General features: G+C 54.1%; 85 protein-coding genes and 2 pseudogenes (1 of these 87 running past the window's edge). 10 read left to right on the top strand and 77 right to left on the bottom strand.

Translation table 11 applies throughout. From position 1 onward, the window contains the following. Positions 1–171: 171 nt before the first annotated feature. The 8 genes from ACI5FR_RS12075 to ACI5FR_RS12110 form a co-directional block, all read right to left on the bottom strand. Positions 172–465: a hypothetical protein gene (locus ACI5FR_RS12075; RefSeq protein ID WP_405454739.1), complete on the bottom strand. Its 294-nt coding sequence runs from the start codon at positions 463–465 to the stop codon at positions 172–174. Positions 466–560: 95 nt separating this feature from the next. Further along, positions 561–956 carry an NUDIX domain-containing protein gene (locus ACI5FR_RS12080; RefSeq protein WP_405454924.1) on the bottom strand — a complete coding sequence of 132 codons (396 nt, stop codon included), beginning with the start codon at positions 954–956 and terminating at the stop codon, positions 561–563. 60 nt (positions 957–1,016) lie between these two features. After that, complete coding sequence (locus tag ACI5FR_RS12085) at positions 1,017–2,501, bottom strand: amidase family protein (protein WP_405454741.1); 1,485 nt, start codon at positions 2,499–2,501, stop codon at positions 1,017–1,019. Positions 2,502–2,723: 222 nt separating this feature from the next. Next, positions 2,724–3,566, bottom strand: a complete 843-nt coding sequence (locus ACI5FR_RS12090) for a tyrosine-type recombinase/integrase (protein ID WP_405454743.1) — start codon at positions 3,564–3,566, stop codon at positions 2,724–2,726. 225 nt (positions 3,567–3,791) lie between these two features. Then, on the bottom strand, positions 3,792–4,664 hold the full coding sequence (locus tag ACI5FR_RS12095) for a GNAT family N-acetyltransferase (protein WP_405454744.1): 873 nt from the start codon (positions 4,662–4,664) through the stop codon (positions 3,792–3,794). A gap of 566 nt (positions 4,665–5,230) precedes the next feature. Then, a complete protein-coding gene (locus ACI5FR_RS12100; protein ID WP_405454746.1) occupies positions 5,231–7,435 on the bottom strand; it encodes an MMPL family transporter in 2,205 nt (734 codons plus the stop codon). Positions 7,436–7,543: 108 nt separating this feature from the next. Next, complete coding sequence (locus tag ACI5FR_RS12105) at positions 7,544–8,185, bottom strand: response regulator (protein WP_405454748.1); 642 nt, start codon at positions 8,183–8,185, stop codon at positions 7,544–7,546. Then, on the bottom strand, positions 8,175–9,407 hold the full coding sequence (locus ACI5FR_RS12110) for a sensor histidine kinase (protein WP_405454750.1): 1,233 nt from the start codon (positions 9,405–9,407) through the stop codon (positions 8,175–8,177). Before ACI5FR_RS12110 ends, ACI5FR_RS12105 begins: the two co-directional genes overlap by 11 nt. A gap of 830 nt (positions 9,408–10,237) precedes the next feature. On the opposite strand from ACI5FR_RS12110, the gene ACI5FR_RS12115 reads away from it, so the two are divergent. Then, positions 10,238–11,461, top strand: coding sequence for an IS110 family RNA-guided transposase (locus ACI5FR_RS12115; protein ID WP_405454752.1), 1,224 nt, complete (start codon positions 10,238–10,240; stop codon positions 11,459–11,461). A 123-nt stretch (positions 11,462–11,584) separates the two neighbouring features. On the opposite strand, the gene ACI5FR_RS12120 is transcribed toward ACI5FR_RS12115, so the two are convergent. From ACI5FR_RS12120 to ACI5FR_RS12130, 3 genes are all read right to left on the bottom strand, one after another. Then, complete coding sequence (locus ACI5FR_RS12120; RefSeq protein WP_405454754.1) at positions 11,585–13,258, bottom strand: S9 family peptidase; 1,674 nt, start codon at positions 13,256–13,258, stop codon at positions 11,585–11,587. A gap of 204 nt (positions 13,259–13,462) precedes the next feature. After that, a complete protein-coding gene (locus ACI5FR_RS12125; RefSeq protein ID WP_405454756.1) occupies positions 13,463–14,563 on the bottom strand; it encodes a helix-turn-helix domain-containing protein in 1,101 nt (366 codons plus the stop codon). 330 nt (positions 14,564–14,893) lie between these two features. Continuing rightward, positions 14,894–19,084, bottom strand: coding sequence for a cadherin-like beta sandwich domain-containing protein (locus ACI5FR_RS12130; protein WP_405454758.1), 4,191 nt, complete (start codon positions 19,082–19,084; stop codon positions 14,894–14,896). A 460-nt stretch (positions 19,085–19,544) separates the two neighbouring features. Between ACI5FR_RS12130 and ACI5FR_RS12135 the strand changes: the two genes are divergently transcribed. Beyond that, entirely contained in the window at positions 19,545–20,024 is a 480-nt protein-coding gene (locus ACI5FR_RS12135) for a CcdC protein domain-containing protein (RefSeq protein WP_405454759.1), read from the top strand. Between the two features lie 11 nt (positions 20,025–20,035). On the opposite strand, the gene ACI5FR_RS12140 is transcribed toward ACI5FR_RS12135, so the two are convergent. After that, positions 20,036–20,566 carry a GrpB family protein gene (locus ACI5FR_RS12140; RefSeq protein WP_405454761.1) on the bottom strand — a complete coding sequence of 177 codons (531 nt, stop codon included), beginning with the start codon at positions 20,564–20,566 and terminating at the stop codon, positions 20,036–20,038. A gap of 16 nt (positions 20,567–20,582) precedes the next feature. Next, positions 20,583–21,947: an FAD-dependent oxidoreductase gene (locus ACI5FR_RS12145; protein ID WP_405454763.1), complete on the bottom strand. Its 1,365-nt coding sequence runs from the start codon at positions 21,945–21,947 to the stop codon at positions 20,583–20,585. Positions 21,948–22,362: 415 nt separating this feature from the next. Between ACI5FR_RS12145 and ACI5FR_RS12150 the strand changes: the two genes are divergently transcribed. The 3 genes from ACI5FR_RS12150 to ACI5FR_RS12160 are packed head-to-tail and all read left to right on the top strand — an operon-like array spanning position 22,363 to position 24,932. Beyond that, complete coding sequence (locus tag ACI5FR_RS12150) at positions 22,363–23,136, top strand: ABC transporter permease (protein ID WP_405454765.1); 774 nt, start codon at positions 22,363–22,365, stop codon at positions 23,134–23,136. Next, positions 23,133–23,927, top strand: coding sequence for an ABC transporter permease (locus ACI5FR_RS12155; RefSeq protein ID WP_405454767.1), 795 nt, complete (start codon positions 23,133–23,135; stop codon positions 23,925–23,927). The genes ACI5FR_RS12150 and ACI5FR_RS12155 overlap by 4 nt, the downstream gene beginning before the upstream one ends. Before the next feature lie 30 nt (positions 23,928–23,957). Beyond that, the gene (locus ACI5FR_RS12160) at positions 23,958–24,932 is read left to right on the top strand and encodes an ABC transporter ATP-binding protein (RefSeq protein WP_405454769.1); all 975 of its coding nucleotides are present in this window, start codon (positions 23,958–23,960) and stop codon (positions 24,930–24,932) included. A 296-nt stretch (positions 24,933–25,228) separates the two neighbouring features. On the opposite strand, the gene ACI5FR_RS12165 is transcribed toward ACI5FR_RS12160, so the two are convergent. From ACI5FR_RS12165 to ACI5FR_RS12195, 7 genes are all read right to left on the bottom strand, one after another. After that, positions 25,229–25,903, bottom strand: a complete 675-nt coding sequence (locus tag ACI5FR_RS12165) for an SGNH/GDSL hydrolase family protein (RefSeq protein ID WP_405454771.1) — start codon at positions 25,901–25,903, stop codon at positions 25,229–25,231. 1 nt (position 25,904) lies between these two features. Further along, on the bottom strand, positions 25,905–26,960 hold the full coding sequence (locus ACI5FR_RS12170) for a Gfo/Idh/MocA family protein (protein ID WP_405454773.1): 1,056 nt from the start codon (positions 26,958–26,960) through the stop codon (positions 25,905–25,907). A gap of 29 nt (positions 26,961–26,989) precedes the next feature. Beyond that, a complete protein-coding gene (locus tag ACI5FR_RS12175) occupies positions 26,990–28,300 on the bottom strand; it encodes a Gfo/Idh/MocA family protein (protein WP_405454925.1) in 1,311 nt (436 codons plus the stop codon). 46 nt (positions 28,301–28,346) lie between these two features. Next, positions 28,347–29,231: a carbohydrate ABC transporter permease gene (locus tag ACI5FR_RS12180; RefSeq protein ID WP_405454775.1), complete on the bottom strand. Its 885-nt coding sequence runs from the start codon at positions 29,229–29,231 to the stop codon at positions 28,347–28,349. A gap of 50 nt (positions 29,232–29,281) precedes the next feature. Further along, on the bottom strand, positions 29,282–30,139 hold the full coding sequence (locus ACI5FR_RS12185; RefSeq protein ID WP_405454926.1) for an ABC transporter permease: 858 nt from the start codon (positions 30,137–30,139) through the stop codon (positions 29,282–29,284). Between the two features lie 143 nt (positions 30,140–30,282). Further along, positions 30,283–31,941, bottom strand: coding sequence for an extracellular solute-binding protein (locus tag ACI5FR_RS12190; protein ID WP_405454777.1), 1,659 nt, complete (start codon positions 31,939–31,941; stop codon positions 30,283–30,285). Between the two features lie 36 nt (positions 31,942–31,977). Continuing rightward, positions 31,978–33,801 carry a right-handed parallel beta-helix repeat-containing protein gene (locus ACI5FR_RS12195; RefSeq protein WP_405454779.1) on the bottom strand — a complete coding sequence of 608 codons (1,824 nt, stop codon included), beginning with the start codon at positions 33,799–33,801 and terminating at the stop codon, positions 31,978–31,980. A 308-nt stretch (positions 33,802–34,109) separates the two neighbouring features. Between ACI5FR_RS12195 and ACI5FR_RS12200 the strand changes: the two genes are divergently transcribed. Next, a complete protein-coding gene (locus ACI5FR_RS12200) occupies positions 34,110–36,362 on the top strand; it encodes a helix-turn-helix domain-containing protein (RefSeq protein ID WP_405454781.1) in 2,253 nt (750 codons plus the stop codon). 178 nt (positions 36,363–36,540) lie between these two features. Here ACI5FR_RS12200 and ACI5FR_RS12205 read toward each other — a convergent pair whose 3' ends face one another. From ACI5FR_RS12205 to ACI5FR_RS12290, 18 genes are all read right to left on the bottom strand, one after another. Continuing rightward, a complete protein-coding gene (locus ACI5FR_RS12205) occupies positions 36,541–37,803 on the bottom strand; it encodes a glycoside hydrolase family 18 protein (RefSeq protein ID WP_405454783.1) in 1,263 nt (420 codons plus the stop codon). Between the two features lie 206 nt (positions 37,804–38,009). Further along, positions 38,010–39,752, bottom strand: coding sequence for a sensor histidine kinase (locus tag ACI5FR_RS12210; RefSeq protein ID WP_405454785.1), 1,743 nt, complete (start codon positions 39,750–39,752; stop codon positions 38,010–38,012). A gap of 53 nt (positions 39,753–39,805) precedes the next feature. Next, positions 39,806–41,374 (bottom strand): response regulator, encoded by a 1,569-nt coding sequence (locus ACI5FR_RS12215; protein WP_405454787.1) that lies wholly within the window; start codon positions 41,372–41,374, stop codon positions 39,806–39,808. Between the two features lie 158 nt (positions 41,375–41,532). Then, on the bottom strand, positions 41,533–43,164 hold the full coding sequence (locus ACI5FR_RS12220) for an extracellular solute-binding protein (RefSeq protein ID WP_405454788.1): 1,632 nt from the start codon (positions 43,162–43,164) through the stop codon (positions 41,533–41,535). Between the two features lie 35 nt (positions 43,165–43,199). Further along, positions 43,200–44,093, bottom strand: coding sequence for a carbohydrate ABC transporter permease (locus ACI5FR_RS12225; RefSeq protein WP_405454789.1), 894 nt, complete (start codon positions 44,091–44,093; stop codon positions 43,200–43,202). 25 nt (positions 44,094–44,118) lie between these two features. Then, the gene (locus ACI5FR_RS12230) at positions 44,119–45,003 is read right to left on the bottom strand and encodes an ABC transporter permease (protein WP_405454927.1); all 885 of its coding nucleotides are present in this window, start codon (positions 45,001–45,003) and stop codon (positions 44,119–44,121) included. 623 nt (positions 45,004–45,626) lie between these two features. Continuing rightward, a complete protein-coding gene (locus ACI5FR_RS12235) occupies positions 45,627–46,844 on the bottom strand; it encodes a metallophosphoesterase (RefSeq protein ID WP_405454791.1) in 1,218 nt (405 codons plus the stop codon). 321 nt (positions 46,845–47,165) lie between these two features. Next, positions 47,166–47,771, bottom strand: coding sequence for a pentapeptide repeat-containing protein (locus ACI5FR_RS12240; RefSeq protein WP_405454793.1), 606 nt, complete (start codon positions 47,769–47,771; stop codon positions 47,166–47,168). A 124-nt stretch (positions 47,772–47,895) separates the two neighbouring features. Further along, the gene (locus ACI5FR_RS12245) at positions 47,896–48,984 is read right to left on the bottom strand and encodes a leucine-rich repeat domain-containing protein (protein ID WP_405454795.1); all 1,089 of its coding nucleotides are present in this window, start codon (positions 48,982–48,984) and stop codon (positions 47,896–47,898) included. A gap of 123 nt (positions 48,985–49,107) precedes the next feature. Further along, complete coding sequence (locus ACI5FR_RS12250) at positions 49,108–49,554, bottom strand: hypothetical protein (RefSeq protein ID WP_405454797.1); 447 nt, start codon at positions 49,552–49,554, stop codon at positions 49,108–49,110. Positions 49,555–49,891: 337 nt separating this feature from the next. Further along, the gene (locus ACI5FR_RS12255; RefSeq protein WP_405454798.1) at positions 49,892–50,620 is read right to left on the bottom strand and encodes an HAD family hydrolase; all 729 of its coding nucleotides are present in this window, start codon (positions 50,618–50,620) and stop codon (positions 49,892–49,894) included. 125 nt (positions 50,621–50,745) lie between these two features. Next, positions 50,746–51,960, bottom strand: coding sequence for a MerR family transcriptional regulator (locus ACI5FR_RS12260; RefSeq protein ID WP_405454799.1), 1,215 nt, complete (start codon positions 51,958–51,960; stop codon positions 50,746–50,748). A 145-nt stretch (positions 51,961–52,105) separates the two neighbouring features. After that, the gene (locus ACI5FR_RS12265) at positions 52,106–52,630 is read right to left on the bottom strand and encodes a hypothetical protein (RefSeq protein WP_405454800.1); all 525 of its coding nucleotides are present in this window, start codon (positions 52,628–52,630) and stop codon (positions 52,106–52,108) included. Positions 52,631–53,232: 602 nt separating this feature from the next. Further along, positions 53,233–53,772, bottom strand: coding sequence for a maltose acetyltransferase domain-containing protein (locus tag ACI5FR_RS12270; RefSeq protein ID WP_405454928.1), 540 nt, complete (start codon positions 53,770–53,772; stop codon positions 53,233–53,235). Between the two features lie 447 nt (positions 53,773–54,219). After that, entirely contained in the window at positions 54,220–56,868 is a 2,649-nt protein-coding gene (locus tag ACI5FR_RS12275) for an OmpL47-type beta-barrel domain-containing protein (RefSeq protein ID WP_405454801.1), read from the bottom strand. Positions 56,869–57,132: 264 nt separating this feature from the next. Continuing rightward, positions 57,133–58,386 (bottom strand): S-layer homology domain-containing protein, encoded by a 1,254-nt coding sequence (locus tag ACI5FR_RS12280; protein WP_405454802.1) that lies wholly within the window; start codon positions 58,384–58,386, stop codon positions 57,133–57,135. Positions 58,387–58,810: 424 nt separating this feature from the next. Continuing rightward, positions 58,811–60,616 carry a polysaccharide deacetylase family protein gene (locus ACI5FR_RS12285; RefSeq protein ID WP_405454803.1) on the bottom strand — a complete coding sequence of 602 codons (1,806 nt, stop codon included), beginning with the start codon at positions 60,614–60,616 and terminating at the stop codon, positions 58,811–58,813. Between the two features lie 49 nt (positions 60,617–60,665). Next, positions 60,666–62,003, bottom strand: coding sequence for a DegT/DnrJ/EryC1/StrS family aminotransferase (locus tag ACI5FR_RS12290; RefSeq protein WP_405454804.1), 1,338 nt, complete (start codon positions 62,001–62,003; stop codon positions 60,666–60,668). Positions 62,004–62,193: 190 nt separating this feature from the next. Between ACI5FR_RS12290 and ACI5FR_RS12295 the strand changes: the two genes are divergently transcribed. Further along, positions 62,194–62,991, top strand: coding sequence for an HAD family hydrolase (locus ACI5FR_RS12295; RefSeq protein ID WP_405454805.1), 798 nt, complete (start codon positions 62,194–62,196; stop codon positions 62,989–62,991). A 73-nt stretch (positions 62,992–63,064) separates the two neighbouring features. Here the strand turns inward: ACI5FR_RS12295 and ACI5FR_RS12300 are convergent, their stop codons facing one another. The 30 genes and pseudogenes from ACI5FR_RS12300 to ACI5FR_RS12445 form a co-directional block, all read right to left on the bottom strand. Then, entirely contained in the window at positions 63,065–64,669 is a 1,605-nt protein-coding gene (locus ACI5FR_RS12300; protein ID WP_405454806.1) for a type 2 periplasmic-binding domain-containing protein, read from the bottom strand. A 217-nt stretch (positions 64,670–64,886) separates the two neighbouring features. After that, positions 64,887–66,311, bottom strand: coding sequence for a type I glutamate--ammonia ligase (gene glnA, locus ACI5FR_RS12305; protein WP_405454807.1), 1,425 nt, complete (start codon positions 66,309–66,311; stop codon positions 64,887–64,889). A gap of 264 nt (positions 66,312–66,575) precedes the next feature. Further along, a complete protein-coding gene (gene aroF / locus ACI5FR_RS12310) occupies positions 66,576–67,619 on the bottom strand; it encodes a 3-deoxy-7-phosphoheptulonate synthase (RefSeq protein ID WP_405454808.1) in 1,044 nt (347 codons plus the stop codon). A 217-nt stretch (positions 67,620–67,836) separates the two neighbouring features. Then, complete coding sequence (locus ACI5FR_RS12315) at positions 67,837–68,358, bottom strand: DUF2062 domain-containing protein (RefSeq protein WP_405454929.1); 522 nt, start codon at positions 68,356–68,358, stop codon at positions 67,837–67,839. A gap of 183 nt (positions 68,359–68,541) precedes the next feature. Then, complete coding sequence (locus ACI5FR_RS12320; protein WP_405454809.1) at positions 68,542–69,834, bottom strand: mannosyltransferase family protein; 1,293 nt, start codon at positions 69,832–69,834, stop codon at positions 68,542–68,544. A gap of 124 nt (positions 69,835–69,958) precedes the next feature. After that, positions 69,959–70,924 carry a 4-hydroxy-3-methylbut-2-enyl diphosphate reductase gene (locus ACI5FR_RS12325; protein ID WP_405454810.1) on the bottom strand — a complete coding sequence of 322 codons (966 nt, stop codon included), beginning with the start codon at positions 70,922–70,924 and terminating at the stop codon, positions 69,959–69,961. A 58-nt stretch (positions 70,925–70,982) separates the two neighbouring features. Beyond that, positions 70,983–72,434, bottom strand: coding sequence for a sensor histidine kinase (locus tag ACI5FR_RS12330; protein WP_405454811.1), 1,452 nt, complete (start codon positions 72,432–72,434; stop codon positions 70,983–70,985). 4 nt (positions 72,435–72,438) lie between these two features. Further along, the gene (locus tag ACI5FR_RS12335; protein ID WP_405454812.1) at positions 72,439–73,125 is read right to left on the bottom strand and encodes a response regulator transcription factor; all 687 of its coding nucleotides are present in this window, start codon (positions 73,123–73,125) and stop codon (positions 72,439–72,441) included. 155 nt (positions 73,126–73,280) lie between these two features. After that, on the bottom strand, positions 73,281–74,888 hold the full coding sequence (locus ACI5FR_RS12340; RefSeq protein WP_405454813.1) for a S1C family serine protease: 1,608 nt from the start codon (positions 74,886–74,888) through the stop codon (positions 73,281–73,283). Positions 74,889–75,021: 133 nt separating this feature from the next. Next, on the bottom strand, positions 75,022–75,435 hold the full coding sequence (locus ACI5FR_RS12345) for a YugN family protein (protein ID WP_405454814.1): 414 nt from the start codon (positions 75,433–75,435) through the stop codon (positions 75,022–75,024). A gap of 77 nt (positions 75,436–75,512) precedes the next feature. Beyond that, positions 75,513–76,187, bottom strand: a complete 675-nt coding sequence (locus tag ACI5FR_RS12350) for a response regulator (RefSeq protein WP_405454815.1) — start codon at positions 76,185–76,187, stop codon at positions 75,513–75,515. Beyond that, entirely contained in the window at positions 76,184–77,233 is a 1,050-nt protein-coding gene (locus ACI5FR_RS12355; protein WP_405454816.1) for a HAMP domain-containing sensor histidine kinase, read from the bottom strand. Before ACI5FR_RS12355 ends, ACI5FR_RS12350 begins: the two co-directional genes overlap by 4 nt. Continuing rightward, a complete protein-coding gene (gene liaF / locus ACI5FR_RS12360; protein WP_405454817.1) occupies positions 77,230–78,363 on the bottom strand; it encodes a cell wall-active antibiotics response protein LiaF in 1,134 nt (377 codons plus the stop codon). Before liaF ends, ACI5FR_RS12355 begins: the two co-directional genes overlap by 4 nt. A gap of 163 nt (positions 78,364–78,526) precedes the next feature. Then, on the bottom strand, positions 78,527–81,586 hold the full coding sequence (locus ACI5FR_RS12365; RefSeq protein ID WP_405454818.1) for a hybrid sensor histidine kinase/response regulator: 3,060 nt from the start codon (positions 81,584–81,586) through the stop codon (positions 78,527–78,529). Between the two features lie 85 nt (positions 81,587–81,671). Further along, the gene (locus ACI5FR_RS12370; RefSeq protein ID WP_405454819.1) at positions 81,672–82,211 is read right to left on the bottom strand and encodes an RNA polymerase sigma factor; all 540 of its coding nucleotides are present in this window, start codon (positions 82,209–82,211) and stop codon (positions 81,672–81,674) included. 184 nt (positions 82,212–82,395) lie between these two features. Next, positions 82,396–83,100 (bottom strand): 3D domain-containing protein, encoded by a 705-nt coding sequence (locus ACI5FR_RS12375; RefSeq protein WP_405454820.1) that lies wholly within the window; start codon positions 83,098–83,100, stop codon positions 82,396–82,398. Between the two features lie 164 nt (positions 83,101–83,264). Continuing rightward, positions 83,265–85,217, bottom strand: a complete 1,953-nt coding sequence (gene thrS / locus ACI5FR_RS12380) for a threonine--tRNA ligase (RefSeq protein ID WP_405454821.1) — start codon at positions 85,215–85,217, stop codon at positions 83,265–83,267. Between the two features lie 410 nt (positions 85,218–85,627). After that, on the bottom strand, positions 85,628–86,551 hold the full coding sequence (locus ACI5FR_RS12385; protein ID WP_405454822.1) for a putative sporulation protein YtxC: 924 nt from the start codon (positions 86,549–86,551) through the stop codon (positions 85,628–85,630). A 218-nt stretch (positions 86,552–86,769) separates the two neighbouring features. Continuing rightward, positions 86,770–87,957 (bottom strand): acetyl-CoA C-acyltransferase, encoded by a 1,188-nt coding sequence (locus ACI5FR_RS12390; protein WP_405454823.1) that lies wholly within the window; start codon positions 87,955–87,957, stop codon positions 86,770–86,772. Continuing rightward, complete coding sequence (locus tag ACI5FR_RS12395; RefSeq protein WP_405454824.1) at positions 87,944–88,924, bottom strand: 3-hydroxyacyl-CoA dehydrogenase family protein; 981 nt, start codon at positions 88,922–88,924, stop codon at positions 87,944–87,946. The genes ACI5FR_RS12390 and ACI5FR_RS12395 overlap by 14 nt, the downstream gene beginning before the upstream one ends. 39 nt (positions 88,925–88,963) lie before the next feature. Then, the gene (locus ACI5FR_RS12400) at positions 88,964–89,740 is read right to left on the bottom strand and encodes a 3-hydroxybutyrate dehydrogenase (RefSeq protein ID WP_405454825.1); all 777 of its coding nucleotides are present in this window, start codon (positions 89,738–89,740) and stop codon (positions 88,964–88,966) included. A gap of 36 nt (positions 89,741–89,776) precedes the next feature. Next, entirely contained in the window at positions 89,777–90,442 is a 666-nt protein-coding gene (locus ACI5FR_RS12405; RefSeq protein ID WP_405454930.1) for a 3-oxoacid CoA-transferase subunit B, read from the bottom strand. 42 nt (positions 90,443–90,484) lie between these two features. Next, positions 90,485–91,162, bottom strand: a pseudogene (locus tag ACI5FR_RS12410) (CoA transferase subunit A); the annotation flags it as partial. Positions 91,163–91,423: 261 nt separating this feature from the next. Next, a complete protein-coding gene (locus tag ACI5FR_RS12415; RefSeq protein WP_405454826.1) occupies positions 91,424–92,866 on the bottom strand; it encodes a sigma-54 interaction domain-containing protein in 1,443 nt (480 codons plus the stop codon). Positions 92,867–93,339: 473 nt separating this feature from the next. Then, on the bottom strand, positions 93,340–94,743 hold the full coding sequence (locus ACI5FR_RS12420) for an NAD-dependent malic enzyme (protein WP_405454827.1): 1,404 nt from the start codon (positions 94,741–94,743) through the stop codon (positions 93,340–93,342). 40 nt (positions 94,744–94,783) lie between these two features. Continuing rightward, the gene (locus ACI5FR_RS12425; protein ID WP_405454828.1) at positions 94,784–95,929 is read right to left on the bottom strand and encodes a M20 family metallopeptidase; all 1,146 of its coding nucleotides are present in this window, start codon (positions 95,927–95,929) and stop codon (positions 94,784–94,786) included. 17 nt (positions 95,930–95,946) lie between these two features. Continuing rightward, positions 95,947–96,750: an ABC transporter permease gene (locus tag ACI5FR_RS12430; RefSeq protein ID WP_405454829.1), complete on the bottom strand. Its 804-nt coding sequence runs from the start codon at positions 96,748–96,750 to the stop codon at positions 95,947–95,949. Next, positions 96,747–97,604, bottom strand: a complete 858-nt coding sequence (locus tag ACI5FR_RS12435) for an ABC transporter permease (RefSeq protein WP_405454830.1) — start codon at positions 97,602–97,604, stop codon at positions 96,747–96,749. Before ACI5FR_RS12435 ends, ACI5FR_RS12430 begins: the two co-directional genes overlap by 4 nt. Beyond that, positions 97,601–98,701 carry an ABC transporter ATP-binding protein gene (locus tag ACI5FR_RS12440; RefSeq protein WP_405454831.1) on the bottom strand — a complete coding sequence of 367 codons (1,101 nt, stop codon included), beginning with the start codon at positions 98,699–98,701 and terminating at the stop codon, positions 97,601–97,603. The genes ACI5FR_RS12435 and ACI5FR_RS12440 overlap by 4 nt, the downstream gene beginning before the upstream one ends. 11 nt (positions 98,702–98,712) lie before the next feature. Beyond that, the gene (locus ACI5FR_RS12445; RefSeq protein ID WP_405454832.1) at positions 98,713–99,822 is read right to left on the bottom strand and encodes an ABC transporter substrate-binding protein; all 1,110 of its coding nucleotides are present in this window, start codon (positions 99,820–99,822) and stop codon (positions 98,713–98,715) included. A gap of 207 nt (positions 99,823–100,029) precedes the next feature. Here ACI5FR_RS12445 and ACI5FR_RS12450 point away from each other — a divergent pair, with 207 nt between their 5' ends. Beyond that, entirely contained in the window at positions 100,030–100,794 is a 765-nt protein-coding gene (locus ACI5FR_RS12450; RefSeq protein ID WP_405454833.1) for an IclR family transcriptional regulator, read from the top strand. A 521-nt stretch (positions 100,795–101,315) separates the two neighbouring features. Here ACI5FR_RS12450 and ACI5FR_RS12455 read toward each other — a convergent pair. The 7 genes and pseudogenes from ACI5FR_RS12455 to ACI5FR_RS12485 all read right to left on the bottom strand — a co-directional run bounded on the left by ACI5FR_RS12455 (position 101,316) and on the right by ACI5FR_RS12485 (position 111,525). Next, the gene (locus tag ACI5FR_RS12455; RefSeq protein WP_405454834.1) at positions 101,316–101,840 is read right to left on the bottom strand and encodes a GNAT family N-acetyltransferase; all 525 of its coding nucleotides are present in this window, start codon (positions 101,838–101,840) and stop codon (positions 101,316–101,318) included. 11 nt (positions 101,841–101,851) lie between these two features. Further along, a complete protein-coding gene (locus ACI5FR_RS12460) occupies positions 101,852–103,429 on the bottom strand; it encodes a M81 family metallopeptidase (protein WP_405454835.1) in 1,578 nt (525 codons plus the stop codon). Between the two features lie 26 nt (positions 103,430–103,455). After that, a complete protein-coding gene (locus ACI5FR_RS12465) occupies positions 103,456–104,784 on the bottom strand; it encodes a GH39 family glycosyl hydrolase (protein ID WP_405454836.1) in 1,329 nt (442 codons plus the stop codon). A 36-nt stretch (positions 104,785–104,820) separates the two neighbouring features. After that, complete coding sequence (locus tag ACI5FR_RS12470) at positions 104,821–106,446, bottom strand: response regulator (RefSeq protein WP_405454837.1); 1,626 nt, start codon at positions 106,444–106,446, stop codon at positions 104,821–104,823. Beyond that, complete coding sequence (locus tag ACI5FR_RS12475) at positions 106,447–108,195, bottom strand: cache domain-containing sensor histidine kinase (protein ID WP_405454838.1); 1,749 nt, start codon at positions 108,193–108,195, stop codon at positions 106,447–106,449. 143 nt (positions 108,196–108,338) lie between these two features. After that, complete coding sequence (locus ACI5FR_RS12480) at positions 108,339–110,030, bottom strand: extracellular solute-binding protein (protein WP_405454839.1); 1,692 nt, start codon at positions 110,028–110,030, stop codon at positions 108,339–108,341. A gap of 468 nt (positions 110,031–110,498) precedes the next feature. Further along, positions 110,499–111,525: pseudogene (locus tag ACI5FR_RS12485) on the bottom strand (RNA-guided endonuclease TnpB family protein). A 264-nt stretch (positions 111,526–111,789) separates the two neighbouring features. Between ACI5FR_RS12485 and ACI5FR_RS12490 the strand changes: the two are divergent. Beyond that, positions 111,790–112,650: an ABC transporter permease gene (locus ACI5FR_RS12490; RefSeq protein ID WP_405454840.1), complete on the top strand. Its 861-nt coding sequence runs from the start codon at positions 111,790–111,792 to the stop codon at positions 112,648–112,650. Between the two features lie 12 nt (positions 112,651–112,662). After that, positions 112,663–113,541 carry a carbohydrate ABC transporter permease gene (locus ACI5FR_RS12495; protein WP_405454841.1) on the top strand — a complete coding sequence of 293 codons (879 nt, stop codon included), beginning with the start codon at positions 112,663–112,665 and terminating at the stop codon, positions 113,539–113,541. Positions 113,542–113,854: 313 nt separating this feature from the next. On the opposite strand, the gene ACI5FR_RS12500 is transcribed toward ACI5FR_RS12495, so the two are convergent. Beyond that, a complete protein-coding gene (locus ACI5FR_RS12500) occupies positions 113,855–114,781 on the bottom strand; it encodes an MORN repeat-containing protein (RefSeq protein ID WP_405454842.1) in 927 nt (308 codons plus the stop codon). Between the two features lie 14 nt (positions 114,782–114,795). After that, a protein-coding gene (locus ACI5FR_RS12505; RefSeq protein WP_405454843.1) for a phosphotransferase family protein crosses the window boundary here: on the bottom strand, positions 114,796–115,343 show its 3' portion. Its footprint extends 256 nt past the window's final position; only the last 548 of its 804 coding nucleotides appear in the window; its start codon lies beyond the right edge, outside the window; its stop codon occupies positions 114,796–114,798.

Consider the following 115,343-nt stretch of genomic DNA (forward strand, 5'->3'; position numbering starts at 1 on the left):
CCCGTGGACAAACCCATCATACCGAGGCGCTCCTTTTTTGGCAAAGGCTATTTCTTAGCCCTAACAGGAAGGTTCAACGAACAATGGCAACCGATCGTGTGCCGGCTGCCGTCACGTCGTGGCTGAACTATCGTTCTTCGTTAGCGGAACAACTAACTTTTCGAATATTAATTAATCATTTCTTTTAAATATGGAATAAGAAAAATAAATCACTCCACCAACACCTAAAATCATTGATATACCAAACAATATCCATACTATTTCCACAACAGTATCACTAGGACCGTTACCCACTGGACCAACTTTTGGTTCAAAAAATTTATTTAATTTCCATATACCATAGAAAATGAGAAATATTGATGCGAGCAGTCCAACAAAATTTTTCTGTTTAATATTACGCCCTCCATTCGTACTGATATTGAAGTAACTTCGGTCATTACACTTAACAAACAGATAATACCACATATTGGAACTATCCTGCCCGTTAGTCGAACGAGGTAGCCGATCGATTCGCCGGCTGCCTCGACATGTCATAATATTGAGCTAATATACCCGAGAACTCAATATTCCAATAAGTTCCGGTTTCGAAGCTCTTCGGCTAAACGATATAGTTCAGCTAAATCATGTCTTCCTTTTTGTTTGAATTTTTCAGATGCTTCTTCAACGGAAATTTTTTCCACAGCGATAACTCTTTCGCCATCGTTAGGAATTTGAGGACTTGAGAATAGCTCCACGTTGCCATATCCCACAAGGCGAAAAAATTGTGGATGTGGTAAGTGAGGTTTGTATGCTTGATTATGTTTTGAAAAACATTTCCATGCCCCGAATGGCTCAAATGTATGTAAAATAGCTCCAGCCTCTTCCATTAACTCCCGTCTTAAAGTATCACGGAAATTCTCATCTTTCTCCAATGTCCCGCCTGGTATTTCCCAATAACGCTGAACTATCCTGCCCAGCTACTTCAACGGAGAACGGCAGCCGATCTTTGGGCCGGCTGCCGTCGTGTCATGATTGAACTATCGTGTCCCGTCCATTTCTGGTGGACGACGGATTAGTGTTGCCTGCTCAAAACTATAGGCGATGCTGATTAGCGTGGGCTCACTTAAAGCCCTCCCGGAAAAGACAACACCAAATGGCCCCTGCGTCGAATCGCCATCACCATCAATTGTTCCTTTTGCTGAATAACCGGCGGGCACCGTAATAAGGGGATACCCTAACCGGGCAGCAATGTACATGCCATCAACGTCACCGGGTAACATTAAAGCATCTAAGCCGTGTTGATCGAGTACATAGTCAATCCCTTGCGTTACAGCCGGATAGTTATATTCTTGTCGTTTAAGTTGATATGTTGTCTCGTTTAGCGCATTTTGTTCCGAACGAATCAGATTATCTTGGCCAAACTTCAATGCGGATGCAGCGTGTTTCTGATTGTAAGCTATCAGATCTTGAAGAGAATGTACGGGCATATCCGAGTTCAACTTTGATAAATAGCGATTCAGGCCTGTTTTGAATTCGTAGCAGATAACATCATTGTTCCATGGATGCTGTTCCAAATGGAGGTCCACAGGATCGATAACTGTAGCACCTTGCTCACGCAGAACATTAATGGCGGATTCCATGATGGAAAGTCTTTCTTCATCCAACGACCGATAGTAATGTCTAGGAATCCCAATTCGAGTTTTACACAGAAAGTCTCGGTCTAGATATGTTGTGTAGTCATGAAAAGTACGATGTGTGCTAGTCCAAGTTGCCTTATCGTTTTCGTCAATCCCGACGATTGCCCCAAGTAGAATCGCTGCATCAGTGACTGTCTTTGAAATCGGTCCTGGCGTATCCTGACTTATAGAGATTGGGATAATTCCGCTGCGGCTCGCAAGCCCTACAGTAGGTTTTATTCCGACGAGAAAGTGTTGGCTGGCCGGCCCAATAATCGAACCTGCGGTTTCTGTTCCGATCGCTGCTGCTGTCAGATTCGCCGCTACGGCTGCAGCCGATCCTGAACTTGATCCGCTGACGAAGAGCTTGCCAGGTCCATATGGATTCAACACATATCCTCCTCTGGAACTGTATCCAGCTGGCATACGATTGGACATAAAGTTCGACCACTCGGTCATATTGGCCTTACCTAGAAGAACAGCGCCAGCAGCCCGGAGCTTTGCGGCTACGAACGCATCTTCAGGAGCAAACGACTCAGCCAATGCGATTGAACCAGCGCTCGTATGCATCCGGTCGTACGTATCGATGTTATCCTTTAGCAGGATTGGAATTCCGTGCAGCGGCCCCCTACTACCTGTTGTATTTCGCTCAAGGTCAAGATTCCTTGCTATTTCAAGAGCATCTGGATTGATCTCTAATACGGCATTGATCAGAGGATTATACCTATGAATGCGTTCGATATATGCAAGCACGAGGGCTTCGGATGTACATTCACCCGAAGACATTGCCTTTTGCATGCTCACCAAATCGGCTTCTTGAATCCAATCTTGTAAGTTGATGCTCATATATTAAAATACCCCCGGTACTTGTAAATTTTCGGACAACAGTAATATGGTAACATGCTGCCTTGCCAAGGGTATAGGTAAAGTTTTGAGTAGATAAGAATGTATCGGTTGGGCATCGCAGTAGAGCTTGTATTTTCCCGAAGGTTAATGTTGTAACTAAAGTAATCTGCCCAATAGTTAAATGGCGGCTGGCACAAAAGAAGGATCCCCCGCTAACATACCCTAGAAAAATCGGCGATATAGTTCTCTCCGACGTTCTCCGCGGAGCTGCGCATAGATCTGAGTGGTCGATGCTTTTTCGTGTCCTAGCATGCCTTGAATAAAATCTAAAGGCACTCCGTTATCAAGTAGCTGGCATGCATAGGTATGACGGAATCGATGGGGATACACATTCGCCTCAATAGCTCCACGATCTGCCAGTCGCTTTACGGCCCACCTGAGCGTTGGAATGGCCATTCGCTTAACAGGATTTGTATCCGTTGCAAATAAGGCTTTACACGCGTCCTCACGACTAGCTAAATACTTCTTCAACCATACTTTACATTCCGTGGTGAAGTATACTTCTCTTTGCTTTGAACCCTTCCCATTTACAATGGCAGAGCAGTTGTCCCAGTTTAAATCCTCAATGTTTAATTTCTCAACCTCTCCAATACGACAGCCCGTGCTGTATAGAAACTCAAGCAACGCTCTTTCCCTTAGCGTCTGACATGAGATTTTTAAATGAATTACATCCTCTTCCACCAAAAACTTCGGAATTCGCTTATCCATTTTGGGCTCTCGTAGTTTGAGGGAAGGATTGTTAGGTAAATAAGTTTCTTCAAATGCAAAACGAAATAGGGATCGCACAAAACGAATGCGGTGCCCTAAGCTGCTTGGCTTTAAACGCTCGGACTGCTTAGCTAAGTACTCCTTGAGTAGATTCAGTGTAATATCAGTAATTTCGACATCACCAAGATCTGTAACTAACATCTTGAGCTGCAGAGAATAAGCTTTCAATGTGTTTGGACTGAACCCTTGAATTCGCTTGTCCGCCTCGTATTGACGCCAAAGCTCGCTTAAAATCATAATAAAACCTCCTATATAGAGCAACTAGTTCTAGTTTGCTTCAAATAGAAGGTTTTAGACTTATTGGTTCAACTAGCGTACCCTTTAGCAGAACATTCTAGAGGTGGGCCTTATGGTAAAGCTTATAATATTCATCCTTCGTCAACCCATACAAAATAGAATCATGATATTTCCCATTCGGGTAGAATACTTGACGGCGAACCCCTTCTTGAACGCATTCAACCATCATAACGTCTTACACCACACAAACATATTACCGAGTTCTTGGAAGCCAACTCGCGTATAGACGCGCATCGCGTCATCGGGTTCAAGGTCAAGCGTCCACATTCCTCCGTGATTGATGTATAGTTTGCTGACTCCTGCTTCCTTCAGGCGTCGCATACACTCGTACAACAAGTTAGTGGCCAACCCACGTTCCCGGTGCGAAGGAGTCGTTCCGAACGGTTCGATAATGGCAATATTATTATCATTGTCTAGCCAGACATTCGCGAATCCGACGACTTGATTCGTTTCATCTACTACGACCAAATCCCATTCTTGCCGGTATGTTGGAGAGGACATCAAGCCATGATAAATATTCATATCCGGCGCTGTCAGCCCCGCAGATCCGCTCATAATGATGACTTTTTGTTCTAAATCGCCGGACTCGATCCGACGTACCTTGTATCCTTCGGGAAATTGCGGAACTTGGTTCGCGACCTCCAAATCCATAATGCCGGAGTACATGTACCACGTATGCTGCTCGTACCCTCTCGCCTTCAGCGTCTTTACTCTAGGCTGGTCTTCAACGTAAGCCCAAATATAGACCTCACGTCCGCTTCGGTCTTCGAGCGAAAGGCCGCAATAATGTCTCTCCGCCCATGCGAAAATTTCGTCTTCCAAGTGAACGTATTCAGGTCCCGTGAAGCAGTAAAGGATGCGGTTATGTCCGGGCCAGATTGCCCCGACAATCGTTTCGTCGTCGACCTCACACACCGTCAGATTTTGAAAGAACTTCTCTCCACCAAAGGCGCGGTTGTAATCGAAATCCCCCAAACTCGGATAAAACCGACGGTTCGGGTCGGCAAACTTTTTAGATAGCACCTTGCGTAGCGCCATGTACGTTCCCAAGGAAGAGTTGATAATAAGACTTATCTGACTCGATGGGCTTGTTTTCAAGGTATGAGTAAACAATTTGTCCCTTTTTACCTGGCAGGATATCAAATAAATAATCCTCGGGGAACTGAAGTAGGAAGCACATCTTTTTCCCTTCGTATTCCGAGGGGCTTTCGTCTCGAAGTGTCCCTTCATTAGTTTTGAAAATGATGACTTTAAAATTTCTTTGGTATTTTTCTAGAAATCCATCATTTCCCAATAAATAAACCAAAATAAAGTAAACAGGGATAATTACCAATCCGGCATGGTAATAAAAATGGCGATTGCAGCACGGTAATCATTAGAGCCACCGAAAGCAACTGTTATTCAAGAGGAAATATGCAAAAACTGAAGTGAGGCTAGGGAAATAATCCCCAAGCCTCCTATTGTCAACAGTCCCGAATAAGCGAGCTTCATTAGAATCGTTATGCAAGCCTCCCAGCTTGTAATCTACCTTGTAATTATCATATCGAATGCTTAAAAAACGAACTAACACTTAGACGACCATCTCGATAGCATTATTCCAACTCCTATGAACGCATCATACGATCCTGCAAAGTCCCATCAGCCTCTTGCTTGTTCACGATTGACTCGCCTTCCACGTCGACATTCGGCAAGATGCGGTTCAGCCATTTCGGCAAATACCAGGCGGAGCGGCCAATAAGCGTCATGACGGCCGGCACGATCGTCATCCGGACGATGAAGGCGTCGAACAGAATGCCGAAGGCAAGGGCAAGGCCCATCGATTTAATCATCGTGTCTTCCGCAAATATAAAGCTTGCAAATACCGAAATCATGATCAAGCCTGCGGAGGTAACGACGCTTCCGCTGCTTTTCAAACCGAAGAGCACGGCTTTTTTCGCATCGCGCGAATGGATAAATTTCTCGCGCATCCGGCTCACAAGGAATACCTCATAGTCCATCGCTAATCCGAACAAGATCGCTGCCACCAACAGCGGCAGGAAATTCAGTACCGGACCCGGCACGGGGATTCCAAACAAACCGGCCATATGGCCGTCCTGAACGACGAAAACGACGAATCCGAGCGTTGCCGCAAGCGTAAGCAGATAGCCTAACAGGGCTTTGAGCGGTACAAGTATGGAACGAAAAACCATCATGAGAAGAATCAAGGCAAGGCCGACTACAAGAGAAGCGAATACAGGAAGCGCGTGGTTCAGCTTGTCCGTAATATCGATATTGACCGCCGTGCTTCCGGTCACCATCAGTTCGACATGATTTTGCCGCATGGTCTCGTCCGAAAGTTTACGAATGTCGTACACCAAATTGGCTGTTTTGAGGTCATGCGGGCCGGTTCCCGGCAGTACCGTTATTATTGCGGTATCGCCGTCCGGACTCATAACGGGCTCCGTTGCCATTACAACATTGTCTAGTTTGCCCAGAGCTTCTCTTGCTGACGCAATGTCCGCTTTGGCATGATCGGCAGTCTTCGCTTGCATGACAACCACAAGCTGCGCTTGGTATCCGGGTCCAAAGCCTTCCGCGATCAAGTCGTAGCCGCGCCGCCCGGTCGTCTCTTCAGATTTCAAGCTATTGTCAGGAAGACCGGTGTGCAGGTGCAAGGCAGGAAGACTGATGAACGCCAGCACCAAGATGCCCGCAAGCGCCGTCGGCAACGGAAATTTGTTCACAAACCGGCCCCATGCATTCGACTCGGCATTCGCTGTCGGCTTCGGCTTTTTGATCGGCATATCCGGCGCCAACTTGGGACGAATCCGCTCGCCAAGCATGCCTAGAACTGCAGGAACGATGAAGATCGCAACCAGAACCGCTGTGAAGACGGTTAAAGCTGCCGCGAGACCCATCATGGTAATAAAGGGAATATTGGTTACGGCCAAGCCCACAAGAGCGATAATAACGGTACAGCCGGCAAATACGACCGCGCTGCCAGCGGTTCCTGTGGCAATGGCAATCGATTCATGAACGGATCTGCCCTCGGACATATTTTGCTGGTGGCGCGAAATAATGAACAGGCCATAGTCGATCCCGACCGCAAGGCCGAGCATAACGGCAAGCGTCAGGGAGACCGAAGACATATCGACGTAATTCGAAGCAACGATAATCCCCATGATTCCGATGCCTAGTCCGATCATCGCGGTAACAATCGTGAACCCTGCCGCCAGGATGGAACGGAACATGAAAATCAGAATAAGGAACGCGATTGCTATGCCAACGATTTCGGAAACTCCGCCAATTTCAAGCGATTCGAAGCTGACCGAGCCGCCGATTTCCGTTTGCACGCCATGGGCCCGCGCTTGCTCGACGCTTGATAAGACCATCTCTTTGGACGCTTCCGTCACATCCTCCGCCTGAGAACGATAGGTAACATTAGCATACCCAATTTCTTTCGTTTGACTGATCGTTCCGGCATTGTAGGGACTTGCCACCGAGGCGACCGATTCGTCCTTGGAGATCGCATCCAACGTTTGCTTGACAATCTGACGCATCGACTCCGTTTCAAGCGTTTGTCCGTCGGGCGCTTTAAATATGATTTGTACGGTACCGTACTCGGCCGCCCCGCTTGTATGGAATTTTTCGCCAATGACGGTAGCCGCCTGTTCGGATTTGGTGCCGGGGATCGACATGTCGCCGGTGAAAACCGCTCCCATCCTTAACCCGATTAGTGCTGTAATCAGCAAGACGGCCAGGCCGCCGAAAAAAACGGACTTCGGTTTCCTGGCTGCCCACCGACCGATGCGATACAATAATTTCGCCATACTCCAATCTCCTCCCAATATTTCTTTCTGGTATGGAGATCATTATATCGGGCGGCGGCAGTTTCGAAATCGTCCGATCGGGCATGCCCGTTATGTACCTTTGGGCAGTTAGATATATCCCTGCTCGACCGCGATCGCAACCGCCTGCGACCGCGAATCCACGCCTAATTTATTATAAATGCTGGTCAAATGCGCTTTGACGGTACGTTCCGATATGCCCATGTCCGAGGCGATTTCCTTGCTCCGAAGCCCTTGGACAACAGCTTGCAGCACTATTCTTTCCTTATCCGACAAAATCGCGGTTCCCGCCGACCGGACTGGCGTTTCTTTCGTCTGCTTGATGGCAAACACTCTCGCCGTGATCTCGGGCTGAAGCAGCGTCTCCCCCCGCATAGCGGAGTCGATCGTTCTGAACAAATGGTCTCTACCCGTATCCTTCAGCAAATATCCTTTGGCGCCTAACGCCAAACCGTTGATCATCAACTTGTCTTCATTGTAGGTGGTCAAGATCACGACGGGAATGTCGATCCCCCGCGCGTTCAATTGCTCCATCATCTCGAGTCCGCCCATCACCGGCATATTGAGATCCATCAAAATGACGTCCGGCGACAGTTCTTCCAGCAAGCGGAGAGCGGCCGCTCCGTCCGCGGCTTCTCCAATCACCTCATAGTCGTCGCACGTTTCCAATATCAGCTTCAATCCCTCTCTGACCACATAATGGTCGTCGACAATCATGATTTTACAACTCATGCTTAGCCTCCTCTCTGTTCTCGGGCAGGTCTAATCGAACGATCGTTCCTTGCTGGCTTGCGCTTGAGATATCGAGTACGCCGCCGAGAATGCGAACCCGCTCTTTCATGCCGATCAAACCGTAATGCCCGAGTTGGCGGCCAATCGCAGCCGGATCGAATCCTTTTCCGTTATCGCGAATTTCGATGACGATTCGGTCTTCTGCACGACTGATGGAAATTCCGACACGGGAAGCTTCCGCATGACGGGCTATGTTCATCAGGCATTCCTTGACGATTTGCAGCACATGTTCGGTCATCAGTTTCGAAATATGCGGCAATAGCTCGACATGAAGCTCAACCGGTATCCCCGTAGCCGACGAGAACCCGTCCGCTTCTTCCCGAACCGAATCGGAAAATTCGGTTGCGGTCGAGGAGCGAAGTCTTAGACCGTCGATGGCGCTTCGCGCTTCCGCAAGCGTTTTTCTCGCCGTTTCCCTGCATTGGCGCAAAATTTGTTGAGCCCGTTCGACATTGCTTTTTGACAAGTGAGCATCTATCGCTTCAATCTGCATAAGCACGCCGGCAAGTCCCTGTGCCAGCGTATCATGAAGGTCGCGCGCTATTCTTTGCCTTTCGTTGGCGAGCGTAAGCTCTTCCACTTTCTGATGGGCGGACTCTAGGTCCCGTAGGAAGTTTTGGGTATGGACGCGTCCATATACCTCCCTTTGAAACATACGGGTATACGAAGTGACGATCACATTCAAAAGAAGCAGCAGAGGGCCAAAAACGGCAAGTGCAGGAAGCTCGTTGACTTTCACGATGATAAAGAAAGCAAGAGTGTGGTAATAAATACATGCGAAAGCGACCTTGGTGTTCTGATGATAAATAACGGCGCTTTGCCCCATAAGAACCGGAAAAAGACCGAGGATCAGAATCGTCCAAGCGATGGGCATAAACCAGACGAACCACAAAACAAGCAGTCCTTGCAGAACGAGATAAACCCAAGGACGCTTCTTGGTGAAGGAATCGGAGTGCCAATATAGGGAGCAGTGAAATAGATACAAACCCGTAAAAAATAAACTAGGTATCCATTGAAAGCGGGTTGTCCATTGAATAAGCACAATGGAAAAGTAAACCAAAGCCAGCCAGACAACGGTTCGATTCCGGACATCGACCCAAGCGTTGGGCATTTCGACGGCCATGGACTTGGAACCATTATGTGAGGGATGTTTATGTTTCATTCTTTCACCCTTTCCGGTTACGCCCCGAATTATACCAGGAATTCGCCTGCATGTCCTATCGGTGCGTGCATCTGCTTCATGGTATGCCTCCATGATGAGGGCCGTGTTGAGTAGGCATACAACGAGTTACTAAAGACAGCACTTTTCCAAATCCCTCTCCCAGAACGGAACATGCCAGTTTCCAACGCACTCCGCCGATCAGTTCCATCGCACCGCTATAGAGTATAAAGCCTCTATACGCAGTATCCTGCCCGTTTAACGCAACGAAGCTGCCGGTTTATGCAGGCAGCTTCGTCTTCGATGAGTGTTCAACTATCGTACCGTTCTTATTGCGCTATAGTGCCCGTTAGCTCAAAGGCTGGCTGCTACCAATATGCTAATACTCCACATTGTTAAAGCAAAAAACATACAAGACCAAAACAGTTCTTTTTTATACGGCTTCTTATTAACGATTTTCTCAATAGCTTTCAGTAAAATAAAGACAAACAAAAAACTGAATACAGGTACAAGATATACAGCGCTAAAACCGAAAAGGACCATAAAGTTCCCCTCCTTAGTTGTGTTCCTGAATTATTCCCGTTAGCCATCCATGCCCCTCTCGGGGCACCACAGAGTAATGAAAATTAGGCTTGTCCGTTTTATAATATTGTTACGGCTGGCGAAGGGAGGTCGATGAACTATGGTGTCGCGAACCCAACCGTTAGTCTGACTCCAACGACCTTGGTGCACCACGGACTGTTGCTCCTTTTCGGAAGCACGCAGGGTAGATTAACCCTTATTGGTTGTTGCACCAGCCCTCAATTCGGTTTGCCGTAGAAAGGTGAGTTTTCATGGATGTTCTCATTGAACGAGCTTGTGGTTTGGATGTGCACAAGAAAAACATCACCGCTTGCATCGTTACACCCGAAGGAAAGGAGATTAAGACGTTCCGCACCCATACCATCTATCTTCTCGAGTTGATCGACTGGATCAAGGAACACCGCTGCACCCACGTGGCCATGGAGAGCACCGGCGTGTTCTGGAAGCCGATCGTTAACCTGCTCGAAGCGGAAGACATTCAATTCCTCGTCGTTAACGCACAACACATGAAGGCTGTCCCTGGTCGGAAGACGGACGTGAAAGATTCCGAATGGATTTGTGATCTACTTCGTCATGGCTTGCTCAAAGCCAGCTACATCCCTGATCGTAACCAACGTGAACTGAGAGAACTGGTCCGTTACCGCCGAAGCCTCATTCAAGAACGAACTCGCGAACATAACCGAGTTCAAAAGGTTCTCGAAGGCGCCAACATCAAGCTCGCTTCTGTCGTTTCTGATATTATGGGGCTTTCCAGCAGGGACATGCTCGAAGCTATGGTGAACGGTGAAACGGATCCGGAGAAACTCGCCGGCTTCGCGCGCAGAACGATGAAGAAAAAGAAAGAAGAACTTGAACTAGCGCTCCGTGGTAGTATGAGCTCGCACCAACGTTTGATGCTCAAGTCTATGCTCATTCACGTCGATTTCCTCAACGAACAAATCGCCGAACTAGACGTGGAGGTAGCCAAACGGCTCGCCCCTTTTCAGCAGGACCTGGATCGACTGGACACCATTCCGGGAGTCGCTCGGAGAACCGCTGAGCAAATCCTGGCCGAGGTAGGTACCGATATTGCCTCGCGCTTTCCGAGCGCAGCACATTTGTGCTCGTGGGTCGGTCTTGTCCCAGGTCATAACGAGAGTGCCGGTAAACGCAAATCCTCTAAATCCCGCAAAGGCAACAAGTATCTCCGTTCCGCCCTCATTGAGGCCTCACATTCCATACGGGGATCCAACAATTATCTCGGAGCTCAGTACCGACGAATCGCTGCGTGCAAAGGAAAGCACCGAGCAGCCGTTGCCGTTGCACATTCCATCATGACGATCGTCTACTATTTGCTTACCCGGCAGGAAGACTACAAAGACTTAGGCTCGGATTACTTTGAAAAACGACACCAAGACGCCATCGTCAGACAGACGGTCCGAAAGCTAGAGAACCTTGGTTTTACTGTAACACTGGCCACATCCGAAGCTTCCTGATCCTTCTCTGCTAAACAAAGAAGACGCAGCTTTTTTAAAAACTGTACAAGCTGCGCCTAGTTTCGTATTGTCCTTTTTCCGGATACGCGCTATGAGTTATTTTCAGGGTAGTGCAACGCAACTTTATTTTAGAAAGTTGAATATCTGCTTAAACATCTGTTTACGGTTTTTAGGGAGTGCGTGTGTATCATCGTCAAAAACGATAAGCTTACATTTGGTTCCGTTCATTGTCACGTTACGATAAATCTCATTGACGTCAGAATTCGTGGCGGTTGTGTCCCGGCCGCCATGAAGAATCAAAAGCGGTGTTTTAATATGATGCGCCTGCAAGATTGGGTTTCTCTCTAAAACCGCTTGTTCTTTTTCTGCTGGATCGTTTGGGTAGGCGATCGGCAGCCATGCACCAAGATACTCGATCCTTGTTAATGCCCATAAGCTTATCCCGCGTTCCCAAGGTACATTATTTCGCGCCATCGCCAGCATAGTCAAAAATCCGCCATAGCTAAAGCCCGCTAAAAATAATCGCTGATTCTCTCCAAAACGGCCTTTCCAGTCCTGGCCGCATGCCACGATATCCCAGACATCAGCCCTTCCAAGCTCTCCCACATTGGCTTTTGCGTGTTCTTCTCCGTAGCCTTGTTTCCCTCTATAACTTGGCATAATCACTTCGAAACCTTCTTGTAAAAAACGGTCTACTAAAAAAAAGTCTGGATCAACTTTACCGTTGGGCCCGCCGAAAACAAGCAAAATTGCTTTGTTCTTAGGTTGATGTGGAATGACGCGAAGGACTGGGACTTTTTTACCGTCTAAGGAAGAAATCCAATACTCCTCTCGACGGGCATATGGGATCGTTTTCTTTTTGCTTTCCAATAGAACAGTTGAGGAACTATTTGCCGGATCATATGTATAGATAGAACAATCAGAACCAAGAAACAAAAAAACGCCATTGTCTCTATTTGGTGTAACAATGGGACCGGTTAAACCTAATTGGATGGGTGCAGGCAAGGTGGCTGGTTCAGTTTTTACCCCAGTGATAATAGAATAGAGAAGCACTTGTCGTTTCTGAACGATTACCAAGTTATGTTGACCATCAAAGAATCCGCCATCAATCTCCTGTTCCACAAGATCTGTAAAAAGAAGATCCTTTAAATTGATTATACGTAAAAAGGAGCTGCCCTTACATGCGGCCGTAACAACGATATGGGTGGAATCTTTTGAGAAGCAATAGGAGCTGAGTCGAAATGACATGTCTGGCTGTTTGGGTAAAGGATATTCTGAACCAATTAACGTATCCATTATATAAACCCAACCGGGCATGCCAGGTTCATCGATTTTTTGCCGATGAAATGCAATGTAACGTCCACAAGGTGACCATTGCGGGAATCGATCTGCATAATCACCGAACGTTAGCCTATTCGATATACCGGTTGATATGTCTACAACATAAAGATTTGGCGGGTGTCTATTACCCTCAATATGACCATACGCAGAGAATACTAATCTTTTACCGTCGGGTGACCACTCGCAAAAACCGGCGTGATCCCCTGGTTGGTTAAACAATATTTTTGTAGACTTAGTTTCGATGTCGTAGGTGAAGATCCGCGCATCCCCGAAAAAAGCGAACTGCTTTCCATTTGGTGATATCCGTGGTCCCTGTGGCACAAATTGCGAATCGATTACTGTAGAAATCTCGTTGCTCCCTGGAAAACGAATGGCTAAAGTAGGCGATCGATCCTCGTCTTCTTGATGTAAAACTAGAATATTCTTTGAAGTATTAAAATGAAAATCCTTAATCAAATTTGTAATAGCCCCCTCTCAATATTCAGTGCACATATAAATACTTTCCCTAAACGAGCCGGAAAGCCTTCAACTATCCGGCACAATACTTCAAAGAAAATAGGGATCCTCTACTTCTGCAGTTGGAGAATCCCCATCTAAGTAACGTGCCCGTTAGCATTCATTTCATGCACTTTTCTATTAATTTTCAGGGTATTTGAAAATTCACAATTTTGCCTGTCTCAACAAATTGGTAATCAATCTATTTAACGTCTCTTTATCAATGAAAGGAGCCAAGCCGGTAATTTGATCAGCATCCAGTTGGCCATCCGCAACCTGATCCACCAGGCGATTCAAGGACTCCTTGCCAATAAACGGTGAAAGCGATTGAATGGTTCTCCAATCCAAGCTGCCTTCCTCAGCCAATTCCACCAACAGCTCCACATGCTCTCTGTCAAGAAACGGAGCAAGGCTTACGATTCGGCTGCCTTCCAATTTCCCGTCTGCAATCCGTTCCACCAAGCGATTTAAGGTTTCTCTGCCGATAAAAGGTGCGAGCGATTGAACAATACTCCAGTCCAAGCTGCCTTCCTCAGCCAATTCCACCAATCGTTCCACATGCTCTCTGTTGAGGAACGGAGCGAGGCTTACAATTCGGCTTCCTTCCAATCCCGCTTCTTCCAATTGGACGGTTAATCGACCAAGAGTTTCTCTGCTAATGAAGGGCCCGAGTGATTGAACGATCTCCCAGTCCAGGTTATCTAATACGGCCCGTTGCACAAGCCATTCCACACTTTCTCGGTTCAGAAACGGTGCAAGCCCGGAAATCGACTCCCATTGTATTTCACCTTCTTCCATGTTGCGGACTAGTTCATCCAACGCCTCCGAACCGAGGAATGGCGCCAACTGCATAATTTGATCCCATTTGAAGCGATTATTGTCCAGGCACTCGGTTACTTTATTCAAAGTGCTCGCCTTCAAGATCGGCGCCACCTCAACCAGCTCTTCTAGCTCAACCGTCCCTTCATTGACCAACTGCGCGATCGACTCTGGTCGGCCCTGCGCGATTTCCGTTACGATGGCTCCAAGATGTTTATATACCCGCTGCTCCGCCTTTTCTTCTGCGTTCATTAATTCATCTAACGTGATTTCGAATAACTGTGCTAGCCGAGGGATCGTCCCGATATCTGGAAGAGATTCGCCCCGTTCCCATTTCGATACCGCCTGATGGCTTACATTTAATTGATCGGCAAGTTCCAATTGAGTCATATCCCTGTTTTTACGAAGCTTCGAAATATACGCTCCTATCTTTCGCGAGTCGAGCAAACTAAACCACTCCCTATAAACTAAATTTACATTGCGCCCTGTCGATCTCAGCATAGCATAGACGCGATCCCCGTCCTATCAAGAGGTAGTTGAATTCCTCTTTTAACATCACTCAACCGTTGGTAGAAAAATGGTGAGCTTAAACTGCTGCGGCTGGGCTTACGCGGGCAGCACTATGATTCGTAACGGAGCACTCGGCAACGGATAGATGTTTTTGTCATCCGACATCGATAGCTATTCTTACTCACAGCTATAATAAAAGCTGCCGATCATATCGGCAGCCTTGTCCCTAGTTCACAGAATGACAGTTTGCTTTGGTCGTTATTCATCCTAAGTCAATTTCGACCAACTTTCGATCAATGCGGATACATAAGCCTGTATAGCAGCTTTCGCTGCCGAAGAAACGTTACCTTGCATGGAATTGTTATTCAAATACTTAAGCAAATTCTCAAGATGCCGGATTCCTTGCTTACTATTCCCTATATCATAATGATGCTTGGCTTGGTCAGCCGCTTCGCGAAGTTGATAGACGAGCGGGCCCCGCACCTCGTTCTCAGCTGCATAGCGAGAAAGCAATTGAATCAACGAATCGATCGTTTCGCTTGACTCATCCTCCTGCCTGGTCACGTTAACGACGTAAACCTGCTCCAATAGATCAGGAGCTTGGACTTTAATCTCAAGACGGTTCAAGCCTACTTGAAGAGCGATTGGAACAACCTCTCCCCCTAATGCCCGCTTACCGTTGATGTACAGCTCCGTACGCGGATCGACCGTCACAGCTCTCACTTCAGCATCACTAATGCTATGAACCACACTCGATGTGTAGCTGACAATATTCGGCTGGAAGTCGGGAGTGAACGTAATCCCCGTGATTTGCAATTCCTTCAAGTCTGTAGAATAAACAGGGGGCTTCCTTGTTACAGTTATCGAATACGTCTTACTGTTTCCGCTTGGGGCTTCAACACGTACCGTAATTTCGTTGTCCCCTTCCGTCAGAGGCAGCTCGGCTGAAAGTCCTTCCGATGAAATCGGAGTCCCATTCACCCATACTCGAGCATCTGGGTCTGCCGGCATCGCCTCCACCCTAATCGCATCGATGCTGCTTGCTACCTCGGCTGTATATACGGTCAGATCCGGAGCAAACGGCTGATCCAGCTTCCCACCTATTAAGGCGAGACTATTCAAGTCTGCGTTACTCGACTTTTCTTTCACGAAGGTGACCGTATATACGGCCGTCGTACCGTCTTGGGCGGTCACCTCAACCGTAATCGGAGGGTTCACCCCGAGTACGAGCGGAATTTCCTGAGAGGTCGTGCCGCTTCCCACCGGCTGGCCGTTGACCTTGACCCGCGCATGGGATTCGGCAACCGTTGGCGTTAAGGTGATCCCATAGACGCTATCCGATACTGTAGCCGTATAGCTGAAGCGTTCGGGATTGAAATCCGGAGTCAATACTCCATCGCTGGTTGTCAGCTTGGCTAACGACGCATCGGAAGACTCATTAACGAGCAGAAAAGGCTGATTCGTGCTACTTTCCTTGGAATGGAATTGGACTAGAGTGCCTGACGAGTTCGGAATATCATTAATGATAAATCTTAAGGTCATTTTTCGATCCTGATCCAGTCCCATCCGGGTTTGGACAAAGGATGTAACGTCGATGCTATACCATCCGCTATCTCTGACAACGAAAGAACCGATAGGTACAGGATTGGCAAGGGGACGATTATTGAATGTTAACGTACTCTCCTTCCATTCAGTCGACGGATAGCCGATCACATCGATCTTCACGTTCTTGTCAACCGGATAAGCGGAGTACACATTCAAGGTCACGCTATTCACAGGTATCGTATAGAGCCCCAGATCGAACTTGAAATACGTGATGAAATCCCCGCCACCATTGGCCGCGGTAATATCCTGGACATTCAGGTAGGGGGAGAACCCGTCATTTTTGTTACGGTCCGCTACCTTTTCGAACACGTACGCATCATCTGTCGGGAGGAACACGTTGTCTACCGGAACAGTCCGGATGACCTTCACTGTATAGCTGTCCGTAGTCGCGTCCTCCGCAATGGTTTGAATGACGATCATGTTCTCTCCGGGCGCAAGCGGGATTGCCTGCGAGGCGGCGCCGCTTTGGACGGGAACGCCGTTTACCTTAACGGAAGTCGTAGGGCTCTCGGCCGTTGGCGTTACTTTGATCGATGTGATATCTTCGGCAACGACCGTAACATAGTGAGCTTTATCCGGCGCGAAGGGCGTGGTCAGACTTCCTTGACTTATGCCGAGATCACTCAAACGAACCCGCGGATTCACGTTAGCCATATGCGGAATATCATAAGCCTGAGCCCAATAATACCCCTCCGCGAGAATACGGCGCGGCTCGAAACCGATTTGATACCCGGCCGGAATCACCTCCGAGGTCAGGGAAACTTGGCCTCCGACCGCCTTCCCGTACACATATTTGCCACCGGCGAAAGTGAACCTGCCCTCAACATTAGCAGAAATGGGCTGTCTGGTCAGCATATCCGCCACTTGCAAGGTTACTGTGGCATTCGCGCCGCTTCGTTCCACTTTCATAGAAGTGATGATCATCGGCTTGAGAGTGCTTGCTCCCGTAGTGATTTTCGCCTGCTCGGAAGCCGGTCCGACGTTACCTCTTACGTCTACTGCAGCGACTTTATAATAATAAGTTGTAGAGGGCAGCAGTCCGTTATCCTTGAAGTTCAGGCTTCTAGCTGTACCGACGGCATTGCCGGAGTGTGCCGTAAAGTCCGGCTGCGTGCTGCGGTATATGACATAATGGTTCACTTCCGTATTGTCGTATGCTCTTCCGAACGTAAGGGTAACCGATTGATGATCGACCGCTTTGGCTGCCGGATACCTGCTGGGAGCTGTTGGGGGCACATTATCTTCCATCGGCAGCCAAAGAATACCATCCGGTCCCCAATGAGACGGCAGAGCTCGGATCGAATCATAGTGATGCATGGCGATTCCACCAAAAGAGGACTTGTCGCCGAAAGCGGCATAAACTTTGTCCAGCTCCGCTTCCATGACATTCCTGCCTTCCTCGCGAAAGGTGATCGTCTCCGGATCCCCGCTGTTTGCAATATCAAGCGTTTCCACCCCGATGACTACCGAATTAGGTTTGCCGATCAAGTTGGCGTAATCTATTTCTCCCTGGGCGCCGGCAATAATGCCTGCGGTACCGTCTGCGGTATCCCGGTAATCCATAATTGCGATATAGTCGGTCATATCCTGAATATGTTCGGAAAGCCACTTGGTTTGACCGTTGAACGTAATGTCCCTAGCTTGTTCGGACGAATCGTACCATTTGGGAATGGCAGGACCGAAGGGGAGATTCAGACCGGTCGCGTTCCGACGCTCGATCATTTTCTCAATCAACTCGAGATACTGGACTTGCAGAGAAGGATATGTATCCTTGAAATCAGGCGATATGTAGGGCTCGACATCCACATTCACACCGTCGAAGCGCTCCTCGGGAGCAGACGAAATGTTGAAGTTCAGCACCTGCTCGAAGTGGCGAATCGCCGTATCATGAAATTCCCGGTATGCTCCCATGTAGGGCGGAGAGGTGCCTCCTGCGATACATGCCTGAACTTGGTAGCCTCGCTCATGTGCCCAGGCGATGAAGTCCCTTAGAATTTCGGGATGATCCTCCATGACATCCATTCCATCGAAGGGCCCTACCGCAAAATATAAAACCTTCACCGGATCGGAGCCGAAGGTAGCCGTATCTTTGGCCATAGCGTCTAAAACTTCCCTGGAACCGGGATTGAGCAAAATATTGTAGGTAGCCGCTTCCCAGAGCCACATAGCCCGATTCTGGGCTGGAACGACCAGCGTTTCGTTGGTTCCGGCGCCTACCTTGGCATATGTGGTCAAGCTGGTTCCCTTAATCCCATACTCATTATAGGCCCGTGCTTCGATGCTGCTTGTCTTATCTCCAATGCCAGCCGTATTCCATACCAATCCGTAGTCATCGCCAACCTTCGCCGTGGCTTGCCATGCCCCGCCGTTGATACGCACTTCCACTTGATCGATGACCGCATCGGATTGGACCGATACCCGGATCGGCACCTCCCCATGGAGAGAAACTCCCTGCATGGGGCTAACGATTTGGACGATGGGGGCTGCGGCAGCCTTATTGTCCACGGTCAACCGAACCGTTGGGCTCCATATCCCATAACGTGTTGTAGTATCCAATCCTCGCACCCTTAACTGTATAGGGCCATTGTACGGCGATGTGTCCAAGTCATAGTGCCAGGTACCTGAATCATCCGCGTCCGGATCGTTCGTTATTGCGTCGACCTGACGGGTACCGTTAATATACAACTTGATGTCGTACAGACCGGAGTAGGAGCCCGAGATTCTAAGCTTGCCGCTGCCGACCGACGCGCCATCCGTAGGAGAATCAATCGTAATGGCCGACGCCGCATGCGCGCGAGGGGGTTCTATCAAAATCGCAAATGCTGCAAAAGCTAATGAAAAGAAGAGAAGCATAGTAGTTGGTATCCGGCAAAACCTTAACACATCTGATCACCGCCTGATTATAATTTTTCCTTGCCCTCCTTACACCCTCACCCCATCACCCCGATTCGCGCTTCTAAAATTTAGCATAATTTTAATCTGCAACTGCATTTCTCACAACAATCTAGATTTAAGCTCTTCTACCCGATCTTAAGATTGTGTAGATCTGCAGCCTCCCCTTATAGGAAGAGACACACGGTTCATGGCGACAACGGCGATGTTCGTGAATGATAGAACAAATAGGAGCCGCCGCGGCAGCTCCTAATATACGCGGAAGACCGCAGGGATGAGAAAAGGGCTATGAGAAATTGCACAGGGCGGCTTACGATCGTGAATTTTATCATTCGCTTTTCGTGAAGGAATCCACTAGTGGGGAGGCCGGAATTCGAGGATACTTGAGATATCAAATTACGGAAAAGGAAGTGCTGTTATTATGAACGCAACGATGTCCGCAGGTATGTCCGCTCTGATCTTTGTTGTAATCGTCCTGGCCGTGTTCAAAGGGATGAAAAAGCCGGTTAAAGGCTCGGGCGCAAGGCTTCTGCTGCCGATCGTCTTTGTCTCTTCCTCGCTGCTTCAGTTGCTCAATCCGGAGCTGCACGTACAGGGCTGGCCGCTTCTTCTCGCGGCTGCAGCCGGCGCGGTCGTCGCGCTTCCGCTCATTGCCGCAACGAACTTCGAAGCCCGCTCCGGCGCGGTTTATTTTAGGCAAAGCAATGTTATCTTCGCCCTTCTAGGCGCCATCTTCGCGCTTCGCATCGTCCTTATGTTCACGATGACGAGCATGAATCCCGATGCGCTCGGCCTCATCTTCAACGTCGCGACGGTCAGCTACATCGCAGTATGGCGCATCGCCAGCTTCAGCAAGTTCCGCAAGGTTCAGAGCGGCCGCGGTTTTGCCGTTGAGCAATAACCTTAGAACCATTATTTTATCTGCCCGTATCCAATACTTTTCTTAGCTTGTTCGAGTAAATTGGATACATAATCGGCTTTTTCGTCCGAATAAGAGAGCAGTGTAGTATATCCTTTTCTGATGGCGTCGAGTTTTCTTTCACAGTATTGCTTGGCTGCATGTGGGTTTTCTCGTAAGTAATTTCTTATGAGAAGATTATTTACCCATTGCTCGCCATTCCATATGACGACAGCAAGATTATAGGCATGTTCTTGGCGTTTTCGAAAATACAATCTTCCCTTTACACCAGTTTCTCCGAACCCTTCATAACCAAGTTGTGTTAGTTTATTAGTTACGGAATCGCTCAACTCAAGTGTTTTCACGCCTATCAAAACATCAATAATTGGTTTTGCAAACATCCCGTGTACCGAGGTACTGCCGAAATGCTGAATGTCGATAGCATCGTCTCCGAAAGCTTTAAGAAGATTTATTTTTTCGTTTTGAAATAAGGCAATCCACTTTTCATCATAAGGAATTACACTAATAGTCTCATCAATTCCCATCCCAATTTCACTCCCTCTATTTGGTGTGCGATCTATTTTTGCGCAGTAGTTTATAAAGAATAGATGGTGAAAACAACGTGCTAACCGGGCGTAATAAGTTCATGACATTGAGAAAGGCATTATAGATCTCGGTATTTTGAGAAGAACGATGAAAAATCCTTCTGGTATACCATTGTAGAAGAGCGAGTCCGAGAGGCTTCTTTCCCACCACATGATGATAACGAAAATCCTCAATCATAATCATATTCCATACGGGGTCAATGACCTTAGAAATATTTCTATAGAATCGCTTGGTCAATCGGGTTGAAATCTCCTTCGTTTCTTTCCAATCTCGTTGGAGACAATCATCTAACACCAAAGCTTCCATAGCAGCTACTGACATGCCTTGTCCAAAAACCGGATCAAATCGACAGAAAGCATCTCCAATAAATAAAAATCGTTGCGGAAGATTTTTGACCTTCTCATAGTGGTGACGTACGATATAAGGAACCTTATGTACTTTGACTTCCGAGAGAGGTTTTGCATCCTGAAGCTCATTGTAAATCATCGTATGTGGCAACTTCTTCGTAAACTCGATAATGTTTTGGGCTTCATCAAGATCGGAATGAGCCAGCTCATTATCGTATCCAAATAACGTGAAAATATGGCGATCTCCCTCAATACGACAAACTGCTCCTCCGATTTTTTCTTTCGGCGCAGAAGGATACACCAGGAGAGTTGACCAATCCCTTTGCGTAGCATTTAAATGATAGATTTGACTAACATAACAAAGGTCAATTTTAACTTTTACTTCGGGCTCATGATAATTATTCATTTGAAACCATTGATGAAATCTAGATCCATACCCACTTGCATCGATGACCAAATCAGCGTAGAGATCCGTTGTCTGCGACGAAACTGCTTCTTTTGTCTGTACACCAAGAATGATGTTCTGATTCTCATCAAATATGGGTTGTAAAGCCATCTTGTTATAATGGATACGCAGGTTTGGATTTTTTTCCACTAGAAGTCGAATATGTTTTTCCAAAAAAGGGCGACTTTGGAGATGAACAAATATTTCACCTTCAAACCTCTTCTTCCATACTCCGTGATGAAACCATTTGAGATCCTTTGAACCATTGATACGGGTTGAACCATCCTCCATCATAGCTTGGATGATACCGGGGAATAGCTGTTCCAATGCTTGTTCCCCTCCCTTGAGTAAAGCATGGAGATGATATCCTTGAGGAACTTCCTTTCTGGGTTGTTTATCGTGAGGCTCTGCACCTCTTTCAAGTAAGGTTACGTCTTCAAAGTAACGACATAACACTTGAGCAGTACAAAGTCCGGCTATGCCGGAACCAATAACAATTGCGTGTGCTGCCAATTTTCGTTTAATCATCTCTTTCTCCCTTTCGTTTGATTCAACCAATAATGGCCAGTTGGTTCCATGCCGACGTTGACGTCTTACTCAAACCTTCTAATTCTTCATAATAGGAATGCTGCCCCTACTTCAAGGACAACGGCAGCCGATTCGTGCGCCGGCTGCCGTCATGTCGTATTTGAATTATCGTGCCCGTTAGTGCACAACCGGCAAAAAAACAAAAACGACTTCGCAAATGCAAAGCCGTTGACTGTTTTTTGACAAATTTCAAGCTAGAGACGAGGTTCCTCGCCTTTCATAATATTAGTATTAATCATGGAAAAGAAACAGTCTAGTCTTTTTTCAATTTTTTCCTTATTGTTGAGGGTGTTGCTTCGTTAAATTCGAACTGCTACTCTTCTCCATGGTCCAAACAATATTAATGGAGGTGCCCATGCTTTCCCTAACCATCGCGCGTAAAGCTTACGCGCAGCATCTGCAGTACCGCAGCGCCCACATCATGAGATCCGTTGCCAGCATCGTGATCGGATACGTCTATGCATGCATTTGGATAGGAGTCGGCGATAGCGGTTCCCTTGGCGAGTATGGCCTGCATGGGATGATCAGCTACATTGCTTTTAATCAAGCCTGCTTGTGGACCATCTACACAACGAATAGTCTTGGCATCGACGCCTTGGTGCGGACCGGTCAGATCTCGGTTGAGCTGTTGCGGCCGCTCTCCTTTTTCTCATACATGACGAGTAAAGAGTGGGGGAAAATCGTCTATCAATGCCTGTACGCCTCGGTCCCAATCTACCTCGTATATGTGCTCTTCCTGGACATTCGGACGCCAGAGCATCCTATCACTTGGTTATGGACCCTTGTGGCCATAACCTTATGTGCCTATATCTCGCTATGCATGAGCTATTTGATCGGCATAATAGCCATATGGACGACGGAGTCGCGTTGGTTATGGTCCTTGAACTGGTCGGTCAGCTCCTTGTTATCCGGCTTTTTCATCCCGATTGAATGGCTGCCGGGCTGGCTTAAACCCATCAGCACCTTCTCCCCTTATCCAAGCTTACAATACATCCCTACCCGTTTATACATGGAAATGGAAAGCCCCGCCTCCTTACTCCTCTCTGCGTGCTGGGCGTTTACGTTAACGATGGTCTCAATCTTTATGACTCGCGTCCTGCGTTATCGTCTGGAGGTGCATGGAGGATGAGCTGGATTCAACTGTACATTCGGTTGGTAAAGGCAAGCCTCCGTAGTCAGATGCAATACAAATTCAACTTCGCCTTCTCTACTGTAATGGTTTTGGGCATGTTCGGGTTGGAGTTTATAATGGTGGGTACCGTGATTCAAAAATTCGGGGGTGTCGGCGGCTGGAGCACATATGAGGTGGGCTTTTTGTTCGCACTTATGATGTATAACCGGGCGTTCTACCGCATGTTTGCCTCCGAAATCAATAGCTTTGAAAAATACTTGGTAGACGGCATGCTGGATCAACATCTCCTTCGACCGATTCCCATCCTGCTCGTATTAATGACCCGACAATTCCGCCCAATGCTAGGCGAACTCATTCTAGGCAGTACCCTGCTCATCACATGCCTGCTACATTTGGATGCCTCGGGACAGCTGGATTGGCGGCTTGCGCTGCTAAAAACCTTGATCGCCATCCCGAGCGGCTTTGCCATCACCTTCGCCTTCGGCCTTAGCACGGCAACCGTCGGCTTCTGGACTCATCGCATCGACGACCTTCGCCGCATCACGGACGACGCCACTACGAATGCCAGCTTTTATCCGCTAACGATTTACCCGAAATGGATGCGCGTTATTTTGCTCACCGTGCTGCCGATGGGTTTTGCCAGCTATGTGCCCGCCATGCACATTATTCGCGGGGAGCTGAGTTTCTGGACCCTGCCTGCCACATTGCTCCTAGCGCTTCTATTGCTCGCCGGTGCGCTTCGGTTCTGGCGGTTTGGAGTTACCCATTATCAGAGTACAGGCACCTGAGATTTCCCCCTTAAGGAAGGAGCATATCCCATGATCATTGCACAAAATATCAGCAAAACTTTCCGACTCCCCATTGCCAAGGAAGGCCGATTCAAAGGCATCCGCACCTTATTCTCTCGAGCCTATCGGGAAGTTCCTGCGGTACAGGACGTGAGCTTCTCAATTGATTCCGGCGAGTTTGTTGGCTATATCGGCCCCAATGGTGCTGGGAAGTCAACCACGATAAAGATGCTGAGTGGTATCCTGCACCCCAGCTCCGGCGAGGTTCTTATCGACGGGGCTAGCCCGCAGCGGCAACGGCAGCAGGTCGTTCGGCAGCTTGGCGTCGTGTTTGGGCAGCGTTCTCAGCTATGGTGGGATTTGCCGGTTCGCGATTCCTACGATATTCTCGCTTCCATGTATAAGCTGGACGCCCGTTCCTACAGCGAACAACTGGCCACGCTTCAAAAGGTGCTGCAATTGGACGAGATTCTTGACGTTCCTGTGCGTAAACTTTCCCTGGGGCAGCGTATGCGTGGGGACTTGGCGGGGGCAATGCTGCATAACCCGCCCATTTTATTCCTCGATGAACCCACCATTGGTCTCGATGTGGTTTCCAAAAAGCAGATCCGTGCTTACCTGAAGCATTTGAATACCGAGTGGGGTAAAACGATTCTCCTCACCACCCACGACATGGACGATATCGAGCAGTTATGTTCGCGTGTTATCGTCATTAACCGCGGCGAGACCATCTATGATGGCAACTTGGAAAGCTTGCGGGAGCGAATTGGCTTGCCTTCCAAGATCAAGCTAACATTCCGCAATTCGGTATCCCCGCCAGCTGAAAAGTTGACTCAGCTTCCCTTTAGAGTGACCGCCATCCAGGACAACTTGCTGACGATTGAATGCAACCGCAATGAAGTAACCGCCATGGAGGTGCTTCGCAATGTCAGCGACTGGGGGGACTTGGTTGATGTTTTTATGGAGGAGCCCGAATTCGAGGATGTCATCCATCGTATTTATTGATTGGGAGAAAGCCTAATGCGATACACGCCGTGAAAAGCCGCTGATGGCGCAAGTAATTGGCGCTATAGCCCCGTCGACCGATTGTACATCGAATTCGGCCTTTCCCTGCTGTGATATTCCATAATATATTAGAAAACGGAGCCCACAAACCCGCGAAGCTCCGTTTTCGTTATGGTAAGATTAGGTTCCGAAAGATAGCGCTGGTTCCAACGGGACAATCGTGTCATTAACAAAATCTGAAAATTAATGCAGGATATGATCTCCGTCAAGCTTTCAATATACCATTAGCCCGGCCCTTACGGACAATGACGGAGCGCCCGTTCGATCGTCTCCGCAATACACACCTCATACACGCGATGACCTTCCGGCGAAGGATGGACACCATCGTCTTTGCCGCTGTTCTCCACGGTAAGCAACAGATCATGCAAGCTACCGCCATTTACCAGACGAGCCGCCCAAGCCAGCGCAATGTCGGCAAGCGCAACGCCGCACGCTTCGGCAACGTCGCGGATCGTACGGCTGTACATGTCGATCCGCGCTTGCGCTCCCCCGCTTGCTTCATACCATTCCCGCGGGCTTCTGGCATAGTAATACGATTCAGGTCCTCCCTCGATAATAGGATGGATCGTACATAGAATCGGAGTTGCTCCGCCTGCGGTCAGCGCACGGCATATCTCAATCAAGTTTTGGCGGAAAGCAGGCACGTCCACCCTCGGATAATGGACCGCTTCCATAACGTGATCGTTCATCCCGAACGCAACGATGCAAATATCCGCCTTTCGTTCCAGTACCGTTTGCAGTCGCTCCAAGCCTTGCGCGGAGGTGTTCCCGGCTACGCCTTCATTATGAATCGCACATTCGAACCGCTGCCCGAGTCTCTGCAAATACGATTCGTCCTCCCCAACCCGAACACCCGCTGTGATACTGTCGCCAAAACCGACAATGACCATATGTCCCCCATGTCCTTCCATTTCAGCTTATCGTCGCGACTTCGTCCAAACCCAAACCGCGCAGGTCTGCAACCGCATTGTTACGTTCCGCTTCGTATAACCGCCATATGACGCGCAAGCTTTGCAGGCTTACTGGTCCGTCCACCAGCGGCCTTTTCCCGGTGCGGATGCAATCGAGGAAATGCAGAATTTCATAATGCGTGCTTTTCCCGCCTTGCGGTGCTTCCAACAACAGCTTGGTCCGCGAAGCGGTATCCAAATTCGCCTTCTCCTCCCGGATATTCGTATGCGCGTATAGCTTCCATTCCTTTAAATTCGCTTCCAGCATGCCTTCCGTGCAATGAACGTGAATGCTGTAGCCGAGCCGGGTGCCTCGCGCGCCCCATGTACCGAAATGATAGCCGACCGCGCCGCTTTCGAATTCAATGACAACATCGCTTGTTCCTTCTTTTTCCATCCATGGCGTGCCGAAATTCGTCCCCATGTGCGTTCCCCGCACCGGGCGCCCCAGGAACCAAAGCATCAGATCGACGTAATGACAGCCATGGCTGAAAAACTGCCCGCCCCCGAGAGTTGCGGTGGAATGGGCCCAATGGCCGTCGTGATATTTCGTAAACTGTTCCGTCCATATCGACATATGGAACACATCGCCGTATTGTTTCGAATCGACGAGCTCCTTCAGCTTCACGATAATCGGCCAGAATCGAACGGGGTAAGCTGTCATGAGGATTAACCCGCGTCGATCCGCCATACGAATCAAATCGAGGCATTGCTCCTCGGTATTGCACATCGGCTTCTCCATAAGCACGTGCTTCCCTGCTTTCAAGCACGCCATGCCCACCTCGTAATGCAAATGGTGCGGAAGCACGATCAACACTGCATCGACATGCTCCAGCAATTCACGATAATCGGTAACGGCTGTCGTGATGCCGAGCAGGCTCGCCGCCGACTGCGCGCGTTCCGGCTCGATGTCGCATACCGCCGTCACCTCCGTATGATCGCCAAGCTCCTTGTAGCCGCTAAAATGTGCTGCCGCCATACCGCCGCAGCCGATGATGCCCATGCGAATTTTGGTCATGGTTCTCTCCCCCTCTTTGCGTGTTTTCTTTACAAATCGACCCATTTTCCTTCCTCCAGCGCCAGATCGGCCGCGAAACCGATCCTGTGCCCATAGATCGAGTCGACCAGAACCGTCGTCGACAGGGACGGCGTTTCCCCCCGAAGCACTTGCAGGAAATCTTCCACCAGCCGGTAATCGCCCCCGCCGTGCATGTCGCCGGATACATGCAATTCGACCCGCTCCTCCGAATAGCCGGCACGCGAACGAAGGTCCGGATGCCGAACGACGAAGAAGCCGTCTTCAAGCACCCCCTCGATTTCGCCTCTTGTCCCGATGAGCCGGATGGAGCGGCATGGCTTCGATGCGTTGCCCGCCAGATTGAACGTTGCCGTCGAGCCGTCCGCAAATTCGACGAGCACGGACTGATGATCGACGACCGTATTGTCGCAGCGCCATACGCAGCGCCCGAACGGATTGTCCGTTTGGAGCGACTCCGTCTTCTGCTCGATGGTCGGGGTCAGGCTCAGCGACTCGATCCCGTGCCATACGTAAGGACCCCAAAGTCCATGCTCGATGTAATGCTTCCGCGCGGAATACAGGCACGACGCTTCAATCGGGCAATCGACAAGGCAGCGCCGGCCCGCGCCCTCCGGCGCATTCTCCTCGCGGAAAAACATGCGGCCGCCGAAGCTGGCGACCCGCACAGGCGCAATGCCGCTTTTCATCCAGGTTATCAAGTCCAGATCGTGGGAGCATTTTTGCATCAGCATGGTCGATCCGCCATTGTCCTTGCGATTCCACTTGCCGCGGACAAAGACGGAGGTGATATGATGGTAGCTGACATGCTCGGCAAGCTGCAAATTGAGAATGTCGCCGATCTCGCCGTCCGCTACCCTGCGGCGAATTTCCGCATAGAAAGGGGCATACCTCAAAACGTGGCAGATCAACACAGTGGCGCGGTACGTCGTCGAAGCTTCAAGCAGTTGCAACACTTCCGCTTCGGTCGTGCCGATCGGCTTCTCCAGCAGCACATGATACCCCGCCTGCAGCAGCGGAATGGTCGTCGCGACGTGCAGATGGTCCATCGTCCCGTTGATCGCCGCATCGGCAATCCGTTCCCCGCTGCCGACCAGCGCCTCCACCGAATGGTAGCACCGCTCCGGCGGAATGCCGTATCTTGCCGCGGCCTCCTTGAGCCGTACTTCATCGGGATCGACGACACCGACGATGCGCAGCGCATCGGGGGCGATGTTCGCATAGGAGGCGTAAAGCATGCTTCGGTGCCCGGCGCCGACGATGACGGCGGTAATGGGCAAAGGCAAATGTTCGGAGCGCGTATTGGCTTGCAAATCATGCACCAAGATCGGAACCTCCAGCCGGTAAAATTTTTAGGCAATCGAGCGGTCAGCCTTTTACGCTGCCAAGCACGATGCCTTTAATGAAAAAGCGTTGCAAAAACGGATATACGAGAATGATCGGCAGTGCCGCAAGAAAAATTTGTGCCGCCTTGACTGTCGGTCCGGACAGCTTCCGCATCATTTCGATCTCGGCGTCCGATAGCGCGCCAAAATCGTTCTGAATGATAATGGTCTGCAAATAGCTTTGCAGCGGGTAATTCTTCGGATCGTTCATATAAATTAACCCGTCGAACCACGTATTCCAGTGGCCGACCATCGTAAACAGCAGGATGGTAGCCAGCACCGGCTTGGAAAGCGGGATATACACGCTCCACAGCGTCCGCAGATGCCCGGCGCCATCTATATAAGCGGCATCCTCCAGCTCCTTCGGCAAGCCGCGGAAAAAGTTGAGCAGCAAAATCACGCTGAACACGGGAACCGCATTCGGCAAAACTAGCGCCCAAATCGTATCCATCAGCCCGGTCTTCTTAACGGTCAAGAAGGTCGGGATCAATCCGCCGCCGAACAAGGCCGTGACGAAGAAGTACCACACATACACCGTACGGAACCGGAAGGCGGACGCTTCCTTGGCCAGCGGAAACGCGATCAATACGGCAAGCGACATGTTGATCGACGTGCCCAAGATCAGACGCTTCACCGAAACGAGAAACGAGTCGAGAAACGCCCGCTTTTGCATGACGAAGTCATAGGCCTTGGTCGTAAACTCGACGGGCAACAGCGTCACCCTGCCCGCCCCCACAGCCGTGCTGGAGCTGAAGGAAACGGCCAGCACGTGAATCAGCGGAGCCAGACACAAAAAAGCGAGCAGCGCCATAAAGAAGTAATTGAACACGACAAACAAACGTCTGCCAAAGGTTGGCGTATCCACCACGTGAACATCTCTCCCTCGATTTCTGAAAACATGGATGCGCAACCCATGCGCTAAAAAATGCGATAGTCGGCGAATCGATAAGCCAGCATATAAGAGACTGCGATCAAGATCAGCGATACGAGCGCCTTCATCAGGCCGATTGCCGTAGCGAAGCTGTATTGCGCGTTGATCAGACCCATCCGGTATACCATCGTGTCGATAATGTCGCCGTTTTCATACACGATCGGGCTGTATAAATTGAATACTTGCTCGAATCCGGCGTTTAAAATATGACCCAGGCTGAGCGTCATCAACAGCACGACGATCGGGCGGATGCCCGGCAGCGTCACATGCCATGTGCGGCGCCAGTGCCCAGCGCCATCTATGACCGCGGACTCGTAAAGCGAAGGATCGATGCTGGAGAGAGCGGCCAAATAGACGATCGTGCTGAAGCCGAATTCCTTCCACTCGTTGGAAATGACCAAAGTAAACGGAAACCACCGGTTATCCCCGAGGAAAAAGATCGGTTCCAGTCCGATAAACTTCAATGCCTGATTCACAAGTCCGGTCGAAGGCGACAGGACGTCGATCAGAATACCTGCCAAAATCGTCCATGACAAAAAATGCGGCAAATAAATCAGCGTCTGCACCGTTCGCTTGAACGCCGTTCTGCCGATCTCGTTCAGTAGCAGCGCGATGCCGATCGGGACGACGAGGCCGGCAACGATCTTCATCACGGCGATCGTCAAGGTGTTCGCTACCACCTTCAACGTATCGGGCAGCTGCAGCACAAAAATAAAATTATCAAAGCCAACCCACGAAGAACCGGTAATGCCCCGGATGGGAACAAATTTCTGAAAGGCGATCGCCACGCCGACCATCGGAATGTAGTGGTAAATAAAGATCAGCGCGGCTCCGGGCAAGATCATCAAATGGAGCGGCAACTCCCTGCCGAAACGTTTCGTTTTCACCCATGCTGTCCTCCTTGCAGCACGCGGAAGGTGGGGCAAAGCAACCGCATTTGCCTCGCCCCCGTCTCTCCGCGTTTAGTTTTGCTCAAACGTGGCGCGTCTCACTTCTGCTTGGCGTACCAGTCGTTGACTTCTTTCGTAATTTGATCGCCGCCGAGCTTCTTCCAATCGTCGACGAACCTGTCAAACTCCGAGATCGGCGCGTTGCCGGTAATGATTTTCATGAACGTCTCGCTTTTGATTTTGTCCAAATTTGCGCCTTTATCGGCCATCGTCTGGGTAGGCGATCCATAGAACTGATTGACCACAAAGCGGTTTTCCTTGATCACCTTGTCGATGATCGCCGCCGAGCCGTCCGGCCCGTTCTGCGCGTATTCGCCCCACAGCTTTTTGTCGCCGTTCTTGTACTGCATGATACGGTCATACACATTGCGCCGGTCCGGCGCGAGCTGGTCGGCGGATTTTTCGCCCTTCAGCACGGCGTTCGCCTGCCGGTAGTTCTCGATGTTGTTGTCGGACAAGTAGATGCGGATTGGCGCCATCGACCAGGTCGCCGACTTGTCTTCCTTACTTGGGTTGACGAACTTATAGAACACGTCCTCCGACGTATTGTAGTAGAACGTATTCAGCCAAAACTCGAGCATCTTGAACAACGCTTCAGGATGCTTCGTTCCTTTCTTCACCACCCAGTAATATTTGTAAATATTGAGCGGCAGCGTGTGCGATGCAGGTTTGCCGTCCACAGTAGGAATCGGGTACGCCTGCCACTCTTGATTCGGCGTCAGCGTCGCAAGCGGCGAATTGGCCGAGCCGCGGACGCCGATCATCATCCCGATTTTGCCTGCGCCGACGCTTTCGTTTACTTTGCTCGCAGGCTTAACCGGAAACTCCGGATCAATCTGCCCCGCCTTGAACATGGTTTGCAAGGCGGCAAGCGCATTTTTCATCTCCGGCTGCACGCTGCTGTACACGAGCTTGCCGCTGCTATCCTTCATCCAGATGTCCCAGTAAGCATGATACCCGTTGCTGATGCCTGCGATTCCGCTAAGCTCCTTATCCATCGCCAGGCCGAACGTATCCTTCTGGCCGTTGCCGTCCGGATCCTGATTCGTGAAGGCATCCGCGATGCGCAGCAAATCGTCCATCGTCTTCGGGGCGGGCAGCTTCAGCTTTTCCATCCAATCTTTGCGAATCCATAGAATCGGTGCCGCTTCCTTGGCCGTTCCCGTGTAGGGGATGGCCATCAGCTTACCGTCCATCGTAGCCGACTTGGTCACCTCGGGACCGGCGTCGGCTACGACCTTCTTCACGACGTCCGGCGCCGTATTCGCGTACAACTGCGTCAGATCCTCAAGCATGCCCGCATCGTACAACTGCTTGAACTGCTGCGGCGTCGCCGGGAAGAAGTCGGGAAGATCTCCGGACGAGATCATCAGATTCGTCTTCTTCTCGTATTCCGTTTCCGGCACAGCCCATAGCGTTTTCACCTTGATGCCGAATGTTTGTTCAATATGCCGCGACCACGGATTATTGTTGAGATCGTCGCCGTTAAAATATTTGACCGACGGCAAGCTGAATTGTACAGTGCTCAATTCGACCGGCGGATCGAACTTGGCCGGCAATCCTGCCGCCGAAGGCTTTGCGGAAGCAGCCGTCGTTGCCTGCGCTCCCGGCGCGTCCGTACCGCTCCTGCTGCAGCCCGCCGCGATCAGCGATGTCAGCAGTGTCAGGCTGACAGCGGTTGCAAATGTTCGTTTCATGGTGGTCTCCCCCTTATGTATCATCACGCCCTCGCGCTAAACGACGACGACAAGCTGTTTCCAACCGGTATTGCCTGTCCCGGTGACCTTGATATACTTATTGCCGGTCGAAGCGTCCGTATACTCCGATCCCGGCGGCGCCGACAAATTGCCCTCCGGAGTGCCCTCATGCCGGATGCGGTAAAAGCCGCTGGTCGCCTCCACATTCGCCCCTTGCACCGTCGTCAGCGCGTAATCCTGCACGTTGCCGAATACCTGGACGTCGAGGATGCGAATGTTGGCCGGTTTCAAGCTCTGACTGTCGGGGAAAAATTCGATGCCGTAATCTTGCGTCTTCGTCGTCTGATCGTCGAAGATGCGGCCCCCCTGAATGGTGACCCGCTCCGCCCCGCGAATCGCGACACCTCCGATCGTCAAAGCGGTTGCATTGTTGTACACGTTGGGATTGATCACATCGACCGTCGACACCAGCCTGGCCCCGTTGTCGACAAAGATGCCGCTGCTGCCGTTTCCTTTGGATGTATGATCGACGATGCTGATCCGGCGTCCGGCGGATATGTTCACGCCATGCAGTTTATTGCCGCTCGTATCGGCGCCGATCATTTGTACGTCGCGCGGATATTGGCCGGCTACGTTGGTGCCCATCCAGATGCCATGCCCGCCATTATCGTAAAATTGCCCGCCGATCACTTGAACGTTGGTTGCCGGCGTTCCTCCAGGCGAAGGGTAGCCGTCCGTTGTAATTTGCAGCCCGGCGCCCTGATTATTGTGCGAGATGCAGCCCGCGAACGTAATCCGGTCGCAGCCCGATACGCCCATGCCTGGCTGGTAGCCGAGATGTCCGGACACATTGCGAGCTTCGCAGCCTTCGACACGAATATCGCGCGAGCCGTTGGCCATATAATAGCCCGGCTTGCTGACGCCGTCCACAACGCAATTGCGAATCACGCCGCTCGTCCCTTGCGATGTGGCGATGCCGTTGGTGATCCGTTGCCTGCTCGTGAGCAAGGCCGAATTGCCGACGACCCGGATATTGTCGACCAGCAGATCGACGCAATTGTTGAAGGCGACGATGCCTGCATTGTTCGGCCCGTAGCCGTTCGGAGCCGTGAACGTCAGATCCCGGACCGTTACGTTGTACACGGGTTCCGGCTTCGTTGCGGGCGGTGTCGTTTTATTGACCAGCAGCGCTATATAATCGAACTGCAGCGAGATGATCGAACCGGTCGTCCCCGAGACGACGATGTTGTCGACTTCCGGACGGATCGCCTGGTTGACGAGGTACGTGCCCTTCGGAATGTATACCCGCGTCGTCGGGGCCGCCCCAGTCTTCACATATTCGATTGCAGCCTGTATCGCGCACCAGTCGATCTCATTTGTCAGCGCATTGGCATGCGGATACGCCGCCTTCGCCGCCTCCAGCGTCGCGAACTGTTCCGACAGCGGATGCGATGCGCCGTCGCCGATCGTGCCGAACCACTTCACATCGATCGCTTCGCCGACAATCCGCTTAAACCGCTTGCCGGCCGATGACACGAGCACGGTCCCCACATTATCGGTTGATATCGCATCTGCCGGATCGTAGTAGAAAGGCCCTTCCTTCCCGCGGTCGATCACATAATAGAGGAAATGCTCATCAGGATCGGTCATCGCCCTCAACTCCGCCACGGTAACCGCCCAGCAATTCGGGTGCTCCAAACCGAGCGCCCGATCGAGCGCATTCGCCTTGTTGCTGGCGAAGGCGCTACCGCTTCCTAGCAGCCCAGCGGAAGCGATGCCTACGCCCGCGGCGCCCATAGCCGCCAACAGCTTGCGTCTGCTAAGATGGTTGTCCGAATGCTCGGCATTCATCTCCGTCATTGTCCCTACCTCCCATTCTTAACTTCATATCCTTCCAGATTGCCACTCGCAAACGTTTGCACGATGATCATACAACGGCATGCATGCGCCGAAACATCTGCATGTTTGCACAAAATATGCACGAGCGCATTCTTGTTGCCGCAGGGGTGCGACAGAGCCCCTCCATCGGCGGGCGACGCCGCGATTTCCTGCACATTTGCGCATCGTATGCGAAATGGAATATTTCTTCCGCCCGCACACTTGATGTATACTTATGAAAATCTAAATCTATTTTTCAACCAAACCACGACGCAGGGAGACTAGATACCATGATCTTCCGTTTCATGCTGAACAAAAACTCCTTCTTCGTCAAGCTGCTGTTCAGCTTCGGTGCGATCATCATCGTCTCGTTCGTATTCAACGCCTTGTCGTTTCGCTTTTTTACGAACAGCATTCGCGATCAAATCGTCACATACAATATGTCCAGCCTGAGCAACACCGTAGGCAGTTTTGAAAATCAGCTCCAGCTCCTGGACAATGTACTCGGAACGATCTACTTTCAAAATGATATAGGCCTCCTCCGCAAAGACGCGGGCAGCCACAATTACCCGCTGATCAATGGATTGACCGGCGAATTCCAGACGATCGTCCGCAATTACAATCTGTTTGCCGAGAACGTGTTCGTTTATTTTAACGATCAAGGCGTCATTATTGATAAAAACAGCTCGCACACGGAGCAAGAAATGTTCGGGCGCTATTATGTAAGCGATCGGTATCCGGCAAATTTCTGGAAAAAGCAGTTCGAAAGCGAGTACCATCTGAAATTGTTCCCCGCCACCGCTTTTCGGACGACGACCCCGGACAATAGCGTAACGGAAGCCGGAACTTTTTTTCCGCTTATCATTAGAAGCAAGCTGTTCGCGGGGCACTACATGGCCGCGTTTCTCGACGCGAAGGCGATTTTCCAGCATCTGCATCTTTCGAACGACGATCATTTTTCGATCCTGAATGATTCGGGAGAATCGTATTTCCGCACCGGAGCCGCCCCGGACCCCCGTCTCGTCGATTTGTTGTCCGGCGCGGACCGCTACGTGCAGTTGGACCACAACTATTATTTTATGCAGAAAGGGCCGCTAACCGGTCTGACCTATGTCAGCATGATCCCGAATCAACAGATCGACGCCCAAATCTTGCGTATGAACACGATCCTGATCGGTTTGATCGCATTGTCCGTCTTTTTAAGCCTGGTCTTGTCGATTATGCTCAGCGTCAGATTCAGGCACCCGATCCAGAAAATCGCCGAATCGCTGCGCCAGATGAGCGTGGACATCCAGCATAACAGCAACATTCATGAATTCAAGCAGATCAGCGACAGCGTCAAAGGAATCATTGACACGATGCGCCGCAAAGATTCGCTGCTGCAAAAATACGCATATGTCGACAAGGTGAAAGGAATCTACATCAACAGCGACGAGGTTAGGCAGCTGCTCGATACGGATCGGCCGTTTTATTTCGTCATGTTTCAAATTCTCGTTACGGATCGCTTCCGCCAAACGCCGATCACGGAGCGTAAGAAGTCGACCTTCTTTCTCGACTTCATCAACCTCGCCATCACCGATTCGTTTCCCGAAGCGGTGTCCTTGCAGGTCGAAGCGGATTCGATCGTGGCGATCGTCTATACAGAGCATGAACAGACCGACCTTCTAATGGAACGATTGCGCTATTTTAAAAAGGTGTTCGACCGGGACAAATCGTATTACTACGTGACAATCGCCGCCAATCCCCGCTTGCGTTACGCGGTCGATTTTACGGATGCGTACGTGGAAGCGCTTGAAATGGTGCGGAAGCGGAAGCTGGACGACGAAGTACAAATCATCACCGATCCGGAGAAGCTGCCGGACGTCCATCCTCTTACGCCGGCGGAAGAGCAGCATTTCCTCGAGAGCCTGCTCGCCGGGAACGAGCGGAATTGGATGCACGATATTCGCCGTTCGCTGAACCGGCTGGACCAGCAGGGCGCGACAGCGCTGCAATATCGCCAGTTCGCGCACTCGGTTGTGTCGAAGCTGCTGCTGACACTCATGGCCAACAAGATCGATACCGCAAAACTGCAGCTGGAGCACCCGCCCTTCGAGGCGATCGACCGGTTCGTGTCCAAAGTGGAGTATATAACGTTCTTCGAGGAATTGACCCAACAAGCGGCGGAGCGGATCGAAGCGAAAAAATCGGAACGGGACCCCATCGTCGATTTTGTGCTCGCGTATATTAACGCCCATTATGGCGACGAGTTATACCTGGACTTGATCGCCGACAAGCTGAACATGTCCGCCGGGTATTTAAGGAACTACTTCAAGGAGAAAACCGGGCGAAATATTAGCGATTGCGTCAACGAAGTGCGGGTGATGGCGGCGAAGAAGCTGCTCGAGGGCACCGATATGAAGATTCACGAAGTCGCCGCCAATGTCGGATACGCGAACGCCAATTCGTTCATCCGCATGTTTCGCAGCGCGACCCATGTCACACCGGGAGAATATCGGAGGTTGCGGACAACTGCACTTCAGGAACGGGAGTCAAGGCAATGAGGCCGAACAGGCGCCGTCTGCCATTTGTGCCATTCAGCCGCCCTCAAAGACTTTTTCACTCAATTCTAAGTAATTCTGGAATTTCACACTGCTGTCCGTGGATGAGCGACCCCATTTATACGCCCGTTAATAGAAAAAACCCGCCACCCGGGACGGGTTATGATTCTTCGTTTCGCGTTTATTTTTGCTGCACCCATTCCTTCATCCACCACTGGCGATCCGGCGCATAGTCGTGACCCTCGGGGTCGTTCGGGTCGGGACCGATGAGAATAAACTTGCTCCACCAGAAAATACCGGCGCCGTTCAAGCCGTTCTTGATCAGGTTCGGGTTCGTTCTCCGATCGATCGCCAATTGATCCCTGGCCATCTTGAGACCTTTGGCTGCGTTGTATATATTTTCAATGGCCGGATCATGATACACCGTGCCGTCTTCGGCTGTTTTCTTCTCATAAGCGGGCATCGTAGGGTTCAGCATCGTGGTCGGACGGCTGCTGTTCGCGATCGCATGCGCATATCGGACGATCGTCGTTTTCCATAATTGCTGATACGTCTCCGGAGAATTGGTGGGGGAACCCCAACCCAGCTGATCGTACATCATCGGATTGAGCATATTGAAAATGCCGGCCATTTCGCTAACGTATGCATCGGACCATACGGCCGGGTCCGCCGGTGAAGCGATCGAATAGATCGCATTGTCGCTCAAAGCGGTCCGAACGAATTGCGCCGTCGTTTTCAAGACAGGATCATTCGGCAAAAACCCTTCGATATCGAGCTGGATTCCATCGGCTTTATACAGCTTCCCGTCATACTCGATGCCTTGATTGACCAACATATCGGCAACGGCTTTCAAATTGTTGTTGAATACGGAAGTCCCAAAGCTCGGGTTGCTTACTCTTTGGCCGTTTTGCCAAAAATACCGTTTGCCATAGTTCACCGTCGCGATAATTTTTTGGGCCGGATCCGTTTCTCTCGATATTTTCATCCAGCGGCCCAGTTCCGAGTAGCCGTCTTCAGGCAGCGTTCCGTTGAACCCGTCTTCGCTCGCGACCAAAATCCCGATGTCCGCCAGCTGATAGTTGATTTTGTATTTGTTCAACTCCAGTACGCGTTCTCTCATCTGTTGGTCCGTAAGGGGCTCTACTCCGCTGAACCAATAAGAATTCAAATAAGCCGTATTGTTCACTTGAAACGCTTTGCCGGCACCGCCACCTCCAGTACCGATCCCCGCCTCATTCCATGCGGCCGTATATGTGATCTCTTCCGTCTGCTTCCATGTCATTTCAACCGATCGTTTCACCGTCCATTCCACTGACCCGCTTGAGTGATTCATATCTATGATCATTGGCACGTTCGTTTCTTCCATTCCATATGTGGGAACCGCAAACCACGAAGACAACATGACAGCCAACATCATCAACTTTGCCACTTTCCGTTTGATCATCGCTTATCCTCTCCCTGATGCCAGAATCTTGAGTTGAAGCTTTGATAAGATGGACCTCCTTTCCCCTCCATTTTATAGCGCTTTCAAGAAAAGTTTTAGCAACCTGATCAACGAAATATTATACTTTTCACCGATTGCTTTAAAATGGGTACCTACGCGTCCACTAAAGCGGAAAGGCTTCATCACGAATGGAAGCGAAAGCCAGTTCATCCGCCCTTGAATTTGGGAATGACGATCCGGACGGCGGTGCCGATGCCCCATCTGCTGCCAATCGAAACGCCGTACTGGGGCCCGAACTGCAGTTTGATGCGTTCGTCGACGTTGCGGATGCCGTAGCCGACCTTGATGCCGTTAGGGTCGAAAATGTCGGCGATCTTGCCCGGCGGCATGCCGATGCCGTCATCGATGATCTGGAAGACGATCGTATCGTCTTGTGAAAACCCCCAAACTTTCAAGTGGATGCGGTCTTCGCCATACCACGAATGTTCCAGTACGTTCTCGATGAACGGCTGCAAGATGAGCTTAATCGTCTCGAACTCCAAAATGTTCTCATCGATGCGGCAGCTGAAGTCGAGCCGGTCTTTGTGCTTGATTTTCTGGATGTCGATATAGGTTTTCGCCTGCTGCCATTCGTTGTCGATGGTGATGACTATACGTCCTTCGTTCAAGGTCAGCCGGTAAAATTTGGCCAGTGCCATCACCATTTCGTGCAGCTTCCCGATCTCCCCGAACTTCGCCAGCCGGCTTATCGAAGACAGCGTGTTATACAAAAAATGCGGGTTGATCTGCGCCTGCAGTGCGGCGAGTTCGGCTTCCCTTTTTTGCAGCTTGGAGACGTACACTTCGCGGATCAGCTTGTCAGTGTTGTGCCCCATTTCGTTCAATGCCCGGAAAATGTGGGCGAATTCGTCGTTTCCGGAGTAAGTCGTCCGCCTCTGGAAATCGCCCTCTTGGAACGCGTTCAGCACAGACACGATTTTCGTTACCCGCCGCGAAAAATACCGCGACACCACCACGCTGAGCAGCGCCAAAAATAAAAAGCTGACAGCGCAGACGGAGAGCGTCAAGTTGCGGACTTTGAGCGCGCTTTTCTCGATCATGCGTTTCGGGATGTACGCTACGATGCTCCACCCGATTTCCGGAACCGGTTCTTCGACGCTGAAATAACCGTTCGACCCCATCGTGTTTCCTTGCGGCGGAACCTGGACGGACGATGTGCCGGAATCGTGCATCAGCTCACGTTTTTCGTTGAACACGGCAATATAGCTCGCTTCCCCGATTTTTTGCGCATCGATCGTTTTGAACAGGTCGTCGATGCTCATCGTAATGCGCATCAATCCGAGCTGGTCGAGCCGCATTTCGTCGTTCAGCTTGCGCAGAAGAGAAATATTGTGAAACCGGGCGTCCGTCTCGATCTGTCTCCAATACAGGCTAGCGTCGGGCTTGGCCGCAACGTCCGAAATCTCCAAGTACCAGGGGCGATCCTCGATCCGGGCGAGATGATACAGCTCGAACTGGCCTACCTTGAAGCGAAGCGGATTGACCTCTAAGTCTTGGGAGTAGTAGATTTCCGGAAGCGTATCGCCCGCAACATAGACTGAGAGCCAAATCGGGGTTCCGGTCGATTTCATCGTGCCGAGCAGCTTCGGCTTCAAATAGTTCGTCGTCGCCTCATAGCTGTACCAGCCTTCCTCATAGCTGCGCAAATATTGCTGTAACTTCTGGTCGTAATAGAGCAGATCGGATACGCGCTCCAAATCTTCCAGCGTATAAGCGACGTTGTCCTTCATCTGCCGCAGAGTCCCTTGAATGTTGGAAGTGATCTGCTCCCGGACAGATTTTAGAGTCGACGTATAGGCGTAATAACCGATCAAAACGACCGGGATTAACACGAAAACAAGGAAGGAGATCACAAGCTTCTGGCCGAACGTAACCGATTTTCTTCCCATCCATTCCACCCCGTCCGGTGAATTCCGGTTGAAATGTCCGCGTATGCACCGCCCTAGCACTGTTTGCGGTAATCCCCCGGCGTCATGCCGGTCACTTCCTTGAAGTGCCGGCTGAAATACGGCAAGGTTTTGTAGCCGACCTGTTCCGCTACCTCGTAAACTTTGATTTTCGGGTCCTGCAGCAGCTTCTTCGCCTTTTCCAGCCGCTGGGCGATGACGTAATCGCTGAAATTGATCCCGGTTTCTTCTTTGAACAAATGCCCCAAATAGTTCGGAGCGAACGAAAAGATGTTCGCCGCATCCCGGAGCGTTATGTTCTTATCGAGATGATCCGCGACGTGGCGCTGGATTTCTTCGATCAGCCTTCGGTTCTTTTTGATTTTTTTGCGGTGCAGCTGCTCGGAAATTTCGAACACTTTGCGGCGCAGCCAGGACTGCATATCGTGGGCCGTTTCAAAATAAAATAAAAGTTCCATATTCTGGAACTCCAAGCCAGTAAGCTTGTAAAAGTTTTCGTTAAACGAGTGCAGGTAGTGGTCGAGTTCGGCAATCGTATGCAAAACGAAATGGTAAATCGACAGTTTCGTCTTGAAGCTTTTGGCCAGCACAAACAGGTCCTCGATACTGTCGTCCAGAATCACAAGCTCGTATTGCGCCATGGACGAAAAAAGCGACTGCAAGATATCGTCGAGCTCCTTGGCTTCCCTGACGATGTCCTGCTTGCGGTCGGCCGGCCCGATCAGCCGGCCTTTGCCGTAAAACATTTTGTACGTTAAAGCCTCCACCGCTTGAAGGTACGAACGGCGAATATCGTCCATGCCGCTGGCAGCCTCCCCGAGTCCGGCCGTCACGGACAGCCCCGTATCTTGTTTTGCTTCCGCAATAATGGCTTCAAGCACCGGCACGGCATCCGGTTCGCCGAGGAATACCGCGATGCGGTGATCGGCAATCGTGCAGCAGTACTCGATTCCCCTGGAGCCGATTTTGCCTAGCAGCGAGTTGAACCACTTACTGAAGACGTCTTCCCGTTCTTCTTCCGGGTAAGGGTTCAAATTCCAGGCGAGATCGTCGAATTCGAAGACGGCGACGACCGCGGGAAACGGAATCCGGTCGAGCCCAACCTGCTCAATAAGCGGGAGCGCCGATTTCGCCTCTACCGTTCCCTTGAGCCACTGGCTCATCAGCTCGTTTTTGACGTACGGCTCGGCCTGTTTAAACGTGCGTTCCAAGTCCGTGCGCAACCGTTCCTCGCACAAATGGTCCCTCACCGTCCGCAGCGCCTGCATCATTTCGTCGTCATCGACCGGTTTCAACACGTAGCTGCAGGCGTTCATCGCAATAGCCTGTTTCGCGTACTGGAAATCGGCATGGCCGCTGACGAAGACGATTTTCAGCTTCGGCCAGCGCTCCAGCGCTTTGCGGGCAAGCTCCAGTCCGGACATGTTCGGCATTTTGATATCGGTCACGAGAATGTCGATCGGTTCCCTGCCCAGCACTTCGAGCGCGGTAAATCCGCTGTTTACGGCAGCCGCGACTTCCATTTTCAGTTGTTCCCATGGGACGAATTGGCGAAGTCCCTCCAGATCGAGCTGCTCGTCGTCGGCCAACAGTACCCTGTACATTCGTTGTTCCTCCCGGACCCATTTTCGAGACTCATGTCCCGCTATGCTGTATCATTTATACGCCCTACTTGTTTCCCTTAGTCCCCATAGGAATGCGAATAGAACGTATGCCTGCATGGGCATGCATACGTTCTACCGGATTCGGCTCCCGCTAACGTCTACTTCGAGCCGATTTTTTTCAAGTTGGCTTGCCATTTGTCGGTTTTGAATTTCAACAATTTATCGTAGCCTGCCTGGTTCGCGTCCTTCCCTGCCTTCTCCAGTATGCCGCTTACTTCCTCATCGGTTTTCGCGTACAGGATCTTGGCTCTCGCTTCCGTATAAATATCGCCGATCCGCTGGGAGATAATCCCTTCCTCGGAATCCGGCGCGGGCTCCAGATTGATGAATTCCGTCACGTTGTACGAAGATTTGCGGGTGACGGATTGCGCCCCCACTGCCCAATCATCCTTGCCAGGAGGATATTGCTTCATTACCCGATCGTTGATTTCGCCAAGGAAGGTGGAATTCCCGGCCCATGTGAACGTATCCCATATCCCGAGCAGCCTTGCAACTTCCGTAGATTGATCGAAGTATTCCTTTTTCAGTTTCGGGGCACCCAGATCGTCCGTTCCTTGCCAGTACGTTCCTTCCGGTCCGAAATTGATGACGCGCTGCCCTTCTTCTCCGGTCAGCCAATCCAAGTAAGCGAAGATGCCCTCCGGATTTTTGGCGCTTGTCGTGATGAGGTTCACGTTCCAGCCGAGCACATCGTATTGGGTCGGCCATACTTTGTTTTCGTTCACGTCTTTCTTATGCAGCGGATGGAGGATCGCATAGCCGGCCTCGGGATCTTTTCCCTGCAGCGCGACGGTTCCCCGCTTGCCTAGATCAGTTACGTTGAACGCCGCCGCAACGGCCACTCTGCCGGTCGTAACCTTTTCCCTCACCTGGTCCAGCGTTTGCGTCAGCGCATCTTGCGTCATCAGCTTTTCGCGGTACAGTCTGCTCGCGAATTGCATCGTTTCTTTGTAGACCGGATCGGCGAATATCGATGTCAATTTGTCCCCCTGCGGGACGGCGAGCTGAGATACGAATTGGGTCGGATGGTCGTTCGCGAAGCCTGAGTACAGGACGTCGATCCCTTGGCCGGCAATCGTTACCTCGAACGGAATGACATTCGGGTATTTGTCCTTCACCTGTTTCAAAAAGGCGTACAAGTCGTCGAACGTTTCCAAAGCCGGCGAGCCGAGCTCCTTGTGAATCTTTTTGTTGACGATATAGCCGCCGTTGCCGGTCGGAAGCTTCGTATACCAGTTCGGGAACTGATACAGCTTTCCATCCTCGGATTTCAGCATGCTGATCGCCGCCGGCGACGCCCATTTTTTCAAGTTCGGATACTTATCCAAATACGGGTCGAGAGGGACTAGCTTTCCCGCCTTGCGAAGCCTTTCCACGTCGGCCCCCCGCTCGGTGAAGATGACGTCGGGCAGCTCGCCGGAGGCGATCATCGTATTGAGTTTTTGTGCGGCGGCCCCGCCGGACGGAATATTGTTGACGATTACCTTTTTGTTCTCCTTGATCCATTTGCTCGCGATGTCTTCTCCCCATGGCTGCATCGTATACCAGTCGTAGCTTCCGTAAAAGCTGAACGCCAGCGGAGTTTCGCCAAGTGTGAATTTGCCCTCCGTAACGTTCGGCTGATCGGGCTTCTTGACTTCCCCGTCCGTTCCTTTCTCGCAGCCGGCTATTGCGATCATCGTACCAAGCGTTAAAACCAGCATGACGGACCAACCGTTCCGAAACTTCATGCCGTCTCCCCCGTTTCCAAAGATTGATAGTCAAGCTACTCTTTCAACGATCCGACCAGAACCCCTTTTACGAAAAACTTTTGCAGGAATGGATATACGAGTATGACCGGAACGGTAGCCACCATCATCGTCGCCATCGTCAGTGACTTGGTCGTGACGCTCCTCATCCGGGTCATATGCTCCTGGGCCGCGGAATTGGCCTGCATCAGTTGATCCGACAAAATGTTCGAGTTCATGATTTGCTGCAAAACCGTCTGGATCGGCAGCAGATCCGACTTCGATATGAAAATGCTTGCGGTAAACCAGTCGTTCCAGTGATAGACCGCCGTAAACAGCGACAGCGTGGCGATGACCGGACCGGATATCGGCACTACGATTTTAAAGAAAATGCCTAGATGGTTGCAGCCGTCGATCTTCGCCGACTCCTCCAGCCCGGCCGGCAGCCCCATGAAGAACGTGCGGAACACGATCATGTTCCAGACGCTGATGATGGACGGAATCACTAGCACCCAGAAGCTGTTCATCATGCCAAGCTCCCGGTTGAGCAGGAAAAACGGGATCAGTCCGCCGCTGAAATACAAGGTGACGATGCAAAATATCATATATCCCTTCTTGCCGATCAGCCCGCGGACCGACATTCCGTAACCGAACAACGCCGTAAAAAAGATCGATAGGGCAGTGCCGATTCCCGTTCTCGTCACCGAGACGACGAACGCATTCAATAGCCGTTTATCCTGCAACACGATTGCGTAATTTTCCAGCGTAAACTGCCTTGGCCATACCGTAAGGCCGCCCAATGCGGTGTCCGCGCCTGTATTGAACGAAATGACGATCGAATTCCAGAACGGATACAGCGTCGCGATTCCGAATACGGTCAGCAGCGCGTAGATCGAAGCTTGCAGCAGTTTATCTCCCAGACTGAGCTTCATGTTTTGTTCACCCTCGCATTCGCTACTACCATAAGCTTGTGCCGAACTTTCTGGCGATCGCGTTGGCGATCGTGAGCAAACCCACGCTGATTACTGCCTTAAACAAGCCGACCGCCGTCGCATACGAATACCGGGAGCTGAGTATGCCGACACGGTAAACGTACGTATCGATGACGTCGGATACGTCTCTCAGCACCGGGTTGCGGGCGAGCAGCAAAATATCCTCGAAGCCCGCGTTCAAAATGTTTCCTATCGCCAGAATCAGAAAGATGATTATGACGGGGGCGATGCATGGAACCGTAATCATAAAGATTTGCTTCCAGCGTCCGGCTCCGTCGATCGCCGCCGCTTCGTACAAATGGGGATCCACCCCGGCAATCGCCGCCAAATAGACGATCGTAGCGAAGCCGACTTCTTTCCAAACCCCGGTCGAAATGAGAATCGCCCAGAAATAGTCGGGAATGGACAGGAAGTTCATCGGCTCGCCGATCAGGCGAAGCTTCTGCAGCATTATATTCACGCTGCCGTTATCCACTGACAGCATAGAGATGACGAGTCCCGAGACGATGACCCACGATAGGAAGTGCGGCAAATAGCTGATCGTCTGCACGAGCCGTTTGAAGAAGAGGTGCCTGACCTCGTTCAGCATGAGCGCCAGTACGATCGGCGCCGGAAAGCCGATCAGGAGCTTCAGCAGGCTGATTACGATCGTATTGCGCATGATGCTCCAAAATTCCGGCGCTTCGAAAAACATGCGAAAGTGTTTAAACCCCACCCACGGGCTTCCGAGAAATCCTTTGAAAATGTCGTAATCCTGGAAAGCCATCAAAACGCCGTACATCGGGATGTACATGAACACAAAAATAAAGAGCAATGCCGGAATGACCATGATCTGGGCGTCCCACTGCATCGCGAGCCTTTTCCATACCGGCTTCCCGTGCTTTTTCCGCTCCTTTACATTTGCAATCGCTTCCGGTTCCAACTCATCACCTTCTACCTGTCGATCTTGCCCTCTACTTATCGATCTTGCCTCGAGGCCTACAATCATGATATAGGACCGGTATTCATCTATCTACGTGACCGATCAACGAAAAATGTTACTTTGCAAAGGAATCCGTCATACCCGCAAAGCGGTGTCCTGCTTCGAAGCGCTATTGGCCGACAAAACCAATAACCCGCCAAGATCAGTTCCATCCACTCGGATATAATCGCCATTCTTGATTCGCTCGCCCGCACCAATTTGAGCAATTCATCCTGCTTTAGATAGTACACATCGTCCACCAGTTTCAGGATCCCGATGCCGACCAAATGGCGCTCCATTTTTCAAACATGAATGTTTCAAGAGAAGCAAAATAGCCTTAGTCCGGTGGAGTTCCGAACTAAGGCTATTGCTTAGAGCGACGGTACTGGATCCCGATCAATAGGATATCGGTTAGGAACCTCCCATCTTCCTGAGAAAACCGGCAGCTCAAAAAACACCGGACAGCGGGAAGCCGATTCCCCGCCGCACGGTGCCTTGCCGCATCGCGTGAGTTATTTCACAATTTTCTCCTGTTTCTTATTTTCCGGGATCGGCGCGGGCTCCACGCTTTGATCGTTCGCGGTAAGATCGATGCCGTAATCCTTGGCAAACACCATATGGGTATCGACAAGAACGTTATCGGTATGTTCGTCGAGCTGGAATACCCGGGCGCCGCGCAGCCGGTTCCGATCGGCGCCCGGCAAACCGTACGTGCCGAAGCCCGCGCTGCCGGCATAGCCGAGCAGCACGCCGTAGTAGTTGCCGTGATACGTATTGACGTGATCATGACCGCAAAAAACGCCTTTGACGTCGCCTCGGGCCAAAATCGCCGAGAACATGCCGCTATTGATCGGACCGGGGCACTCGTCTTCGTTACGTTCCCCCACGATCTGGTGCTTGATGACGGCCCTTGCATGATCGGCCTCGGACCGTCCGTCCACGCTGGCGTACCACATGAATCGGTGCTCCCAGAGCGGGATATGAATGAACATCAGCGAGGGCACTTTATATCCCAGTTTCTGCTCGAGCTTTTTGGAAGTTTCGTAATACCATGCCACTTGATCCAGACGCAGCCAGTCCCAAGTCGGGTATCCTTCGAAGTCTTGTCCGGCAATTGTGTTCGGCGCATACCTTCCACTATCCAGCAACCAAAGGTTGAAACCCGCCTTCGAGCCTTGGGAGGAACCGATCATCAGGTGGGTATTCCCTGTCCCGGTAATCCCTCCTTCTCCGAGCTGGTTCACATTATGCTTGTACGCCATATAAAATTTCAGCATGTCTTCTTCATCGAGACCGCCGTTCGGAGTCGAGTCTTCGTCGTGATTCCCGAAGGTGATGGCCCACTTGATTCCCCGTTGCTCCATGGGCTGGACAACGTTGTTCATTGCCTGCTTCATCTCCACCGCCGTATCGCAGCCCCCGGTAATGTTGTCGCCGTTAAGGACGACAAAATCCGGCTTTTCGGCGTCGAGCACCTTCTCCATCAGCTCCACGGTCCGCCGATCGATGTGCTCATCGTCCTGCGTGTCGTTAAATTGGACGATTTTGAACTTTCCATCGGAGTTAAACTTCAGCTTCACGTTATCGTTGGTCGCGGCCTCTACCTCTCCTCCGCCGAACAAGTCGACGGGAACGCCCGCCGATGCGAGCGTCAGCGCCAGCATGCCCGCCCCTCCGACTTTCAAAACATCTCTTCGGCTCATGCTTTTGCCTGCTTCATCTTGACTCATCCCATCATACCTCCTACTTGGATTGGTATAAGTTCCCCTCCAATCTATCGAAATTATGTAAGATGGAGATTACCTTGATCTAAAGGATATGTAAATCTTCCGATCTGTTTGGAGATCGTTAAGTTTATCATTCCCTTTCGTGAAGGAATCCACTAGTGAGGAGGCCGAAATTCGACGATTGTAATCGTCCTGGCCGTGTTCAAAGGGATGAAAAAGCCGGTTCAAGGCTCGGGCGCAAGGCTGCTGCTGCCGATCGTCTCCTCCTCGCTTTAACGAAGTTTCAGATCGATAGTCATTAACCTTGTACGCTGGCACCAATTTTTAATTCATTTTGGCTCCATGCGAGAGTGTAAACAACACTGCTTGTTCGGTATCCATTCGCAACCCCTTGATCGTGATGGCCTTAAAATTCACACCATCCATTTTAGCTCCTCTTACATCAGCTCCCTGTAATTTCGCTTTAGCTAGCATTGTTCTCGTAAGATCACAATTTCTTAAGTCGGCTCTTTCTAAATTGGCTTCGGTTAAATCGGCTTCAAAAAATTTAATTCCACGTAAATCTTGCTTAACCAATCTGGCACTTCTCAAATTCGTATAAGACCAGTCCCCTTCGAATATGGTGATTCCATCCATTTTGGCACTAGAAAAATCCGAACCCGTCATTTTGCATTTTTCAAATTTCGAGACAAATAGATTTGTTTCGGTAAAGTTACAATTCTCAAACGCGGATTCCTTATGAACGGAGCTATTCAACGAGGCACCCCGAAAATTACATTCAACGAAACGGCAGTTCCTCGTTGTAATCTCCTCTAACGATCCGTTAGCAAATTTGCAACGATGAAAAGTGCAACTTATTAGCGCGCCATACCTCAAATCTTGATTGCTAAAGTCTACTCCTTCATAATTTTGATTGATTTGCTCAAACATGATACTTCCTCCTACTTAATAAATAACAACACCAAGGCTCCAATTGAGCTTAAACAATTACAACAGATCAGCTACTCTATTACCAGTATCATACAGAACAAATGTTCCTGTGTAAATTGGAATGTTATATCCCAGCTGACCCGTTAGCTTCATGCATTTGCCCGTTATTTAAGCTATTGTTCAACGAATCCTTTGAAATATTTATGTATTTCAGTTGCTTCATTCCATTGAGGAAATCGGGTTTCTGACTAATCATACACATTCCTAAGTCTAAGATTCGCAGGTTCTTAAGCCTCTCTAACTCAAGCGGTAGTTCATGGATCGAGGTGTATTGAATCGTAAGCTGCTCCAGTTGCTCCAATTCCCCAATCTCCGGGGGGATACGGTTTAGGCTGATCTCTTCTTTCAGCTTAGCCCGCCACCCGGGAGTCGGCCGATCCGAGCTCGCACACTGGATGCAAAGCAGCCTAAGATTCTTGAGCCTGGCAATGGATGCAGGAATGCTCTCCAAATCAGCCGTCAGGATTTTCAAGCGTTCAAGCTTGCTTAACTCGAACAGCCCTTCGGGTAGACGATACAGATCCTGTTCAAATATTTCTAGATCACGCAGCTCTGTAAGCTCCCGGATTCGCTCAGGCAGCTCTAACAGCCCATGTCCACTTATATATAGCCAGTCGGTATGATGCTTAATTGCATCATCTAGCAAACGATCCAAGTCCCGGTGAGCCTTTAATTCCAAAAAAAGCCCCGTAATTCGATCCATCAGTTCGATTGCTTCTTCCTCAGTTACCTCCATACCATACATATGTTCATGCACAACTGAGTAAAGGAAGTCGCCGCCACCTTCTTTCAAGAAACACAAGTCTTCCGGCAGGTTAGGATAAATCCAATCTGACAGGCGGTTTGCCATTTGCTTCAGTAGATTCCCGCTTTCTTCACAGCATCTATAAAAATAGTAGGTTCCCGTGGTATAAAAGGCGTCACTTCGATAGGTATTTCTTATTTGTATAACTTCATCTATATTATCGCCTTGGATTACGATTGTCTTGACCAGGTAAGGTTCCAGGGCTTCCAATTTGCTTGTGTAAAGGTCACGGTTCACATCAGCCGCATTCGCTATCTTCTCCCCGAGCACGAACCATTTCGAGTTTCGTATCGCTAAATCTATTACCGCCTCGTAAGCTTTACCTTTTGGATCTGTATACATCCTCATCTCATTAGTCTCCATTTCCATTTGAATAAGATATACTATGTGACCCTTTGTTCGCCATACTGTACTGCCCTTTCGCGTAACAAGGCCGCCGACCATCGCGGCAGCCTTGTCTTGTCTGTGGTGTCATAATGCGCTATCGTTCTCCTGAAGTATTGGAAGGAAATATTCTTTATTGTTATCACCAATGAATTGAATACCTTTTAGAAGGTCAAACTGTGAAATTTCTTCTTTACTTAAACCCCTAGCATCAAAAATAGCTTCACCAGAAATAATTATCGTTCCCTTATCGTCGTATTGAATACCTTCGCTTTGTATCTTAATTACCCTGTCTTTTAAAAGTTTTGTGAGTATCACATCCACGTTGTCAACGACACTAATTCTATTCGGATTTTGCATAACTATGCTGTAAGTTAATTTTTGATTGTATATATCCTTTTGTTCAGGAAGAACGGCTCCGATTGAAGCCGAACTACTGGAAATGTATAAATTAATGTCTCGATCTTCAGTTTTATTCGTACAACCTGAAGTTGTGAAAAAAATAACAATAAAAGTAATTAAATAATACTTCATTAAGATCGCCCACCTGAAAATGTATTCACATCGTTATTAATCTTACGTTTCCACTACCTGGAAAGTTGCGTTAAACTGCTGCCCCTTACTTTAACTAATAACGGCAGCCGACCCTGTGCCGGCTGCCGCGAAAGTCGCGATCGACCAGTTACGACTTTCCCGAGCATGACTGGAGAATGGAGCGTTTGACGGTTGTCATCGGGTTCCCCTCCTGCTCTCATAGTAACATGTTTGCAATGGGGCAACCCTGTAATTGAATACGAAAAAACGACCCGTCGGTTAAGCCGAATATGCAAAAACCCCGGACTTATTGTCCGAGGTTTCCGTTTGTGGAAGGTTATTCAAACAAAACCGGCAAGTCCCCCAGCGACCGAATGATTTTGTGCGGTTGAACGGAGGAAGCGGATGGGGGGCCCGCTTGTTTGTGATCGAGCCAGATGCCGGCGATCCCCAGGCGCTGAGGCGCCGCTACCTCCCATTCAAAGTTGTCTCCGACCATCCAGGCTTCATGGGGCGCGACACCCAGCTGCTCCAAAGCTTGATGATACATGCGGGCGTCGGGCTTGCCGAACCCCAAATCCCCTTCGATCAAGATGCAGTCAAAATACGGCGTCAGCTCAAAGCGGTGGACTTTCCCCCACTGCACACTTGCATTCCCGTTCGTGAGCAAGGCCAGCTTGATCCCTTGCCGACGAAGCTGCTGGAGGACTTCGATCGAATCCGGAAACAGTCGAATCGCTCCGTCCCGCAGATCGGTATAGGCTGCCGCGATCCTGCCCGCCCGGCCGCCCTCCACCCGCTTCAGTTGCAGGTAACACTCTTCAATAATGGTTTGCCTGGCTTTGACGAGATCCTGCTGGCCTAAGCGGTGCCGCTCTGGGTCGCTCCAATACCATTTGGCTTGCGCCTTAATCCGGGAGAGCAGTTCTTCCCAGTGATTCTCGTCTTCCTCCGCATGGCTTCGAATAGCCTCTCGCCAAAACCTATCTGTGTCGACTCCATGGTCAAACGCTATGATCGTGTCATCCAAATCCAGAAGGATTGCTTTGGGCTGTTGACCTTTCACTGTATCACTTCCCCGGTTCAAAATGCTTCCTCTACATTTCCAGTATAAGGGGAGAACGGCCATAAAAATAATGAATCTATGTAATAGTTGGTATTAATCCAGATAATAGCCGAATTGCCTCTAACCTATGATCGACTTTCGCCGGCCAGTACCAAGCTGACCTGGAGGGTGTCCGAGAGGGCAGGATTGATGACGGTACCGAAGATGAGGTTGATTTGGCTCCCCAAATGGTCTTGCACCGCCCGCACAATCCGATCCACTTCCGGCATAGTCAACTCGTCTGAAGCGGTAATCGTCAAGATTGCAGAGGAAGCACTCTCCCGAGTGTCAGTCGACCGAGAGGCTTCTGAAAACAACTGCTCCAAAACCTCGGTTATTTTATTCGCACCGGTTGCCTGTCCAAACCTTAGTTCAGCTTTCCCTTGATTACGGATGAGGGCTTGGATATCCTGGATCCGGATGGGCGTGTTCAAAAGCAAGGAAGAAAGACCAACCACAGCGTGAACCGTATGGTCCACCGGCTCCGAAGCGGAGCTAACCGATCCATCGAACCATAAGTCGACCTGATCCATGAACTCCTGATGAGGTGGCGGCTCAATGTCCTCTTCGGCTTTGGTCGGATGATAGATGCCGATCGTAGGAATGCCTAGCTTCTTCGCCTCCCTCGCGAGGATGGAGGCAGGCTCGGGAGGACCGGCCAAAATAAACAGCAACTCCGACTTCTGCAAACCTTTCCGGATTTGATGCAGCTCTTCCTGAACGCCGACCTCGTACGACGAGCCCTGGATGGAGATCGTTTCGCAAATCAAGCCTGTTCCAAGGCCCCCCTCCTCGGAAAGATGCAAGATGTCCAAGTGTGGTTCCACCTGCATTAACCCGGCCAGCACCGGGGCCAGGTCACCGCCAATCCCTATGACTTTTACCGATGCTTTATGTTCCAGAAGCTTACGGATTCCTTCTGTCTTGGTAAGGGAAGCTTTCTGTAGAGCACCCAAGGGGTCTCCGTCAAAAAGGGAACGTGCGGTTTCCCAAATCTCTTGCTGAAGTAAGATCTCTGCTTGTTCGTGTCGAAGCCGCTCGAGATGTTGATTGACAAGCTCGAGGAACGCGTCCGGTTCCATTCCTCCGACCAAGGCCTTAATCTCCCGAAGGGAAAGCCCCATTTGCTTAAGAAGCAGAATAAGCCCCAAAGTCGTCTTTTCCCGCTCCGTGTAAAACCGATAGTTAGTTTCCGAGGTTGAATGCGGGAGTAGCAGCCCGATTTCCTCGTAATACCGAATGGCGCGGACGGAAATTCCCATACTGGCGGCCAACTCCCCGATGGCGATTAATTTGTCCATGCGAAAATCACTCCTCCCTTCTGCTAGTATTGTACCGGCTTCCGCAACGGAAGAGTCAAGAACTTCGACTCTCTGGGATCCCAACCGGCTTCCCGGGTGAAAGCATCAAAGCTGCCGATTCATCTCGGCAGCCTCGTCCTTGCCCTCATCGAGTGGGCTGGCTGGGAAATTTTAAAATCAGTTGCCTATTCACTCCTTTTTCTTTCCATTCAACTGTAATCTCCGATTTATTTATTAATTCTTCGGCTTCTTCTTGATTTTTAAATAAATAGTTCCTATAGATTTCGTATTCTTCATTTGTATCTAAGTAGCCATGATTTATCCCTTCATGTCCTGATCCATTCGTGTACTTTATTGGAGTTGATTCGACAAAATTTATCTTTATTGATTCAGCCCTTAATTTTCCCTTGTTTTCTAACCTCACTAGTATGTTTACTAAAAATGACGATTCACTTGAAGATGGCTCGGTTATTATTTGATAATTGATTGAACTCCAAATATCTACGCCATCCTTGACATTTTGTAAGTGATTATATAATGGGTTATCTACTTCATCCGAACTACAACCAATAACAAATGCAGAGATAATTAGTATATAACCGAACTTAATTATTGTTTTCATGTTTTCACCTGTACATAATGATTTCATATAACGTCTAGGTATTCCCAAACCCTTGCCTCCTTAAGGAGCGAACGCCGGCACGGTCGTGCAGGGTTGTCTACCTGAATTTCAGCGTATCCTTACGATATCGAAACACACCTACATTTGATAACGCTTCGAAGCAAGCATTAGTTTCACTTCAACCTGCCCTTCAATGAGCGAGCTTTTTTTGAGTAGGGAATACGGATGGCTCTCGTCTCCGTCGTACCACAATTGCAAAGGCCCCATCGAACTATAGCTCTGTTCGATGGGGCCTAATGTGGCGTCAGCTGGATAAAGTCGACATACGAGTGTCCGCTTTTATAGAGCCCTCTTGCTCGTTAACGCAACAAGGCCGCCGTTCAGTGTTCCTGTTTAGCAAAGGATATTTATCGTGCCATACAAGACATTATTAATGAAATCATCAAGCCTTGAGATATAGAAATCCATATATCGTTTTTCCAATATGTCTTAGTGTAAAGACTAAATAATCTAAAAATGATGAAAGCGCAGACAGATATAAGAGTCCAGTTCAGGAACAAACCTACAAAAAAACGGGAAAACATTGCTTCACCTCTTGCTCACCATATTACAAAACTCTCCCAATCCTATTCCGTGAAGTAAATCTGTCCTTAGTGGAGAAGAGCTTTAATGACCTTGGCTGGGTTACCACCAACAACCACATTATCAGGAACATCCTTAGTAACAATCGCTCCAGAGGCGATAACCGCGTTATTGCCAATTTTTACGCCAGGATTGATAACCGCGCGCCCGCCGATCCATACGTTGTGGCCGATCGTGACCGGCTTACCGTATTCCGCTCCGGTGATTCTATCCTCAGCCTCTAAGGGGTGAGTTGCGGTATAGATGTGGACGCCGGGAGCTAGGAAGCAATTGTCACCAATACGAATTTCACAAACGTCGAGGAAAACGCAATCGAAGTTTGCATAGAAGTTCTCACCGACATGGATGTTATATCCATAATCGCATCGGAATGCAGGCTCGACGTAAAAATGATTCCCTGTTGAGCCGAACAGCTCCCGAAGGAACGCTTTTCTTTGATCATTCTCTGTTTCAAGCGACTGGTTGAAAAGCCGTGTCAGCCGCCGCGCGTTCATGCGATCCTTCACCAACTCCGGATCGGCCGCCTGATAAAGCTCGCCGTTTAGCATCTTTTCTTTCTCGGTTTTTGTTTGCACAGCGCCATCCCTTTCAATAAAATCCCTCCAACAATACAACTTTTATCTATATGATTCATGAAATATCGTCAATATCCTGCCCCTTAACGGAGCGGAAGGAACGAGGACAGCTACAAACAGAAAAGGGAGCCTCTCCTTATGAGGGTCTCCCTTACTGGGGTACGTTATGACTTTCCTGTCTTGGTCGCCAGCTCGATGAGCATAACGATGAGGATGAGGAACTGTATGAGCGTATCTACACTCATGACGATCGCCTCCGTCTCCAAAGTTTAGCTCCTTCGCCCAGGCTCCCCCTCCCATGGATTGCATTACGTTTCCCATTACCAAATTTATTAAGGAATCCTAAAAGATATGCCGATACGGTAAGCTTTCATAACCTGCCGTTAGTCGAGCGCAGGCCAACCGATCCATGCTGTATATTTACTTCAGGGACCATTCTTTCATCAAAGCAGTAGCGTCTATTCGGAGCACGGATATCGCGGCTTCGGAGACTTGATCCGCCATCGGCTCGTTATTCAGGTGCTTCAGGAAATCCTCCATATGTTTGGCGGCCATCCCCCTGTCGCCTTTGTCCAATTGATGCAACGCTTGCTTCAAACTGTTCCGCAATTGGTCAACCAGCGGCCCCTTCAATTCGCGAGCTTCGACATATCGGTTCATTAAGTTGGCAACTCCTTCGGGGGTGGCGATCATTGTTAAGCCGAAAGACGCATCCGTCGTATTGCCGGCCTGGTCGGTGATTACGACCCTTAGGAGATGAGGGCCAAGCTTTCCGGCCAAATCAATAGAAGCGCCGTTCTCCAACCGCTTTCCATCTAGGGTGAGTTCCTGGCTTGCTATACCGGATAGTGCATCGTTCGCGTTAAGATTCAGGGCAATCGAGCGATCATCGGAGTAAACGGCACCATCCACAAACGGTTCCCCATTTCCCGTCAGTCCAAAAACCGGCTTCGATTTGTCCATCCGGACGATGAGCTCCTTCGATTGCTCGATGTTGCCTACAGCGTCGATAGAACGGTACTCAAGTCGACTAATGCCTTCATTGGTAAACGCGATCGGTCCGGCATAGGGCTGCCAATTTGCAGGATCCCCCAGCCTGTATTCCGTTTTCGCTACACCGGAACGATCGTTGTATACCGACAACGTGACGGTCGCCTCCGTGTTCAGCCAGCCGTTCTGCGGAATCGGATCAATCAGAGCAATCGTTACCGGAGGCGTCAGATCACGTAGGGTAATATCGATATAAGGCTTAATGTTTTTGGGATTCGTCAATCCAGTTCCGGTAAATTCACCATAAATCCTGGAAGTTCCAATGGCATCGGGGTTATACCCCGCGGAGCTCCAAGTCACGTTCACCTTCTCGGTCAACCCCGTACTTAAGGTTACATCAAGCTGGGAAGGCAAGCCTAAGCGTCCAAACGGCGTACCATCGGAAGCTGTAATTTCTTTTGGTCTTGCCCACGCTACAATATCCTTAGGCTGAGCTTTGGGATCCCAGCCATCAGGGAAAATATAGCTGTCTTTATCCCTCTTGATCAAATAAATATCGGAGAGATACATGGTTGCGGATTGGAATTCATCAGCATAGGCTGTATCTCCTGCGCCATTATACATCCCCCGATAAAGCCCCCATTTGGAACGGTTTTGCTGCCCCGGTTCAACAGGAAGGTCGCCTCTTTCGTCTCGGCCGGTAATCGGGTTCTGCACTTCAGGACGTCTGTAGGTTTCAGCGGTCATCCCGCCTTCAAAAAGCACCTGACCGGTTTCCAGATCGACAAGCTTCCCGTAGACATAACCATGATCGGCTGTTAAGATCGTAACATCAAAATCAAGCCAGCGGTCAACGACCTGTTCAAAAGGAATCGTAAATAACGGTTTGATTCGATCCGCATAATCGCCATCAGGATTGTTCCTGAATTCCAGGTGCCCTTTGCCTCCGCTTGAAACCAGAGATAGAGTAGTCACTGGCTGTCCGGCAGCGTTTCCGGCTATTTCTTTCAGTTGGAAGATGTGCCAAAACCTCCGGGGAGCTATAAAATCGCCGGCATGGTGATCCCCCACATCGTTCTGAAACCTTAAAGTTTCCGACGGGAGCATAAACCTCCAGTGGTGGGTCATAATGTCGCCGCCCTTGCTGTTTGCGTCGATGCTGGAAGCGTTGGTGTTGCTTTTAATCTCCAGCCTTTGACGATCACTGCCCACAGCGCCCCGATCGCCGTCGTCCCGGCTTACGCCGTCCGGAGTTACAAAAGGCAGAAATTCGTGAAACCGTAAAATGTCCGATCCTAGTTTGTCGGTTCCCGGTATATTGGCAATCCCATACTTTTCAAGTGCATCCGTGTCCTTTCTTCCAATGGTTTGCAAATACATGTTATCCCCCAACCATGCTTCATTCACTGTCGAAGCAACCGGGTAATCGCCAGAACGGTCATAGACCGATTGCGACCATGTTTTCCCACTGTATGACGAGGGGGTGTTCGGGCCTTCTACAGAGCCCGTCGTACTGCCGTTGCCGATTTTGGATGCGCCCATAACATCCCATGCATGTTCTCCCCCTCGAATATTGAGAGGCAAATACTTGTCACTCGCTCCCATCCCGGTTATAGAAGGCAAGGTCATTTCTACCTTAACGGTTATCTCATAGGTTCGACTGTTGCTGCTTTCATTCTTATCGGCGACAACCAGATAATACAACGTCGTTCCACTTGTTGAAAACTGGTCCATCTTCGCATCTCCTTTGTTAATGCCGCTGGCAGCAAAAGAGATGGCCGTTGTTCCGTTACTTCTGTATAGGGTTGCGGCAGCACCTGGGTTTGTCCTAACATTCAGCATTTGATATAAGGCACCGTAAGGCAATGAGATATGAATGGTTGCCTGATTCAGATCTACGACTGCGTTTACCGGCTTGTTCACTTCAATTTCTAATAAACCTAAGCTGTCTCCCGGCGTTGCATGAACGGAGGATGCAGGAGTCCCGGATAGGCTGATCAGCATAAGTGCGAATACAAACGAGAGAACTAAGCTTACTCCCCTTTTATAAGCTTGATGCTTAGCCGCGAAGAAGAACATCAAAAAACCTCCTTTATTTTCTTAAAATGAACTCACTTTAACCTGCAGCCATAACTTCTTTCCAAATCCACCCCCTCCATCCGTATAATGGCTTACTGCGTAAACGCTTTCAATTACCATATTAGTGAAATGAGGAGATTTCCTGTATTGATTTATTTATGGTCCCCTGCAATTTTTTACGATCACACCTATTCGAGGACTTCGCCCCACTGTAGAGTCGCACAAAATACATAGAGACGGACCGGATCGGTCCGCCTCACATCGTCATAACGGTTTCGGTTCAAGAATGGAAAATACTAGCGTTTTTCCGTCGGCCTGCAGCCGTGCTTCAACGGAGAAAATGCCGATCTGCTTCGTCTCTGAATCTGGCTGGCCTCCTGCTTGGACCAGATCATATACACTTTGAAACAGCTTGCGGAACTCAGTGGCATTATACCCGAAAACGAAGTCGGTAAAAGCGAAAATAGCCTCTTTATTGCGGTCGAGCACGCCTTCGCCCAGATGAATCGTCACCCCGTACGTGTGGAAAGGCGGATCGACCCAAAGCGACGTCTCCTCCTGCGCACTTCCGGTAACGTGTCCGAGCGCATGCTCTTTCGTCTCCGTATCCCGGAACAGACGCAGAACCGTCTCTTGCAAATCGTAATTCGTCCCGCGCAGCTTGCCGGCCTCCGTCAGTTTGTCAAAAGCTTGCGCCATCCGTACGCTAGGGAACGGAAGGCGTTTGTAGCTGCCGTCCTTCGTCGGCACAAGCCGGAGGAACTCCTCTTGACCCGCTGCAGGTTCAACATCGACGCGCTTCGCTTTGTCGCTCAGCCGCTCGAGGATGCGTAGCGCTTCAGATCGAGTTACCGGCTGTCCGATCCCGAAATATCCGTTCGGGTACCCCTCCATAATCCCTTTGGCATACGCCTCCGCCACAAATCGCTGCGCTCTCGCCGGAACGCTCTGGAAGTCGCCGAACCTCGACGCGAGGCCGATACTGTACCCCTCATCCTCGGTATATTCCGTTTCTTTAAGCGTGTAGTAGAGAATTTCCGCGACCTCTTCGCGCTTTAGCTTCGCTTTGAAATCGGAGAATTGATTGCGTGCTATGAAATTCAAGCCCCCTGCCAAATCGAGAAAAGGCTTGGCCCAATAGCCCGTCTCGCTTGGTTTGAACGTAAAGTCGCGGTAATCCTGATTGAGCGCCGATCGGCTTGTTGGGCTTAAAGATTGCAGAAACGACGGCTTCCATCCGCGTGCGCCGTTCGGAAACCGTTCGCTGAACGATAAAATAACCATCTTAATGAATTGATCGGCAGCCACAGGCTCGTCCGGTCGGAACGTGCCGTCGGGAAACCCGTCCAGAATCCCTTGCCCGACCATCGCACCGATCGTCCCCTCCGCCCAATGTCCGTGCACATCGCGGAATACCGCTGTCGTTTCGGCCGCTTGCACCGGTGCGGAAGCAACCGTCCCGGTTACGATCGTGATGATCAATCCAATTAATGCCGCCCACTTGCGAAAATACGCCATTTTCCGACTCCCTCATATGTACTTTTCGGTTATATGCGTTTGCCCCGATGGGCAACCGCCCTTATCTAGCATAAGGAGAATGTTCATCTTTGGGAACCGTCTTCGCGACTATGGCTTGCGGAGGAAGATTTATTAATGCCTATAGGACATTTTTCGCATTTTATGTCGGAATTGGTCGAATGAAAAAGCCGGTCCGTGGGATTAGGGATCCCAGGATCCGGCTTTCTTTTATTACTTTTCCATTAGGTCGATGCAGGACTTGCGGAGGACCGGAGGAGAGACGGAGAAGCTTGCGTCCGCCTTTGAAATCACGTCATAACCTCTTACCTGCAATCGAAGTGACGTGATTTCAACAGCGGTCGGAGTCCTCCTTCGGTTCGCAGCACTTGCCTGCGTCGTTAATCTTTGCATCGACCGCCCCCCATCAACGGGTCAGCCAAATCTTCGTTTCGCCAGGCTGCAGGTGCAGCTGGACTTCCTTGTACTTGCACCCGAAGCGGGTGACGTCGGCGACGCGGGCGAGCTTTGCCCCGTTGTCGACAGACACGCCCCACGGTTGATCCGGCGAGCCGAGCGCCGCCTCGTCGTACGCCAGCAGCACCGTCACGCCTTCAATCTCCTCAGCGGCGGTCGAGACGATCCGGCCTTGGGCCCCGTGTCCGGCATCGCCGGACCACTCGACGGACACATGACGCCGCAGATGGAACCACTTCCAGATCTGCTCGGATGTCCACCATTCCAGGTCGAGGCTGCGCCCGTACTCAACGAGCTTCACCATCATCTCGCCCACCGCGTCCTCGACCCCGACCATGTACGGGTGGAACAGGAAGTGAGCGACGCCATAAACGTCCCGAGCCCGCTCGCTCAGCGCGAATGCCTCTTCCGCGGTGCATCGCATCGGGAAGGGCGGATCCCAGGAGAGCGTCGGCAAGCTGATAACCTGAGTCGCATACTGTCCGGTCGCCGGATTAAACGACAAGTGAGGGTGCGAAGTACCGTGGAGGAAGCCTTTGTTCCCTTGCTTCGTCCCGCCCTTCGACTGTTCCATCATAATCCCTTGACGTTCGCACCATTGCAGCAGCTGAAAATCGCCTTCCCAGCGCAAATAGTGGTTCTTGTTCGAGACGATCCGCACGTCCGGGAACTGTGCCTGGAGCATGTCGAACTGATGGCGGAAGTGCGATTCCTTCCAGTGGCTCTCCGGAATTTCCGTCCCAAGCGCATTGTAGTGGAGCGCCACTTCGTGCCCCTCCGCTACGATTCGCTCGTTCACTTCCGCCGGATAGCCTGGCATAATAATGCACCAGGTGGACTTTACGCCGGCTTCGGCCAACCGGTCGATCGTGAGATTTGCCTGGTCCGCGAAATTGCGGTCCGTGTCGTGCGAGATATGCCCGAGCCCGGAGATGCCGTCGGGCCACAGCCATACTTGCCCGAACGGCTGTCCGCCCTCCAAGTGCAGCCGATGGAGGAGCCGCATGAACAGGATGCGCCACTCGTCTACGATCGGATGGAGGTAGAAAGGCGCGCCTTCCGGCGTCGCAGACTGGCGGTCGCGGGTCCAATCGAGGACGGAGGAATCGTCGGCCTTCAGAATGTTGTCGTCGATCGCGCCGGTGCCATCCGGAGCGGGCGCGCCGTCCTTGACGACCTTCACGCCCTGCTGGATGAGACAGAACGTCTCCATCAGGTTCACCGTCAGCAGAGCGGCTCTCCCGCTACCCACCGGCTTGACCGCTACAGCCGGGAACGGCTCGCGCGCCACACCGCTGCGGCGGATGAGCTGCCCCCACTGCTCGAGTGCAGGTTCGCCTTCAGCCGCATCGGCTTCCGTCTTCACACAGACGGAGCCGAAGAAGTGGAAGGAGCTGAGCAAATCTTCCGCGAGCGGAGCGCCGGCCCAGTTCACCCAGCCTTCGGTGATGTTAATGTCGTTGCTTACGGTCGTAACCCCGAACAAGCGGTCCAATCCGTACAGCCCTCCGATCGCGAGCAACGTGTTGCCTTCCCGGCAATACGCTTCGCACGTCGTGGCCCACGAAGCATCTTCGCTCCCGCCGACGACGAGGCTGACACCTGCCGGAAGCTCCGCCATCCAGCGCTCCGTCGACCATTTCGAATAGGACAATCCCAAATAAGAGAGCAATTCAAAAATATATTCCGTATAGCAGGGACGGCCTTCCTCGCGGGTCAGCCGACATTCCTGCTCGTTCCAAACTACATGAATCATAGATGAAATCCCTTCTGGCGCAGTCGTCTGCGATGATGATAAAAGTCGATTAGCGACGGTTGGACATATGCCAGCCGCCAACAAGCGGAGCGTTGCCCGTGTCGCCTTCGAGCAGCTCCCGATAGTTCTCCGCCACTTTCCGGTAAGCCGCCGCATATTGTTCGATCTGCTGCGGGCGGAAGTGCTTAAACCACGGAATCGAATACACCCGGTGACCGATACCGTCGCTGACCGGCAAGCTGCGGTCCAGCTCCCGTACGTCGCGGGAGGCGTGCGCGATGCGCGTAGGCTTGCCGTGTCCGTACACGTCCGCGTCATGCAGGAGCGAATGGTTGTGCATCGGCAGGTTGCAGCCCGGCCGTGCCGGCGCTCCCTCGGCGCTCACCGCTTCGCAGAAGCGGGTCACCGAGAGGCCGCCCAGCTCCTCCGGCACGAAGTGGCCGTGCGCCGCATACCAGCCGGCCATCGTCGTATCGGTGTTCGGCGGCGTCCGGTGCGGTCGCAGGCCAGGCACGCCTTCGAGCAAATCCCAGAAATAGTTCATCGCCTTGTCGATCTCGGCGCAGCGCTGATCGTAATACTTCAGCTGGACGCGCCCCATCGCCGAGCTCACTTGATGCATGCGGTACTTGTAGCCGCCGAGCGGCAGGCCGGTGTACGGCTTGAGCTCCGGACTAACAATCTTCGCGCCGAAACGCTCGTAGTGGCCAAGCGACAGCGCACGCTCATACATGTTCAGGTCGTTCGTGACGAGCATGCCGCCTTCCCCGATCGCCAGCGACTTGCCGGACATGAGCGACATGGCGCCGATATGCCCGATCGTCCCCAGGCGCCGGCCTTTGTAATACCCGCCCTGCGCATGCGAGACGTCCTCGATCACCTTCAGATTGTGCTTGGCCGCGATCGCCAGGATCGGATCCATATCCGCCGGATGACCCAAGTAATGGACGACCATGATCGCTTTCGTCCGGTCGGAGATACGATGCTCGATATCGTTCGGATCGATGCAGAGCGTGACCGGATCGATGTCCGCGAACACCACGGTCGCGCCGAGATTGAATGCTTGCAGCCCGGACGCCCAGTACGTGACGCTCGGACAGATGAGCTCGTCGCCCACTCCGAGTCCGCAGGCATAGATAGCCGCTTGCAAGGAAGCGGTCCCATTATTGAAGGCGAGGGCATAATCCATGTTCAGCCATTGCTTGAAATCCTCTTCGAACTTGGCGGTTACGTCGGTATTGGACATCGCGCCGGCTCTTATGACCTCCAGCACCGCTTGCTCGTCTTCCTCCGTGACGATCGGCCATTTGAACAGGTCGCCTTCCTCGAGTGTAACCGCTTTACTGCCGCCGAGCAGCGCTAACTTCGATTGCGCCGAGACTGTCATCGCATTCCCCTCCATAATGTTGTAGGATACGTTCATTGTACCACTAACCCTTCCCCTGTTACATACCTGTTACTTTTTATTTTTACACGAAGGGACGTTCTTTTTTAAAAAATCTTTTGAGCCGTAACCCTGCATCCTGTGGTATATTCTTTAGAAACTCATATGAATCTATGCCGCCGGAGGACTGAAAATGAACCCAAAAGCAATCGTTCTGGACCTCGATGGAACGTTACTCGACTCGAACAAACAAGTGTCCCCCCGCAACCTGGCGGCCGTCCTGGCGTGCCATAACGAAGGGCTGCGGATCATCATCGCAACCGCACGGCCTCCGCGTTCGGTCCGGACGTTCATCCCCCCGGCACTGCTCGAGGTCTGTGCCTTCGTCTATTACAACGGTGCCCAGGTCTCCGACACCCGGACCGGGTTCGAAGCGCACTACGGCATCCCCCAGGCGGTTACGGCCGCGATTCTGGACTACTGCGACGGCAATTTCCCGACCGGCTTGGTCTGCGTGGAGGTTAAGGACGTCTGGTACGCGAACCGGCCGATCCTCGACGACGCCTCCTACAATCCGGACTGTGGGCCCGAGATTGTGCCCCTCGCTGAACTCCGGGCATTGGAGGCAACCAAGGTGCTCCTCTCGGAGTTCGATCCCGCCTTGCTCATGGCTACATGGCCGGAACGGTTCGGGCATCTGGCCAATCTCGTCGTGACCGATCAGAACCGGTTGGTGCAGATTATGGGCAAGGGTGTCTCGAAGGAATCGGGTGTAATGGCGCTTTGCCAACATTATGGTATTGCGGCGGCGGATATTATGGCGTTCGGAGACGATTACAACGATCTCGAGCTGTTGCGGCATTGCGGCTATCCGATCGCTATGTCCAATGCGGTGCAGGAGCTCCATGAGCTGGCTTATGCCGTCACGGCTTCCAACGATGAGGATGGCGTAGCTCGCGTGCTGGAGCAATTGACCTTCATTCGGTCCTGAAACCGATAACCACATAACCACATAACCGCACAAAAAGAAGCCCGGCTATAGAAAGCCGGGCTTCTTCCGATCTTTAATTCTCCGCCTTAAACTTATAGGTCTTGCCTTGAGCGGCGCTGATCTGCTCGGCATACGATTCGAAGATTTGCTTGCCGCCGTACTTGGTCATGATCTCTTGGCGGTATTTCGGCCAGTTGGAGGCATCCTTCTCATCGAACACGATATTGACGTGGAACTGGTTCATCTGCTTGCGGAAATCGGACAAATTCACGCCAGCCGGAGTGGCCACGTTCGTTCCGATCGAAGGAATATACTTATACGTCTTCAGCTTCTCCAAAATTTTACGGTCACGATCGGTTTCCCGGGAATCGGCCAGCTCCAGTCCGATTAAGCCGTAATCGTTCGCCGGTGTGAAGGAACCATAGATGTTGAGGAAGCTGCCTTGATCGGTGATATCCTTTTTGAACGCATCCGGAATGACTTCAATTTTATTGCCGGTTTTCTTATAGTGCTTGTTCTCGATGCCATAGTGCGTCATCAGGTAGCCTTCTTGGCTGAACAACCAGTCCAGGATTTCGACCGAGCGCTTGATTTTATCCGGGGACGTCTTCACGCCGAACAGGAACGGGTTGCCGGGAAGCGCCTCGGAGAATACGCCGGTTTTGGCCCACGGATTGAACGGCTGCCAATCGACGGTTTGAACCCCGGTGATTTCCTTCGTCTTTTGCTGTATGCTGCTCGGATGGTTGTCGAAGGCGAACTCCCGCGTTCCGGTGTACACCATGCCGACCTTGCCCTGCTGAGCCTTTTCCAATTGCTGTCCGGCTTTATTCACGAACCAGTCCGGATCCACCACATTTTCAGCCAGCAGCTTCTTCAGGTCGTCCAGGGATTTGCCGATCCGAATGTCGCTGCCTACGTCTACGAAGGAGTCGCCTTCCAGCATGAAAGCGGCGATTAGCCCGTTGTTGGCGAATTGCGGAAAATCTCTCGGGATCGACGTCGATGCTCCTGCTGCTGTATACCCGTAAGTATCCTTCTTCCCATTGCCGTCCGGATCTTGGTTCGCAAACGCTCTCATAACCGTCAGCATATCTTCATAGGTCTCCGGCATTTTGAGGCCCAGCTTGTCCAGCCAGTCTTTTCTAACGTAGTAGGACTGATATTGCGTCTTGGCGAACGGCAGCGGAGCGCGTTTGAACACTTTCTCGATCTGGTACCGCTTCAGCTCTTCTTGCGTAACCCAGTATTTGAAATAGTTCGGCATCGTTTGCTGCGTGACATACGGAGTCATATCGGCGACGACTCCGTCCTGGATGTACTTTTGGGAATCGACCCCGGTCGCGATGAACATATCCGGTGTATCGCCGGAGCTGAGCTTCAAGTTCATTTTGCTCGTATAATCCGCGCCGGCAGCCATATGCTCAATTTTCAAATCCACATTGAACTTCTGGTCAATCGCTTGCTTGACGAAATCAAGATCTGCTGCCGGCAGCTGCGAGTTGTTCGGTGCGTTGATGAACCACTTCAGCTCCAGCTTGGGTTTGGCGGACGCAGTTGCAGCCGAGCCTCCTGCCGCGGAATCCGTAGGTTTCGGATCGTCGGATCCGCTTCCGCATGCGCTTAGGACGAGCGATGACACCAGTGAGAGTGCAGCGACTTGACGAAGCTTTTTCATTTGAACGTTAACTCCCTCTCCATGAAGTATTAGTTAAAACCCCGAAATAGATACAGGTACCATATAGGTATTCATTTGCATTATACAGGAGGCGGGCAAGGAAATCCACACTATTTTCCTATGAATTTGGAAGAGCACAAAAAAAGACCTCGCGGCGGGCAAGCCGGAGGTCCAAGAGGGTATAGGGTATAAAACAGAAGATAACGTAGAATTCGGATTAGCAGTCGAAGTACAGACCGTATTCGTGCGGATGAATGCGGATCGAGACCGATTTCGCTTCAGCGCGCTTGTATTCGATGTAGTTACTGATGAAGTCTTGGCTGAATACGCCGCCTTGCGTCAAGAACTCGCTGTCGACTTCCAGGGCGTCTAGTGCTTCGTCCAGCGTACCCGGAACGCTGCGGATTTCGTTCTTCTCAGCGTCGGACATTTCATAGATGTTCTTGTCGAACGGACCATAGCCGAGGGCGCGAGGGTCGATCTTCTTCTGGATGCCGTCCAGACCTGCGAGCAGCATAGCTGCGAAAGCGAGGTACGGGTTCGCGGTGGAGTCCGGCGTACGGAACTCGATGCGGCAGCCCTTAGGCGTAACGGCTGCGATCGGAATCCGAACCGCTGCGGAACGGTTGCCCTTGGAGAACACGAGGTTCACCGGCGCTTCGTAGCCAGGTACGAGACGCTTGAACGAGTTCGTGCTCGGGTTCGTCAACGCGATCAGGGCCGGAGCGTGGTACAAGATGCCGCCAATGTAGTTCAAGGCCATCTCGCTCAGGTTCGCGTAGCCGCCTTTCTCGTAGAAGAGCGGAGCCCCATCGTTGAAGATCGATTGGTGCACGTGCATCCCGGAACCGTTGTCGCCGAACAGCGGCTTCGGCATGAAGGTCGCTACCTTGCCGTATTGGCGGGCAGTGTTGTGGACGATATATTTGTATTTCAAGAGATTGTCGGCTGTCTTCGTCAGGGTATCGAAACGGAAGTTGATTTCCGCTTGGCCTGCCGTTGCCACTTCGTGGTGATGACGCTCGATGCGGAGGCCGGTCTCGGCCAAGAGACGGCACATTTCGCTGCGGATGTCTTGTTGGCTGTCCATCGGAGCTACCGGCACATAACCGCCTTTGACCGGTACTTTGAAGCCCAGGTTGCCGCCCTCTTCCTTGCGGCCGCTGTTCCATGCCGCTTCTTCGGAATCCACTTCGAAGTAGGACTTATTCATGCCGGACTCGAAGCGAACATCGTCGAAGATGAAGAATTCGGATTCAGGCGCGAAAAATGCGGTCGTGCCGATTCCGGTTTTTTGCAGGTACTCTTCGGCCTTCTGAGCGATCGAACGAGGGTCGCGATCGTAGCGCTCGCCGTCCGGCGTATGGATATTACACATGATGACCAATGTAGGGTGAGCCGTGAAAGGATCCACAAATGCGGTTTCCGTATCCGGCATCATGACCATGTCCGATTCTTCGATGCCGCGGAAGCCCGGGATGGACGAACCGTCGAAGGCTACGCCGTTCTCGAAGGTCTCTTCTTCTACCTCAGAGGCAGGCAAGCTGATATGTTGCGCTTTGCCGGACAATCCGACGAAACGGAAATCAACCCACTCGATATTTTTCTCCTTGATTAACGACAAGACGCTTTGGACTGACATGTTCATATCCTCCTATTTCCGAACATTCTCGGCTAAATTGATCATCATTGTTCAAGTTTTCAATGATTATGGACTTATTATAGAACGGCCTGTTTTGACCCGTCAATACTTATGTAAGGTATTTTTTACGCTCATGTCAGCTATTCTTACACTGAAACCGCTTTATTCACAAAATCGCCATATCCGTACGTTCCCTTATGAACAAAAAAAGGTTCCCGCCCATGCAGAGCGGGAACAAGACCAGGTTTGGGGTTCAATCAAACCTTATGCGAATGTGAAGGATTTAGCGGTGTTGAACGTTTTGCCGCAGAGCGGCGCCAGCTTCTCGAGGTCGAGCAGCAGCTTGGCGAATTGATCCGGGAAGAGCGATTGTACGCCGTCTCCGGTCATGGAATTGTCGGGATCGGTGTGCATCTCGACGATCAGTCCGTCGGCGCCCGCGGCGACCGAGGCTTTGCTCATCGGCTCGACCAGCTCTCGGCGTCCCGTGCCGTGACTCGGGTCGGAGATGACCGGCAGATGGCTGAGCGACTGGAGTACCGGGATCGCCGATAAGTCCAGCGTATTGCGTGTATAGGTCTCGAATGTGCGGATTCCGCGTTCGCAGAGCATCACGTTCGGATTGCCGCCGGCCAGGATGTATTCGGCCGCATTCAGGAATTCGTCATAGGTTGCGCTGAAGCCGCGCTTCAGCAGGACGGGACGGTCGGTCTGTCCGAGCTTGCGGAGCAGATCGAAGTTCTGCATATTCCGTGTACCAACCTGGAGAATGTCCGCATACTCGGCGCATACGTCCACATACTCCGGCGTCATCACTTCGGTAATCGTGAGCAAGCCGTGCTTGCGCCCGGCCTCGGCCATCATGATCAAGCCCTCGACGCCTACGCCCTGGAAGCTGTACGGACCGGTTCTAGGCTTGAACGCGCCGCCGCGCAGCACTTGACCGCCGGCCGCCTTCACGAGGCGAGCGATATCGTCGATCTGCTGAGGCGATTCTACGGCGCAAGGGCCGCCCATAATGACGAGCTCCTCGCCGCCGATCGCGACGTCCTTGATCTTGATCACGGTGTTGTCCGGGTGGAATTCGCGGCTCGCCAGCTTGTAGGACTTGCTGATCTTGATGACGTTCTCGATGCCGGACATCTGGCGCAGCTGCTCCGCGAGCTTGGGATCCGCCTTGCCGATGATGCCGATGACCGTGCGGTCTACACCCTTCGACACGTGCGCTTGAACGCCATGCTTCTCAATATGGTGAACAATCTCGGCTATACGCTCGTCGGTAATATGATTGGAAGTAATGGCGATCATACTTGTACACGCTCCTAGTGGAAATTTATGCCGCACTTAAAAACTTAGACGCTGTGACGCTTGTTCGCTTTTAAGCTTTTAAGCTTTTAAGCTTTTATGCTTTTATGCTTTTAATTGCTAAAGTCACTATACAACGAAAAGGGAGCCCACGTCAAGCATGAAATCCATTCCATTTTCGAAATGCCGCTTGATTCGAAGCTCCCTTCCGATTTTCCCGTTATTCCCCGTCGCGCTCCAGAACCGCCGCTTGCTGCTGGGCCCTTCGCAATCTGCGCTTCTCCGTCCGCTTCTCCGTGTAATACTCGAGCAGTTTCTTGAGCGGAAAATAGAACAACGTGCCGAGCAGAGCGCCATTCACAATGCCTCCGACGATGAGCTTGATGTTCATATAGAGCATCCGCTTCAGCCAGTGCGGCAAAAATTGAATCCAATCCCTGAAATGGTCGGGGACGAGCCAGCCCCCCACCTTGTTATTGATAAGGGCCATGGGAATGTAAATGACTTTGCCGAACACAAATCCGATGAGCGCCGCGGCAAGACTGGCCCGGAATAAATAGGCGAGAGGGAATATAAGGAAAAATGCCAAGCCGAAGGTGGGCAATGTAAACATTTCGACCGCAAGTCCGATCGCAAACCCGAGCGCTACCTTAGCCGCTCCTCCCTTGGCGCGAAACAGCAGCAAATATTTAAGTTTGATCCAGCGGCGAATCCCCGTCAAGGTCGGTCGCGACACTTTCATGGATCCCCTGGATGCACGGTTCGTCTGTACGGCCACTGTTCCTCATCCTATCCATGTTAATCGGGCCGAGTATGGACGTTATATGTCTAAGGCACCGCTATGTCCATTATACCTGAATTGCCGATAATCCACCACCGACCCTAGTCCAGACGCCCGATTTCACAGAATCTTAACAAACGCTGCTCAAAAAACGAACAAATACCGATTGAAATAACCGATCGTGAACACAATATGCAGCATGAACGAGAATAGTCCATACCCCGCCACGACGGTCAGCCGGCGCCGGAACAGCTCGACGAGATACAGATAGAACGGGAAAATGACCGTCATGTAGCGCGGGATGCTCGCCAGATGCTCGCCGCTGCTGAACGGGATGACGATGAGGAGCACGCCGGCCACGAATAGAAGGGCTTCCTGCCACGGGCGGCTGTATTCCCTCCAGTGGCGAATCAGGTAGACCAGATAGCCCAGGAACACGAGCAGGATCGCCGTTCCGATCGCGAACGAGATCAAACCGTTCTCCCACCCCGAGCTTGTCTGGAAGTAAGGATGCATGAGATACCGCACGTAGCTGACGAACGGAAACGTCGTGTATCGGCCCCAGTTGAGCTGCTCATGGATCGGCGCGAGGAAATCGCCCGTCAGCCATTTCATGTAGCCCAAATAAGTACTGAGCGGAATGCAGCCGATAAGAAAATATCCGAGCAAGCGAGTGTCGCGCCACCGGAACTTCCAGAACGAATGCTGCAGCAGAAGCGAGCCGCATGTGAAGGCGAAGATGACGAAGCCTACATTGCGCGTCACGGTAGTGAGGCCCGCGAACACGAACGCGGGCAGCCAGTTGCCCCTGAGCGAATAATAGACCGCCCCGGTCGCCAGCATCAGGAACATGCTCTCCGTGTAAGGTACGGCGAAAAAGATGGAGGCGGGGGCCAGCAAGAGCAGGCACACGGCGATGCGCGCTTCGATGTCTTTCAGGCCCCGTTCTATGCCGATCCGGTACAGGAAGATCATCGAGACGAGGAGGAACACATTCGAGACGATGAGGCCGACCGTCACCGGATCGAGTCCGGTGAGCGCATTGAAGATCCGCAGCACTAGCGGGAACAGAGGGAAGAACACCCAGTTCGCCGGAGGATGGTCTTCATCCATCCGGAACTCGTCGTAACCGTTCTCGGCCATGTTCACGTAGGCGAACGTATCGGCCGTATTGAAGTGTCCGAGCGTAGGTAGCTTCGTCTTGGACAGGTCGGTCTCGAGCAGCATATGCTGGCTGAACGTTCCCGGCCATTCCACCTTCTCATACTCCGAAGGGACCGTGTAATCGGAAAATAAATTCATGCCAAAGTAAGCGGTTATGTAGAGGAGCACCCGGGTCAGCACAAAGATCGCAATCAGGAATCGGATCGGCTTGGCCTTCGGTACGGATGCCGCGGTTGCTTCTGTCGGTTCCAGCTGGAATCCCCCCTTGTCCATTGTCAACCTCTCTCTGTCTAGTGTTATCTTGCCCGATCCAGGCAAATTTGTACGAGCCCGCCTGAAATAAAGAACCCCTGAACCGCCGAAGAGGTTAAGGGGCGTTAATGGGCTTGCAAGCGGTCTACTGGTCTCCCGACGCGCGGTTCGCGGCGGTCTTCACCGGCGGCAGCAGCTTGCTCTTATTGATCGTGCGCACGAGCGGCCACGTGTCCGCATTATCCGGATCGTACTGCTCCAGATAGGCGATCACTTCCTTCGTGATCGGCGTAGGTGTGGATGCGCCCGAGGTGACGCCTACCCGCCGAACCCCCTCGAGCCATTCGCGCTTCAGCTCGGACAGATCCGAGATCCTATACGCTCGCGTGCCCGCGATCTCCTCGGATACTTGGGCGAGGCGGTTGGAGTTGTTGCTCTTCGGATCTCCCACGACGATGACGAGGTCGCATTCCTTGGCCTGCTCGGCGACCGCCTCCTGGCGGACCTGGGTTGCGAGGCAAATCTCGTTATGCACCTCGGCCGTCGGGAACTTCGCCAGCAGCTTGTTTATGATATGGCGGATGTCCCACTGGCTCATCGTCGTCTGATTCGTGATCGTAATACGGTCCGTATCGAGCTGAAGCGCTTCGATCTCTTCCACCCGCTCGATCAGATGCACGTGCTCCGGCGCGATGCCGATCGCCCCTTCCGGCTCCGGATGCCCTTTCTTGCCGATATAGACGATCTCATACCCTTCCGCGACCTTCTCGCGGATAAGATCGTGCGTCTTCGTCACGTCCGGGCACGTCGCGTCGACGACCGTCAAGCCCTTCTCCCGCGCACGCCGGCGCACCTCCGGGGAGACGCCGTGCGCGGTGAAGATGACAGTGCCGGACTCGACCTGCTCCAGGATGTCGATCCGGTTCGCGCCGTCCAGCGTGATGATGCCTTCGTCCTCGAACGCCTCCGTAACGTGGGAGTTATGGACGATCATGCCCAATATATAGATCGGCCGCGGCAAATCCAGGTTGCGGGCCGTCTGCCGAGCCAGCACCATAGCGTCCACCACGCCGTAACAATACCCTCTGGGAGAAATCTTCAATACATCCATGAGATGCAGTCCTTCCTTCCTTCATGCACTGTCTAACCCTTCTATTATAGCGCAATCGTCAGGAGGAAGGAAGCGACCGCGTGGTGGGCAGCCAGATGACGAACGTCGTGCCCAGCCCCTTCTGCGTCATGACCTCGATCGAGCCGCCGTGCTCGTCGATAATCCACTTGGCGATCGACAGGCCTAGGCCGGTGCCGGATTTCGTCCCGCGGGAAGGGTCGGCGCGATAAAACCGCTCGAAGATGTGCGGCACTTCTTCCTTATCCATCCCGATCCCGGTATCGCTGACACGGAATCCGATCTGCCCGTCGCCGCGGATGAAATCGAGCCGTACGCTGCCCTCGTCCGTGTACTTGAAGCCATTCTCGATGAAGATAAACAGCAGCTGCTGCAAGTAATCCTTGTTCCCTTGTACGACAATTCCGTTCAACACCTCCGGATTGCCCGGGATCCAGTCGGCCGTCCGCGGCAGGAATTGGGCGCGCCGGATCACTTCCTCGACGAGCGGCTTGATCTCCACCGGCCCTTTGTGAATCGTCTGGCCGGCATCGGCCCGCGCGAGCGAGAGCAGGTCGTTCACCATGCGGCTCATCCGCTCGGCCTCGTCCGAGATGTCGCGCATCGCCTCGAGCGACATCTGCACGTTCTCGCCGTCGATGCCGGCGGCGTCGGGGTTGCTCGCGGACCTCCACACTTTCTCGAGGAGGTCCACATTGCCGCGAATTGTCGTGAGCGGCGTGCGCAGCTCGTGCGACGCGTCGGACACGAAGCGCCGCTGGGCCCGGTAGGCTTCGTCGAGCTCCGTGTACATGATCTGAATGCGCGCCAGCATGCCGTTGATCGTATCCGTCAGGCGGCCGACTTCGTCGGATGGGCCGATGTAGTCGATACGCCGGTCGAGGTCGGCGCTCTTCTCAATGCGATTCGCAGCCTCGATGACCCCCTCAATGGGTCTCAGCGCCTTACGCGCTAGGAACCAGCCGACCGACGCAGCGAGCAGGATGACGAAGAGGCCGACCAGGAACAGCGTAAATTTGAGCTGGCGCAGCGTGTTGTCGATGTAATCTGTGCTGCTGGCGACGCGGAGAATCACCTGCAACTCGTTCTGAAAGAACAGGGAGTAATTATAAACAATGACGGAAGACTGGCCGAAGTCTATGGTCTCGTAGAACCATTGGCTCTTAGGCGCCAGATCCAACGTCTGTTTGCCCAATGGCAAGGCTACGGCCAGATTGCCGGATTGGCTAATCGGTTCGCCGGTGGGATAAATGAGCTGCATGACCATTCCGGTCTGAAATGTGTCGAGCGGCGGAAGAGAGAGGCTGACCCCTCTGCGTGTCAAGACCGGGCGAACTTCCGCCGCTACTTGGTCGCCTTGATCCTTGACTTTCTCCTTCAAATCTCCCATTAAACTTGTAGATAATGCGAAATAAATGGCAAAGCCCAGCGTCACCAGAGTGACCGCCAGAATGCCGGTATACCAGAGCGTCAGCCGCAGCCGTATGGACATGGTGTCATTCCCCTCTCAGTACGTACCCCGCTCCCCGCACCGTCTGAATGATGCGCTTGTCGCCATGCTCCTCGAGCTTTTGCCGGAGCAGAGCAATGTAGACTTCCAGAACGTTGGACTCTCCGCTGTAGTCGTAGCCCCATACCTTCTCCATGATCAGATCCCGGGAGAGGACGCGACGCGGATTCTGCATGAACAGATGAAGCAGATCGAACTCCTTCGTCGTCAGCTCGATCGAATTCGCGCCCCGCTTCACTTCGCGCGTATCCAGATCGAGCATCACGTCCTCCACCTGCAGCCTGTGGGACGGCGTTTCCGCTTTATCCGCCCGGCGGCGCAACAGCGAACGGACGCGCGCGAGCAACTCCTCCAGAGCGAAAGGCTTAATGAGGTAATCATCCGCGCCGATATCGAGCCCCTTCACCCGGTCGGACACCTCGTCCTTCGCCGTCAGCATCAGGATCGGTACCTCGCTGCCCCCTTCCCGGATGCGCCGGCACACCTCCCACCCGTCGATCTGCGGCATCATGACGTCGAGCACGATCAGGCTCGGCTCCTCTTGCAGCAGCAGGCGAAGTCCCTCCTGACCATTCGAAGCGGTCGTCACCGCATAGCCTTCGAACGCGAGCGAGCGTTTCAGCATGGACGTAATTTTGGCGTCGTCGTCGATCACTACGATTTTTTCTCTCATTCGCGTTCCCTTCCTTCACTCCGTCTTGTCTCGCTTCCTGCCTCTATTGTACGCCAGCCGGCGTTCTGCAACAATCAAAAGCGGGAAAGCCGTGGAGCCTACGCATCCGTCCGCTTTCCCGCTCAGGGTATCGCTATGATTGACCTGCTGACTGATTACTTGTTGCGGTCGCCGATGATGACGAACGTGTCCATCTGCTTGCCGTCCCGCACAATCTTGAGCGTCACTTTATCGTCCGGCTTCAGCGCCTTGATCTTCGTCGTCACTTCCGTGCTGTTCGCGACATCCGCGCCGTTCACCTGGATGATGACGTCGCCTGCGGCCAAGCCAGCCTTGGAGGCCGGGCTGCCCGATTCGACCTGCGTTATGACGGAGCCTTTATTGTTCTCCAGCTTCAGCTGCTTCACCCAGTCGTCCTGGATGTCCTGCAGCCCTACGCCGATGTATGGCTGCGGCAGCTTCACGCCGGTCTTCAGGTTCTCCAGCACGTCTTTGACCGTAGTCGTCGGAATCGCGAAGCCGATTCCCTGCGCTTGAGCGCTGACCGCGGTGTTGATGCCGATCACTTCCCCGTTCAGGTTAAGCAGCGGGCCGCCGGAGTTCCCCGGATTAATGGAAGCGTCGGTTTGGATCAAATGCTCGTAGTTGCGGGTACCGTTCTCGTCCGGAATGTCGATCTTGCGCTCGCGGGCACTGAAGACGCCTACGGTGACCGTGTGATCGAAGCCGTACGGGTTCCCGATGGCGATGACCCAATCGCCGACGTTCATGCTCTCGGAGCCGCCGAGCGGCAGGAACGGGAAGTCCTTGCTATCCTCGATCTTCAGCACCGCCAAGTCGAGGGAGTATTCGGAACCGGTCAGCTTCGCCTTGAACGGCTTGCTGTAGCCTTGCACTTCGACCTCGATCTCGTCGGCCCCGTCCACCACGTGCTGGTTGGTCAGGATGTAGCCGGACTTGTCGAAGATGAAGCCGGAGCCGAGTCCGGCCGCTTGGCGCTGCCCGGTGCTCGGCGTCTTCTGCGAATTGCCGCCGCCGTTGCCGCCGTTGCCACCATTGCCGCCGTTGCCGAAGAAATAGTTCCAAATATCGTTCGAGTTAACGCCGTTGCGGTTATTCTTATTGGAAGTCACATACGTGTTGATCTTCACGACCGCGGGGCTCGACTTGTTCACGATGTCCGCGATATTGCCCGGGCGGACGACTTCATTCAAGGCCGCGGTAGTGGCTCCGCCGTTGCCGCTCGTGCCCCCGCTATTGCCGCTGGCCGTCGAATTCGAACCGTTGGTAGCGACCGGCTGAGTCCCGCCGCCGAATAAATCCATCCGATCGGAAGCGAACATCAGCCCGGCTACTACGACCGCACCCGCCAGAAAAGCGGCGAAGGTGCTCTTGAGCGAGAACGATTTCTTCGGCGGGGAGTAATCCCACTGCGACGAAGCGGCCGGCACGCTCGGGCGGTTCTGCGAATTCGCTTCGCTGTAGCCGAAGTACGGCCGGACGGGGCGCGGCGACGTAATCTCCACCTGCGAAGTCTCCCCCTGAACGTTCGAGGTCGTCGTGGACGGCTGCTCTTCGTTCATCGAGGATTTGTAGGGACCGTACGAATAGTAGTAGGACGATCTTCCTTCCTGCTCCGATTGCGACTCGCGAGCCGTTCTCTCCTCGCTGCCCGTATAGTCATCCCGGCGTTCCCGGTTGTTGTCCGCCTCATCGCGTCCATTCTCGAAAAAATCGCTATAATCACGTTTGTTGTTCTCCATCTGAAGTCCCTCCCTATATGCTTTAAGGTTCAAAAAGTTTAAGTAGTTATGTTTCATTGTTTGTCTTTATTTAACACGTTAAACCTTAAACGAACCTTAAAAAAAACTAAATGGGAGTTAAAAGTTTTGCAGGCTAACCCATTGACTTTTCCAGATGTCCGAGAATCGACTGCGCTTCCTTCACCCAACGGTCCTCCACGGAGGCATCCCGATCGGTCGGGGCTTGAAATTGGTCGAAGAGTGCGTTCGTCACATGCATCATCGCATCCTGATCCAGCCCTTCCTCATACTTGTGCTTCAGCACGAGCGGAGTGCCGATCCGTACGCTCGTATCCGGATTATAGGCATCGTCTCCGGCCAGACGTCCTGCGACGACGTAGAATGGAATACGCAGCCAGACTTGGCGCTCGTCATCGAGGAACCGGTCATAGAAGCCGTGATCGTAATCCCAGTTGCCGCCCAAAGCAAATTGATGCTCTTGCAGCTTCTCTTTCATCCAGTCGTATTCGCACACGCGATTTTCCAATACCGAGCTTAAAGGTCTCATGGCGCACTTCACTCCTTAGGGTTTTGGCTTACATTTATTTACCCTAGGATGAGCCTAGCGCCCCAAATTTATGTGATTCAGGACGGATCCGACATCCAGCCCTTGCGGTGCGCATAGATCGCGAGCTGCGTCCGGTCCTCGACCTCGCATTTCATGAGCAGGTTGCTGACATGGGTTTTCACCGTCTTGATGCTGATATGCAGCTCTTCGGAAATTTCCTTGTTCGCCTTGCCGTCGGCGATGAGCAGCAGCACCTCCTTCTCCCGCGCGGTGAGGCCTTCCGTCTCTTCGCGTCCGGCCACGGAGCGCTGCCTGAGCCCCCGGGTCAGCGCCTGCGAGACGTCGGCGCTCATCATCTGGAAGCCTCGCGCCGTGCTGCGGATCACCTGAGCCAGCTCGTCGGCTGCGACGGTCTTCATGACGTATGTGACCGCACCGGCTTCGATCGCCTGCACGACCTTCTCATCTTCCAGGAAACTCGTGAGCAGCACGATCTTGATAGTCGGATCGAGCTGGCACACTTGACGCGTCGCCTCCACCCCGTCGAGCCGCGGCATCATAAGATCCATCAGGATAACGTCCGGCTTGTCGCCGTCGCCGTTCAAGCTGCGCCGGATCCGGTCCACCGCCTCCTGTCCGTCGGACGCTTCGCCGATCACATCGAAATCGTCCTCCATCGTCAAATAAGTGCGCAGTCCCAACCGAACCATGTCATGGTCGTCTACGATCAATATCCTCGTTGGCGTTGTCATTCGTTCTCCGGCTCCCCTTGTACGAATTTCGGCAGCGACACCTTCACGCGGGTGCCGGCACCGGCCTTGCTCGCAATTTGCAGCTCCCCGCCCAGCTTTTGCGCGCGTTCGCGCATCGTAAGCAAGCCGTAGGAGTGGAGCCGCTCGCCTTCCTGCTGGAATCCCCGGCCGTCGTCGCTGATCTGCAGCACATACTGATTGCCGTTATCCTGCAGCGCCAGGTCGACGTGGCGGGCGGAAGCGTGCTTCACGACGTTCGCCATGCCTTCCTGGATGATCAGGAACAGCTGATGCTCAATCGCTTCGGACATCGATCCGGTGAGGCGGATGTCCATGCGCCCTTGAAGCGCGTTGTGGTTGCAATAATCGGGAAACCATCGATCGAGCGCTTCGGAGAGCCGCTTGCCCTCCAGCTCGATCGGGCGCAGCTGGGCGAGCAGCCCCCGCATTTGCTTTTGGGCCAGGGCGGATAGCTCGACCAGCTGATTCAGGATCGGCTGCGCCTTGTCCACATTTCCCCGCTCCACGAGCTTCGCCGCCGAGGAGGCCGACATATGCAGCGCGAACAGCTGCTGACTCACCGTATCGTGCAAGTCCCGGGCCAGCCGCCTGCGCTCCTCAGTGACGGCGACCTCGTTGGATTGGGCGAGGAGCATGACGTTCTCCTCGCCCACCTTTTGCAGCAGCATGACCCGCTTCTCCAGCGACTGCGCCATCTCGTTGAAGTCCGTGTACAGCCGGTCGAACGGATCCGAGCCGAGCGGAGCGATACGCTCCGCCAAGTTCCCGCGCGACAGCTGGAGGATGGAGAGATGCAGCGCGTCGATCTTCCGCTGGAACATGCTCGCGATCCAGTACGCTGCGAACAGGCAAGCCGCCGCCAGGCCGCCCAGGAACTCCAGGCTGACGCGGATGTCCGACGTGAGCCAGTCGAACCCGAACAGCCTGCCGGCGAGCAGCCCTCCCGCAAACAAAAGCAGCAGGAGCCCGAAGTATCCGAGCAGCTGCCACTTGACATTTTTGGCGTTAAACCATGACATTCTCATCCGACCCGCTTCACCCTCACGTCGCCGATGAACATGCTGACGATGATACGCACGCGCTTCTCGGCATCTTTATATCCCGGCGAGGCGGACTGCATGCTGCGGAACATGCCGCCCTCGCGACGCTCGAACACGTTGATGTCGCCCAGGAAGGAGGAGGCGGTCACGCTGACCTCGAGCTGTACGTCGTTCGGCACGTACACCTTCACATCGCCGATAAACGCCGAGATGTTGATCTTGGTCTCCCCGTACGGGATCACCGCCCGGGTCAGATCGAGCTCCGTGTCGCCGATGAAGTGCGAGATGTTCATCGAGCGCAGCTCCCAGTAGTCCTGCCCCATATGCAGGTCGCCGATGAAATTGGACCGGTGCACCACTTCTCCGTCATGCCCAGAGTCAGATGACCGATGGCCGTGCATCCGCCGGCGGAACTCCCGGTCTTCCCGGAATTCGTCGCGGTGCGACTTCCAATCCTTCTTGAACTGCTCCTTCCAGTGCTTCCATTCGTGCACGGCCTCCGGCTTCCCATGGTTCCCGGAAGGAGACGCGTTGCCGCTCGGCCGCGGCGTGAACGGATCTAGCGGCGGCTTCGCAGGCCCCGCCCCAGGCGGAGGAGGCGCTTCAGGACCTTGCTCCGGCGTGGACGGCGGCTCGGGTGGAGCCGGCGGGTCATACGAGGAGTAGGGCTTGAACGGCGATTCCATCGGCGGGTCCCAATTCGACGGCGAAGACGGCGGTGGAGACGGCGGCTGTATCGGTTCGCGGGAAGATTTCCGGTTCCGCGGCCGGAACAGCATGTTCATGCCTAGCGCGATCAGAATGACCGGCACGAGAAATTTGAAGATGTCCCCGAACCCGATCTGGTCAAACCAGCGCAAATTGTTGTTCAGGAAGACGAGACCGACCACGACGATGATCAGATTCCATAAATAGGACCCGCCCCAGCCGTATTCGAGCCTTCGTTGAATGAGAATGCCCTTGAGTCCGAACACGATCAGAATGACCGGCCAGTAATTCGAGAACACGTAGCCGATGTCCACGGCCACAATGCCGAGCTGATTCAGCAAAAAGACGACACCTGCGCCTATCAGCAGCAACCCGACGAACACTTTCCCCCAAATATCGCCCCGCATGCGTGTATCCCCCGTCTATTTCGAGATAGTAGTTTTTAATGTTAACCCTATTGTAGAGGAATTGCTAATGGAAGCAAAGAGGCGTGGGATGGAGGCTCATCTCGGTCTGCAGACCGAGACGCGGACCCGACAAGCGAATATTCACAATCGGATGAATCCGGTCTCAAGCCGATTCGGCGGGGATCCGGATCGTTACTTTCGTCCCCGCCCCGACCGAGCTCTGCACTTGCAGCGCCGCGCCATACGCGAATTTCAAGCGCTTGCTGATGTTCTTCAGCCCCACGCCGGACCGGGCGCCCTGCCGTTCGAACGACTCGCCCGCAAGCGCGTCGTCCAGCCGCTCCTGCGTCATGCCGACTCCGTCGTCTTCGATCTCGAAGATGACATGCTCATCCGCCCGGTAAGCGCGAACGATTACGGTACCGCCATCCTCCCGGCGTCCGATTCCGTGCCGGATCGCATTCTCGACGAGCGGCTGCAGAAGCAGCGGCGGAATTTTCACGTGCTGCGTCTCCTCGGCGATATCGTATTTCACTTGCACGCTGTCCAGGAACCTCATTTTCTCGATTTCGGCATACGATTGGATCAAGGCAAGCTCGCTGCTGAACGGAACTCCTTTTTGCAAATTGTTGAACGAGAAGCTGCCCCGCAAATAATCCGCCAGCTCGATCGTAAGCTTCCTAGCTTGCTCCACATCCCGGTAAGTGAGCGACAAAATCGTATTCAGCACGTTGAACAGAAAGTGCGGCTTAATCTGCGATTGGAGAAAGGCGACTTCCATGTCGATCAGCTTCCCGACCGATTCCTTCATCGTCAGCAGGCTCTTGGTTCGGGCCTGAAGCTCCGCCGTGTCGAATGGCTTGGGCAAATAATCGTTCGCCCCCGCTTCGAACGCGGCAATCTTGTCTTCCGGCTGGATGGAGGCGGTCACCATCAGCACCGGCAGCTCCAGCAGCGTGTAGCGGCTGCGGATAGAGTCGCACACCTCGAGCCCGGACATGCCCGGCATCATGAGATCCAGGATGACGAGATCGACCGGGCGCCGCTCCAGCTGCTCCAGCGCCTCGAAGCCATCCTTGACCGCGATCACCGTGTAGTCCAAGCGCTCCAGCGTATCGATCAGCACCTTCAAGTTCGAGAAATGATCGTCCGCGGCCAAAATGACCGGGCCTCCCGAATGAGCCGACATATACGGAGTAGCAAACGAATAGGCCGGCACAGCCGGCTCCATTACGTCGGGCGACCTGCTCGGCCGGGGCAAAGCGAGGATCTCACGGCCAGCCGCCGGCATCGTGAACGTGAACGTCGAGCCTTCTCCCTTTGCAGAATGAACCCAAATGTCCCCCCGCTGCAGCTCGACCAGCTGCTTGACGATCGGCAAGCCCAATCCGAAATTATGCGTCGTGTCGGTCTCTAGGGACCGGTACGGATCGAAGATGACCGACAGGTCGTGCTCCTCCATCCCGATGCCGGTATCGCGGACAGAGATCTCGATCATGCTGCCCTTTTCCCTGGCCGACACGGTTATCCGGCCGCAAGCGGTGTGCTTGATCGCATTGTCCAGCAGATTGCAGATGATTTGCCGGAAGCGGATCTCATCCGCCAAAACGTAGGGAAGCTGATCCGGAACTTCGTTCACCAGTTCAAGAGGCTTGCCGGATTTGATAAAGTCGAACATTTTCAAGATCAAACCGACCGTCGAGCGCACATCGATCGGAACCGGGTCCACCTTGAGCTCCCCCTGTCGCAGCCGGGACAAGTCCAGGATGTCGTAGACGAGCTGGGACAGACGCTTCCCGATCGCGGAGATTAAGCCGACCGTTTCCTGCTGCTCCTTAGACAAGGGATGGCGCGGATCGGCGAGCAGAGACTGCGCGATGCTGATCATGCCGTGCAAGGGCGTCTTGAATTCGTGCGCCGTCTTCGTCAAGAATTCATCCTTCAGCTTGTCCGCTTGAATGAGCCGTCCGGATAGCTGCTCGATCTTCTTGAACGCGTTCGAGAAGCGCAGCGACATAAGCAGCGCCAGCATGAGCAAATAGATGAACGGTTCGATCGGCGGGAACGTATATGTAGGAACGGCGAGATAAACGTTCATGTTCAGGGTGAACGCATGCACATTGAGCGCAACCCCGGCTACGACGAGATAGAAGCTGCCCTCCACCCTATGGAGCGCCGCCAGCATCAGCACATAGATCGCGTAGATGAACGGCAAATTGGAATATAGCGATACAAAGAGCCGCATCCCGCCGGTCTGGATCGTAGTGAAGGCGAATAGCTCCGCAAGGGCAAGCAGTCCTCCGATGACCAGAGAAACTCGGATCAGCCGGTTGGAGACAAATGGACGGAAGGCGACATTCACGTACAGCAAGAGCGCCATCGCGGCCAGAATCGCGGACAAGATCTGCACGCGCAGGAACAGCTCCACCGGAAGTTCGCCGAACAAGTCGTAGATGATCCGCTCCCCGGTAGTGGACATGAAGGCAGCGAAGCAGAGGCTGAGCAGCCCGAAGACGATCAGGTTGTAATCCGCTCTGCGCTGCGTATACAGGCCGATAAAATAAAGCCCCATAATGACGTAGGAAGTAAACATGACCCAATCACGCGCGAGCGCCTTGCTCTGGAGCGAGGCAATCTGCTTCGAATCTCCGAGAAACATAGGGTGGTTGATGCCGCTGCTGGCCGGCGAGTGATAGTTCGCCACCTGCACGATAATCTCGTTCAGCCCGGGCTTCAACGTGAAGTACCCGACGATGGGCTTGTTTTTCCCGGAATACGTCCGCTTCTCTTCCGCCGGCACTCCGCTCTCCCCGACCAACTGCCCATTGACGAACACCCGGCCGGACATCTGGATCGAGAGCGTCTTCAAGCCATAGATGCCTTGGGCGTCGGCGACATTCACTTGCAATCGGTATGTCGCGTAGCCGAGCGTATCCATCTTCTTCTTCCAGGAGCCGGGGACGGCGACGAAGTCTGGAGTGGGGGTACCCGCCACGCCGCCCGGCCCGAAGTCCGCCGAGTCGAGCAGCCGGTCCGGATAAAATTCCCACTCCCCGTCCAGCGCCGCCACCCCTTGCTCCGAGAACGACCAGTGCGATAAATCCATTGTGCCCCGAGACGCCAGTGGAGCCCCGTTGTCAACATGCTTAAGAATGACCGGAATCATCCCGTATGTGCAGGCCAGCATGGCGAGCACGATCAAGAGCGCCGCCCATTTGCGCATATGCATCACTCCCGCTTCTTAACTTGCCGACTAAGAAAAAGGCCACAGCAGCGGCTGTGACCTCTCGAACGAACAGGTGGAGGGCTTATGTAGATCCCGGATTCGGGAAAGGGTCCGACAGCAGGCTGCGCAGCTGCTCCTTCCCCCGGTGCAGACGAGCCTTCACCGTGCCGACCGGCATCTCCATCTTATCGGCGATGTCCTGGTCCTTCAAATCCTCGAAATATTTGTAGACGAAAATGCGCCTTGTCGTATCGTCCAGCTGCTCGATCGTTTCGCAAATCATCTTCTGCACGACCTGCTCCTCAACGTCGGACTTCGACTCCGGCTGATAACGCGCGGATTCTTCGGACACGTGCGTCGTCTGTCTGGAGCTGCGTTTCAGCATGTTCAAGGCGGTATTCGAGGCGATCACCTTGGCCCACTGGATGATTTTATCGGGATCCTTCAGCGTGGAGAGCTTCATCAGAATTTTCAGCCAGGACTCCTGCACGACGTCCATGGCGAGCGAGCGATCGCGCATAATGGAATAAGCCACGATGAACATTTGCTTATACAGCTCTTGAAGCAACAATTCTTCTTCCTCTGTGTTGACACCGTCCATTTCGACAGTCCGAGTCCACATGGAGATCATCTCCTGCTAAAAATGGAACTACATCCAAGTTCCGTGGCATGTACACGCTTTCAGCTCTTATTTTATCACAGAACCCCTGCAAATAAAATAAGCTTGTATCGAAGCCTATCGTCCTTAATAAAAGAAACCGGCGCACATCTCGTGAGATTTGCCGCCGGTTTTGCAAGCTCCAGGATCAGAGCGGGAACGGCAGCTCCTGCTTGGCCGCCACCGCCGTCATGATGTCGTTCCATTGCCGCAGTGTTTCCTCCGACACTTTGCCGTTGCCGGTCCGCACGACGAACACGCCCACTTTTTTCTTGCCCCATTCTTTGTAAATATCCGATTTATTTTTATAGTACAGATCGATTTTTTTACCTTTGATCGCCGAACCGGTATCCGCCACAATGCCGTAGCCGTACCCGGGGATGTACAGAATCGTTCCGAGCGGGAACACTTTCGGATCGGCGGCGATAGTGGACAGAATGCCCTGTTTCACCTTAACGCCGGAGTACGTAATGCCGTACTCGGGGTGCCCGGGCTTCTTGCCGGTCGATTCTACGCCGGCGTAATAGCCGGTCGCCATCACTTCCACACTTCCTTGAAACTGGCTGAAGTCCTGATGCAGCATCGGGTAGCTCTTGTTCCGTTCCATCAGCTCCTGCGCGTCCTTCATCTGGGACAACCGCTCGAGTACGATTTGCTCCGCAGTTTGAGCGCCGCGTGTCGCGCTGGCCGCTTGAGGGTGCGATTCGTCGGCGGCAGGATCGGCATACGACGGAACTTTCGCATGCGGCTTGCCCGCCGCGCTCGGATGCACCGGATTGAATGCCGTCAGGACCACAACGGCAAACACGATGACACTGAACCAGCTAAGCCGGTTCATCGTCGACGAAAACATGGTTGGATTCCTCCTTATAAGGAGGGTGTCCCAAACGAAAAAGGATTATGCATCCAAGCGGCAATCGCTCGTGACGCATAATCCTAAGAAAACCCCACAAAGTGACGTAGGCCTTCGAAGCATATTCCGATTACTTTGCGGGGACCCCGGGTGAATAAAGCTTGCTACGCTTGCTTAGTCCGGATGTCCTCGACGATCTTCGCGATGACGGACTCGGTGCTCTGCGCGCCCAAGTCGCCTTCGCCGCGCTTGCGGACGGAGACGGTGCCGGAATTCATCTCGTTCTCGCCCACGATGAGCATGTACGGAATTTTCTCCAGCTGCGCTTCGCGAATCTTGTAGCCGAGCTTCTCGTTGCGGTAGTCGGCTTCCACCCGTACTCCGGCGGCTTGCAGCTGCTCGGTGACGGAGCGGACATAGTCGTCGAACGCATTGCTGACCGGGATGACGATCGCCTGTACCGGCGACAGCCAGGTCGGCAAGTTGCCCGCGAAGTTTTCCAGCAGGAACGCGGTCATCCGCTCCATGGTGCTAATGATGCCGCGGTGAATGACGACCGGCCGATGCTTCTGCCCGTCCTCGCCGACATATTCCAGCGCGAACCGCTCCGGCAGCAGGAAGTCGAGCTGTGCGGTGGACAGTGTCTCTTCCTTCTTCAGCGCGGTCCGGATCTGGACGTCCAGCTTAGGCCCATAGAACGCCGCTTCGCCTTCCGCCTCGTAGAACGGCAGCCCAAGCTCCTCGACGACCTCGCGCAGCATGCGCTGCGACATTTCCCACATCTCGTCGTTCGGGTAGTACTTCTCGGTGTCCTTCGGATCGCGGTAGGACAAACGGAACCGGTAGTCCTTGATGCCGAAGTCCTCGTAGACGCGCTGGATCAAACGCACGACGCGGGCGAACTCCTCCTTGATCTGATCCGGACGGCAGAAGATGTGCGCGTCGTTCAGCGTCATCGCCCGTACGCGGTGCAAGCCGGTCAGCGCTCCGGACATCTCGTAGCGGAACTGGTTCGCGAGCTCGGCGATCCGCACCGGCAAGTCGCGATAGCTGCGCATGTCGCTCTTGTACACCATCATGTGGTGCGGGCAGTTCATCGGACGGAGCACGAGCTCCTCGTTGTCCATCTCCATCTTGGGGAACATGTCTTCCTGATAATGATCCCAGTGTCCGGAAATCTTGTACAGCTCCACGCTGCCCATCACCGGCGTATAGACATGCTGATAGCCGAGCGATTCTTCGACGTCGACGATGTAGCGCTCCATCACGCGGCGCAGCTTGGCGCCCTTCGGCAGCCAGATCGGCAGCCCTTGGCCGACTTCCTTGGCGAACGTGAACATTTTGAGATCCTTGCCGATCTTCCGGTGGTCGCGCTTCTTCGCTTCCTCCAGCAGCTCCAGATGCTCGTCGAGCTGGGCTTTCTTCGGGAACGCGGTGCCGTAGATGCGCTGCAGCATTTTGTTCTTCGCGTTGCCTCGCCAGTATGCGCCGGCGATGCTCAGCAGCTTGAACGCCTTGATCCGTCCGGTCGACGGCAAGTGCGGCCCGCGGCACAGATCGAAAAATTCGCCCTGGTCATAGATCGACAGCACGACGTCCTCCGGCAGATCGCGGATCAGCTCGAGCTTGTACGGATCGCCCAGTTCGCCGAAGATGCGAAGCGCCTCTTCCCGGCTGACCTCGCGGCGGCTGATGGACAAGTTCTCCTGCGTGATGCGCTCCATCTCTTTCTCAATCTTCTGGAGATCTTCCGGCGTCAGCGCCTGCTCCATGTCAATGTCGTAATAGAAGCCGTCCTCGATGACCGGTCCGATCCCGAGCTTCACGGCCTTGTCGCCGTAAATGCGCTTGATCGCCTGCGCCATCAAGTGCGCGGTGCTGTGCCGGTACATCTCGAGTCCGTCCTGGCTGTCCAAGGTAACGATCTCGACCGCCGCATCCTCCTGTAGCGGGAAGCTCAGGTCTACGACCTTGCCGTTCACCTTTCCGCCGACGGCGTTCTTCTTCAGTCCCGAGCTGATCGAGCCGGCTACGTCTTCCACAGTCGTGCCTCGCCCGTACTCCCGAACCGCGCCATCCGGCAATGTAACTTTAATCGCTTGTACTGCTTCTGTCATTGTCGATCGACTCCTTCCGAGGTTTGGTGTTCGCAACGGGGATGTGGGATGAGAGGCGCACGGTATCGCTTGGGAAAATAAAAAAGCACCCTCATCCCGGAAAAGGGACGAGCGTGCGGTCTCGTGGTTCCACCCTTAATTCATCTCGCCTCCGACCGGGACAAGTGCATCTCCGGCAGACTGCGAAATCTCATAAGCATCCGATAACGGGAATGACCCGGTGTCTCATACTGGCTCGCCTATAGGGAACGTTCCGAGACGCTGCTGCAAAGGGGTAAGTCGCCGGATAACGCGGAAGGAGCTTTCAGCGCGGGGCTCCTCTCTCTGGGCCGATTAAGGCCGGGACTCTTGTCTTTGGTCGCTGCAGTTGAACTTTATATTCCCTTATTATAGCGGCCAGGCCAGCGTTGTCAAGGCGACAGCGAATCTTTGTTGGAGACGCCCAGCACACTGCTGCAGCCTTTGCAGTTCGTGCAGACGCGGGCCCGGTCCTCGAAAATTTGCATGATCGTCTTCACGACCTGCGCTTCGGGGTCCCTCGTATGGATGTAGATGTTTTGCGGCGAGACGGAGATGAGGGTGCTGACGATCATGTCCTCGAAATTGATTTCCCGGTCCAGCGTCTCTACTGTAAAGGAGTCGAATTCCTTCGTCTCGATCGGTGCCATCTTTTCGTTCAGCAGCGTAAACTCGTGTCCGCCGTGATGCATGAGATGGGCAACCGGGATTTTCGCATCCTGGATGTAGACAAAATATTTGAGCAGGGAGATGAATTCCTGGTACTGCTGATCCATAATATATTCATCGATGGCATATTCGACGACTTCACGCAGCTCGTCCCGGTAGTCCTGCAAGCGGAAGCGCAGGAGCCCCTGCAGGTTCAGCTCGTTGTGCTCCTCCAAATAGCCGTAGATCGCCTGGGCGACCTTCTCCTGCCGACGGATTCTCGGCTTGGGCATGCCTTCGGTCTCCTCGGCCTGATTGAGCAGCTGTGCGCAATACCGCTCGATCGCCTGCACGTCGTGCGGCTCCTCGTAATGGTAGGGCCCGCTGATCACTTCGCGCAGCAGCTTCTGCTCGATATGATCCATCATGAAGGCGGACAGCACTTCCGCCGTCGCCTTCAGCACGTCGCTGCCCCATAAATCCAATTGGAACGCCGGCAGCACGCCGAAGCCTTGCACCGAGAAAAACGACCGGAACGATTTGCTCTTGAGCTGTACAGACCCGGCCGGTATATGTATAAGCCGATTGTAGGCATCCATGAGACGCCGCTGAAGCTCCTCTCTCTCTTCAGTCAACGATTTAGGTACGATGACGCTGAACAGTTCCATGCGGGTCAACTCCTTTCCATCCGCCGTTTCCGGCTCCAACTCTGTTTCCTAAAGTATATGGCCCCGCCTGTGCGGATATACAAACAACAATTTGGCATCGTGGAAGGGATCCGAAAGGCCCGTACGGCAGGGGGATGAGAAGGGCTAGGACGCGAACAAGCCTCTACCGCATAATGAACGGCAGAGGCTTGTCGGAAAAAACCAGATGGCCAAGGCCATCAAGAGCGGACGTTCTCGATGACGACGGCGATGCCTTGGCCGCCGCCGATGCAGAGCGCGGCCAAGCCGTAGCGCAGGTCCCGCTCCGCCAGCTCGTATGCGAGCGTCAGCAGGATGCGAGCGCCGCTCGCGCCAACAGGATGACCGAGCGCTATAGCGCCGCCATTCACGTTGACCCGGCTGCGGTCGAGCTCCAGCTCGCGTTCGACGGCCAAGTATTGGGCCGCGAACGCCTCGTTCAGCTCGACCAAGTCGATGTCGGCGAGCGTGAGGCCCGCTCGCTGCAGCGCCTGCCGGGCCGCCGGCACCGGCCCGAGGCCCATGACGCCGGGCTCGACGCCGCCGAGCCCGGACGCCACGAGGCGGGCGAGCGGACGCCGCCCGCCCAAGGCGGAGGCGCCGGCGAGCACGAGCGAGACGGCGCCGTCGTTGATGCCGCTGGCGTTGCCGGCGGTGACCGTGCCGGCGGCTTGGAACGCCGGCTTCAGCTTGGCCAGCGCGGCGGCGGTCGTGTCGGGCTTGATGTGCTCATCGGCCGACACGGTTACGACGCTCCCGCGGCCCGGCACGTCGACCGGCGCGATCTCCCGCGCCAGACGGCCGTTCGCGGCGGCCGCAGCCGCCCGTGTGTGGCTCAGGACGGCGTACTCGTCCTGCTCCTCCCGCGTGATGCCGTAGCGGGTGGCGAGCGTCTCCGCCGTGACGCCCATGCCGCAGCCGATGTAGTGGTCGGTCAGCGTGTGCTGGAGCATATCCTCCAGCTGGATCGGCCCGAGCTTCGCCCCGCCGAAGCGGCTGACGAAGTCCGCATGCGGCGACTGCGACATGTTCTCGGCCCCGCCCGCCAGCGCCAACGCCGATTCGCCGAGCCGGATGCCCTGCGCGGCGGTGACGACGGCCTGCAGCCCGGAGCCGCAGACGCGGTTGACGAGCATGGCGGGCACTTCCACGGGAATGCCCGCCTTCAGCGCGATGTGCCGAGCTATGTAGGGCGCCGTGACGGAACTATGGATGACGTTGCCATAGATGACTTGATCGATGGCCTCAGGCTCGACCGCCGCCCGGCGCAGCGCTTCCTTCGCACTGACGGTGCCGAGCTCGGTCGCCGATACGGTCTTGAACGATTGACCGAACCCGCCGAACGGTGTCCGGGCGCCTTCGAGAATGTACACTTCATTCTGACTCATGATCTATGTCCTCCTCGGTGTGAATCGCCTGCATCAGCCGGATGATGCGTCGGTCGCGATCTTTGACCTTCCGCTTCACTTCCGCCTCGTCGGCGTAAGGGTACAGCCCTTGCCCGGACTTGACGCCGAGCCGGCCTTCCCGCACGTGGCGACGGAGCAGCTCCGGCGCAGTGCGGGTGTCGTCCAGCAGCGGGAACAGCTGGTCCGCGACGCGCTCCCAAATGTCGAGGCCGCCGAAATCGGCGGTCTCGAGCGGGCCGTGCAGCGCCCAGCGCAAGCCGGGGCCGTGCTTCACGGCCGCATCGATAGAGCGGGCGTCGGCGACGCCGCTCGCAAGCAAGTGCAGCGCTTCGCGCAGCAGGGCGGCTTGCAGCCGGTTGGCGATGAACCCGGGGATATCCCGGTTCAACACGACCGGCACCTTGCCGCAGCGGCGCAGCAGCGCCAGTACGGGCGCCAGCGCTTCGGGCGGGAAGCCCGGCGGCTGGACGATCTCCACCAGCGGCACGTGGACCGCCGGGTTGAAGAAGTGCAGGATGAGCATCCGGTGGGCGAAGCCGATCTCCTGCGAGAGCTGCTCTAGCGGGAAAGTCGACGTGTTGGACGCCACCAGCGTCTTTGGCTCTACTAGCGGCTCCAGGGTGCGGTATAGCGCCTGCTTCAGCTCCAGCCGCTCCGGTGCCGCTTCTATTACCAGCTCGGCCTCTGCGACGGCTGCTGCCAGATCCGTCGTATAAGCGATTCTAGCTTCGGCTTCGCATGATTCGAAGGTCTCGGAAGTCTCTCTTGTATCGGTGCCTCTTTCGCTCGCTATGAGCTCCAAGCTGCGGCGGATGTGGCGTCTCGCCGATTCTAGCGCTTGCTGATGGACGTCGTAGAGCCGCACGTCCAGGCCGTGGGCGGCGAACAGCTGAGCAAGACCGTGCCCCATCGTGCCGGCGCCCAAAACGGCTATTTTTCGCAACATGGTTCTCTTGCCCCTTTCCATATCTGAAGACAATCATAGCTATTGCGCGGTATACCCGCCGTCGATCACGACGGCTTGGCCGGTTACGCCCCGGGCCCGTTCACTGCATAGGAACACCGCATAGTCGGCGATTTCCGCCGGGCTCAGCAGCCGCTTCTGGGGGACGAGAGGATAGATGACTTCCTCCAGCACCCGCTCGAGCGGAACGTCTCGGGTCCGGGCCAAGTCGTTCAACTGGTCCCGGACCAGTGGCGTATCTACGTAGCCCGGACAGAGGGCGTTCACCGTAATGCCGTGCTCCGCCCCTTCGAGCGCCGCCACCTTGGTGAGCCCAATAAGCCCATGTTTGGCGCTGTTATACGCCGCTTTTCCGGCGAAACCGACGAGTCCGTTGATCGAGGCGATGTTCAGAATCCGGCCGTATCCCCGCTTCTTCATGACCGGGAACGCATGCTTGATCGCCACGAACGGCGCGACGAGCATCAGCTTCAGCATGCGCTCGTACACGTCGGTCGGAAAATGCTCCAGCGGCGCCACATGCTGCATCCCGGCGTTGTTCACCAGGACGTCCAGCCGGCCGAGCAGCGTTTCCATGTGCTGGATCGCCTGGCGAAGCGCTTCTTCCTCGGTTACGTCGAAGGCGAGCCCGATGCAGCGTCGGTCTTCAGCCTTCAGCCGGTTGACCGACTCCGACACGCGGTCCTTGTCCCGGTCGCACAGGACGACGGTAGCCCCGTTGCGGCCGAACCCCTCCGCCATCGCATACCCGATCCCGCCTGCCGCTCCGGTTATCATTACGACTTGTTCCTCCGGCATAGTTGTCGCTTCCCCTTTCCAAGTAAGACTTGATCTCTAATACGCTTCCAGCTTGAGCGACGGGCTAAACGCGAGCTGAGGCTCGACAGTCTCCTGAATCATCTCCGGCGTAAATCCCTTCGCCGTCTCCACGAGCATCAGTCCGTTTGGGGTAACGTCCATCACGGCCCGCTCGGTTATAATGCGGTGCACTACACCGGCTCCGGTGAGCGGAAGCTTGCAGCTGTGCAGGATTTTCGGCCGCCCGTTCTTGGCCGTATGCTCCATGATGACGAGAATGCGCTTCGCTCCGTGCACGAGATCCATTGCTCCGCCCATCCCTTTGATCATATGGCCCGGGATCATCCAGTTGGCAAGGTCGCCGCGCTCGGACACCTCCATCCCGCCCAAGATGGCGATGTCGATATGGCCGCCGCGAATCATGGCGAACGACTCGGCGCTATCGAAGAGAGCCGCGCCCGGGATCATCGTGATCGTCTCCTTGCCGGCGTTGATCAAATCGGCGTTCACCCGCTCGGCGACCGGGTAAGGTCCGATTCCGAGCAAACCGTTCTCGGACTGGAGCACCACATTCCGGTTAGCGGGAATGTAGTTGGCGATCAAGGTCGGCATCCCGATCCCGAGGTTGACATAGGCGCCCTCCTGAATCTCCATCGCCGCACGCCTCGCGATCTTCTCGCGAACGGCCGCCTTGTCATCCAGCGGCGTCTGGCTCGCCGGCGACGCCTCTTGCCTGACCGACGTAGTCAGGCGCTCGATCCGCTTCTGCTGCTGTCCGACGATCAGCTGCTGGACATACACGCCCGGCGTGTGCACTTGCGCAGGTTCGATCTCCCCGATGTCGACCAGCTGTTCGATCTCGGCTATTGTGGTTCGGCCGGCTGCGGCCATCATCGAATTGAAATTGCGCGCCGTATGGCTGTACACGAGGTTGCCGGCCCGGTCCCCTAGGTGCGCCCGCACGAGGCTGTAGTCGGCCGCAAGTGCCGTCTCGAGCAAGTAGCGCTTGCCGCCGAATTCCCTTACTTCCCGGCCTTCGGCCACTGGGGTACCGACCCCTGCCGGCGTGTAGAACGCGGGAATCCCCGCCCCCCCGGCCCGGATCCGTTCAGCGAGCGTGCCCTGCGGCACGATCTCGAGCTCGAGCTCGTTCGCCAGCACTTGGCGCTCGAATTCCCGGTTCTCGCCGACGTAGGAGCCGATCATTTTGCGGATTTGCCGGTTGCGGAGCAGGAGGCCGAGCCCCCAGTCGTCTACCCCGCAATTGTTGGAGATGACGGTCAAGTCGCGGACGCCGGACTCGGCGAGCGCGAGGATGAGATTCTCGGGTATGCCGCACAGTCCGAATCCGCCTACCATCAAGGTCATGCCGTCCCGAATGCCGCTAATCGCTTCCCGATAAGATGTCAGTACAGGCTTTATCATGGGTGGATCGCCTCCTTATACATGCTTACGACCTTTATATAAGCAAAAATCATGCCAAGTTGAGATGACTGAGGCAGGTGTGGGTCCGCATCCGGAATCGCAAGCAACAAAAAAGCAGCCGGCACAAGGGTGGCCCGCTGCAAAATTTTTTTTCGCACTTATTGAAATTGACTGTTATGCGTGGATTATTGAGGCAATATCGACGTCCAGATTCCGGATTCCAGGACATTTCATTCCTGAGTTCCGGAATGAATGGGATCAACCCTTCGCCTCCCCCGGCTTCAGCTTATCCAGCTTGGCATAGAAGGCGGATTTGCTCATGCCGAGCCGCTCCGCGGCCCCCCGCTTGTCGCCGCCTGTCGCCTGCAGCGCCTCTAGCATCCATGCTTCCTCGAGCTGTTCGACCGCTTCTCGCAGCGTGGATGCTGTTCGCGGCATCTCTGCGGGAGGGACGGGGTTGGCATGCATTCGGGGCGGCAAATCCTCGATCGAGATGATCCGCCCCGACATGATATACATCGCGCGCTCCAGCACGTTCCGCAGCTCCCGCACGTTCCCGGGCCACGCATACGCCCGGAGCGCCTCCATCGCCGCAGGCGCCACCGCGACCGGTTCGCCGCCGGGCCTTACAGGCCGCAGCTCGCGCAGCAGCTCCTCGCACAGCGGCGGGATGTCTTCCGGCCGCTCCCGGAGCGGCGGGATGCGCAGCTCGATCACCTGCAGCCGGTAGTACAGATCGCGACGGAACGCTCCCTCCTCCACCATCCGCTCCAGCTCCCGGTTCGTCGCGGCAATGAAGCGGATGTCGACCGATTCCGGAGCACCTCCGATCGGCTCGATCTCCTTCTCCTCCAGCACCCGCAGCAGCTTGGCCTGCATGGCCAGGGACAGCTCGCCGATCTCGTCGAGGAACACCGTACCTTTGTGCGCGAGCGCCAATTTGCCCGGCTTGCCCGACTTCCTGGCCCCGGTGAACGAGCCTTCCTTGTAGCCGAACAGTTCGGATTCGAACAGCGACTCCGGGATCGCGGCGCAATTCACGGGAACGAACGGGCCGTAGAACCGGCCGCTCAGTTGATGGATCGCGTGGGCGAACAATTCCTTCCCCGTGCCGCTCTCTCCTAGGAGCAGTACCGTGCTGCTCGAGCCGGCCACCCGCTCCGCCAGCGCCTTCGCCCGGTTCATCGTGTCGCTGACTGCCGTAATATGATTCAGCCGATATTTGGCGGCATAAGCCGATCGCTTCGCCTGCTCGCGGGGCGCCAGGAAGGTCTGCACCTCTCTGTATTTCGCGTTCATCTCGAACAGCTTGTCGATGTCCTGGAACATGATCTTTCCTACGACCGCGATGAGTTCCCCGTCGCTGAAGACCGGGATGCGGTTCGCGATCATCCAATGCCCGCGAATTTTTTGCAGCTCCCCGTACTCCGCCTTGCCGGTTCTCGCTACGATGTGAAGCCGGGTATTCTCTATGACCTCGGTCACGTGCCGCCCGATCAGCTCCGCCCGCTCCCGTTCGATGAAGGAGGCGTATGTCTCGTTGACGTCCAGCACATAGCCGTTCCGGTCGGCGACGACGATGCCTTCGTACGCGCTCTCGAGCGCGATCCGGTACAGCCTCGCCTGCTGCTCGAACCGCGCCTTCTCCTCCTCTTGCTGCAGCATCAGCCGATGCACCCAACCGTCCTTGCGGATGTCCATCTTTCCCCCGCCCCCTGTCGTTAGCTTCCTGCTTCTCAACCTATACGAGCCCTTCCCTATAAGTGTATTCTAGCATAGCGTTCATTTCGTAGAGTAGGAGTAGGAGTAGGAGTAGTCTTTTCCCGTGGAACCCGAGGCGATTCACGGTCTAATTCGAATTTGCCAACTTGGAAGTGAACCATCGCGGCCAGAACGTGCTCTAGTTCGAATTTGCCAGCTTGTATCGCTAATTGCGAGACATACAGCCGAATTGTCGCTAGATAAGAAGGCGAAATCGAATTCCACGTGTTCAATCCGATTCAACTCCTGCTCTAATTCGGCAAAATCGACTTACAAGAGCGACGGTGCAAAGGCAGCTGTACGACTATATGACTTTGCATCGGATGAGAGGTAGCGCGTATATGATGATCGTGGCTCCCCTTAGAGCCGTATTAACAAAAAAAGCCCGGCCGCACTGCGGCCGGGACGTAATATTACCGGAAATCGGGCGGCGTACGGCGCGCCGTTCCGGTCAAAATCGCCGCTTCGATGACGGCATGAGCGACTTTGGACGCTACTTGATCATTGAAAATGCTCGGGATGATGTACTGCTCTTCCAGCTCGCTCGCCGACACGACGGCGGCGATCGCCCGGGCGGCGGCCAGCTTCATCGGTTCGTTGATCCGGCGCGCCCGGCAATCAAGCGCCCCTCGGAAGATGCCCGGAAACGCAAGCACGTTGTTGATCTGGTTCGGGTAATCGCTGCGCCCGGTCGCGAATACGCGCACATGCGGCAGCGCCTCCTGCGGCTCGATCTCCGGCTTCGGGTTGGCCATGGCGAACACGATCCGATCCGGGGCCATCGTCTGAATATGGTCCGCATTCAGCAGCCCACCCCGCGAGACGCCGATGAAGACGTCCGCGCCCCGAATCGCATCCTGCAAGGTGCCCGGCTCCGCCTGAACCTGCGGCTGCTCGGCCAGCCATTGCCACATCGGATGCGGATAGGTGCCGCCGCGGACGATCACGCCATCACGGTCAACGGGCACCAGCTCCCGTACGCCGGAGGCCAGCAGCATTTTGCAGATCGAGACGCCGGCGGCGCCGATCCCGTTCACGACGACGCGGATCTCCTCCATCCGTTTGCCTACGACTTTCAGCGCATTGATCAACCCGGCGACGACAACAACGGCGGTACCGTGCTGGTCGTCATGGAAGACCGGAATGTCCAGCTCCTCGGCTAACCGCGTTTCGATCTCGAAACAGCGCGGGGAGCTAATATCCTCGAGATTGATGCCTCCGAAAATCGGGCTGATCGCTTTAACCGTCCGGATGATTTCTTCCGTATCCGTCGTGTCGAGACAAATCGGGAAAGCGTCGACGTTCGCCAGCTGCTTGAACAGCATGGCCTTGCCCTCCATTACCGGTGCAGCCGCATGCGGACCGATGTCTCCGAGCCCCAGTACGGCGGTGCCGTCCGAGACGACGGCGACGGTGTTCCGCTTGATCGTAAGCGAGTACGCCTTGTCGGGCTGCTCGTGAATCGCCGTACACACGCGGGCTACGCCAGGTGTATAAACGCGTGACAGCTCGTCCCGGTTTTTGACTGGCAAATTCGGTTGAATGGAAATTTTGCCTCCCAGGTGGACGAGAAACGTCCGGTCCGATACGTTGACGATCCGGATGCCATCCATCGCCTTAAGCGAATCTATCACTTGCGATTCCTGCGAATCGTCGATGTGAAAGGTGATGTCGCGCACGGACGTCTCTTGTCCCGGGCGGATGACGTCGATGGAGGTGATGTCGCCGCCGGCGGCGCTAATGACGGAAGCCACGTCGCCGAAGCTCGCCCTCGCGTGATTCAATTCCAGACGCACGATTAAACTGTTATAAGACAAGCTGCTTCCTCCGTTCGGTTACAATGATGATTTCGTTTGCTCAGCAGCTTTCTATCAACCGAGCCAAGAGCGCCGCACGCGCCGGAATTTCGGCAATGCGGATATACTCCAGCGGGGAATGCGCGTGATCGCCGCGCGCGCCCAGCCCGTCGAGCGTCGGCGTACCGACGGCGGCGATGAAGTTGCCGTCGCTGACGCCGCCGGTCGACGTCTGCTCCACATGGAGCGCCAGCTCGGTCCTGGCGATCTCGCGGGCGAGCGCGTACAGTGCCTCGGTCGCCTCGGTCCGCTCCATCGGCGGCCGTGTCATGCCTCCGGTTACGGTCAACACTGCATTAGGCAGGAACGGCGTAAGCGCCGCGAGCTCGGCATCGATTCGCTCAGCCTCTTCGCTCGTGGCGACGCGAACGTCAATTTCGGCCTCGGCATGGTCGGCGACCACATTGCTGCCGATGCCTCCGTGCACCGTGCCCACATTGACCGTCGTTCCTCGGGCATGATCGGTTATCGCGTGCAGCCGCTGGATTTGGCAGGCCAACTCTTCGATCGCCGATACCCCGTTTTGCGGATTCACTCCGGCGTGGGCGGAGATGCCTTTGACCGTCAGCTTGTACCGCCCGCTTCCTTTGCGGGCTGTCTTGAGCGCGCCGGTCGGTTCCATCGGGGGTTCCAGCACGAAGGCGGCGGCCGCTTCCCGGGCGGCCTGCTCGATCAGCTCGCGGGAAGTCGGACTGCCGATCTCCTCGTCGCTGTTGATGAGCAGCGTGACCCGTTTGTCCGTAGGGAACCGTCCGGACTCTACAAGCGCTTTGAGCGCGAATATCGCCTGCAGCAAGCCCGCCTTCATATCATAGACGCCGGGACCGTAGGCATTGCCGTTCTCTATGCGGAACGGCCTTCGGCCGGCTTCGCCGATCGGCCAGACGGTATCGTAATGGCCGACGAGCAGCACCTGCTTCGGGCCGTCTCCGAGATGGCACAACAGCCGGTCGCCGGCGACAGGGTGCTTGACCGTCTCGACATGCCCCCCGGTCAACCGGGTGAACTGGCGGGCGTACCACTGGGCCATCGTATCGTTTAGTTCCTTGCATTTGGATGGAGAGTCCATATTGACGCTTTCTTCAAGCAGGCGAAGCAATTCGGGCAAATCGGATTGGATTCGTTCGGTAATCGTAAGTGATGACATGTTGTGAAGCATCTCCGTCAATGGGAATGCGAATTGGAACCGAACAGCCGGTCCAAACCATAAACGCGTTCCAAAATAATGATAAATACGAGACTAAGCAAAATGACAACCGATGAAATGGATGCGACGAGCGGGTCCAGCGATTCCTGCATATGGCTGAAGATGGCCAGCGGCAGTGTGGTCGTAGACGGCGAAATGAGGAAGAGCGAAACGGTCACGTTATCGAACGACGTCAAAAACGCGAAGATCGCCCCCGACATAATCGCCGGTTTTAATAAAGGAATTGTTATGTCCCGAAACACGTGGAACGGCTTCGCGCCCATAATGTAAGCCGCGCGCTCCAACGTATAATCGAACGAGCTCAGTCCGGTCAACACAAGACGGACGACGTACGGAATCGTAATGAGCACGTGCGCCAAGAGCAGCCCGAGGAATGTCCCGGCAATCCCGATTCGCGTGAAGAACAACAGCGCCGCAATCCCGATGATGAGCGCCGGCACCGTAAGCGGCGATAGCAGCAGGCCGGTGACAACGCCGCTGCCCCGGAATTTGTGCCGGTGCAGGGCGAGTCCCGCCAGCACGCCGATCAGCGTGGAGATGACCGCCGTCAGTGCGGCCAGCTCCAGACTGAACACGAACGATTCCGTAAATTCGGGCCGGTCGAATATTTTGGCGTACCACATACCCGAGAACCCTTCGGGAGGGAAAGACAAATATTTGACCGACGTAAACGAGGTCGGAATGACGACCAGAAGCGGCGAAATGACAAACAGGACGACGATAAACGTAATGACGCCGAGCGGCGATATTTTGAGTTTCATGAGGAAAACACCTCTTTGTATCGCTTCGTTTCAATTAGCCGGGTGAACAAGGTTACCAAAACGACTGTAGATGCCAACAGAACGAACGACAGCGCGGCGCCCATCTGCCAGTTCAGCTGCGTCATAATTTTCTCGTACGCAATGACCGGAAGCACCTTCACTCCGCTCCCGCCCATCAGGGCCGGCGTAACGTAGGAGCTCATGGACAGGCTGAATACGAGTGTCGTTCCGGCCAGCATACCCGGCAGCGTCAGGGGCAGGACGACGGTGAAGAACGTACGCAGCTTGCTTGCGCCGAGAATGCCCGACGCCTTGTACAAGGAGCCGTCGATCTGATACAGACTGGTGGCGATCGCCAACACCATGTAAACGATAAGCGAGTCGGTCAGGCCGATCACGACGCCGAGCTCGTTGTACATCAGCTTGAGCGGCTGCTCGATCAGTCCAAGCTTCGTCAGGAAATTGTTGATCAGTCCTTTTTCCCCCAGAATGATGACCCAGCCGAAGTTGCGGATGACGACGCTGACCAAATGCGGCGCGATGATCAGAAAGGTGACGATTCCGCGCATTCTGCTGGATGCCTTGGCCATGTACATGGCAACCGGATAGCCTAGGATTAAGCAGACGACGGCGGTATACAGGCTGAGCTTGATCGTCCGCCATAAAATTTGCGCATAATACGGGTCCTGGAAGAAGAGCAAATAGTTATCGAACGAAAACTGCTCGTGTTTATCCTGGAAGCTCAGCGCGAGAATGTACAACATTGGCAGCAAGAAAACGCCGATGAGCACGATGAGCGCGGGTACGAGCAGCAGCAGGGCGGTTGTCTTCACACCTCGAAAACTCCCTTTCATTGCCCTTCATCCTCTCTCGGGAAAACGAACACGTCCTCGGGCGACCATTCCAAATACACTTGCTGCCCGGAGGCCAAGGTGAAGTTTTGCCGGGCGTCATGCAGCCGCACCGTTACGGTGAAAGATCCCGTCTCGACCTCGCATTCCGTATGGGCGCCTAAAAACGAGGTCAGCTTAACGGTGCCCTTCATCCGGTTGACATCGGCGGTTCCGCGGTCCTCCGTATAGAGCGCGATCGTTTCCGGACGCACATAGATCGATACGGCTTCACCAGCGGATACCTGTTGGTCACGGGAGGCGGCCCGTATCGTTCCGGCATCCGTTTTCAGCAGCAGCGCGCCATTGCTCGACGACTCGACAGTTCCGGTCATCCGGTTCGATTTGCCGATAAACGTATGCACGAATTCGGAGGCCGGACGGTTGTAAATGTCCCACGGCGTTCCGATTTGCTCGACTTTACCGTGATTCAGTACGACGATGCGGCTCGAGAGATAAAGCGCCTCTTCCTGGTCATGCGTTACGAAAATCGTCGTCACGCCGATCTCCTGCTGCAGCCGTTTCATCTCGTCCCGGAGCTCTTCGCGGAGCTTCGCGTCCAGGTTGCTGAGCGGCTCGTCGAGCAGCAAGAGCGAAGGCTCGGTCACGAGCGCCCGTGCGATCGCGATCCGCTGCCGTTGTCCTCCGGACAGTTGCTTCGGATATCGGTCCGCGAGATGAGGGAGCTTGACGATGCCGAGTACTTTGTTCACTTTGTCGGCGATTTCCGCCTTCGGCACTTTCCGCAGCTTCAGCCCGTACGCGACATTTTCGAAAACCGTCATATGCGGGAAGAGCGAATACGTTTGGAACACCATCCCCAAGTCCCGCTTATTCGACGGCACGCCGTTCATCCGTTTTCCTTTAATGTACAGCTCACCCTGATCCGGCTCCAAAAAGCCCGCGATCATATTCAGCGTCGTCGTCTTGCCGCACCCTGAAGGGCCGAGAAAGGTGACGCATTCCCCTTTCTCGATTTGAATATCGAACCGGTCTACGACGATGTTCGCACCAAATTTTTTCTGGATGTTTTTCAACTCGACGTCAATTTGTTTGCTCACGAGGCATCACCTTATTTTCCGACTTTTGTCGCTACTTCCCGGTTGAAGCGGTCGAGCCACTCCGGCGTCTTTTGACCGACTACTTCCAGGTCGAACGTAACTACTTTTTTGCGGTCGAAGTCCAGCTTTTTGGCAAGATCATCCGGAAGCTTGACCGGAACAGCCGGGTTATAATAGAGCTTGCTGCCATACAGGGTCTGCACTTCGTCGGTCAGCAGGAAGTCGATGAACAGCTTGGCTGCGTTCGGATTCTTCGCGCCTTTGACGATCGTGGCGACGTTCGGCACGAGATTCGCGCCTTCCTTCGGAATGACGAACTGCAGATTCAGCCCGGCGTCTTGCTGCACCAAGCTTCTAGCCATCGTCCATGTCGTATAGGCCGCCGTCTTGTTCTGCATATCCTGCTGCAGCTGCGCGGACGACTTCGCGAACGTCGGCATGTAGCCTGCGATCGTTTTCAATTTCTCGAAGCCGGGATCGATGTTTTTCTCGGACCCGCCGTTCGCATAAGCGAGCATGATCATCGCAGAGCGGCCGAAGTTACTGGAAATTTCCGCGATACTGATGTTGCCCTTCATCTCCGGCTTGGCCAGATCGTTCCACGACTGGGGAACCGGCAGCCCTTTGGCTTTGACCAGATCGGCGTTGTAGGAAATGCCCATCGGCGTAAAGTTGACCGCCACACCGGACGTATCCTTCACTTTGAGCTCCGGACTTACTTTCTTCATATTCGGGATATCGCTTTCAGAAAGCGTGTCCCATAATCCTTCCACGCGGCCGCCCTCTTGCTCGCCGCCTTCGATTACCGTTACGTCGATTTGCGGGGAAGCTTTTTGCGCTTTTACTTTGGCCACAATTTCCGTAGATACGCCGGACACGTACGTCAGCTTCACATCGGGGTATTTCTCATTGAACTTTTTGAAAATCTCGTCCTTCATCAGTTGTTCGACCGTAGCCCCGTTGCCTGCGACGACCAGCTGCTTCTCCGGTGTCAAGCCAGCCGGCGCGGTTCCTCCCGACGTACCTGTCTGATCTCCTGCCTTCGGCGCGCTCGAGCCGCACCCGGCGAGCAAGGAAGCGCTTATAGCAGCGACGGAAAGAAGAGTACCCCATTTTTTCATTGATGATTCCTCCAGTGGCGTTAGTTATGTTCACATTTTAGTATTGTTCACTATATGTGAACGTTGTTTACTATACGTGAATATGATACAATTCTAGCATGGTACTTGTTTGGCTCGCAATACATTTTTGCGTTTGATTATGATACACTAGCTAGGAAAATTTAGGAGTTCGGCGCGGTTGCCCGGCGAGGAGACAGGAGCTTCATTATGGACAATCATCTATCTTCCGTGAAAAACAGCTGCAAGTTGTTGAAAGTGTTTCTGGAATCCGGCAAGGAACTCGGCGTCAGCGAATTGAGCCGGCAGCTTCAGCTTTCCAAGGGGGCCGTGCATAAGCTGCTCATGACGCTGGAGAGCGAAGGTTTCATTAAACAAAATCCCGCCAATAAACAATATTCCCTCGGATACACGCTCTTAGAGCTCGGGAACCAGGTGCTGCGCAACCACAACTTGGCGGACTTTGCCAAACCGTATCTGCATAAGCTTGCGGATCTCACGCAGGAGTTCGTCTGCTTGTGCGCGAGAGACCAATACGAGGCCATCTATGTGGACAAAATCGAATCGAAATATCCGATTCGCTTCAATGTCGACGCCTATAGACGGTTCCCGCTGTATGCTACATCGGCGGCCCGTTCGATTCTTGCTTTTCGCGACCAAGAGTTTGTGGATCACGTCTTGTCCGAGGAAATTCGCACTTTTACCGCTTATTCCATGAAGAAACCCGAAGAGATCAAGGAACGGCTTCGCCGCATCCGCGACAACGGCTACGAAGTGAGCTCGAATATGCGCAATGTCGGCGTAACCGGCATCGCGGCTCCGATCTACGATGCGGACGGTTCCGTGAACGCCTCGATCAGCATGATCGGCCCTACGGACCGAGTGCAGCCCTTTTTGGACGATTTCATCCGGCATGTCGTGGACATTACCCAGGACATTTCGCATCAGTTGGGGTACCGGGGGAAAGCGAATTAGAGGCTAGATGAAAAACAGAAGGCCGAGCGAATTCGCTCGGCCTTCTATTTTGTATTCTATGTATAAACGTTGTTCGCTATGTGTGAAAGTCAAGGCTTGATGTTGCGAAACAGCCTGAGAGTTGGTCGGTCTCGTCGTCTGATTCGGTTCAGTCCGGCTCTTTCGCCAGAGTTAGTCGGTCTCATAGGCTGTCGATTAATTGTGGATGGCTCATCGGACCGATACAAACGCGCTCTAGTTTGATTTCACCAACTTACAGAAGGCTAGATTTCATTTGGACGAACTCTAGTTCGATTTCGTCGAATTGGAGCGCACGTTTAGAACACGGACCTTGGAATACCGCCATTTAGTTAGGCAAAATCGAACTGCATAACGTGCACTTCCCTCAACACCGACTCTAATTGGGCAAAATCGAACTACACGCTATTCGGATCCACGATAGAGCTGCTTCCCGCCAAACAGAGGGGATACGGACCCAGTTCCCGCTAAACTCTTATACATTGACGAGCCGAGCGACCCTCCTACGGCCGAATCCAGAATCGGTTGATCACATTGCCGTCTTCCTCGGTGAAGCTCTCGGCCGGAACGCCGCCGTTGCGCACAATGGTGCGCGCCGAGGCCTCATTCGTCGAGTCGCAGACGACGAGCACGTCGCGAATGCCGAGCCCCCTCGCCTTCTCCAGGGCGAGCGCGAGCAGCTTCGTCGCATAGCCGCATCGCCGGGCGGAAGGGCGGATGCCGTACCCGATGTGACCGCCGCGCTGGAACAGCTTCTCGGTCAGCCGGTGCCGAATGTTGACCGCCCCGACGACCCGGCCGCTGGCGGTGATCAGCCAATAAGTAGAGTCGGGCACCCGCCCTTCCGGCAAGCGCTCGTCGGTCTCGTTCGCTAGCAGCCACTCGACCATCGCCTGGAAATCCGACGGGTCCCGGCTGATCACCCACGGCACCATATCTTCTCCGCTACCCACCCACTCTCGGTAAAACGCCATATAGGCATCCTGGTACTCTACGCTCGGTCGTACCAGTGCGACGGACTCCGTCATCTCTCTTCCCCCTACCCCAATGAAGCCGCTCCGGCCTCATCTTCTTTTCGCTGCCGTTCCACTCCATAAACCGGATGGTCGCGCCAATCGTCCGGTTCGTCCAGCGGATACACCGGCCGGTTCAGCTTGGCGAACGCCAAGCGCTTCAAGTTCGCCGAGCTGTAACCGGGCGTGTCCAGGATGTAGATGCGGCTCGAGATCCGTTCATACTCCCCCCGGAATTGGGTGGCGGACTTGACCAGAACAAGGTGCGCCTCGGCCGGTTCGAGCCCCATGCTCCGGTACATGCTCGGATCGCCGGAGAACGTCGCCCGCTCCGTGAGGAGCACGGAGAGCTTCCCCACCTCGAGCACGACGCAGCGCCCCATGGAGCACTCGGTGTTCTTGGCGTAGCCGCCCTTCAGGGAGAAACGCCCGTCGCCGATGCGCCGGACGCGGCCTTCCACAGCGAGCGGCGCGCCGAGCGGGTGCGGATTGCCGCTCGTCGCCTTGTACCCAACGGTGACCCGCACCGTCTCGCCGACGCCCGCCCGGATCGCGGCCGCGACTGCTTCGGCATCGACGACGGTGACGAGGCAACTGTGCGTGCGCCAGAGCCCGCTCTCCACCAAGCCGCGCAGCACGGCGTTGCTGTCGCCGATCGAGCCGGCGCTCGGGCTGTCGGCCGAGTCCGAGACGACGATCGGCCCAGCGCCAGCCGGAAGCCGACGGACCTCGTCGACGATGTCCGCCACCCGGTGGAGCGCGATGCCGAACGCCTCGCGCTTCCGCCAGAATATGTCCGCGAGCCGCTCCGCTTCCCGGATGGCGGCCTCCTTCCGGCGGACGTCGCCAACGACGACGACGGAGCAGCCCATCTCCTCGATGTCCAGCCAAGGCTGGACCGGGAAGAGCGACGTGATCAGCGCGTCCCCGCTCGCTTCTCCGCGCTGGGCTTCCGCCCACAGCTCGGCGAACGGCCCGTGGCTGGACTGGCTGTTCTCCGCCGGCACGAGCAGCGGCAGCTTCCGCATAGCGACGTAGGGCTGCACGTCCCCGCGGATCGCGGCGAACAGGAGCCGGGCCGAACGCCGGCCGGTCTCCGCGAAGTCCACGTGCGGATACGTCCGGAAGCCGACGAGGCCGTTCACGTGCCGCACGAGCCGCCGCGTGACGTTCGCATGCAGATCGAGGGAGACGACGAGCGGGATGTCCCAGCCGGCAACCCGGCGGATGAGCGAGACGAGCTCGCCCTCCGGATCGTCGGCTCTTTGCGCCACCATCGCCCCGTGCAAGGCCAAGTAGATGCCGTCGCACGTCCCCGCCTCGCTCAGCGCAGCCTCGAACAAGCGCTGCACCTCGGCCAGCAGCACGTGGAACGACTCCTCCGTCATCGTCCCCGAGGACACCGCGTTCGCCGACAGGACGGGAACCGTCTCCACGCCCTGCTCCTCTGCCGCCTGCAGGAAGCCCCGGAGCTCGTTCTCCGTCTTCACCGATCGGATCGCTTCCCCCGTCACCCAGTGATGCCGGCGGAAATCGTCCATCGTGCTCACCATCGGGCTGAACGTGTTGCTCTCCATGATCACACTGCCGATCAACACTTTCATAACGCAGCTGCCTCCCTTTTAACCGCTTATCCCGCCGCCCACTCCAGCAGCGTCACGCTGTAGGACGGAAGGAAAAAGCCGACCTCCGATTCTCCGGCAGGCTCCACAACGATCTCCTTGCGCAGCTCGAGCCGGTGGTCGTCGTCCACGGCATAAATCCGCACCCGCTGCCGCTCCGGCAACCCGCCGAACCGGATCGTATGTACCCGAGCGTTGCCGCCGAAGCTGCTAACAAGCGCCGCGCCGCCGCCTTCCATGTTCAGCCCGGCCATAGCCGCAACGCGCGCCGTCTTCTCGTTCACCATCGTCAGCACGCGGTCTGGATACTGCATCATTCTTTGGAACGCTTTGAAAGTGTAATACGTTTTCTGAGGCACGCCATGGTAGTCGAACAACCCGCAGAATAAGGCGGTCGGCTGGCCGTCGTAGTAATTGGCCGCATCGACCGGAGCGTCTTGCAGCAGCGTCAACACCGTGCCGGTGAAGGCGGCGCCCAGCGCGCTCTTCTGCTTGTCGAAGTTGCTCTTCCTTGCGTATTCGTTGCCCCGCAGCCAAATTTTCGTAAAATCGCTCTCCAAATAGTTCCACTCGTTCAAATGGCTCTCCGTGCTCGTGTATCCGCGCTTATCCAGCTCGTTCCGGACGTGATGCGCATGCTCGACGATTTTCATAGGATCCGCCGTATAAGTATGCCAGGTGAAGAAGTCAATCGGCAGCCGCCGTTCCTGGCAATAGTCAAGGAAATCGGTCAAAAACGGAAGCTTGGGCCGCGCCGCCGCGTATCCCCCGACCTTCAGGCTCGGATCGTACGCGCGAATCGCATGAACGGTCGCTTCATACAGCTGGAACAGCTGCAGCGGAGTCCCGGACCACATGCGCTCGTCCAGGTCAGGCTCGTTCCACACCTCCCAGTACCGAATGTTATGGTGGAAGCCGTCCGCCCAGCCGTCATTGTAGTGCCGGATGATGTTCACGCAGATTTGCGTCCACTTGGCGTAATCCTGCGGCGGATGCACATAATGCTTGCGTTTCGTATGCTCGATGCTCTCTCCTAACCGATAAACGATCTGGGCGCCGGTGTCGAGAATCGTTTGCAAATACTCATCCGTTCGAGTGAAATCGTAGCTGGCCGGATCCGCCGCATCTTTGGTGAAGTCAGGGAAAATCGTATGAATGTCGCACTCCCACGCATGCGGCCAGTTCGGGTCGTGAATGCGGACGAGCGGGATCCCCGCCTCGATATAGTAGTCGGTAACGTCTATGAGAGACCCGTAGCAGACCGGTCCGTTGTTGACCCCGTGCAGCGGCTTTATCTTGCCGGCGGGCCGGTCCAGGTGAATGGTGATGTCAGTCATACGTGCAGACCTCCTGGTCTTGTAAAATTCACTTAGTCATCCCTTCGTCATCGCATAATGGTCGCGATATTCCTGCGGCGTCTGGCCGAACTCTTTCTTGAACACTTTGATAAAATAAGGCGTATTCAGGTAGCCGACCTCCGCCGTAATCTCGTAAATTTTGTGATCGCTGTGCTTGAGCAGCCGGACCGCCTTCTCCATGCGCACCTGGTGCAAATATTCCTTCAACCCTTCGCCCGTCTCCAGCTTGAACACCTTCGACAGGTAGACGGGATGCAGCCCCACCTGATCGGCAAGCACGTGCAGCGAGACGTCGTCGGCCAGATGCTCGTGAATGTACGCCTTCACATGGGCGACGACCGACGCCCGCGAGCTGCGGGTGTCCTCCGTCTTCTCGCAGGACAGCTGGCGGCACAGGCCGAGCGCCCATTCCTTCATCCGGTGAACCGACAGCAGCGCACGAAGCTCCGGGAGACCCTCCGGTTCCCCGATCCGCTCCATCAGCCGGGTCAGCGTCTCTCCGTTCGCGTGCGCGTACCGGTAACAGCCGAAGGCGATTGCGTGGTAGAGCTCCGTCAGAAGCTCCGGAGAATCGTTCCACACTTGATCCAGCTCCTCGAAGCTCATCTCCAGCTTCATGCCGGCTTCCTCCCACCGCCCCTCCTCGAGGAGATGGTTCAGGGAGGGAGGTTCGTGCAGCGCCTTCAGGCTGGGCACGTCCTGCTTCTCGAGCGGGTCGTCCGCCTTCATGATCAGTCCGATGTCTTTGCCAAGCCTCCGGCGCATGAGCAGCAGCGCGGACTGGTAGCTCGCGGCGATCTCTTCCGGGAACCGCGACGGACTTCCGATGGCGAGCGAGATGTCGCCGTTCAGATACCGCATCACGTTGTGCTGCAGCTGCCCGCACAGCCGGGGGAGCAGCTGCGGGCCATCCTCGGCATCCGGATCGATTCTCGGCTTCAGAGCCAGCACCAGGAATTCGTGCCGATCTCGGCACGTCCATACCGCGAAGTAAGGCGAGAACGTCTCCTCGGCCATATTGAAGATGGAATACTCCATCAGGAGCCGGTCTCTCCGATTGAACCGGGAGAAGCTGCCCTCCAGCCGGATCAGCACGAGGGTGGCCAAGTCGCCGCTTGCGAACGGAACGCCGATCATCGCCAAGCTCTCCTGGGCGTCCAGACGTCCTCCCTCCAGCACTTGAACGAGCATCTCGGCCTTGAGCGCCGGCTGATGCTCCTGCAGCAGCAAGGCCGCGCGCTCATACAGCTCGGCCTTCTCCTCCTCGCGCTTCAGCTTCCGGATGACCGCGCTCACCGAGTGGATCAAGCTCTCGTCGCTGACCGGCTTCAGGAGATAATCCGCCGCCTCCAGCTGAAGCGCGCGTTTAGCATACTCGAACTCGCCGTATCCGGTCAGGAAAATCACTTGTGTCTGCTTCGAAAATTTCCGGATTTGCTCCACGAGCTGAATCCCGTCGAGCCCCGGCATGCGGATATCGGTGATGAGGATGTCGACGACGTGCCGCTTGACGAGCTCGAGCGCCTCCTGCCCGGAATAGGCGCGGAGCACCTCATCGACCTCCAGCTCCTCCCACGGCATCGTGTGGGCGATCGTGTTCACTACGGACGGTTCGTCGTCGACGATGAGCAGCTGATACATCTAGGTCCCCTCCCCGGTTATCATGATGATGGCCACACGTACGCCGCCGGTCGCGCCGGGAGAGAACAAGAGCCCCGAGCCTTCCTTGAACGTAAGCTTCACCCGCTGGTTGACATTCCACAGGCCGAACCCGTACCCGCCGTCGTCTTCGCTCTCGCTGCGGTTCACCGACTTCTGCAAGCGGGCCAGCTGCTCCGTCTCCATCCCTACACCGTCGTCCTCCACGAACACCCGGTATTCGCCAGCACCGGGTCCGACCTCGCCCCAGATGCGTACGGTACATTTGCCGTTTTTGGGCTCGATGCCGTGCAGGATCGCATTCTCCACCAAAGGCTGCAGGATCAGTCGCGGAATGATAAGCCCGTTCATCGCTTCGGGCATGTCGATTTCATAACGGATCCGCTGCATGCGCAGGTTCTGGATCTCCAGGTAATTCACGATCACGGACAGCTCCTCGGAGAGCGTCGCGGATTGCTTGCCCAGCCGGGTCGTATAGCGGAAATACTCCCCGAGATTAAGTGCCATCGCCACGACGGACTCTTCGTCGCCCATCCGGCTCATGTTTTTGATGTAGAACAAGCAATTGTACAGAAAATGCGGGTTAATCTGCGACTGCAGCTGCTTCAAGACCGCCTCCCGCGAGCGCAGCTGCTCGGCGACGACCTTCTCGAGCAAATCTTGGATCTGCTCCGTCATCTCGTTGAACCGGTCGATGAGGAAGCGGAATTCCGTTCCTCCCTGCGTCTTCACCCGGGACCCGTAGTCCCCGCGCTTGATCCGCTGCACATGCCGGACGAGCGCCTTGATCGGCACCTGCACGTTCCGGTACAGCATGTAGGACGCGGCTACACTCAGCAAGAGCAGCAGGATCGTCGAGCCGTAGAACAGGTTGCGGGTCCGGGTGACAGGCTTCAGGATGTTCTCCATCGGCACCGAATCGACCAAATACCAGCCGAGGTTGTCCATCCGGATGTAGCTCGCGAGCGACTTGCGCCCGTTCATCTCGGCCTCGAAGTGTGTGCGGGCGTTGTCCAGGCTTTGACCGCGCAGGCTGCGGATCAGATCTTCCGCCCCCGACCGGTTGAGCGTCCGGTTCGCGAGGATGCCATACTCCGGATGATACAGGAACGGATCGCCCTGCCCGTCGGCTTTGTATTGATCCAGCATATTTTGCAGGTAAGAGACGTCGAATGTAGTCCGGACGATGAGCTTGGCCGAATCCGGATCCTCGTAGGCCGTGATGGGGGACACGGAGTACCAGACGAAATTTTTGCCGCCCTTGGTACCCGGGGCGTCCATGTAGCGCCAGCCTTTCGCGACTTCCTTCAGCCAGCGGTCGTCGTGGATCTCAACCGACGTGTTGTCCGTCGAGACGATCTCGTTGGTCAAGCGGGAATACACCGTAATGTCCGACAGCCAGCCGCTGATGCTCGACTGCAGCGTCAGGTTGTCCAGAATCATGCGCAGCAGCTTCTGCCGGTCGTAATTCGAGCCGGACAGCTGGCGGAACTCGAGCTCCCGGATCGAGGCGTCGTTCGACATCGCGATCGAATTCATGGACAGCTGGTCGATCTTCGCTTCCATCTGCTCATGGAGGAATTGCAGCTTGTTCAGGTTGTTCTTCTTCATGCCTTCCTCAATGACATGCACGGCCGTCAAGTTCGACAGGGCGAACAGCAGGACGACCGGCACGAGCAATCCCATGATCATGCACACGATTTTCGTGAAGATCGTAACCTTCTTATCCACGCGTGAGCCGCTCCCCTCATGTAGTAGGACTCCGATAGTTCTCCCTGTAGCCTTCTCCCACGAGGGGGCCGGTTCCTGCTTGCTCCCGCGATGCGGGCAAGGGGCTTCATTGCCTCATGAAAGCCCCTTGTCTTTTCGTGCGCTTATTTTTTGCTTACGCTCTTGTACCAGTCGTTCACTTCCTTCGTAATCGCGTCGCCGCCCTGGGACTTCCATGTCTGGACGAATTTATCGTAAGAGTCGACCGGATCGTCGCCGAACACGATTTTACTGAACGTCTCCATCTCCAGCTTGTTCAAGTAGTCGCCCTTGTCGGTCATCGTTGCGGTAGAGCCGCCGGTGTAGGCGTTCATGAGGCGCCGGTCGCGCTGCTCCCAGACGTTGCTGGACGACTGAATCTCGATCGGCGGCGCGAGCTGCGACCAGTACCGCTCGTAGGGCGTTTCGGGCTTGCCGTTTTTCGCCAGGTTGACTAGCGCTTTGATGTTCTGAGACGGAATCCGAGGTCCTTGCGTCATGAGCAGGCTGTAGAAGAACACCCGGACGCCGCCCCCCGGAATTTTGGCCAAGTCGGTCGTGACCTTGCCGTCGACCATATCCCAGTCATACCCTTTCGCCCACCCGTTCTCGTATTCGCTGCCCGCCTTCGGATCGGCGAAGTTGTCGAACAGGAAGTTGCCGTAGGTGAAGAAGGCTTCCGGGTTTTTCATTTCCTTATTGATGAAGACAGCCCCGTTGTACGGATGAGTGGCAAAATAAGTGCCTTTCCCGCTCGGCCCTACCGGGAGGGTGAACGTCTGGAGCTCGGCCTTCGGATCGTTCTTGGTCAGGTCGCCCATCGGCCAAGCCTCCGACCAATACGGCCCCGTGAAGCTGCCGGCGCGCCCGGCGGAGACGAACGAACCGGCCTTGGCTTCGTCCCAGACCGGAGCTTCCTTCGGAATGTAGCCTTTGGCCACCCATTCCTTCAGCTTCGCCAGCCCTTCCTTCACGCCCGGCTGGATCGAGCCGTAGGCGAGCGTGCCGTCCGGCTGCTTCTGCCACATGCCCGGGATCGCGCCGTACGCGCCGAACAGCCAGCTGACGCCGAAATGGTTGGCGTACGCCTTCTTGAACCCGACCGAGAGGCCGAACGTGTTCTTCTGCCCGTCGCCGTCCGGGTCCTGGTTCGTGAACGCGTCGAGCAGCTTCTCGTAATCGGCGATCGACTTCGGCGCCGAGAGGTTCAGCTTCTTCATCCAGTCGCCCCGCACCCACATGACGGGATCGTTATTGTAGTCATAGTCGAGCGCCGGGATGCCGTACCGCTTGCCGTCCTTCGAGAATTCGAACCAGACGGTAGGATCTTCGGCCATCGCCTTCTTCCACGACTCGCTCGCATATTTGTCGAACAGCGCGCCGGCATCTTGGAATCGGCCCGATTCGATCAGCAGGCGGGCCATCTCTCCAGTCGCGTGCACGACGTCCGGCATCGGCTCGTTCGCCGACAGCGCCAGCTTCAGCTTCGTGTCGTAGGCGCTGTTCGTGTTCACGACGGACCAGAACGTCTTGATCTCGATGCCGAGCTTCTCCTTCGCCCATCGCGTGTGGACGTTGTCCTCGATCGTCTCGCCGTTCTTGAACGTGGCCGCGCTCGGTACTCCACGCACGGTCGTGATCGTCACGGGAGGGTCGTACTTGCCGCCTGCCTGCTTCGCGGGTGTGGCCGGGTCTTGCTTCTTGCCGCTGTCGCTTCCGCCACTGTCGCCGTTCCCGCCGGACGAGCAGGCGACGGACGTGCCGGCCAGCGCTATCGTGAGCGCCGCTACGAGAAGTCGTTTGCCTTTTACATGCACCGTGCTTTCCCCCTGTAGGTTAAGTTTGGGCTTACAACCAAATCGTATAGGATGCGGAAGATGAGGGAAATAACACATTGTTAACCAGTAGTGTGCTTTTCTCAACATTGTCGAAATCGCTTTACAAAGCGTTAACAAAGCTTTGTTACCGCCTTCATAAAACACTATACCCGATTAAGAAAACGGTATATAGGGGAAATTGCCGCTGTGCTACACTAGGGGCGACTGCCAAAATGTTCATCTACCCCACAAAGTGAAGCGATCCTCTGAAGCTTATTCCTGTTACTTTGCGGGGGCCCCGGGATTAACAAGCCAAATAACCAAAAGAGGTGTAGCGTCAACTACCCACCGCCTACGCTAACGATTAGAGGCGGGGGCTTGTAACTGCCCGGAAGTGCAAGCGCCGTCAGGCTCCTTCCTTCATGTGGCGTTACTATAGGCAGGTTGACAACTGCCCAACAGCACAGGTCATGCCTGTGCGGTTACTCCGGCGATGTACTCAATTCCTTTTCGCTGGAGATTCATAGCGCCAATACGATCATCGTTGGACGTGTATCCGCAAGTCTTACAACAAAACACATGCTTTCTTTTGTTACGATTCGCCTTCTCCGTGTGACCGCACTTTGGGCAAGTTTGAGAAGTGTAACGCGGATCGGCGGTAATCACTCTGGAACCGGCTATCATGGACTTGTACTCCAGCATTTTGCGCAGTTGGTAAAAAGACCAAGACACCGTTACGTAGCGGTCTATGATTCTCACACGCTCCGTTGCGAGACGAACACCGGTCAAGTCTTCGATAACAAAAAGAGTGCCCGCTCCATATCGATCGACGAGTGCCTTACTGACCGAATGGTTAACATCGGTCATCCAACGGTTTTCTCGTCCTCCGATCCGCTTCAATTTTCGGCGAGCCGAAGCTGTCCCTACTTGTTGCAGCTGCTTACGCATGTGTTTGTACTTGGATCGCTTCTGCTTTATAGCTCTTCCGTCGAAGAATAAGGATATACCTTGAGAGTCATAACTGACGGCGACAAAGTTAATGCCCATGTCAACACCGACGACTTGATTCGTATCATATTCAGAGGCACCGTGCATTTCCTTCGTCATCGGAATATGCAGAAAAAACTTCCCATATTTGTTGACGAGTTTGGCGGTTCCGAAAGACCAAGAACCGTCGAAGAAACGTTCCATCCCTTTCGTTTCGAAAGGCACCTTTATGCGTCCGTCAAGGGTATTGATCGAAAACAATCCATTGGAAAGAGAATAGTCTCGATTCCAAACAAGATCGTACTGCGGCTTCTTGAATTGTGCTTTCGTCCAGCCATGACCGTTACTTTTCATGGATTGGTATTTTGCAATTACCGTTTTCATGACGGACTGAGCCATTTGAGAACGAAGAGAGCCCATCACGATACGAATCAAACGTACATCGTAATAATTCAATTTGTTCTGGCGTTGGATTAATCTTCATTTTCGCTGTCATTGTCATTTGCACGATGATCACCTCGCTCTCACTAAGTCAATCCTATCAAAGATTTAGTGGGATTCAATCACAGAAAGGAGGAGGCAGGAGAGAATGTCGAATGCTTGAGGGTGATGTACCCCACCGCATTCGAAGCGCATTCCTCCCCCACCTAAGAGGTTCGGGGTATCCTGCACCAATTTGATGAACTCACTTACTCACCCGGAGGCTGCGCCTCCTCGCACGCTGAGGAAATCGGTCCGGTTTCGGCTCCGCAAGACATGGATTTTCCATCTCATGCTCCTGCCAGCCGTCGTGTTGGCGTTCTTATTCCACTATCTCCCGATGTTCGGGGTCGTCATCGCTTTCCAGGATTACAAACCGTACCTGGGCGTCACCGGCTCGGACTGGGTCGGGCTGAAGCATTTCGCCGCGATCTTCGACCGGCTCGACAGCCTGCAGGTGATCTGGAATACGCTCTTGATCGCTTCGCTCAAAATCGGGTTCATGATCGTCGTGCCCGTGGCGTTCGCCCTGCTGCTGAACGAGGTTCGGCGGATGGCGTTCAAGCGTATCGTCCAGACGCTCGTGTATTTGCCGCATTTCCTGTCGTGGGTCATTATGGGCGCCATACTCGTCGATCTGCTGTCGCCTGAGGGCGGCCTCGTGAACCGCGTGCTGCAGGGCTGGTTCGGCTTGCCTCCGATTTTTTTCCTGGGCGACGGCGACTGGTTCCGGTTCACGGTTGTGACGAGCGAGGTGTGGAAGGAATTCGGCTTCAGTACGATCATTTACCTGGCCGCTCTGGCCTCGATCAACCCGGAGCTGTATGAAGCCGCGGAAGTCGATGGCGCTTCGAGGTGGATGATGACGCTGCATATTACGCTTCCCGGCCTCGTGCCGATCATGACCGTCTGCGCGACCTTGTCGCTGAGCAGCATCCTGAGCGCCGGGTTCGACCAGATCTACAACCTGTACAATCCGCTCGTGTACGACAAGGGCGACATTATCGACACCTACGTGTACCGGGTCGGCATCCTCAGCCAGAAGCTGAGCTTCGCCACGGCGATGGGGTTGTTCAAATCGGTCGTCAGCTGCATCCTCATTCTGTCCGTCTACCGGATTGCGCTCAAGACCGCCAACTATCGGATTTTCTAAGGAGGCCCTCCCTTGTATCATAAAACGTTCTCATACCGCGTGTTCAGCGTCTTCAACTATGTGTTCCTGGCCGCCATCGCCTTTCTCTGCGTGCTGCCGATTGTGCATACATTGGCCGTGTCCTTCAGCGGGCGCGCGCCGGCCAACGCCAACCTGGTCGGGCTCGTCCCGATCGATTTCACCCTCGACGCGTACAAGAAGACGCTGTCGAACGCGAACTTCCTGCACTCGCTGTGGGTGTCGGTCGAGCGTACCGTGCTCGGCACCGTCATCACGATGATCGTGATCTTCCTCGCCGCCTATCCCTTGTCCAAGGACTCGCTCGTATTCCGCAGCCGAACCTGGTACTCGTGGTTTTTCGTCCTGACGCTGCTGTTCGGAGGCGGGCTCGTGCCGACGTATATCGTCATCCAGAAGCTCGGGCTCATGAATTCGCTGTGGGCGCTCATTCTCCCGGGGGCGATCGACGTGTGGCTGCTCGTGCTGCTGCTGAACTTCTTCCGCAGCATTCCGGCCGCGCTGGAGGAGGCGGCGCTGATCGACGGGGCCGGACAGCTGAAAATTCTCGCGCTGATCTACATCCCGCTATCCTTGCCGGCGATCGCTACGCTGTCGCTGTTCAAGATGGTCGGCCATTGGAACGCCTGGTTTGACGGTTTGATTTACTTGAAAAGTATAGATTCGTACCCGCTCGCCACTTTCCTGCAGACAATCCTGATTCAGCTCGATTCCACGCAGCTGTCGTCGCTCGGGCGGGAGCTGGAGAACATCTCGAACAACACCGTGAAGGCGGCGCAAATTTTCATCGGCGCGCTGCCGATTCTGATCGTGTATCCGTTCCTGCAAAAGTATTTCGTCAAGGGGATGGTGGTAGGGTCCGTGAAGGAGTGAGGGAGGCGGCGGAATCTCTCAAGGTGAAGGATGTTCTGGAGACGCTTACGAAGGGGACTCACGGGCGGTGAAGGTGAATTCCTCCCCCTTTTATGCGCATTTCAGAGGTAAAGCGGTATCCGAGGGGGAAATCCTCCCTCTCTTACTCGAGATTTGGGAGGATTGCTGTGAAAAGGCTCTAAAGAGAGGGAGCTATTCCCCCTCGTAAAGGCAAAATAGCGATCTCGAGCCCAAAGTGAGGGAGGTTTTCCCTCTGGCAATCCGCGATTCGGACGCTGGCTTCTCGCGAGCAGTCTAAGTGGGATATCCCCCCTTAGAGCTCACCATTCTTTATGCTGGCCGGCTCCCCTTCACCCAACTGCTCCTCATGAAACCGGAACTCTCCATAGGTCCAATAGCCGCGCTGAACGGTGCCGTCCGCGCTTGTTTTGACACCGTAACCATGCTCCATGCCGGATTCCCAAGCACCCTCGAACCGGCTGCCGTCCCGCCATTCGTAGACTCCGTGCCCGTGGAACAAGCCCTCCCGCCAATCTCCCCGATAACGGTCCCCATTCGCGAACAGCTTTTCCCCGGTCCCATGCTCTTGATCCCGCACCCACGTCCCGGTGTATTTGGTGCCGTCCGCCCAGCGATATAGCCCGATTCCATGCTTCAGTCCGTTTGCGAACTGTCCTTCATAGGTTTCCCCTTCCGCCTCGGCGAGGCGATAGGCGTTCTCGACTTGCTCCACGAACTCAGCGGGAACTTGATTCCCCTCGATGCCTACCTCGAACTTGGCCTGCTGCCCCGACCCGGATCCCGCCCGAACGGCTATGGCCGACCCAGACGCCGATGCCGCCAAGTGCATGGGCATAGCTACGTAATCTGAATTTACATAAGTCTTGTAATACCACCCGGCCAAGTCATACAATGCAAACCATAACGCCTTAACCTGTAACGCGTCCATCACCAGCTCGCTTTCTCTTGGGTCCAGCAGCTCCAAACGTTTCAAAGCTACTCCTAGATGCGCGGGAATCAGCTCGTGCCGAAGGAGACGTTCCAGCCGATTAAGGGTGTCGGTCTCTCCGCCATCGACTTCTTCATGAGCCGCGATTTGCTGAATGAACCACTGGCCCATCGGCTGCATATGGGTTAACGCGAGCCGCAGATCCACTTCAACCGTACGCTCGGCTTGATAGGCTTGCCGGTAAAGCTCCGGAAAATCCACGCGCAGAAACTCAAACATGGAACCACTCATCCTTACTCCCCCTCTTAACGAAGTTGGTCGTCGATCAGCTCAAGCAGCCATGGCCGTTCGCCGGGAACGTTCTCCCGCAGCCGCGCCGCCGCAACAGGCAGCAGCCAAGCGTTGCAATCATTCTCATCCACACCAGCCAACCTGTAATATTCATCCAGGTAGACACGGTTCAACTGCTGCTTCATCTCCTGAATGAGGGTTCCCGTTATCCCTTCAGGCGTGCCAGGAGGTACGTAAGGGGACAAAAACATGAGCGAAGTCCGCGCCACATCGCCGAGCGGATCCCCCGTCGAAGCATCTACCCAGTCTATGGCGACCGAGGACGCTCCAGTATATAAAATATTGTCCGGATGGAAGTCCCCATGACAAACTCGATCTCCTTCGGGCAAAGCATCCAGCCAGTGAAGTACGGGGTTCAACCGCTCCTTTAGCAGCTCCTCCGACTGCTTGATCGCACCGGCCAGACGATCTTTTTGCCGGGGCAGTCCGGCTGCCGAACAATGGTGGATGCTATAATGAAGACCAGCCATCTCGGTGGCGAACCTTCGCCATTCATCAGGGG

This window comes from Paenibacillus sp. HJGM_3, from assembly GCF_045062745.1.
Taxonomy (GTDB): Bacteria; Bacillota; Bacilli; order Paenibacillales; family NBRC-103111; genus Paenibacillus_AA.

What these genes read in the sequence shown, in the direction of transcription:
- ACI5FR_RS12205 (WP_405454783.1), bottom strand. Translation starts at nt 37,803, where the DNA reads ATGATCAAACGGAAAGTGGCAAAGTTGATGATGTTGGCTGTCATGTTG.
- ACI5FR_RS12470 (WP_405454837.1), bottom strand. Translation starts at nt 106,446, where the DNA reads ATGTATCAGCTGCTCATCGTCGACGACGAACCGTCCGTAGTGAACACG.
- ACI5FR_RS12395 (WP_405454824.1), bottom strand. Translation starts at nt 88,924, where the DNA reads ATGTTGCGAAAAATAGCCGTTTTGGGCGCCGGCACGATGGGGCACGGT.
- ACI5FR_RS12185 (WP_405454926.1), bottom strand. Translation starts at nt 30,139, where the DNA reads ATGATCTTGCCCGGAGCCGCGCTGATCTTTATTTACCACTACATTCCG.
- ACI5FR_RS12390 (WP_405454823.1), bottom strand. Translation starts at nt 87,957, where the DNA reads ATGAGTCAGAATGAAGTGTACATTCTCGAAGGCGCCCGGACACCGTTC.
- ACI5FR_RS12465 (WP_405454836.1), bottom strand. Translation starts at nt 104,784, where the DNA reads ATGACTGACATCACCATTCACCTGGACCGGCCCGCCGGCAAGATAAAG.
- ACI5FR_RS12105 (WP_405454748.1), bottom strand. Translation starts at nt 8,185, where the DNA reads ATGAGTTGTAAAATCATGATTGTCGACGACCATTATGTGGTCAGAGAG.
- ACI5FR_RS12200 (WP_405454781.1), top strand. Translation starts at nt 34,110, where the DNA reads ATGATCTTCCGTTTCATGCTGAACAAAAACTCCTTCTTCGTCAAGCTG.
- ACI5FR_RS12150 (WP_405454765.1), top strand. Translation starts at nt 22,363, where the DNA reads ATGCTTTCCCTAACCATCGCGCGTAAAGCTTACGCGCAGCATCTGCAG.
- ACI5FR_RS12340 (WP_405454813.1), bottom strand. Translation starts at nt 74,888, where the DNA reads ATGGAGAACAACAAACGTGATTATAGCGATTTTTTCGAGAATGGACGC.
- ACI5FR_RS12285 (WP_405454803.1), bottom strand. Translation starts at nt 60,616, where the DNA reads ATGATTCATGTAGTTTGGAACGAGCAGGAATGTCGGCTGACCCGCGAG.
- ACI5FR_RS12435 (WP_405454830.1), bottom strand. Translation starts at nt 97,604, where the DNA reads ATGAAAGGGAGTTTTCGAGGTGTGAAGACAACCGCCCTGCTGCTGCTC.
- ACI5FR_RS12090 (WP_405454743.1), bottom strand. Translation starts at nt 3,566, where the DNA reads ATGATTTTAAGCGAGCTTTGGCGTCAATACGAGGCGGACAAGCGAATT.
- ACI5FR_RS12250 (WP_405454797.1), bottom strand. Translation starts at nt 49,554, where the DNA reads ATGAAGTATTATTTAATTACTTTTATTGTTATTTTTTTCACAACTTCA.
- ACI5FR_RS12330 (WP_405454811.1), bottom strand. Translation starts at nt 72,434, where the DNA reads ATGTCCATACGGCTGCGGCTGACGCTCTGGTATACCGGCATTCTGGCG.
- ACI5FR_RS12355 (WP_405454816.1), bottom strand. Translation starts at nt 77,233, where the DNA reads ATGAGAATGTCATGGTTTAACGCCAAAAATGTCAAGTGGCAGCTGCTC.
- ACI5FR_RS12135 (WP_405454759.1), top strand. Translation starts at nt 19,545, where the DNA reads ATGAACGCAACGATGTCCGCAGGTATGTCCGCTCTGATCTTTGTTGTA.
- ACI5FR_RS12320 (WP_405454809.1), bottom strand. Translation starts at nt 69,834, where the DNA reads ATGGACAAGGGGGGATTCCAGCTGGAACCGACAGAAGCAACCGCGGCA.
- aroF (WP_405454808.1), bottom strand. Translation starts at nt 67,619, where the DNA reads ATGATCGCCATTACTTCCAATCATATTACCGACGAGCGTATAGCCGAG.
- ACI5FR_RS12260 (WP_405454799.1), bottom strand. Translation starts at nt 51,960, where the DNA reads ATGGACAAATTAATCGCCATCGGGGAGTTGGCCGCCAGTATGGGAATT.
- ACI5FR_RS12155 (WP_405454767.1), top strand. Translation starts at nt 23,133, where the DNA reads ATGAGCTGGATTCAACTGTACATTCGGTTGGTAAAGGCAAGCCTCCGT.
- ACI5FR_RS12335 (WP_405454812.1), bottom strand. Translation starts at nt 73,125, where the DNA reads ATGAGAGAAAAAATCGTAGTGATCGACGACGACGCCAAAATTACGTCC.
- ACI5FR_RS12295 (WP_405454805.1), top strand. Translation starts at nt 62,194, where the DNA reads ATGAACCCAAAAGCAATCGTTCTGGACCTCGATGGAACGTTACTCGAC.
- ACI5FR_RS12160 (WP_405454769.1), top strand. Translation starts at nt 23,958, where the DNA reads ATGATCATTGCACAAAATATCAGCAAAACTTTCCGACTCCCCATTGCC.
- ACI5FR_RS12190 (WP_405454777.1), bottom strand. Translation starts at nt 31,941, where the DNA reads ATGAAACGAACATTTGCAACCGCTGTCAGCCTGACACTGCTGACATCG.
- ACI5FR_RS12430 (WP_405454829.1), bottom strand. Translation starts at nt 96,750, where the DNA reads ATGAAACTCAAAATATCGCCGCTCGGCGTCATTACGTTTATCGTCGTC.
- ACI5FR_RS12385 (WP_405454822.1), bottom strand. Translation starts at nt 86,551, where the DNA reads ATGGAACTGTTCAGCGTCATCGTACCTAAATCGTTGACTGAAGAGAGA.
- ACI5FR_RS12215 (WP_405454787.1), bottom strand. Translation starts at nt 41,374, where the DNA reads ATGTACAGGGTACTGTTGGCCGACGACGAGCAGCTCGATCTGGAGGGA.
- ACI5FR_RS12345 (WP_405454814.1), bottom strand. Translation starts at nt 75,435, where the DNA reads ATGAGACCTTTAAGCTCGGTATTGGAAAATCGCGTGTGCGAATACGAC.
- ACI5FR_RS12230 (WP_405454927.1), bottom strand. Translation starts at nt 45,003, where the DNA reads ATGCAGTGGGACGCCCAGATCATGGTCATTCCGGCATTGCTCTTTATT.
- ACI5FR_RS12220 (WP_405454788.1), bottom strand. Translation starts at nt 43,164, where the DNA reads ATGAAGTTTCGGAACGGTTGGTCCGTCATGCTGGTTTTAACGCTTGGT.
- ACI5FR_RS12375 (WP_405454820.1), bottom strand. Translation starts at nt 83,100, where the DNA reads ATGTTTTCGTCGACGATGAACCGGCTTAGCTGGTTCAGTGTCATCGTG.
- glnA (WP_405454807.1), bottom strand. Translation starts at nt 66,311, where the DNA reads ATGTCAGTCCAAAGCGTCTTGTCGTTAATCAAGGAGAAAAATATCGAG.
- ACI5FR_RS12075 (WP_405454739.1), bottom strand. Translation starts at nt 465, where the DNA reads ATGTGGTATTATCTGTTTGTTAAGTGTAATGACCGAAGTTACTTCAAT.
- ACI5FR_RS12195 (WP_405454779.1), bottom strand. Translation starts at nt 33,801, where the DNA reads ATGACGGAGATGAATGCCGAGCATTCGGACAACCATCTTAGCAGACGC.
- ACI5FR_RS12455 (WP_405454834.1), bottom strand. Translation starts at nt 101,840, where the DNA reads ATGACGGAGTCCGTCGCACTGGTACGACCGAGCGTAGAGTACCAGGAT.
- ACI5FR_RS12210 (WP_405454785.1), bottom strand. Translation starts at nt 39,752, where the DNA reads ATGGGAAGAAAATCGGTTACGTTCGGCCAGAAGCTTGTGATCTCCTTC.
- ACI5FR_RS12145 (WP_405454763.1), bottom strand. Translation starts at nt 21,947, where the DNA reads ATGATTAAACGAAAATTGGCAGCACACGCAATTGTTATTGGTTCCGGC.
- ACI5FR_RS12315 (WP_405454929.1), bottom strand. Translation starts at nt 68,358, where the DNA reads ATGAAAGTGTCGCGACCGACCTTGACGGGGATTCGCCGCTGGATCAAA.
- ACI5FR_RS12115 (WP_405454752.1), top strand. Translation starts at nt 10,238, where the DNA reads ATGGATGTTCTCATTGAACGAGCTTGTGGTTTGGATGTGCACAAGAAA.
- ACI5FR_RS12270 (WP_405454928.1), bottom strand. Translation starts at nt 53,772, where the DNA reads ATGCTAAACGGCGAGCTTTATCAGGCGGCCGATCCGGAGTTGGTGAAG.
- ACI5FR_RS12300 (WP_405454806.1), bottom strand. Translation starts at nt 64,669, where the DNA reads ATGAAAAAGCTTCGTCAAGTCGCTGCACTCTCACTGGTGTCATCGCTC.
- ACI5FR_RS12165 (WP_405454771.1), bottom strand. Translation starts at nt 25,903, where the DNA reads ATGGAAGGACATGGGGGACATATGGTCATTGTCGGTTTTGGCGACAGT.
- ACI5FR_RS12490 (WP_405454840.1), top strand. Translation starts at nt 111,790, where the DNA reads ATGCTCCTGCCAGCCGTCGTGTTGGCGTTCTTATTCCACTATCTCCCG.
- ACI5FR_RS12425 (WP_405454828.1), bottom strand. Translation starts at nt 95,929, where the DNA reads ATGTCATCACTTACGATTACCGAACGAATCCAATCCGATTTGCCCGAA.
- ACI5FR_RS12245 (WP_405454795.1), bottom strand. Translation starts at nt 48,984, where the DNA reads ATGAGGATGTATACAGATCCAAAAGGTAAAGCTTACGAGGCGGTAATA.
- ACI5FR_RS12370 (WP_405454819.1), bottom strand. Translation starts at nt 82,211, where the DNA reads ATGTGGACTCGGACTGTCGAAATGGACGGTGTCAACACAGAGGAAGAA.
- ACI5FR_RS12445 (WP_405454832.1), bottom strand. Translation starts at nt 99,822, where the DNA reads ATGAAAAAATGGGGTACTCTTCTTTCCGTCGCTGCTATAAGCGCTTCC.
- ACI5FR_RS12140 (WP_405454761.1), bottom strand. Translation starts at nt 20,566, where the DNA reads ATGGGAATTGATGAGACTATTAGTGTAATTCCTTATGATGAAAAGTGG.
- ACI5FR_RS12450 (WP_405454833.1), top strand. Translation starts at nt 100,030, where the DNA reads ATGGACAATCATCTATCTTCCGTGAAAAACAGCTGCAAGTTGTTGAAA.
- ACI5FR_RS12235 (WP_405454791.1), bottom strand. Translation starts at nt 46,844, where the DNA reads ATGAGTCAAGATGAAGCAGGCAAAAGCATGAGCCGAAGAGATGTTTTG.
- ACI5FR_RS12365 (WP_405454818.1), bottom strand. Translation starts at nt 81,586, where the DNA reads ATGCGCAAATGGGCGGCGCTCTTGATCGTGCTCGCCATGCTGGCCTGC.
- ACI5FR_RS12225 (WP_405454789.1), bottom strand. Translation starts at nt 44,093, where the DNA reads ATGAAGCTCAGTCTGGGAGATAAACTGCTGCAAGCTTCGATCTACGCG.
- ACI5FR_RS12415 (WP_405454826.1), bottom strand. Translation starts at nt 92,866, where the DNA reads ATGGACATCCGCAAGGACGGTTGGGTGCATCGGCTGATGCTGCAGCAA.
- ACI5FR_RS12240 (WP_405454793.1), bottom strand. Translation starts at nt 47,771, where the DNA reads ATGTTTGAGCAAATCAATCAAAATTATGAAGGAGTAGACTTTAGCAAT.
- ACI5FR_RS12130 (WP_405454758.1), bottom strand. Translation starts at nt 19,084, where the DNA reads ATGCTTCTCTTCTTTTCATTAGCTTTTGCAGCATTTGCGATTTTGATA.
- ACI5FR_RS12100 (WP_405454746.1), bottom strand. Translation starts at nt 7,435, where the DNA reads ATGGCGAAATTATTGTATCGCATCGGTCGGTGGGCAGCCAGGAAACCG.
- ACI5FR_RS12095 (WP_405454744.1), bottom strand. Translation starts at nt 4,664, where the DNA reads ATGGCGCTACGCAAGGTGCTATCTAAAAAGTTTGCCGACCCGAACCGT.
- ACI5FR_RS12280 (WP_405454802.1), bottom strand. Translation starts at nt 58,386, where the DNA reads ATGGCGTATTTTCGCAAGTGGGCGGCATTAATTGGATTGATCATCACG.
- ACI5FR_RS12290 (WP_405454804.1), bottom strand. Translation starts at nt 62,003, where the DNA reads ATGACAGTCTCGGCGCAATCGAAGTTAGCGCTGCTCGGCGGCAGTAAA.
- thrS (WP_405454821.1), bottom strand. Translation starts at nt 85,217, where the DNA reads ATGACAGAAGCAGTACAAGCGATTAAAGTTACATTGCCGGATGGCGCG.
- ACI5FR_RS12275 (WP_405454801.1), bottom strand. Translation starts at nt 56,868, where the DNA reads ATGTTCTTCTTCGCGGCTAAGCATCAAGCTTATAAAAGGGGAGTAAGC.
- ACI5FR_RS12350 (WP_405454815.1), bottom strand. Translation starts at nt 76,187, where the DNA reads ATGACAACGCCAACGAGGATATTGATCGTAGACGACCATGACATGGTT.
- ACI5FR_RS12085 (WP_405454741.1), bottom strand. Translation starts at nt 2,501, where the DNA reads ATGAGCATCAACTTACAAGATTGGATTCAAGAAGCCGATTTGGTGAGC.
- ACI5FR_RS12500 (WP_405454842.1), bottom strand. Translation starts at nt 114,781, where the DNA reads ATGAGTGGTTCCATGTTTGAGTTTCTGCGCGTGGATTTTCCGGAGCTT.
- liaF (WP_405454817.1), bottom strand. Translation starts at nt 78,363, where the DNA reads ATGCGGGGCGATATTTGGGGGAAAGTGTTCGTCGGGTTGCTGCTGATA.
- ACI5FR_RS12110 (WP_405454750.1), bottom strand. Translation starts at nt 9,407, where the DNA reads ATGAAACATAAACATCCCTCACATAATGGTTCCAAGTCCATGGCCGTC.
- ACI5FR_RS12170 (WP_405454773.1), bottom strand. Translation starts at nt 26,960, where the DNA reads ATGACCAAAATTCGCATGGGCATCATCGGCTGCGGCGGTATGGCGGCA.
- ACI5FR_RS12325 (WP_405454810.1), bottom strand. Translation starts at nt 70,924, where the DNA reads ATGGATGTATTGAAGATTTCTCCCAGAGGGTATTGTTACGGCGTGGTG.
- ACI5FR_RS12400 (WP_405454825.1), bottom strand. Translation starts at nt 89,740, where the DNA reads ATGCCGGAGGAACAAGTCGTAATGATAACCGGAGCGGCAGGCGGGATC.
- ACI5FR_RS12460 (WP_405454835.1), bottom strand. Translation starts at nt 103,429, where the DNA reads ATGAAAGTGTTGATCGGCAGTGTGATCATGGAGAGCAACACGTTCAGC.